This is a genomic window from Methylophaga thalassica (assembly GCF_030159795.1).
Taxonomy (GTDB): domain Bacteria; phylum Pseudomonadota; class Gammaproteobacteria; order Nitrosococcales; family Methylophagaceae; genus Methylophaga; species Methylophaga thalassica.
Genome location: NZ_BSND01000003.1, coordinates 746,941 through 862,283, shown reverse-complemented (window position 1 = coordinate 862,283; position 115,343 = coordinate 746,941). Strand labels below are relative to the sequence as shown.

The 115,343-nt window shown below is 43.6% G+C and carries 109 protein-coding genes, 1 tRNA gene and 1 pseudogene (2 of these 111 only partly in view); 55 read left to right on the top strand and 56 right to left on the bottom strand.

Annotated features, from left to right (window positions below; genetic code table 11):
- From QQL60_RS04365 to QQL60_RS04300, 14 genes are all read right to left on the bottom strand, one after another.
- A protein-coding gene (locus QQL60_RS04365; RefSeq protein WP_284722529.1) for an urease accessory protein UreF crosses the window boundary here: on the bottom strand, positions 1–103 show its beginning. It extends 581 nt beyond the left edge of the window; only the first 103 of its 684 coding nucleotides appear in the window; its start codon is at positions 101–103; its stop codon lies beyond the left edge, outside the window.
- Positions 104–105: 2 nt separating this feature from the next.
- The gene (gene ureE / locus QQL60_RS04360) at positions 106–597 is read right to left on the bottom strand and encodes an urease accessory protein UreE (RefSeq protein ID WP_284451953.1); all 492 of its coding nucleotides are present in this window, start codon (positions 595–597) and stop codon (positions 106–108) included.
- Positions 598–606: 9 nt separating this feature from the next.
- Positions 607–2,325, bottom strand: coding sequence for an urease subunit alpha (gene ureC / locus QQL60_RS04355; RefSeq protein WP_007145297.1), 1,719 nt, complete (start codon positions 2,323–2,325; stop codon positions 607–609).
- The gene (locus QQL60_RS04350; protein WP_284722528.1) at positions 2,322–2,630 is read right to left on the bottom strand and encodes an urease subunit beta; all 309 of its coding nucleotides are present in this window, start codon (positions 2,628–2,630) and stop codon (positions 2,322–2,324) included. Before QQL60_RS04350 ends, ureC begins: the two co-directional genes overlap by 4 nt.
- A gap of 9 nt (positions 2,631–2,639) precedes the next feature.
- On the bottom strand, positions 2,640–2,942 hold the full coding sequence (locus QQL60_RS04345) for an urease subunit gamma (RefSeq protein ID WP_273181549.1): 303 nt from the start codon (positions 2,940–2,942) through the stop codon (positions 2,640–2,642).
- Between the two features lie 21 nt (positions 2,943–2,963).
- Positions 2,964–3,824, bottom strand: coding sequence for an urease accessory protein UreD (locus QQL60_RS04340; RefSeq protein ID WP_284722527.1), 861 nt, complete (start codon positions 3,822–3,824; stop codon positions 2,964–2,966).
- 83 nt (positions 3,825–3,907) lie between these two features.
- Entirely contained in the window at positions 3,908–4,597 is a 690-nt protein-coding gene (urtE, locus tag QQL60_RS04335) for an urea ABC transporter ATP-binding subunit UrtE (protein WP_284722526.1), read from the bottom strand.
- A gap of 21 nt (positions 4,598–4,618) precedes the next feature.
- On the bottom strand, positions 4,619–5,365 hold the full coding sequence (gene urtD / locus QQL60_RS04330) for an urea ABC transporter ATP-binding protein UrtD (RefSeq protein WP_007145302.1): 747 nt from the start codon (positions 5,363–5,365) through the stop codon (positions 4,619–4,621).
- Positions 5,365–6,519, bottom strand: a complete 1,155-nt coding sequence (urtC, locus tag QQL60_RS04325; protein WP_284722525.1) for an urea ABC transporter permease subunit UrtC — start codon at positions 6,517–6,519, stop codon at positions 5,365–5,367. Before urtC ends, urtD begins: the two co-directional genes overlap by 1 nt.
- A gap of 18 nt (positions 6,520–6,537) precedes the next feature.
- Entirely contained in the window at positions 6,538–7,461 is a 924-nt protein-coding gene (gene urtB / locus QQL60_RS04320; RefSeq protein ID WP_007145304.1) for an urea ABC transporter permease subunit UrtB, read from the bottom strand.
- 94 nt (positions 7,462–7,555) lie between these two features.
- A complete protein-coding gene (gene urtA / locus QQL60_RS04315; protein WP_007145305.1) occupies positions 7,556–8,809 on the bottom strand; it encodes an urea ABC transporter substrate-binding protein in 1,254 nt (417 codons plus the stop codon).
- 36 nt (positions 8,810–8,845) lie between these two features.
- Positions 8,846–9,196, bottom strand: a complete 351-nt coding sequence (locus QQL60_RS04310) for an FmdB family zinc ribbon protein (RefSeq protein ID WP_007145306.1) — start codon at positions 9,194–9,196, stop codon at positions 8,846–8,848.
- Positions 9,197–9,216: 20 nt separating this feature from the next.
- The gene (fmdA, locus tag QQL60_RS04305; protein ID WP_273181560.1) at positions 9,217–10,440 is read right to left on the bottom strand and encodes a formamidase; all 1,224 of its coding nucleotides are present in this window, start codon (positions 10,438–10,440) and stop codon (positions 9,217–9,219) included.
- Between the two features lie 35 nt (positions 10,441–10,475).
- Positions 10,476–11,615, bottom strand: a complete 1,140-nt coding sequence (locus QQL60_RS04300; protein WP_284722524.1) for a porin — start codon at positions 11,613–11,615, stop codon at positions 10,476–10,478.
- A 175-nt stretch (positions 11,616–11,790) separates the two neighbouring features.
- On the opposite strand from QQL60_RS04300, the gene QQL60_RS04295 reads away from it, so the two are divergent.
- Positions 11,791–12,342: a hypothetical protein gene (locus QQL60_RS04295; protein ID WP_284722523.1), complete on the top strand. Its 552-nt coding sequence runs from the start codon at positions 11,791–11,793 to the stop codon at positions 12,340–12,342.
- 50 nt (positions 12,343–12,392) lie between these two features.
- Here QQL60_RS04295 and mtgA read toward each other — a convergent pair whose 3' ends face one another.
- On the bottom strand, positions 12,393–13,091 hold the full coding sequence (gene mtgA / locus QQL60_RS04290) for a monofunctional biosynthetic peptidoglycan transglycosylase (protein WP_284722522.1): 699 nt from the start codon (positions 13,089–13,091) through the stop codon (positions 12,393–12,395).
- A 93-nt stretch (positions 13,092–13,184) separates the two neighbouring features.
- Between mtgA and QQL60_RS04285 the strand changes: the two genes are divergently transcribed.
- Entirely contained in the window at positions 13,185–14,129 is a 945-nt protein-coding gene (locus QQL60_RS04285; protein ID WP_284722521.1) for an AEC family transporter, read from the top strand.
- A gap of 71 nt (positions 14,130–14,200) precedes the next feature.
- Positions 14,201–14,524: a hypothetical protein gene (locus QQL60_RS04280; protein ID WP_007145312.1), complete on the top strand. Its 324-nt coding sequence runs from the start codon at positions 14,201–14,203 to the stop codon at positions 14,522–14,524.
- A 46-nt stretch (positions 14,525–14,570) separates the two neighbouring features.
- Here QQL60_RS04280 and QQL60_RS04275 read toward each other — a convergent pair whose 3' ends face one another.
- The gene (locus QQL60_RS04275) at positions 14,571–15,686 is read right to left on the bottom strand and encodes an HD-GYP domain-containing protein (RefSeq protein ID WP_284722520.1); all 1,116 of its coding nucleotides are present in this window, start codon (positions 15,684–15,686) and stop codon (positions 14,571–14,573) included.
- Positions 15,687–15,861: 175 nt separating this feature from the next.
- Between QQL60_RS04275 and QQL60_RS04270 the strand changes: the two genes are divergently transcribed.
- A complete protein-coding gene (locus QQL60_RS04270) occupies positions 15,862–16,137 on the top strand; it encodes a cupin domain-containing protein (RefSeq protein ID WP_007145314.1) in 276 nt (91 codons plus the stop codon).
- Positions 16,138–16,180: 43 nt separating this feature from the next.
- On the opposite strand, the gene QQL60_RS04265 is transcribed toward QQL60_RS04270, so the two are convergent.
- The 3 genes from QQL60_RS04265 to QQL60_RS04255 form a co-directional block, all read right to left on the bottom strand.
- Complete coding sequence (locus QQL60_RS04265) at positions 16,181–17,392, bottom strand: acetate/propionate family kinase (protein ID WP_284722519.1); 1,212 nt, start codon at positions 17,390–17,392, stop codon at positions 16,181–16,183.
- A gap of 4 nt (positions 17,393–17,396) precedes the next feature.
- Positions 17,397–19,793: a phosphoketolase family protein gene (locus QQL60_RS04260; RefSeq protein ID WP_284722518.1), complete on the bottom strand. Its 2,397-nt coding sequence runs from the start codon at positions 19,791–19,793 to the stop codon at positions 17,397–17,399.
- Between the two features lie 218 nt (positions 19,794–20,011).
- Positions 20,012–22,222 carry a TonB-dependent receptor gene (locus QQL60_RS04255; protein ID WP_284722517.1) on the bottom strand — a complete coding sequence of 737 codons (2,211 nt, stop codon included), beginning with the start codon at positions 22,220–22,222 and terminating at the stop codon, positions 20,012–20,014.
- Positions 22,223–22,387: 165 nt separating this feature from the next.
- Between QQL60_RS04255 and QQL60_RS04250 the strand changes: the two genes are divergently transcribed.
- Positions 22,388–23,392: a GGDEF domain-containing protein gene (locus QQL60_RS04250; protein ID WP_007145318.1), complete on the top strand. Its 1,005-nt coding sequence runs from the start codon at positions 22,388–22,390 to the stop codon at positions 23,390–23,392.
- Here the strand turns inward: QQL60_RS04250 and QQL60_RS04245 are convergent.
- Both QQL60_RS04245 and QQL60_RS04240 read right to left on the bottom strand, forming a co-directional pair.
- On the bottom strand, positions 23,387–24,460 hold the full coding sequence (locus QQL60_RS04245) for a DUF3080 domain-containing protein (RefSeq protein ID WP_284722516.1): 1,074 nt from the start codon (positions 24,458–24,460) through the stop codon (positions 23,387–23,389). The genes QQL60_RS04250 and QQL60_RS04245 overlap by 6 nt on opposite strands.
- Before the next feature lie 55 nt (positions 24,461–24,515).
- A complete protein-coding gene (locus tag QQL60_RS04240) occupies positions 24,516–26,336 on the bottom strand; it encodes a CHASE domain-containing protein (protein ID WP_284722515.1) in 1,821 nt (606 codons plus the stop codon).
- A 458-nt stretch (positions 26,337–26,794) separates the two neighbouring features.
- Here QQL60_RS04240 and QQL60_RS04235 point away from each other — a divergent pair, with 458 nt between their 5' ends.
- A complete protein-coding gene (locus QQL60_RS04235) occupies positions 26,795–27,001 on the top strand; it encodes a cold-shock protein (protein ID WP_007145321.1) in 207 nt (68 codons plus the stop codon).
- Positions 27,002–27,063: 62 nt separating this feature from the next.
- Here the strand turns inward: QQL60_RS04235 and QQL60_RS04230 are convergent, their stop codons facing one another.
- Entirely contained in the window at positions 27,064–27,798 is a 735-nt protein-coding gene (locus tag QQL60_RS04230; RefSeq protein WP_284722514.1) for an SDR family oxidoreductase, read from the bottom strand.
- A gap of 126 nt (positions 27,799–27,924) precedes the next feature.
- Between QQL60_RS04230 and QQL60_RS04225 the strand changes: the two genes are divergently transcribed.
- From QQL60_RS04225 to QQL60_RS04215, 3 genes are all read left to right on the top strand, one after another.
- The gene (locus QQL60_RS04225) at positions 27,925–29,223 is read left to right on the top strand and encodes a mechanosensitive ion channel family protein (RefSeq protein WP_284451968.1); all 1,299 of its coding nucleotides are present in this window, start codon (positions 27,925–27,927) and stop codon (positions 29,221–29,223) included.
- A gap of 107 nt (positions 29,224–29,330) precedes the next feature.
- Positions 29,331–29,717, top strand: a complete 387-nt coding sequence (locus QQL60_RS04220) for a hypothetical protein (RefSeq protein WP_007145325.1) — start codon at positions 29,331–29,333, stop codon at positions 29,715–29,717.
- A 220-nt stretch (positions 29,718–29,937) separates the two neighbouring features.
- The gene (locus QQL60_RS04215) at positions 29,938–30,399 is read left to right on the top strand and encodes a MarR family winged helix-turn-helix transcriptional regulator (RefSeq protein WP_284722513.1); all 462 of its coding nucleotides are present in this window, start codon (positions 29,938–29,940) and stop codon (positions 30,397–30,399) included.
- 4 nt (positions 30,400–30,403) lie between these two features.
- On the opposite strand, the gene QQL60_RS04210 is transcribed toward QQL60_RS04215, so the two are convergent.
- From QQL60_RS04210 to QQL60_RS04195, 4 genes are all read right to left on the bottom strand, one after another.
- Positions 30,404–31,186, bottom strand: a complete 783-nt coding sequence (locus QQL60_RS04210) for a hypothetical protein (RefSeq protein ID WP_007145327.1) — start codon at positions 31,184–31,186, stop codon at positions 30,404–30,406.
- 15 nt (positions 31,187–31,201) lie between these two features.
- Positions 31,202–32,635 carry a sensor domain-containing diguanylate cyclase gene (locus tag QQL60_RS04205; protein WP_284722512.1) on the bottom strand — a complete coding sequence of 478 codons (1,434 nt, stop codon included), beginning with the start codon at positions 32,633–32,635 and terminating at the stop codon, positions 31,202–31,204.
- Positions 32,636–32,695: 60 nt separating this feature from the next.
- Positions 32,696–33,010, bottom strand: coding sequence for a hypothetical protein (locus tag QQL60_RS04200; protein ID WP_284722511.1), 315 nt, complete (start codon positions 33,008–33,010; stop codon positions 32,696–32,698).
- Between the two features lie 92 nt (positions 33,011–33,102).
- Positions 33,103–33,543: an RrF2 family transcriptional regulator gene (locus tag QQL60_RS04195; protein ID WP_007145330.1), complete on the bottom strand. Its 441-nt coding sequence runs from the start codon at positions 33,541–33,543 to the stop codon at positions 33,103–33,105.
- Between the two features lie 358 nt (positions 33,544–33,901).
- Between QQL60_RS04195 and QQL60_RS04190 the strand changes: the two genes are divergently transcribed.
- Entirely contained in the window at positions 33,902–34,420 is a 519-nt protein-coding gene (locus QQL60_RS04190) for a lipocalin family protein (protein WP_284722510.1), read from the top strand.
- Positions 34,421–34,439: 19 nt separating this feature from the next.
- Here the strand turns inward: QQL60_RS04190 and QQL60_RS04185 are convergent, their stop codons facing one another.
- Complete coding sequence (locus QQL60_RS04185) at positions 34,440–35,042, bottom strand: cysteine hydrolase family protein (RefSeq protein ID WP_284722509.1); 603 nt, start codon at positions 35,040–35,042, stop codon at positions 34,440–34,442.
- Positions 35,043–35,176: 134 nt separating this feature from the next.
- On the opposite strand from QQL60_RS04185, the gene QQL60_RS04180 reads away from it, so the two are divergent.
- Entirely contained in the window at positions 35,177–35,989 is an 813-nt protein-coding gene (locus QQL60_RS04180; protein WP_273181605.1) for an ion transporter, read from the top strand.
- 41 nt (positions 35,990–36,030) lie between these two features.
- Here the strand turns inward: QQL60_RS04180 and QQL60_RS04175 are convergent, their stop codons facing one another.
- Complete coding sequence (locus QQL60_RS04175) at positions 36,031–36,501, bottom strand: Dps family protein (protein ID WP_007145334.1); 471 nt, start codon at positions 36,499–36,501, stop codon at positions 36,031–36,033.
- 247 nt (positions 36,502–36,748) lie between these two features.
- On the opposite strand from QQL60_RS04175, the gene QQL60_RS04170 reads away from it, so the two are divergent.
- The 5 genes from QQL60_RS04170 (at position 36,749) to QQL60_RS04150 (ending at position 40,188) form a co-directional block, all read left to right on the top strand.
- A complete protein-coding gene (locus tag QQL60_RS04170) occupies positions 36,749–36,949 on the top strand; it encodes a DUF2061 domain-containing protein (RefSeq protein ID WP_007145335.1) in 201 nt (66 codons plus the stop codon).
- Between the two features lie 59 nt (positions 36,950–37,008).
- Positions 37,009–38,187, top strand: a complete 1,179-nt coding sequence (gene chrA, locus QQL60_RS04165) for a chromate efflux transporter (RefSeq protein ID WP_284722508.1) — start codon at positions 37,009–37,011, stop codon at positions 38,185–38,187.
- A complete protein-coding gene (locus tag QQL60_RS04160; RefSeq protein WP_284722507.1) occupies positions 38,184–38,684 on the top strand; it encodes a GNAT family N-acetyltransferase in 501 nt (166 codons plus the stop codon). The genes chrA and QQL60_RS04160 overlap by 4 nt, the downstream gene beginning before the upstream one ends.
- Before the next feature lie 55 nt (positions 38,685–38,739).
- Entirely contained in the window at positions 38,740–38,931 is a 192-nt protein-coding gene (locus QQL60_RS04155) for a CPXCG motif-containing cysteine-rich protein (RefSeq protein WP_007145338.1), read from the top strand.
- 147 nt (positions 38,932–39,078) lie between these two features.
- On the top strand, positions 39,079–40,188 hold the full coding sequence (locus QQL60_RS04150) for a PepSY-associated TM helix domain-containing protein (RefSeq protein WP_284722506.1): 1,110 nt from the start codon (positions 39,079–39,081) through the stop codon (positions 40,186–40,188).
- Here the strand turns inward: QQL60_RS04150 and QQL60_RS04145 are convergent.
- Genes QQL60_RS04145 through doeB2 form a run of 4 tightly spaced genes read right to left on the bottom strand, consistent with a single transcriptional unit; the run spans position 40,181 to position 45,293 of the window.
- A complete protein-coding gene (locus QQL60_RS04145; protein ID WP_284722505.1) occupies positions 40,181–41,542 on the bottom strand; it encodes an NAD-dependent succinate-semialdehyde dehydrogenase in 1,362 nt (453 codons plus the stop codon). The two genes, QQL60_RS04150 and QQL60_RS04145, sit on opposite strands and share 8 nt — an antisense overlap.
- 7 nt (positions 41,543–41,549) lie before the next feature.
- Positions 41,550–42,803, bottom strand: a complete 1,254-nt coding sequence (gene doeA, locus QQL60_RS04140; protein WP_284722504.1) for an ectoine hydrolase — start codon at positions 42,801–42,803, stop codon at positions 41,550–41,552.
- Complete coding sequence (locus tag QQL60_RS04135) at positions 42,800–44,074, bottom strand: aspartate aminotransferase family protein (RefSeq protein WP_273181620.1); 1,275 nt, start codon at positions 44,072–44,074, stop codon at positions 42,800–42,802. Before QQL60_RS04135 ends, doeA begins: the two co-directional genes overlap by 4 nt.
- 55 nt (positions 44,075–44,129) lie before the next feature.
- On the bottom strand, positions 44,130–45,293 hold the full coding sequence (doeB2, locus tag QQL60_RS04130) for a N(2)-acetyl-L-2,4-diaminobutanoate deacetylase DoeB2 (RefSeq protein WP_284722503.1): 1,164 nt from the start codon (positions 45,291–45,293) through the stop codon (positions 44,130–44,132).
- 217 nt (positions 45,294–45,510) lie between these two features.
- On the opposite strand from doeB2, the gene QQL60_RS04125 reads away from it, so the two are divergent.
- From QQL60_RS04125 to QQL60_RS04105, 5 genes are all read left to right on the top strand, one after another.
- On the top strand, positions 45,511–46,125 hold the full coding sequence (locus tag QQL60_RS04125) for a TetR/AcrR family transcriptional regulator (protein WP_007145344.1): 615 nt from the start codon (positions 45,511–45,513) through the stop codon (positions 46,123–46,125).
- A gap of 64 nt (positions 46,126–46,189) precedes the next feature.
- Entirely contained in the window at positions 46,190–47,350 is a 1,161-nt protein-coding gene (locus QQL60_RS04120) for an iron-containing alcohol dehydrogenase (protein WP_007145345.1), read from the top strand.
- Between the two features lie 15 nt (positions 47,351–47,365).
- Positions 47,366–48,355, top strand: coding sequence for a zinc-dependent alcohol dehydrogenase family protein (locus QQL60_RS04115; protein ID WP_007145346.1), 990 nt, complete (start codon positions 47,366–47,368; stop codon positions 48,353–48,355).
- Between the two features lie 15 nt (positions 48,356–48,370).
- Positions 48,371–49,474, top strand: a complete 1,104-nt coding sequence (locus tag QQL60_RS04110) for an alkene reductase (RefSeq protein WP_273181626.1) — start codon at positions 48,371–48,373, stop codon at positions 49,472–49,474.
- A 159-nt stretch (positions 49,475–49,633) separates the two neighbouring features.
- On the top strand, positions 49,634–51,571 hold the full coding sequence (locus QQL60_RS04105; protein WP_273181627.1) for a PQQ-dependent sugar dehydrogenase: 1,938 nt from the start codon (positions 49,634–49,636) through the stop codon (positions 51,569–51,571).
- Between the two features lie 37 nt (positions 51,572–51,608).
- On the opposite strand, the gene QQL60_RS04100 is transcribed toward QQL60_RS04105, so the two are convergent.
- From QQL60_RS04100 to QQL60_RS04085, 4 genes are all read right to left on the bottom strand, one after another.
- Positions 51,609–53,231 carry a diguanylate cyclase gene (locus tag QQL60_RS04100; protein WP_284722502.1) on the bottom strand — a complete coding sequence of 541 codons (1,623 nt, stop codon included), beginning with the start codon at positions 53,229–53,231 and terminating at the stop codon, positions 51,609–51,611.
- Positions 53,221–53,643 (bottom strand): type 2 periplasmic-binding domain-containing protein, encoded by a 423-nt coding sequence (locus tag QQL60_RS04095; RefSeq protein WP_007145350.1) that lies wholly within the window; start codon positions 53,641–53,643, stop codon positions 53,221–53,223. The genes QQL60_RS04100 and QQL60_RS04095 overlap by 11 nt, the downstream gene beginning before the upstream one ends.
- On the bottom strand, positions 53,643–54,902 hold the full coding sequence (locus QQL60_RS04090; RefSeq protein ID WP_284722501.1) for a hypothetical protein: 1,260 nt from the start codon (positions 54,900–54,902) through the stop codon (positions 53,643–53,645). Before QQL60_RS04090 ends, QQL60_RS04095 begins: the two co-directional genes overlap by 1 nt.
- 609 nt (positions 54,903–55,511) lie before the next feature.
- Positions 55,512–56,015: a methylated-DNA--[protein]-cysteine S-methyltransferase gene (locus QQL60_RS04085; protein ID WP_007145353.1), complete on the bottom strand. Its 504-nt coding sequence runs from the start codon at positions 56,013–56,015 to the stop codon at positions 55,512–55,514.
- Positions 56,016–56,121: 106 nt separating this feature from the next.
- Here QQL60_RS04085 and QQL60_RS04080 point away from each other — a divergent pair, with 106 nt between their 5' ends.
- From QQL60_RS04080 to QQL60_RS04065, 4 genes are all read left to right on the top strand, one after another.
- A complete protein-coding gene (locus QQL60_RS04080) occupies positions 56,122–56,526 on the top strand; it encodes a hypothetical protein (protein WP_007145354.1) in 405 nt (134 codons plus the stop codon).
- 442 nt (positions 56,527–56,968) lie between these two features.
- Positions 56,969–58,297, top strand: a complete 1,329-nt coding sequence (locus QQL60_RS04075; RefSeq protein WP_284722500.1) for a TolC family protein — start codon at positions 56,969–56,971, stop codon at positions 58,295–58,297.
- Positions 58,290–59,672, top strand: a complete 1,383-nt coding sequence (locus tag QQL60_RS04070) for an efflux RND transporter periplasmic adaptor subunit (protein ID WP_284722499.1) — start codon at positions 58,290–58,292, stop codon at positions 59,670–59,672. Before QQL60_RS04075 ends, QQL60_RS04070 begins: the two co-directional genes overlap by 8 nt.
- Complete coding sequence (locus QQL60_RS04065) at positions 59,665–62,805, top strand: efflux RND transporter permease subunit (RefSeq protein WP_284722498.1); 3,141 nt, start codon at positions 59,665–59,667, stop codon at positions 62,803–62,805. The genes QQL60_RS04070 and QQL60_RS04065 overlap by 8 nt, the downstream gene beginning before the upstream one ends.
- Before the next feature lie 20 nt (positions 62,806–62,825).
- On the opposite strand, the gene QQL60_RS04060 is transcribed toward QQL60_RS04065, so the two are convergent.
- Complete coding sequence (locus QQL60_RS04060) at positions 62,826–63,221, bottom strand: MerR family transcriptional regulator (protein ID WP_007145360.1); 396 nt, start codon at positions 63,219–63,221, stop codon at positions 62,826–62,828.
- Between the two features lie 136 nt (positions 63,222–63,357).
- Between QQL60_RS04060 and QQL60_RS04055 the strand changes: the two genes are divergently transcribed.
- From QQL60_RS04055 to rlmF, 3 genes and pseudogenes are all read left to right on the top strand, one after another.
- The gene (locus QQL60_RS04055) at positions 63,358–65,814 is read left to right on the top strand and encodes a heavy metal translocating P-type ATPase (protein WP_284722497.1); all 2,457 of its coding nucleotides are present in this window, start codon (positions 63,358–63,360) and stop codon (positions 65,812–65,814) included.
- A gap of 176 nt (positions 65,815–65,990) precedes the next feature.
- Positions 65,991–67,141, top strand: a pseudogene (locus tag QQL60_RS04050) (O-acetylhomoserine aminocarboxypropyltransferase/cysteine synthase family protein).
- Positions 67,142–67,277: 136 nt separating this feature from the next.
- Positions 67,278–68,168, top strand: coding sequence for a 23S rRNA (adenine(1618)-N(6))-methyltransferase RlmF (rlmF, locus tag QQL60_RS04045; RefSeq protein ID WP_284722496.1), 891 nt, complete (start codon positions 67,278–67,280; stop codon positions 68,166–68,168).
- 15 nt (positions 68,169–68,183) lie between these two features.
- On the opposite strand, the gene QQL60_RS04040 is transcribed toward rlmF, so the two are convergent.
- Both QQL60_RS04040 and QQL60_RS04035 read right to left on the bottom strand, forming a co-directional pair.
- Positions 68,184–69,065, bottom strand: coding sequence for a diguanylate cyclase (locus tag QQL60_RS04040; protein WP_284722495.1), 882 nt, complete (start codon positions 69,063–69,065; stop codon positions 68,184–68,186).
- 97 nt (positions 69,066–69,162) lie between these two features.
- Positions 69,163–70,341 carry a pyridoxal phosphate-dependent aminotransferase gene (locus QQL60_RS04035; RefSeq protein WP_284722494.1) on the bottom strand — a complete coding sequence of 393 codons (1,179 nt, stop codon included), beginning with the start codon at positions 70,339–70,341 and terminating at the stop codon, positions 69,163–69,165.
- Between the two features lie 332 nt (positions 70,342–70,673).
- On the opposite strand from QQL60_RS04035, the gene dksA reads away from it, so the two are divergent.
- Positions 70,674–71,096, top strand: a complete 423-nt coding sequence (gene dksA / locus QQL60_RS04030; protein ID WP_284722493.1) for an RNA polymerase-binding protein DksA — start codon at positions 70,674–70,676, stop codon at positions 71,094–71,096.
- 110 nt (positions 71,097–71,206) lie between these two features.
- Here the strand turns inward: dksA and QQL60_RS04025 are convergent, their stop codons facing one another.
- From QQL60_RS04025 to QQL60_RS04015, 3 genes are all read right to left on the bottom strand, one after another.
- A complete protein-coding gene (locus QQL60_RS04025) occupies positions 71,207–75,241 on the bottom strand; it encodes a translocation/assembly module TamB domain-containing protein (protein WP_284722492.1) in 4,035 nt (1,344 codons plus the stop codon).
- A gap of 2 nt (positions 75,242–75,243) precedes the next feature.
- Complete coding sequence (locus QQL60_RS04020) at positions 75,244–76,992, bottom strand: autotransporter assembly complex protein TamA (RefSeq protein WP_284722491.1); 1,749 nt, start codon at positions 76,990–76,992, stop codon at positions 75,244–75,246.
- Positions 76,993–77,075: 83 nt separating this feature from the next.
- A complete protein-coding gene (locus tag QQL60_RS04015; protein WP_284722490.1) occupies positions 77,076–77,996 on the bottom strand; it encodes a helix-turn-helix domain-containing protein in 921 nt (306 codons plus the stop codon).
- Positions 77,997–78,150: 154 nt separating this feature from the next.
- On the opposite strand from QQL60_RS04015, the gene exaC reads away from it, so the two are divergent.
- The 4 genes from exaC (at position 78,151) to QQL60_RS03995 (ending at position 82,600) form a co-directional block, all read left to right on the top strand.
- A complete protein-coding gene (exaC, locus tag QQL60_RS04010; RefSeq protein ID WP_284722489.1) occupies positions 78,151–79,671 on the top strand; it encodes an acetaldehyde dehydrogenase ExaC in 1,521 nt (506 codons plus the stop codon).
- Between the two features lie 129 nt (positions 79,672–79,800).
- A complete protein-coding gene (gene acs / locus QQL60_RS04005) occupies positions 79,801–81,765 on the top strand; it encodes an acetate--CoA ligase (RefSeq protein ID WP_284722488.1) in 1,965 nt (654 codons plus the stop codon).
- Positions 81,765–82,166, top strand: a complete 402-nt coding sequence (locus tag QQL60_RS04000; RefSeq protein WP_284451995.1) for an RNA-binding S4 domain-containing protein — start codon at positions 81,765–81,767, stop codon at positions 82,164–82,166. The genes acs and QQL60_RS04000 overlap by 1 nt, the downstream gene beginning before the upstream one ends.
- A 77-nt stretch (positions 82,167–82,243) precedes the next feature.
- A complete protein-coding gene (locus QQL60_RS03995) occupies positions 82,244–82,600 on the top strand; it encodes a MazG nucleotide pyrophosphohydrolase domain-containing protein (RefSeq protein WP_284722487.1) in 357 nt (118 codons plus the stop codon).
- Here QQL60_RS03995 and moaA read toward each other — a convergent pair.
- The 3 genes from moaA to QQL60_RS03985 form a co-directional block, all read right to left on the bottom strand.
- Positions 82,597–83,604: a GTP 3',8-cyclase MoaA gene (gene moaA / locus QQL60_RS03990; protein ID WP_284722486.1), complete on the bottom strand. Its 1,008-nt coding sequence runs from the start codon at positions 83,602–83,604 to the stop codon at positions 82,597–82,599. The two genes, QQL60_RS03995 and moaA, sit on opposite strands and share 4 nt — an antisense overlap.
- A gap of 5 nt (positions 83,605–83,609) precedes the next feature.
- The gene (locus QQL60_RS15275; RefSeq protein WP_083821493.1) at positions 83,610–83,831 is read right to left on the bottom strand and encodes a YgaP family membrane protein; all 222 of its coding nucleotides are present in this window, start codon (positions 83,829–83,831) and stop codon (positions 83,610–83,612) included.
- A gap of 65 nt (positions 83,832–83,896) precedes the next feature.
- Positions 83,897–84,568 carry a Bax inhibitor-1/YccA family protein gene (locus tag QQL60_RS03985; protein ID WP_007145375.1) on the bottom strand — a complete coding sequence of 224 codons (672 nt, stop codon included), beginning with the start codon at positions 84,566–84,568 and terminating at the stop codon, positions 83,897–83,899.
- A gap of 159 nt (positions 84,569–84,727) precedes the next feature.
- Here QQL60_RS03985 and QQL60_RS03980 point away from each other — a divergent pair.
- From QQL60_RS03980 to QQL60_RS03950, 7 genes are all read left to right on the top strand, one after another.
- Positions 84,728–84,817: transfer RNA gene (locus QQL60_RS03980), tRNA-Ser, on the top strand.
- A gap of 277 nt (positions 84,818–85,094) precedes the next feature.
- Positions 85,095–86,630: a thymidine phosphorylase family protein gene (locus QQL60_RS03975; RefSeq protein WP_284722485.1), complete on the top strand. Its 1,536-nt coding sequence runs from the start codon at positions 85,095–85,097 to the stop codon at positions 86,628–86,630.
- On the top strand, positions 86,627–87,523 hold the full coding sequence (locus tag QQL60_RS03970; protein ID WP_284722484.1) for a ribose-phosphate diphosphokinase: 897 nt from the start codon (positions 86,627–86,629) through the stop codon (positions 87,521–87,523). The genes QQL60_RS03975 and QQL60_RS03970 overlap by 4 nt, the downstream gene beginning before the upstream one ends.
- 33 nt (positions 87,524–87,556) lie before the next feature.
- Entirely contained in the window at positions 87,557–90,190 is a 2,634-nt protein-coding gene (locus tag QQL60_RS03965) for a plasma-membrane proton-efflux P-type ATPase (protein WP_284722483.1), read from the top strand.
- Positions 90,187–90,990 carry a M90 family metallopeptidase gene (locus tag QQL60_RS03960; protein WP_050797523.1) on the top strand — a complete coding sequence of 268 codons (804 nt, stop codon included), beginning with the start codon at positions 90,187–90,189 and terminating at the stop codon, positions 90,988–90,990. The genes QQL60_RS03965 and QQL60_RS03960 overlap by 4 nt, the downstream gene beginning before the upstream one ends.
- Before the next feature lie 62 nt (positions 90,991–91,052).
- Positions 91,053–91,466: a DUF6782 family putative metallopeptidase gene (locus QQL60_RS03955; protein WP_007145380.1), complete on the top strand. Its 414-nt coding sequence runs from the start codon at positions 91,053–91,055 to the stop codon at positions 91,464–91,466.
- Between the two features lie 153 nt (positions 91,467–91,619).
- Entirely contained in the window at positions 91,620–92,009 is a 390-nt protein-coding gene (locus tag QQL60_RS03950) for a hypothetical protein (protein WP_007145381.1), read from the top strand.
- Here the strand turns inward: QQL60_RS03950 and cmoB are convergent.
- Genes cmoB through tsaB form a run of 3 tightly spaced genes read right to left on the bottom strand, consistent with a single transcriptional unit; the run spans position 92,006 to position 94,388 of the window.
- The gene (gene cmoB / locus QQL60_RS03945; protein WP_007145382.1) at positions 92,006–92,974 is read right to left on the bottom strand and encodes a tRNA 5-methoxyuridine(34)/uridine 5-oxyacetic acid(34) synthase CmoB; all 969 of its coding nucleotides are present in this window, start codon (positions 92,972–92,974) and stop codon (positions 92,006–92,008) included. The two genes, QQL60_RS03950 and cmoB, sit on opposite strands and share 4 nt — an antisense overlap.
- Positions 92,971–93,705, bottom strand: coding sequence for a carboxy-S-adenosyl-L-methionine synthase CmoA (gene cmoA / locus QQL60_RS03940; RefSeq protein ID WP_007145383.1), 735 nt, complete (start codon positions 93,703–93,705; stop codon positions 92,971–92,973). Before cmoA ends, cmoB begins: the two co-directional genes overlap by 4 nt.
- Positions 93,705–94,388, bottom strand: a complete 684-nt coding sequence (gene tsaB, locus QQL60_RS03935) for a tRNA (adenosine(37)-N6)-threonylcarbamoyltransferase complex dimerization subunit type 1 TsaB (protein WP_007145384.1) — start codon at positions 94,386–94,388, stop codon at positions 93,705–93,707. Before tsaB ends, cmoA begins: the two co-directional genes overlap by 1 nt.
- Before the next feature lie 260 nt (positions 94,389–94,648).
- Here tsaB and QQL60_RS03930 point away from each other — a divergent pair, with 260 nt between their 5' ends.
- Positions 94,649–94,888: a hypothetical protein gene (locus tag QQL60_RS03930; protein WP_007145386.1), complete on the top strand. Its 240-nt coding sequence runs from the start codon at positions 94,649–94,651 to the stop codon at positions 94,886–94,888.
- A 1-nt stretch (position 94,889) separates the two neighbouring features.
- On the opposite strand, the gene QQL60_RS03925 is transcribed toward QQL60_RS03930, so the two are convergent.
- The 6 genes from QQL60_RS03925 to QQL60_RS03900 all read right to left on the bottom strand — a co-directional run bounded on the left by QQL60_RS03925 (position 94,890) and on the right by QQL60_RS03900 (position 100,763).
- On the bottom strand, positions 94,890–95,462 hold the full coding sequence (locus tag QQL60_RS03925) for a YceI family protein (RefSeq protein WP_007145387.1): 573 nt from the start codon (positions 95,460–95,462) through the stop codon (positions 94,890–94,892).
- A 15-nt stretch (positions 95,463–95,477) separates the two neighbouring features.
- Positions 95,478–96,023: a cytochrome b gene (locus QQL60_RS03920; protein WP_007145388.1), complete on the bottom strand. Its 546-nt coding sequence runs from the start codon at positions 96,021–96,023 to the stop codon at positions 95,478–95,480.
- A gap of 80 nt (positions 96,024–96,103) precedes the next feature.
- The gene (locus tag QQL60_RS03915) at positions 96,104–98,272 is read right to left on the bottom strand and encodes a YgiQ family radical SAM protein (protein WP_007145389.1); all 2,169 of its coding nucleotides are present in this window, start codon (positions 98,270–98,272) and stop codon (positions 96,104–96,106) included.
- A gap of 80 nt (positions 98,273–98,352) precedes the next feature.
- Positions 98,353–98,910: a L,D-transpeptidase family protein gene (locus QQL60_RS03910; protein ID WP_007145390.1), complete on the bottom strand. Its 558-nt coding sequence runs from the start codon at positions 98,908–98,910 to the stop codon at positions 98,353–98,355.
- 54 nt (positions 98,911–98,964) lie between these two features.
- Positions 98,965–99,774 (bottom strand): spermine/spermidine synthase domain-containing protein, encoded by an 810-nt coding sequence (locus QQL60_RS03905; RefSeq protein ID WP_284722482.1) that lies wholly within the window; start codon positions 99,772–99,774, stop codon positions 98,965–98,967.
- The gene (locus QQL60_RS03900; protein WP_284722481.1) at positions 99,774–100,763 is read right to left on the bottom strand and encodes a DUF3530 family protein; all 990 of its coding nucleotides are present in this window, start codon (positions 100,761–100,763) and stop codon (positions 99,774–99,776) included. The genes QQL60_RS03905 and QQL60_RS03900 overlap by 1 nt, the downstream gene beginning before the upstream one ends.
- A 137-nt stretch (positions 100,764–100,900) precedes the next feature.
- Here QQL60_RS03900 and rpe point away from each other — a divergent pair, with 137 nt between their 5' ends.
- From rpe to trpC, 6 genes are read left to right on the top strand one after another with little or no spacing between them, the layout of a single operon-like run.
- On the top strand, positions 100,901–101,593 hold the full coding sequence (rpe, locus tag QQL60_RS03895; protein WP_284722480.1) for a ribulose-phosphate 3-epimerase: 693 nt from the start codon (positions 100,901–100,903) through the stop codon (positions 101,591–101,593).
- A 7-nt stretch (positions 101,594–101,600) separates the two neighbouring features.
- The gene (locus QQL60_RS03890) at positions 101,601–102,269 is read left to right on the top strand and encodes a phosphoglycolate phosphatase (protein WP_284722479.1); all 669 of its coding nucleotides are present in this window, start codon (positions 101,601–101,603) and stop codon (positions 102,267–102,269) included.
- A 9-nt stretch (positions 102,270–102,278) separates the two neighbouring features.
- Positions 102,279–103,775 (top strand): anthranilate synthase component I, encoded by a 1,497-nt coding sequence (gene trpE, locus QQL60_RS03885; protein WP_284722478.1) that lies wholly within the window; start codon positions 102,279–102,281, stop codon positions 103,773–103,775.
- A 15-nt stretch (positions 103,776–103,790) separates the two neighbouring features.
- Positions 103,791–104,369 (top strand): anthranilate synthase component II, encoded by a 579-nt coding sequence (locus QQL60_RS03880; RefSeq protein WP_284722477.1) that lies wholly within the window; start codon positions 103,791–103,793, stop codon positions 104,367–104,369.
- Positions 104,370–104,378: 9 nt separating this feature from the next.
- Positions 104,379–105,392 (top strand): anthranilate phosphoribosyltransferase, encoded by a 1,014-nt coding sequence (gene trpD, locus QQL60_RS03875; RefSeq protein WP_284722476.1) that lies wholly within the window; start codon positions 104,379–104,381, stop codon positions 105,390–105,392.
- A gap of 4 nt (positions 105,393–105,396) precedes the next feature.
- Positions 105,397–106,197 (top strand): indole-3-glycerol phosphate synthase TrpC, encoded by an 801-nt coding sequence (trpC, locus tag QQL60_RS03870; RefSeq protein WP_284722475.1) that lies wholly within the window; start codon positions 105,397–105,399, stop codon positions 106,195–106,197.
- On the opposite strand, the gene crp is transcribed toward trpC, so the two are convergent.
- A complete protein-coding gene (gene crp, locus QQL60_RS03865; protein ID WP_284722474.1) occupies positions 106,177–106,863 on the bottom strand; it encodes a cAMP-activated global transcriptional regulator CRP in 687 nt (228 codons plus the stop codon). The two genes, trpC and crp, sit on opposite strands and share 21 nt — an antisense overlap.
- 116 nt (positions 106,864–106,979) lie before the next feature.
- Between crp and QQL60_RS03860 the strand changes: the two genes are divergently transcribed.
- Genes QQL60_RS03860 through QQL60_RS03850 form a run of 3 tightly spaced genes read left to right on the top strand, consistent with a single transcriptional unit; the run spans position 106,980 to position 108,110 of the window.
- Positions 106,980–107,399, top strand: coding sequence for an OsmC family protein (locus tag QQL60_RS03860; RefSeq protein ID WP_273181719.1), 420 nt, complete (start codon positions 106,980–106,982; stop codon positions 107,397–107,399).
- A gap of 18 nt (positions 107,400–107,417) precedes the next feature.
- Positions 107,418–107,825 (top strand): VOC family protein, encoded by a 408-nt coding sequence (locus tag QQL60_RS03855; protein ID WP_284722473.1) that lies wholly within the window; start codon positions 107,418–107,420, stop codon positions 107,823–107,825.
- A gap of 3 nt (positions 107,826–107,828) precedes the next feature.
- On the top strand, positions 107,829–108,110 hold the full coding sequence (locus tag QQL60_RS03850; protein ID WP_284722472.1) for a YcgL domain-containing protein: 282 nt from the start codon (positions 107,829–107,831) through the stop codon (positions 108,108–108,110).
- Here the strand turns inward: QQL60_RS03850 and mutS are convergent.
- Positions 108,107–110,665 carry a DNA mismatch repair protein MutS gene (gene mutS, locus QQL60_RS03845; protein ID WP_284722471.1) on the bottom strand — a complete coding sequence of 853 codons (2,559 nt, stop codon included), beginning with the start codon at positions 110,663–110,665 and terminating at the stop codon, positions 108,107–108,109. The genes QQL60_RS03850 and mutS overlap by 4 nt on opposite strands.
- A 16-nt stretch (positions 110,666–110,681) precedes the next feature.
- Here mutS and QQL60_RS03840 point away from each other — a divergent pair, with 16 nt between their 5' ends.
- The 5 genes in view from QQL60_RS03840 to QQL60_RS03820 are tightly spaced (at most 56 nt apart) and all read left to right on the top strand, a layout consistent with a single transcriptional unit that may run on beyond the window.
- Positions 110,682–111,182, top strand: coding sequence for a CinA family protein (locus tag QQL60_RS03840; RefSeq protein ID WP_284722470.1), 501 nt, complete (start codon positions 110,682–110,684; stop codon positions 111,180–111,182).
- Positions 111,183–111,238: 56 nt separating this feature from the next.
- On the top strand, positions 111,239–112,279 hold the full coding sequence (gene recA / locus QQL60_RS03835; protein ID WP_284722469.1) for a recombinase RecA: 1,041 nt from the start codon (positions 111,239–111,241) through the stop codon (positions 112,277–112,279).
- On the top strand, positions 112,276–112,725 hold the full coding sequence (locus QQL60_RS03830) for a regulatory protein RecX (RefSeq protein WP_284722468.1): 450 nt from the start codon (positions 112,276–112,278) through the stop codon (positions 112,723–112,725). Before recA ends, QQL60_RS03830 begins: the two co-directional genes overlap by 4 nt.
- Positions 112,715–115,318, top strand: a complete 2,604-nt coding sequence (gene alaS, locus QQL60_RS03825; protein WP_284722467.1) for an alanine--tRNA ligase — start codon at positions 112,715–112,717, stop codon at positions 115,316–115,318. The genes QQL60_RS03830 and alaS overlap by 11 nt, the downstream gene beginning before the upstream one ends.
- A gap of 2 nt (positions 115,319–115,320) precedes the next feature.
- On the top strand, positions 115,321–115,343 hold the 5' portion of the coding sequence (locus QQL60_RS03820) for an aspartate kinase (RefSeq protein WP_284722466.1). It continues 1,201 nt past the right edge of the window; only the first 23 of its 1,224 coding nucleotides appear in the window; the start codon lies at positions 115,321–115,323; its stop codon lies off the right edge, out of view.

Below are 115,343 nucleotides of genomic sequence, written 5' to 3'. Positions count from 1 at the left end.
ACTCGATCGCCCATTCAAACCCTTGAGAATAGCTATAGGCACCGATAGGTAATGCTGGACTGGCCAGTTGTAATAATCGGGAAAATGCTGCCGTGGTGCTCATAATTAATGATGGTGGTGATGTGAATGTTCGTGATCATGGTCGTGATCATCATGATGATGGTGATGACCACCGCCATAGGCACCGGCTTCAGGTTCAAACGGTGCTTGGGTTTCTTCCACATTAACATGCAATCCCAACAACATATCTTTTAATACATAATCGGCTTCCAGCTTTAACCAGCCGTCGCCAATTTCCAGCGGTACGTGACGATTACCCAAATGATAAGCCGCCCGCATCAGGGCATGAGCAGAATGGGTTGTGACAATCATCACTTGCTGATCAGCAGCTTGCACCTGAATGATAGAACCATCCTGTGCTTGCAGCACATCACCACCACGTAAGATTTCGCCTCTGGTCATAAAAATAGCCGCTTCCCGACCTGATGCCAGCTTGACCCGGATTCGACTTTTTTGACGTAAATCAAAACTCATCGAGACTTTGTCATCAAAGTCGCTGATGTTGTTGTCTGTTAATTTTGTATGTATTTCAAGCATGCTCTTACTCTAAAAAAGAAAATAGCGTTGTGCCATCGGCAACTCTGTGGCCGGATCGCAAATCAATAATTCGCCATCTGCCAGCACCTGATAAGTTTCAGGATCGACGCTAATATCCGGTGTTGCATCGTTTAATACCATATCTTTTTTCGTTACCTGCCGGCAGTTTTTCACGGCGACAAGTGGCTTGGATAAGTTCAGATTTTTAACTTCCGGATTATCCATAGCCGCTTGCGATACAAAGGTTAATGAGCTTTTAAGCCCCTTACCAAAGCTGGCAAACATCGGACGATAATGCACGGGCTGCGGTGTTGGGATTGAGGCATTAGGATCTCCCATCGCTGCTGAAGCAATGCTGCCCCCTTTTAAGATTAATGACGGTTTAACGCCAAAAAACGCCGGTCGCCATAACACCAAATCAGCAAATTTCCCTGGCTCGATTGAACCCACAATATGTGAAATGCCATGAGTTATCGCTGGGTTAATAGTGTATTTAGCAATATACCGTTTCACCCGAAAGTTATCGGTATTGTCCGCGCCATCTTTGGTATCTTCCGGCAAAGTCCCACGTTGCACTTTCATTTTGTGAGCCGTTTGCCAAGTGCGCATAATTACTTCACCCACGCGTCCCATCGCCTGTGAATCGGATGACATCATCGCAAAGGCACCAGTGTCATGCAGGATATCCTCAGCGGCAATGGTTTCACGGCGAATCCGTGATTCCGCAAAAGCCACATCCTCAGCAATAGCCGGATCAAGGTGATGACACACCATCAGCATATCCAGATGTTCATCCAGCGTATTCACAGTAAACGGTCGGGTCGGATTAGTTGATGACGGCAAGACATTTTGTGAACTGATGGCTTTGATAATATCAGGCGCATGACCACCACCGGCCCCTTCTGTATGGAAAGTATGAATGGTCCGGTTTTTAAATGCAGCTAAGGTCGTTTCAACAAAGCCCGATTCATTTAAGGTATCGGTATGAATCGCCACCTGAATATCCATTTCCTCTGCCACACTTAAACAGTTATCAATCGCTGCCGGCGTCGTACCCCAGTCCTCATGTAATTTCAGACCAATGACACCTGCTTCAACTTGTTCACGAGCAGGTTCAGGCAAAGACACATTGCCTTTGCCAAAAAAGCCCATGTTCATAGGAAACGCTTCAGCCGCTTCCAGCATACGATGAATATGCCAGGGACCTGGCGTACAGGTAGTGGCAAAGGTGCCGGTAGCGGGCCCGGTTCCACCGCCCAGCATGGTGGTCACACCTGAGGTTAGCGCCTCCTCGATTTGCTGTGGGCAAATCCAATGAATATGACTATCAATGCCACCGGCAGTGAGAATCATGCCTTCACCAGCAATAATCTCGGTACCGGCACCAATAGGAATAGTCACGTTAGGTTGAATATCTGGATTACCGGCTTTGCCTATTTGCCAGATATGGCCATCTTTAAGTCCTACATCGGCTTTGATAATGCCGGTGACTGCATCAATAATCAGTGCGTTAGTGATGACCGTATCAGCCACCTCTGCTGCAGGGAGTTGTGATTGCCCCATACCATCGCGAATCACTTTACCACCACCGAATTTGACTTCTTCCCCGTAAGTGGTGAGATCTTTTTCGACTTCAATCCACAGTTCGGTGTCTGCAAGGCGAACTCTGTCGCCAACGGTGGGACCAAACATTTCTGCATAGGCCTGACGTGAAATTTTAAGACTCATGACAAGGCCCCCATCACTTTGCCAGCAAAACCATACACCGTTTGTGCCCCGGCCAGTTTCACCAGCTCGACACTGCGCATTTGCCCCGGTTCAAACCTGACAGCGGTGCCCGCAGCAATATTTAAACGAAAACCATAGGCCTGCTCACGATCAAACAGTAAAGCCTCGTTTACCTCATAAAAGTGGTAATGCGAACCTACCTGAACAGGACGGTCACCCGAATTGGAGACGTCAATTAATTTGGTCTCACGCTGAACATTCAGCTCAATATCACCATTTGCAAAACGCATTTCACCTGGAATCATTTTGTCACCTCACACTATCGGGTCGTGAACAGTAATTAACTTGGTGCCATCAGGAAACGTGGCTTCCACCTGAATTTCAGTGACCATTTCCGCAATGCCATCCATCACATCTTCACGGGTGAGTAAGGTCGTGCCATAACTCATCAAGTCACTCACGCTGCGGCCGTCTCTGGCGCCTTCCATAATGGCAGCGGTGATATAGGCCACCGCTTCCGGATAGTTTAATTTCACACCACGTTCTTTACGGCGTTCAGCTAATAATGCCGCGGTAAAAATCAGTAATTTATCTTTTTCTCTTGGCGTTAAATCCATGTCACAGGTCCTATAAAATGTTCAGGTTGCCCAGATACGTGGGCGTATTGCTTGTGAATTCGCATACCATGGACGCAGACAAGTCCATAGTTGTTCAAAATACTGACGCGCTTCTTGTGCACAACGACCGATATAGCGTGCCGTAAACACTTCTGGTAAGGCGGAAACACCATATTGGGCGTCAGAATTCAGTGTGATTTGTCGACATTGTTCAATGACAGCATCGGGTACTTCACCCGCGGTAACCACAAAGCTACCAAATACTGGAAACCCTCTCAGCCCGGCCAGCGCAGTGACAACATGACTATCCGGTTTAAACACCGCGGTTTCCTGCCACAACAACCGTTCTTCACGCGATATTTCTAACATTTGTTTATAGCGGCCCTGCCGCCACTGTTCACCACTGGCTTGTCGACCGAGGCAACTGATATCCCAGCCGGCGAAATGAGCATATTGGCTTAATTTTACCTGTGTTTTTAAAGTGACATCAGCCCCATCAAACACAATATTTTCTTGTGGAAACCATTCAAGAAGACTGTGATCCGCCTGTTCTATATGCAGTGTTTGACTGGCCTCTCGTCCTGCCGATTTATACCATTTGGTGGCACCAGGCGTCGTAATAAAGCTTTTGGCCGCTTTTGCCAAACTAAAGTCCAGTGCTAAACGGTCTCCACCTGCCACACCGCCCGGTGGATGAATCACCAATACATGTGCCGGCGTAGGCCCTTCCGGATATAAACATTTTTGAATCGTTAACGGCCCTGAGTGAGCCTTTTTTGCCAGAATTGTTTTACCGTCACGTTCGATAAAACCTAACTGAAGACGGGCATCCCAGCCCGTCATTACGGTATTAAGTTGCGTTCTGTCTATCAATTGGGTCACGCATTCTGTCCTGTTTTCATGCCGTAAAGATAGCATGACTAAAACATCCTCTCTGCATAAAATCAAAGAGGATGTTGTTATTTTTACACTGTCAGATATTGTTTGATTTTCGCTGCATCCACATTTTCACGCAGATCTTCATGAATCAAATTGCCTTTTTCGATTACCATAATCCGATCAGCAATATCCATCGTGAAGCTTAATACCTGCTCTGATACCACAATCGTTATCTCACGCATTTCACGGATTTCATTCAGTACTTTTGCAATATCTTTAATAATAGAAGGCTGAATACCTTCGGTTGGTTCATCCAAAAGCAAGACTTTGGGATTGGTCACCAGGGCACGGGCAATCGCCAGCTGTTGCTGTTGACCACCAGACAAGTTACCGCCTTTACGATGACGCATCTCATGTAACACAGGGAATAAGGAAAAAATATCTTCCGGAATTTTTTTCTGTTTACTGACCTGTAAACCAGTTTCAATATTTTCCTGCACGGTCAGATTGGGGAAAATCATCCGTCCCTGCGGTACATAGGCTAAACCACTGGCGACACGTTTATAGCTATCCATGCCATCTAAATCTGCTCCTTCCAATTCAACCTTAGTCGCCGAACTTGGCAAGATACCCATTAAGGATTTGAACAGTGTGGTTTTACCCATCCCGTTACGGCCCATAATGGCCAGTGTTTCATTTTTATTCGCTGAAAAGCTGATTTCATGAATCACTTCACTCTGGCCATAGCTGACTTTTAAGTTTTCTACTTCAAACATATCAATTTCCTCGCTATTCGCTTAATGGCCTAAGTAAACTTCAACGACTTTCTCGTCTGACTGCACTTTATCCATAGCGCCTTCAGCCAGAATCTTGCCTTGATGCAATACGGTGACTTTGTGAGCAATCTTTTTCACAAACTCCATATCATGCTCAATCACAATCACCGAACGGTTTTTGCAGATACGATTCAACAATTCTGCTGTTTCGTCACGTTCCTTCGCACTCATACCGGCTACAGGCTCATCGAGCATTAATAGCTCTGGGTCTTGCATCAGTAACATACCTATTTCTAACCATTGTTTCTGACCATGACTCAACACAGCTGCTTCAGTATCCAATTCATCTAATAACTGAATCTCTTCCGCTATTCTTAATACGGTTTCTTTCACCTTTTCGTCAGCTTTGAAGAACAAGCTACCAAACACACCCCGCCCTTCCGGATAAGACACCTCCAGATTTTCGTAAACAGTTAATGTTTCGTAAATCGATGGTGTCTGAAACTTACGTCCTACACCGGTTCGAACAATCGCATGCTCTGACAGTTTAGTAAGCTCTGTATTTTTAAACTTGATAGAGCCTGAGCTGGCTTTGGTTTTACCGCAAATCAAATCCAGTAAGGTCGTTTTACCGGCCCCGTTTGGGCCGATAACCACACGCAGCTCATTTTTATCGATATACAGATTCAAAGAGTCCACTGCCTTGAAGCCATCAAATGAGACGGTCAAATCTTCAATTGCCAACAGGAAATCAGTTTCAGTACCCATTATTTGGCTCCTTCTAATTCAGCTTTCGCTTCAGTTTTGCTATCAGACTCGACTTTTTTCTCGCCCAGCAGACGTTGCATGAAAGGCAGCGTTCTGACGTATTTGTCATAAATACCGGCTAATCCATTCGGGAAGAACATCACCACAGCGATAAATAAACCACCCATCAAGAATAACCAGACTTCAGGAAACGATTCTGAAAAGGCTGTTTTCCCAGCATTCACTAATAAGGTGCCATACACCACACCGATAAGTGACATACGTCCACCCACCGCAGCAAAGATAACCATTTCAATTGAAGGTACGATGCCGACAAATGACGGTGACATAAAGCCAACCTGCAAAGTAAACATAGCGCCACCAATAGCTGAAATCACCGCGGCCAGACAGAAGATAAAGATTTTAAAGCTGGCTACGTCATAACCAGAGAAGCGAACACGATCTTCTTTATCTTTCATCGCCAGTAGCAGTCGACCAAATTTACTGGTCAGTACAAAGCGGCTGACACAGATTACTGCCAGTAATAAGACGGCATTGACGAAATACAAGACGTACTTCGCTGAATCTGGACGAATACTCCAGCCATTTAAGGTTTTCAGGTCAGTAATACCATTGATACCACCGGTGTAACCTTGTTGACCGACAATCAAAATAGTCAAAATCAAAGCGACAACCTGGGTAATGATGGCAAAGTAAACCCCACTTACCCGACGTTTAAACATCGACACCCCGATAAGGTAGGCAAACGCTGCTGGCACCACAAAAATCGCCAGAATCGCCACCCATAAGTGTTCAAACGGCACCCAGATCCAGGGTAATTCAGTTAACTGATTCCAATCCATAAAGTCAGGAATGCCCGGTGTAGATTGAATAGCGGTACTTTCCGGATCCGATGCTTCCAGTTTCAAAAACATCGCCATCGCGTAGCCACCGAGGCCAAAAAATACCCCTTGCCCTAAACTCAGAATGCCGCCGTATCCCCAAAGTAAAACCAGACTGACCGCGGCAAAGGCGTAAGTCAGGTATTTCCCCACCAGGTTAAGGCGGAAAATATCCAGTGCCAGCGGCAATACAATCAGAATAAGCAGCGCAAGGATGCCAATACCGATGGCGCCGTTTCTGCCACCCAATAATCTGTCATAGACAAAATTCATATGGTTATCTCCTACTGCTTATTTACGAACTTTATTGGCAAACAGACCTTCTGGACGAATCATCAGAATGATAACGATCGTCAGTAATGTCAGCACTTTTGCCATAGAACCACTGATAAAGAACTCCAGAATCGATTGCGCCTGGGCAATACTGAAAGCTGAAGCTATCGTGCCGAATAAACTTGCAGCACCACCGAAAACCACCACCATAAAGGTGTCAACAATATAGAGAGAACCGGTCGTTGGACCTGTTGATGCAATAGTGGTAAATGCCGCACCAGCTACACCGGCAATGCCACAACCAAGCGCAAAGGTCATACGGTCCACTTTTTTGGTATTAATACCCACTGCACCACTCATTACACGGTTTTGGGTGGTGGCACGTACATTGAGTCCCCAGGTTGAGCGATACATCAGGATAAAGACGCCAAAGGTCACTAACGCGGTTAAACCCAGTACGAACATACCGTTAATTGGTATGAAGATAGTATCTGTTGGCATATATGAGCCCATTAGCCAATCTGGCAGCGTTGGGCTGACTTCACGTGCGCCAAACAGAGACCGGAAAATCTGTTGCATGATCAGACTTAATCCCCATGTCGCCAGCAGCGTGTCAAGAGGACGTTTGTATAGATGCCTGATAAGCAGCCACTCAACAAAGTAGCCAATAATGCCTGCCACAAAAAACGATGCGACGATGGCAAAAATAAAGTAATAACTCAGAAAATCAGGAAAGTATTTTTCTGTCATGACTGACAATATGTAGGTCGTATAAGCCCCTACTGCCATAAACTCGCCATGGGCCATGTTAATGACGCCCATCTGCCCGAAAATAATTGCAAGGCCCAGTGCCATTAAAAGTAGAACACTGAATAAACTCAAACCAGCAAACCCTTGCATGGCCAGAATTGATGTCAATTCTTGTATTGAATAATCGCCCATAACGCTACTCCGAAGGTGATCTGAAAAGAGTGATTGAAACGTGTTTAAGAGAGGGCAAGCTGCGTATGCAGCCTGCCCATCTTGATACTGCGGTCTATTGGTAACCTTCTGGGAATGGGTTTGGTTCAATCAGCTCAGGTGATTGGTAAATCACTTTCGCTTGACCATCTTTTTGCCATTCAGCTACGCGAGTGTAGCTCCACAGATGATGGTTAGGATGAAGCTTCACATAACCTTCAGGTGCCGTTGTTAACTCAATATCGCCTTCTTCTGAAGCAGCAACTACTTTATCGACATCAAAGCTACCTGCTTTTTCAACAGCCGCTTTCCATAACCAAGGACCAAGGTAAGCCGCTTGAGTCACGTCACCAATAACGCTGTCATCGCCATGCATTTCTTTAAAGGCTTTAACGAAGGCTTTGTTATTGTCGTTATCCAGACTTTGGAAATATTTCATAACTGAATAGAAACCGACCAGGTTTTCACCACCGATACCTAAGACTTCGTCTTCAGTAACAGAGATAGTTAACAGTGTTTGTTTATCACCAGTGATACCGGCAGCATTTAACTGTTTGAACCAAGCAACGTTAGAACCACCGACAACAGCCGCGAAAATAACGTCAGGTTTTTTCAGACGGATTTTGTTAATAACCGAACCGAACTGTGTGTCACCTAATGGTTTGTACTCTTCACCAACGACTTTGCCACCTAAGACATTTTCGATATGTTTACGGGCAATTTTCATTGATGTACGTGGCCAGATGTAATCAGAGCCAATCAGATAATACGTTTTTGCACCTTTTTCTTTCGCTACCCAATCCAAACCAGCTAAGATTTGTTGAGTCGCTTCCTGACCGGTGTAAATGACATTATGTGATTGTTCCAGACCTTCGTAGAACGTTGGGTAGTAAAGCAGACCATTTTGCTGTTCGAATACAGGTAATGCCGCTTTACGTGAAGCAGAAGTCCAGCAACCAAATACGGCAGCAACGTGATCGTTCACTAATAATTTACGTGATTTCTCAGCAAATGTAGGCCAGTCACTCGCACCATCTTCCTGGATGATTTCAATTTGACGACCTAAAATACCGCCTGATTCATTGATTTGTTTAATCGCCAGTTTTTCAGCTTCTTGAGCACCGGTTTCACTGATAGCCATGGTGCCCGTCAATGAGTGCAAAATGCCCACTTTAACGGTGTCATCAGTCACAGCCAGACCGGTCGTGTTCACCGCCGCTGTCGGGTAATCTTCAGCCATCGCTGATGTGCTAATGAAGCCTGCCGCTATCATTGCGCCGAGTAAAGCGCCTGTTTTACCTAAGAATTTTCTTCGACTAAAATGTTTCATTGATTAATCTCCAGTTTTAAAACAATGTTTGGTTACTCAGTGACCGAGCATCCAAGGTCGTGCGGTTTTCTTTGTTTGCATCAATAGGCCGTTTCCTTGTTTATTTTCGTTAGAAGATGAAGTGTCTTTTTGCGATGTCGAGCAAGTGTGCGAGCCTGAACAACCACAGCTGGAACGTCGTGCTTGTCTCGGGGCATGTGCCGATTTTTCATTACGCTCAAACGCTTTTTTTCTGCCACTGTCCATCAGAGCAAGATTGGGCGCTGAAATAATGCGTGCTGCTGGCTCTCCACAGTTTTCACACGTGCAGGGCAAGCTGGATTCACTCATTTTGCGTAAGGCCGAAAATTCGCCACATTGCTCACATCGGTAGTCGTAAATAGGCATCGCACTCTTCCTCTAATCAATTAAGATGTTTTCGCTGTATCAATACCTGGGGTAACCAGTTCTAAAGGACCGTCTGGATTAGGCATGATGTCGAAATCAAAGATCTCAGTAGGTAACCACAAGGTCGCACAGGCATTTGGTACATCAACGATGCCGCTGATATGACCTTCAACTGGTGCTGTACCAAGAATGGATACGGCCTGCTGACCGCTGTAACCAAATTTCTTCATGTACTCAATGGCGTTCAAACACGCTTGTTTGTATGCCACGTTAACGTCGAGGTAATGTTGTTTACCTTGTTCATCAACTGAAATACCTTCAAAAATCAGGTAATCACGGTATTTAGGTTCAACCACACTTGGTTTGAATAGTGGGTTTTTGATGCCGTATTTCTTAACGCCGCCTTTGATTAAGTTGACGCGGATATCTAAGTAACCTGCCATCTCAATCGCACCACAGAATGTGATCTCGCCATCACCTTGAGAGAAGTGAAGGTCACCCATAGAAAGGCCACCGTCTTTCACATAGACAGGGAAATAAATACGAGACCCTTTGGTCAGGTTTTTAATGTCACAGTTACCACCGTGTTCACGTGGTGGCACAGTACGAGCACCTGTTTTAGCTGCAGCAACTGCTTCATCACCTTTCATTCTGCCCATAACGGCTGATTTTTCTTCAGGTGGGCAAGCTAACATCGGTACACGGTCAGGATCTGTTGCAATCAAATCGGCTTCACGCTGATTCCATTCTTCCAGCATTTCTTTTGATGGCAAACAACCAATCAAACCAGGATGCATAATGCCGGCAAACTGCACGTTTGGGATATGACGTGATGTGGTGTAAATACCGTGGAAATCCCAAATAGACTTACTTGCATCAGGGAAGTGATCAGTTAAGAAACCACCACCGTTTTCTTTAGCAAATAAACCGTTAAAACCCCATTGCTGATCTTCAAATGTGCCGACATCCAGAATGTCTACCACCATTAAATCGCCAGGTTCAGCCCCTTCAACACCAATCGGACCACTTAAATAGTGAACCTGGGTTAAATCGACATCGCGGATATCGTTGGCGCTGTCATTGTTACCAATTTGGCCACCGGTCCAGTCCATACATTCAACACGGAATTCATCACCGGGTTTGACCATCGCGATCATGGGTATATCTGGGTGCCAACGGTTATGGATTTGACCGTCCTGCTCCCAAGGTTTTTTATCTAAATCGAGTTTTACTATCGTTTTCATTTTTTCCTCCGTTGGGATAAAAACCAATCCAAACCTTAAAATTGCAACTGAAGTTCGACTGCAAAAATATCGGTATCTGAATCACTGGTAGGAGACGGGTTATCAACTTCTTGATCTGAGTATCGAGCTGAAACTTGGGCGTTATATCCATCAATGATGTATGCCACACCGTAATCTGTGCGCTCAGTTTCAGTGCCACTATCAGCATCAAAATTTTGGTGACGAATAAAAGGTTGGAACTGACCCCAGCCGACTTTCTGATTAAAGATATAACCAGCACCTACTGCGTAGGCTTCACCTTGCTCAGTCAAGAAAACATCGTCTGTGTCATAGTCGTAGTAGGCGGCTTCAAAAGAGACCGCGCCGGCAGCGAATTTTTTCTCGATCAGTAAATCCGCACCCCATTGGCTGTAATCACCAACTGCTGTCGCAGAGGCTGCGCCATCTTCTTTCGAACGTCCAAAAACGCCAATGGTGAAAATATCTTTTTGCCCTAGGTAGTTACCTGTACCGTAATACCCTGGTTCTTTATCCCAGAAGCTATATTGCAAGCGTCCGGCATACATCAATTCATCACTTTGGTCAGCGTTATTTGTTACGTCAGCAACACCACTACTCAACTCAAAGATTTTATCTGCTTCAAAAGCACCAAATGAATACGCCAAACGTTGGTCAAATGCTGTAGCTACTAAAGCGACACCATCATCACGGCCAATCGTGCCACCGTTATAACCATAGCGTGCTGCAATGCTTTGCCAGTACCCACCACCTAATGTGTAATAAGGTCCCGCCATATTGGCGCGACTGCTTGGCGATAAGAAACGACCCGCCCAAATGGCCATATCAGGGGTAAACTGAAAAATACCGGCCGCATCAATAATTTGGAAAGTGTCATTCCCACCAGACTTTTCAGTATTAAAAATACCTTTGATGTATTTGTTTAATGAACCTGATACATAAAGACGAGCACTGTCTAAATCAAAATCTTTACTGCTGCCACCATCGTTTGCAGCGTCTTCTACACTGCTAAAACTGCCACGCATGCCAAAACCAACGCTGACATATTGATCTTCACCAAACGTGATCGTGCCAGCTGCTTGTGACACTGTAGGTGCCATCATTGCAGAACTGGCGAGCGCCACTGCATAGGTGAGAGAGTTGAGTTTCATTTTCATTCTAATTGCCCCTGTTAGCCATCCAAGAAAAGAAAAAGTCGCAAACGTGCTGTTCGCGTCAGGAGCAATACTAGTGAGCTGGGTCAGAAGCTTGAATACGTGAAATTGCGTAGAAACAGATCTGACTTGTTCAGGTAATCTGTAGCCATGTTAAAGAGTCATCAAGGAAAGGCGGATGTTTCAAAAACGAATATTTAATAAGACGCTTGCCATCACCACGATGGGCATTTTGAGTCTATCGCTCTCCGCATGTGGAGAGTTTAGTTATAAACGCGGCGCATCCGTCCGTGATTTTCAGCAAGAAAAAAATGTGTGTGCTGCCAGTACAAATACAGAGGCACAAACAAAAAAATGCTTAAAAGAGAATGGCTGGATCGTTTTAGATTTAGATAATAAGGCTAATGAAGAGGCCGCTAAAACCGGGAGCCCGGCCAATAAAGCTGTGATTCATGGTAGCTATACCAAAAGTTCACCCGACCAGTTTATAGCTGAAAAGACAACAGACACTGAAATTGAGCCTGCACCTCTGCCTGCTGATCCACTCCAACCAGTCGGAGTCAGCTCGTGGTGGAAAGCGGGTGCAGGTCCTGATCAATTACTTGCAGAAGGTCAAGTCTGCAAAGAAGGTTTAAGTAAAGAGCACCCAATCAACGGTAATTTTAGCCAGGTTACCGTTGGCTTTATTGAGTGTATGGCAGAGAAAGGCTGGAAAGTCTGGCTTAAATAACTCTCTCGTCCTCGGTACCGCCAGTACACCTTCTAGTACTGGCGGTTTTTTTATTCTGATATTGGGGCTAACCAGTTAGTGCCACCTAATTTACGTTGCTGTGCCAAGTTCCAGCGCGCCCGGTCAATAAGATGTTGGGCGGGTCTTGCAGGATCATATTTCAACGGACTAGGCAGGGTTGATGCCAACAGTGCGGCTTGCATATCCGTCAGTTGTGAAGCCTGTTTGGCAAAGTGATATTCACTGGCGGCTTCAATACCAAAAACACCTTTCCCCCACTCGGCAATATTCAAATACACTTCCAGAATACGTTGCTTGCCCCAGGTCAGTTCGATTAAAGAAGTAAACCAGACTTCCAAACCTTTCCTTATCCAGCTTCTACCTGTCCACAGGAACATATTTTTAGCGACCTGCTGACTAATGGTGCTGGCACCACGTAACCGTCCGCCATCCTCAGCTTCGTTAAGTGCCTTCATAATGGCATCAACGTCAAAGCCCTGATGCAGAGGAAAACGCTGATCTTCAGAGGTAATCACCGCAAGCGCCACTTTTTTGGGAATTTGCTCCCAGCTCAGCCAGCGTTGATGAATCGTATAATCATCATGGGTCAGCCAGCGTTCCACCATCACCATACTGACTGGTGGGTTTAACCAACGAAACGGTAAAACGATAAGCAGGCTTATCACTAGCCAGCCCAGCATGCTATAGAGCATTAACTTTATAAAAAAACGTCTGATTTTATTCAGCATATTTGCCTTTGTTTTTTCCTCTGGCCTGGTTAATTAGGCACCTTATGATCATCCTGATATTATTTAGCATTGCGATACAAAGCTATACATTCCATGCTAAATACACTTTCTATTTTGTTGCCCATTTTTGGGCTGATTGCGGCGGGTTTTATCAGTAGAAAAACCGGTGTACTTGGCCCAACTGCCGCCAGTGAATTAAATCGTTATGTCGTCTGGCTTGCCTTACCGGCCTTGTTGTTCGACATTATGGCACATAGCCACTGGCAGGCTTTATTTCTACCTGCTTTTATAAACGTTTATTTATTGGGTACCGGCATAATCTTTTTACTGATTCTTGTCTGGCGACTTTCGCAGGGCAAGCATTTAGCGGATGCCAGTGTTGATGGCGTAGCGGCGGCCTATTCCAATACCGGCTATGTTGGTTTTCCTTTATTATTTTTGGTGTTCGGTGCATCCAGTCAGATACCCACAACGATTGCGTCCATTATTGTGGTTTGTATCTTATTTTCTATTGCCATCATGTTAATCGAAACCGGTTTACAGGCTGAGAAAGCGTTCCGCTTACGGATAAAAAGTGTGTTATCTGCCGTATTTCGTAACCCATTAGTTGTTTCCCCCATCGCCGGTGTAATAGTTGCCGCGTCAGGTTTGACCATTCCCGACAGTGTTGAAACATTTCTCCATCTTTTGTCTGACTCTGCTAGTCCATGTGCATTGGTGAGCTTAGGCTTGTTTCTGGCAAGTAGCCGCAGTGAAATGCCAAATAATAGCGACAACGAGAAACGTGTTGCCTGGGTATTAACCTTTACAAAACTCGCCATACAACCGCTTCTGGTCACCGCATTGGCGTTCTGGGTGTTTGATATGGATAGGACATTAGCCATGATGGCCGTCTTACTGGCCGCATTACCGACAGGCACTGGCCCTTTTATGCTTGCCGAGTTTTACCAACGGGATGCCTTTATCACAGCACAAACTATCATGTTTTCCACTGTTATTTCATTACTGACACTGACGGTATTGTTAAATATGCTGTGAAATCACATTAGGCGTTCAAAGCGGTTTTTTGTAGTATAAACAGGCTTATTTACTTTTTACTGGAATCACATATGAAAAAGATCATCATCGCCGCACTGCTGGCAACATTACTCGGCTGTACTTCGGCATCCCCAAAGCAGTACTATCGTCCGGCGGGTGCTGAACAACAAGTGGAAGTCTATGGCCGCTTTGATCAAATCAGCTTTGAACATCAAGTCTTAATTAACGGCAATGTGGTGATTGATGGCCAGCTATCATACAACTACGATGATGGTCATTTTAGTGGTGAATATGAAGGCATGACCGTGACTTCAGACTGCAAATGGAAGTTGAAAAAAGATTTGACGTGTTTAGTCAAGATCAATGACGAAATGGCCGCTACGCTGACATTTTAGAAGCTATTGAGTAGTTATCACTTGAGGGCTTTTTCTCTAGTGATAACTACTTTTTGTCGTCAGACAGTTCCTTCATTACCTTTTCAAACTCTGCTTTATTTTCTCTAACAGCAGCAACACACTCTGCATCTAATTTATTCGCCTGTTGCATTTTTTCCAGTTCAGCTATGGCATCGTCTAAAGGCCACGGTTTTTTGTAGGGACGCTGACAAGTCAGCGCATCAAAGATGTCTGCCACGGTTGCAATTCTGGCTTCCAGAGGAATCTCATCCCCTTTCAGACCTTTTGGATAGCCTGAACCGTCGATATATTCATGATGACAGGCAACGATATTACGCATCATATCGGTATCACGCATATCTACCAGGTTGTAGTCATTAAGCACTTGCTCAAGCATATCTATCCCCTTGATAACATGCGTTTTCATAATGCTACGTTCATCATCATCTAATCGACCGGGTTTATTAAGAATAGTGTCAGAGATACCGATTTTGCCAATATCATGCAAGCGGGCAAATAAATACACATGTTCAATAAATTCATCACTTAAGCGATACTTCTTAGCCAAGTGCGTGGCAATAATCCTGGCATAACAGGCCATACGATCAAGATGTAAGCCTGTTTCAAAATCTCTGAAGTCAGTGAAATCTCTGGCAGCCCTGACTGTCGCCATGAGCGTATTAACCAGTGATAATTCTTCATTGATCATCATGGAGATATACTGACCGTATAAACTCAAGGTAATTTTTTCTGCATCGCTCAGATTATCAGGCGAAGACGCCATCTCAAAACAAACAAAACCAATGAATCTTTGTCCTTGTTTGATGGGGATAATGAACGCCGCATGACTTTGTGGATCTTGTTTAAAATGTTGCCAAACCGGTTCGTCAGCATCGAATAATACGAGCTTACCTTCTTCTTGTTGACATAATGTAAAGAGTGCCTGATTTGGCTTTAAACGAAGACTGTCTGCATATCCATCATTAGTGAAATGATGACTACTCAGAAATTTTTTCAGTGAATCTGTTTTCTCGTCATAAAGCAGGCAAGATGAATGCGTTATTTGAGTTAAACTCTGCCGCAAACATTCATTAAGCACTTGCAAGCGTCCATTGAGCGTATCTGGTTTATTCGCCAGAAGCGATATTACTTTTGCATCCATTTCCCGCCTCCTAGACACTACTCTCTTCATTAAGAATAGGGTGTCAATTATATAATGAGTGCGACAAGAATCCTTCTTGTTAGTTGCTTTCTGTTATTATTCGCCTGCCCTTATGGCAATAGCGGCTTACTCACTGTGAGATTGAGCTATCAACATTGATATTTTAGAGATCACTATGCCTGAAATTATAATTGAAAAAAACCCAAGTGAAGCACGTTTACAAGAATTAGGCGTTGCGGGTTGGGAAATCTGGGATTGTCCTGTTACTGAATTCAGACTGGACTTCGATGAAACTGAAAAAGCCTATATTTTAGAAGGCGAAATCGTTGTCACTCCAGATGGCGAAGCACCTGTTACCGTTGTTGCTGGTGACTATGTTGAGTTTCCTGCTGGTTTAAAAAGTTTCTGGAAAGTCACAAAAACATTACGTAAACATTACAGTTACGATTAGTTTTTTGATAAAGGCATCCATTGGATGCCTTTTCTTTTTAACGCTATAAATAGCGAGCGATATTACGCGCGATCTGTTTTTCTTCATCTGTTTTTATCACCAAGATAGGCACATCACTCCTCAGATGGTGAATTGCTGAAACAGCATCTTTAAGCTGCTTATTGTCTTCTGAGTTAATCACTACACCATATCGGCCTAATTCATCACAGGCCAGTTCGCGAATTATCGATGCATTTTCACCGATACCGCCCGTAAATATCAGCGCATCTACTCGGCCTAAACTCACCAGATAAGCACCGATATAACGGCGAAGTTGGTGCACATACATTTGAATCGCTAAACTCGCTTCTTTATCGCCCTGCTCAGCTCGATTCTGAATCTCAGCCATATCATGTGTGCCAGTGATGGCCACTAAACCGGATTCAAAATTAAGCTGATGCTCTAGCTGTTCTGCAGAAATGCCTGTCTGTTCTTGTATATACAAAGGTACAGCCGCATCAAGATCACCGCTGCGGTTTCCCATCATAAGGCCCTGTAAAGGGGTAAACCCCATAGAGGTATCAAAACTCTGACCATTTTTGATAGCACAGGCGCTGGCACCATTACCCAGATGCAAGGTAATTAAGTTAAGTCCATTCAGTGGTTTATCCAGATGATGTGCTGCTTGCTGAGCAACATATTGATGAGAGAGACCATGAAACCCATAGCGGCGTACACCATGATTTTCGTACCAGTCACCTGGTACAGCATAACGATAAATATGCTCAGGAATGCTCTGATGAAAGTCAGTATCAAAAACGGCAAATTGTCTGACCTCAGAAAAGAGTTCCTGGCAGGTTTTTATGCCTGCAATATTACCGGGTAAATGCTGTGGTGCCAGATGTTGATAGGATTCAATCGTTGTCAGAACATCGTTATTCAATTCAACAGGGGCGAAAAAAACAGCTCCGCCATGGACAACACGATGGCCAATGACATTTAACTGTATGTCTGATGACTGTTTAAAAAAGCGCTGCAAATCATCTGCTATACATTCAAATGCCGCTTGATGATCAAGAATTTCAATAGCAGACTGAGGTTGCTCATACTTACCCGTCAATCCATCTGCCACTGAAACATGATGTGTCGCTGATGACTCGCCTATACCTTGTATACGACCTTCCAATAAAACAGTCTCATCCTTGAGCTGAATTAATTTATATTTAACAGATGAGCTACCACTGTTAAGCACCAGAATGACAGGTTGTGTTCTCATGACCTTATTCTTTTATCGCAGACATATCACCCCACTTCCAATCACCGAATTCAGGCTTATCAACGCCATACTCATAGGCATATAAACTACAACTTATCTGATGATCGCGTAATTGCTGTTTGGCATGGGCACCTATGCCTTGCAAACGGTCTACTCTATCAATGATGTCCATGGCGATCGTAAACCGATCAATCTGATTACGAATGGCTAACTCCAGTGGTGTATTGATATTGCCTTTTTCGTTATAGCCATGAACGTGGAAATTAGTATGGTTAGTCCGACGATAAATCAAGCGATGAATCAACCATGGATAGCCATGGAAGTTAAATATTACCGGTTTATCTTTAGTGAATAAGCTATCAAAGTCTTTATCACTCAGACCGTGCGGATGCTCACTATCCGAGATGAGTTTGAATAAATCGACGACATTAATGAACCGAATCTTCAGATCATCAAAGTACTGATGAATCAGATCGATAGCAGCCAAAGCCTCTTGGGTTGGAATATCACCACAACCGACTACGACGGCATCGGGTTCAGCGCCCTCATCTGAACTTGCCCACTCCCAAATGCCGACGCCTTTCGTGCAGTGTTTCACAGCCTCATCGACATCAAGGTACTGGAAATGTTTTTGTTTGTCGGCCACGATCACATTCACGTAATTTTTGGCTTTCAGACAATGGTCAGCAACAGATAATAAGGTATTCACATCAGGTGGCAGATATATACGACAGACTTTTGGGCTCTTGTTTAGGACTAAGTCTAAAAAACCGGGATCCTGGTGAGTAAAGCCATTATGATCCTGGCGCCATACTGTAGAGGTAATCAATAAATTGAGAGAGGATATTGGTGCTCGCCACGACACGTTGTTACAGATATCCAGCCATTTTGCATGCTGATTAAACATGGAATCAATCACATGAATAAAGGCTTCATAACTGGCAAAAAAACCGTGTCGCCCGGTTAACAAATAGCCTTCCAGCCAACCTTCCAGCGTATGTTCGGATAACATTTCCATGACGCGACCATCGCGAGCCAATTCTCCACCATCCTGATCTTCTGGTAACAAGTCGGCCATCCATGTTTTTTTACTCACTTCATAGATATTATCCAGCTTATTCGAGCTGTTCTCATCTGGACCGAAAACCCGAAAATTAGACATATTTTTCTTCATGATATCGCGAAGGAACTGACCTAAAGGCCGGGTATTTTCCACCAGACTCTGACCTGGTTTTTCGATGGAAACAGCATAATCACGAAAATCAGGCATCTTCAGTGATTTTCTCATTAAGCCACCGTTGGCATGCAGGCTGGCACTCATCCGTTTATTCCCTTTTGGTGCCAGTGCTTTTAATTCTGGTTGCAGTTGTCCAGCTTCCGTAAATAGTTTTTCAGGCTCATAACTTCTGAGCCAGCTTTCCAACTGAGCAAGATGTTCAGGGTTGTCTTTCACACCGCCCAGAGGCACTTGGTGAGCACGCCAGAAACCTTCCACTTTGTGACCATCGACCTCTTTTGGCCCAGTCCAGCCTTTGGGTGTACGTAAAATGATCATCGGCCAGCGTGGTCTCTCATCACTACCAGATGCTCTGATACGTTGTTGCGTTTCACGAATGTCTACAATGCACTCTTCCATCACTTTTGCCATGGTTTGATGCATCACTTCAGGATCATCGCCTTCGACAAAATGTGGTGTCCAACCATAACCACGGAATAACAGCTCTATTTCTTCATGTGAAATACGAGACAAAATTGTCGGATTATTTATTTTGTAACCATTTAAATTGAGAATGGGTAAAACAGCGCCATCTGTTTTGGGATTGAGAAATTTATTTGAATGCCAAGAGGTTGCTAGTGGGCCGGTTTCTGATTCGCCGTCACCGACCATCACCGCTACAACTAAATCCGGGTTGTCATATGCCGCCCCAAACGCATGAGAAACGCTATAGCCGAGCTCTCCCCCTTCATGAATCGAGCCCGGTGTTTCAGGGGTGCAGTGACTACCAATGCCACCTGGAAAAGAAAATGATTTAAAAAAGTGTTTGAGGCCGTCAATGTCTTCACTTTTATTCGGATAAACCTCTGAATAAGTTCCTTCGAGATAGACTGGGGCTAATACACCTGGTGCACCATGACCAGGACCAGCCAGAAAAATCGCATCCAGATCGTATTTATTAATCAATCTATTCAGGTGAACATAAGTAAAACTTAATGCCGGACTGGCTCCCCAATGCCCCAATAATCGATTTTTAATATGTTCAGGTTTAAGTGGTTCACGCAGTAGAGGGTTGTCTTGCAGATAAATCATGCCAGCAGCAAGATAGTTGCAGGCTCGCCAGTAAGCATCAATATTTGTCACGTCGTTTACATCAAGAGGTGTAGCAGACAATGTGCTATTCATAGAGGACTCCTTGCTTTATATATCAGTGCAGACTAGCTAAGTAAGATGACAATGGTTTGACTTACTCAAGCTGACATTTGATAAAAATGATAGTTTCTATCAGCCTACTCTTATTGCGAGGCGTCATAAAGGGGAATAGCGATTAAAATTGATGGGGATCAAGAAAGCATGACGAAGTTGAGCCCCTATTGATCAGCAGGGGCTCATACATGGTTACATTAATAGAAATCTACCGTTGCACTGATTGAAACAGTTCTTGGGGCACCGAGGACCAGATAGCCATTACCTGGATAGCCACCCACTGAAGCCCAATAATCTCTATCAAATAAATTATCAACACGGGCTCTTAGAGTCAGATCCTGATTTGCTAATTGAACCAAATATTTCGCACCAATATCAACTGTTGTCCAGTCATCAACTTTAAGCGTATTGGCATCATCTGCATAACGAGAGCCTGTGTAGTTAACTCGTCCATCAAATGCCAGCCCATCAACTGACGGAACATCCCACTCAGCTCCAACAGTCGCTTGCAATTTGGCAACGCCAATTACTCGGTTGCCATCAATACTGCTATTTCCTGTATCTTTTTGCTTCGCATCCAGCCATGTCACCCCACCAAGTAACTTCAAATCATCAGTCGCTTTACCATAGAGAGTCAGCTCAATGCCTTGATGCTCATCTTCTCCTGATTGTCTAAAAACGGGCCTATCAGGATTACTTTTATCCATAAAAGAACGTGGTTTTGATGTTGTGAAATATGCTAGCCCAGCCCCAATGCTACTTGTTTCATATTTCAAGCCAATTTCTTTTTGCTCCGAAACGTAAGGGGCAAAAGATTCTCCTCCATTAACAACGTCAACCGTACCACCAGATCCATTGTCAGTTGTGCTATCAGCCGTATCACCTTTGGTTAAACTCTCAATATAGTTAGTATATATAGAGAATTCATCGGTTAGTTTATATACAGCACCAATTGCAGGTGTAATTTCACTATCATCATACTTTCCAATCAATCCAGTCTGACCGTTATAATCATAATCTTCTGTTTTTAATGTTTGATGACGGGCGCCTAAAGTGAGCATCAACCTATCATCCATAAAAGATAATGTGTCCCCAAGTGCAAAGCTGTTCAGTCTTACTCGGCTTCCTAATCTTGGGCTGTACAAATCTGCTAGCTCAGGTCTTGAGTAATATGTTGGATTATACAAATTGCTTCCGCCAGGGATGGAAACAAAGCGGTAAGCATTCTTTTTCTCTGAAACAAAGTATGAATATGCTGCAACCAATTCGTGTTTGATAAACCCAGTTTTGAACTTGCCTTTAATACCTACTTCACCCGTTTGAATACGATCTATGCGGCCATTATCAAATCTACTTAATGTGCCATTTCCCGTAATACCATTTGTAATATTTAGATTACTGAGCGAATTTTCTTCTTCCCCATGTCTCATCCCATAAGCGGCCCAAGCAGTTACATTCTCAGTAAAATCATATTCACCTCTGAATGTACCAAAATAATCTTTTTCATTTGAGTAGGACCATGGTTGAGCCCAGTTCTCACTTGCATTGGGCGTCGATGGAACACTACTAACTTGGTTCATCAAACGTAAATTTGTTCTTGTCTGCTCCAACTGATGATTTTGATACCCCATATCAGCTGATAACCTTAGGCGGTCGCCTTGGTAATCCAAACCTATATTGAATAAGTTCAATTCTGCTTGTTCATCATCAATCGATGTACCACCGTTATGATGTGCGGCATTGACCCTGATACCAAATTCATCATTTTCACCAAACCGTCGAGCAATATCAGCAGATCCATTACGCTCATCGTTTATTGAAGCGCCTAATGTTATTCGGTTCAAATCGTAATTTGGGGCACGTTTAGGCAAAAGATTAATAGCTCCGCCTATACCGCCACCATTAGGGTTAGCCCCAGTAAGAAAAGCAGATGCACCACGCAGAACTTCAACCCGCTCAAATAACTCTGTAGCAATATATTGACGTGGTAACAATGAATATAAACCGTTATACGCCACATCATCCGAGTTCAATATAAAACCTCGTATAAAGTAGGATTCCTGAAAATTACCGAATCCCCTTGCTACTCTGACCGTCGGATCATTTCGTAAAACATCCCCAACACTTTGTGCTTGTCTATCCTGAATAAATTCATTGGTATAACTGGTTATACTGAATGGTGTATCTAAATTATCTTTCGTGCCTAATATCCCTGCTCTCCCACCTTCAGCGACTTGTCCACCAGCAAAGGCTGGAGAGAGTCCTTCAGCACTGGCATCAGCACTTGCTGTAACCGATAAGGTATCTAATTCTAGAGTGCTGGTATTTGACGTTTCTTCATCTGCTAACGACACCTGCATACCACCCATTATCAGTGCCATCATCACACAAGTTGATTTCATTCTCATTTATTAATCCTGTTAAATTTTACTGAATCTTACATTGAATAAATTTCAATGTAAATGAGAATGATTTATGTTTGTAAGTGAATTTTCTCAATAAAAATCATAAAATTGACTATGCTTTGAGTGATAAGTTGATGTAGTCTTTAGCTATTGACACAAGGATTGAATGTGACAAGTAAACTCTCTAAACATCCACACATCTCCTCTGATTTATTAAATCAATGGCAAACTATTATGGATATTCTATCCGTGATCATGGATGTACCCATCGCTTTAATTATGAGGTATCAAACAGCTCACTTTAGCGTATATGTCAAAAATGACGATCAAGGTAATCCATTTGACATAGGCGAGATTGTTGAAAACGGCACTGGAAGCTATTGTGAATCTGTCATAAACGACGATAATCCGATACTTATTCCAAATGCATTGTTAGATGAAAAGTGGGTAAACGCACCTGAAATTGAGATGGGACTGATTAATTATCTCGGCTTCCCGCTTCGATGGCCTAACGGAGATGCTTTTGGCACCATTTGCATTCTGAACACAGAGGCTGTTTCTTATTCTGAGAAGCAACAGCAACTCATGCTTCAAATCAAAAACATTGTGGAGTCTAATTTAGAATTGCTTGAGAAAAATCAGCAATTAGAAGTCCTTTCAAATAATTTGCAATACCTCGCTAATACCGATGACTTGACCGGGATCTGGAACAGAAGAGCCTTCATACACGAAAGTAATAAAGAGTTACAACGTACAATGAGAAGTAACCATAATACTTGTCTGTTGATGATGGATATTGATGACTTCAAAGTTATCAACGATGCCTTTGGACATGAAGTGGGTGATGAAGTCCTTAAATTATTTAGTCATTCGATTCAGGCGGCAAAAAGACCTTACGACGTTTTTGGACGTATTGGTGGTGAAGAGTTTGCTGTTTTACTTCCTGAAACGACACTGAAACAAGCCATGTTGTTAGCTGAACGTTTACGTAAAAAAGTGGCCGCCATTTTTTACTACACTGGAGGGAACGACATCAGTATTACGGTCAGCATTGGTGCTTATGAACTCAAAGATGATGAGACCAATATCTTAGTCGCACTAAATAAAGCAGATAAATTACTTTACGCTGCCAAACACGCGGGGAAAAATACCGTTATGGCAGAGGCATTATGAATTAACGCCTGGCTGCATGCCACACTGTTTCAGCAAGTGCTGCCAGGATTTAGTGTGCAACTGAATTGCTGTCTGTAACTTTTGCCAGATGCCGGAGCTTGACTGAGTATCAAGATACGTCCGTTGATAGTGTTGGAATTCATCAGATGCCTCACTCTCACCCTGTAGAACAGCCAACTTATCCAGTAGAGGGAAAATAGATTCCCCCTGCTGACTCACGCTCGCCAGATATGGTTGGACTTTTGCGATATAAATATTGAAGAAGAATGAACGTAGGATCTCGGCTTGAGGAGTAACTCGCTGCTTATAACAAAAAGGTTTTTGTATCAGCCTTTTATCGATAATGCGTGTTGCCTCATTTAACCTAAGCGTCAACAACTGGGCACTTTTTAACAGCTTCCCTGCAACATGTGAATATAGCCATTGCTGTTGTATCGTTCCTAAATGATCCAGATTGATGTCGAATTTTTTATTATCTATCTGTTTTTTTATATCCACCAGAGCCTGCAGTCCCGTTCTTATTGTATTAATCGAGTTCGCATCAACGGGTAAATAACCTTTTGAATACGTCATCAACTGCTCTATTTCTTCTGTCGACCATATTGCATTCCAGAAAACGGCCGGTAATACAGCACTTTTCTTTGCTATGGCTTGCTGAAGAATATGAGTTGTTTTTTTATCATCAGTAGTCGCCAGGCATTGTTTGGCAGACTCTATAAACCGCACCTCATAACGGAGACGGTTTATAGGTAACATCACACGACCTAAAATTGAGTTGCGTTCAGCCACTACAACCTGTAACTCACATCCATAAAAAGATAAAAATTCCAGCATGTTTACATCTATCTCTGGAATGCTCAGTGTTCTTTCTTTTTTGTCAGGTAACTTTGTTAACACTGGTGCTGCTGGAGCAGGCAGATCTTGCTCTAATACTCTGGCGAGCCGAACCAGATATTCATCCATCATTGATTCTGGTTGACTGAATGGATCACACGAAGTCAGTAAAAAAACCAGCGCCAACACAAATACACACTTTATGCTCAACATAGGAAACCGTAATGCAATCATTCAATACCCTTGTATAGGGAGTAATGATGCTAAGAAAGTCAATTAATAGCGTAAATTACTCAGTGATATCCTGATGCGTACCAAACATCAGAAGAGGCAAACCTTCATCCGTTCTGGAAAATAACTTTCCTCTGCTGAAGATATATCTCCACGAACCATTTCGATGACGCATGCGTGTTGTCATTTCAAAATAATCTGTCTCACCTTTAAAGTGCCGTTGTAACTCTTCTTCTACAGCAAGACTATCATCTGGATGGCAGAAATTTCTCCAGGTATCAATCGTGGTAGGCATTAACTCGGATAATTTATAACCAATCATCTCTGACCAACGCTCGTTGTATATGGCATCACCTGTTTGAATATTCCACTCCCAACTACCCAACCTAGCACCTTCCAACAGATTTTCTAAACGCCAGATTTTTTCACGTAATTGCAGATCAACATCATGCCGCTCTGTCACATCAGCCGAGAATCCAATCATACTTAGTGGATTATCCAATGCATCCCGTTCTACTGAAAAGCTGGAGTGAATATGACGAATATGATTATTTACAACGATTTTAAATACGAGCTCAAACCTTTCTTCAAATTGAGCAGCCTTGGCTAATGCCAGCAATACACGCTCACGATCATCTTCATGCAGGATCTGCTGCCATTCTGAATATGTTCCATGAAATTTATCCGGCTCTAATCCATAAATAGAAAGCATTCTTTTATCCAGATAGACTTTATCAGTATTTAGATCCCACTCCATCAGTCCCAGATTAGCAGCATTAGCAGCTAGCTCTAAGTGTTGCATTAGTGTTTTCTTTTGCTGATTTGCTTTAACAGCTTCTCGTTGAGCATAACCACGCTCTCTTGATAAAAAAGAGATGAAATAGAAAAGAAATCCACCGAAAAGGGTGAGGATGATAGCAATAAAAATAGGAAGAAAACGTTCTGATAAAGTCTGAAAGCCAACGTGGCTATACACAATAAGCTGCCATGGCCTACCAGCCACATTTAAATCGTACGTATGCTTGAATCCTCTGTAGTTAGCATCCACCGAAAGAAATGACTGTTGACTTGCTGAATTGCTATAAAGTAATCCACCATCATTCTCACCCACATCATAGATTTCAAAACCAAGTTGCTTCTGTCCCAGGCCTAAAATACCCTGCATCAGATCATCGACTCTAAAACTGCCAAATACGAACCCTTTCAATGCTTGTTTACGATCCGCTAGAGTACTCAGCGTTTTATTCTGCTGATAAATAGGTATATACATTTGAAAACCAAACTGAGCAGCTTGATTTGTCTGATGCGCCACAGTCACTCTTCCGGTAGTTACGGCCTGATTAATATCTACTGCTAACTCCATGGCTCTTCGATGCGCAGGCTCGGATAACAGATCAAAACCTAAGGCAAGTTTATTGCGCCAGTCAAAAGGTTCTATATATACGATAGGACTATATTGTTTATGCTGCCCCTGAGTTTTGATACTGTAGTTTGGAATACCTTGTGAACGTATCATTTGAATATGTTCCGAAAAGGACTCTGAAGGCACTATCTCACAATAGCCAAGCGCTTGAATCCCAGGAAAATATATTTGTAGCTGAATCGTATCAGCAAAATGTCTCCAATCATTCCTTGTCACTTCATCACTTGCATCAAACAATGCCTTGGCACTTTGAAGTGCTAATGCATAATCATGCATCCGTTCTGAAATCGCATTGGCAAGATCGCGTGATTCATAAGTAAAACGTTGTATTGCTTGATTATGGAAGAAAGAGAAAGAAAGATAGCAGGCAGAGACACTAAGAATAAACCACAAAAATAATGCGACCCATGCTGATGATGGGTGCTTTTTTGTGTATTTGGAAAAAAGGTTTTCCATTACTGGGAGTCAACTCCTTAAAGCGAAACATGTAAAGTCAAGCTTCGTCCCTATAAAAATCAAGTTAATACATCAACTTACAGCTGCCACGTCAATTGATAATAGCACACGAGCCAGTGTTGAAGGATATTCCCTGAATTAAGCTCAACATTTTCATCATTCTGTCATACACCGGAGCATAAACTACAAGTGACAGTTATGACCGTGTCTTTTGCTTTGCCGTTAGAATGATTAGTATCCGCTTATTATCTTGACAGATGAAAATATTTTTGACACGGCCCTATATTGTCTATACATTGAACATAGCTTGAAAGTTGATCTGAATATTTATTTTTCATTTCGAAGCATTACCATCAGTAGCTCGTCCTGTTTGTTAATAAGTACTCTGCACACTTCCAGCTATACCAAAAAGTCTCAATTTGGGACTTCAATTATTTATTAAGAAATTAGGATTATTTATGTCTACAACTACTGGTACTGTTAAATGGTTTAACGAAGCTAAAGGTTTTGGTTTTATTGAACAAGAGTCTGGCCCAGACGTTTTTGCTCATTTCAGCCAAATCAAAGGTGACGGTTTCAGAACCCTGAATGAAGGTCAACGTGTTGAGTTCACTGTAACTCAAGGTGCTAAAGGCCCTCAAGCAGAAAACATTACTGCTCTGTAAGACATTTGTTTACAGAAAAGAAAAAAAGCCTCGTTTTTACGAGGCTTTTTTTTGCCTGCTCTTTAGATAGTCTCAATCACATTTCTGGCAAAACTCTCGTACTCAGCCCAAAGTTGTTGTGCTTTACTATCTGGAAACACATGAGGTTCACCCACCTCTAAAGCATTGATAATAGCCTCAGCAACAACAGTTGCAGGTTCAGCATCTACTAGTCCTATTGACTTTGCCATATCAGTAGCCACAGGACCAGGATGTACACTTAATACAACCGTTTTTTGCTTACTCAATTCATGTCTTATGGCTTGAGTTAATGAATAGGCCGCCGCTTTTGAAGCGGCATAAGTCGCAAACTCGGGAACACTTCTCAAAGACGCAATTGAATTTAGTTGCACGAATGCACCGCCACCATTTTGCTTAAGCAATGGGGCGAACGCCTGAGCCATTCTGACTAATCCAAACACATTAATATCAAACTCGTGTTGCAGTGAATCAATAGCTGACATGGCCAGAGGATTTGAGCCATTCAAAATCCCAGCATTATTAATAACTAAGTCTACGTCTTGAGCATTGGCGGCAGCAGCAAAAATAGAATTAGGTTCGTTGAGATCGAGATATATAGGCGTTACTCGGTCAATAAACCGTGTTTCTAAATCAGCTACTGTGCTGAGGTCTCTAACAGCCAGATAGACTTTCTCTACACCATAATTGAGTAATGTTTCAGCAATAGCTTTGCCAATACCTCTGTTTGCTCCGGTGATAAAGACGACTCGATGTTTCAGTGTAAATGGGCTATTCATGTGGTATTCCTAGAGTGAATTATTCACTTTGCTGACTGATATAAACGAGTAAAGTTCAGCATCTAAATTTGCCTTATTAAAAGCAGTCAAATACATTGTGTCCGAGATAATTAACAAAGGCATCACATGGATATCGAGCATTATCAAACAGTCATAGAGCAATTCTTAACCCAGCTAATGCATTGGTTAAGCAGTCCAAAATTCTATTCACAAATCGGCTTGATTGTATTGGCAATACTCATCGGGTTATCGATTAATCGATTTTTACGCAATCTGTCACCACTACTCAGACAAATGCCTACCGAAGGTCCTATTCTCCAATTGAGGCAAGGAATTTATAGGCTGAGAGAATTGATCTTGCCGCTTATGCTGGTGCTCTCACTATCATTTGCTAACGATATCAGCATGGCTGTTGTTGGTCAGGCTTGGTTAGTTAAGCTTAGCTTGAGTTTAGCGGTCATCTTTATGCTCTATACCATCATTACGCGATTTGTAGAAAAACAACTTTTTAGAAAGCTAGCGCTCTGGTTTATTTTACCCATTGCCGTATTACACATATTCGGCTGGTTAGATGAGGTAGTGGCTTATCTCGAAACCATCTCATTACAAATTGGTAACTTTGAAATCTCCGCCTATGGTGTTGCCAGGGTACTGATTTTTGGTTCAGTCCTATTCTGGTTAGGACGCCTTTCCAATAATGCTGGCCAACAAATTATTCGAAATCAACATGATTTGGATATAGGCACAAGAGAGGTCTTCGCCAAACTGTTTCAGGTGGCTCTATTCTTTGTGGTTTTCCTGTTACTACTTCAAATAATGGGGATTAATCTGACGGCGCTGGCTGTGTTTGGTGGTGCGCTTGGTGTCGGACTTGGCTTTGGATTACAGGCCATAGCATCAAATTTTATTTCCGGAATCATCCTTCTTTTGGATCGCTCACTTAGTGTAGGTGATTTTGTTGAAATGGAAGATGGTCGTCGTGGCACTATCCGTGAACTTAATATGCGATCAACTACACTGGAAACCTATGATGGTAAAGATATTATGGTGCCAAATGAGCAATTCATCACTACTAGCTTTACTAACTGGACACATAAAAACATCAAGCAACGCTACTCTTTAGAATTCCAAGTTGCCTATAAGACGGATCTCCACCTGTTGTTTGATCTCGTTCGTGGCATAGTCGCCAGCCATCCTCAAGTTATCAGCGGTGATGATATCCCACTGGAAGAAAGACCAGATGCCGAAATAAAAGGCTTTGCTGACTCAGGTATCGATATTCTGGTTGAGTTCTGGATGGAAGGGATTGATGATGGACCTAACCGGGTCGGTGCAGATTTACTATTGATGATCTGGGATACTCTCAGACAGAACAATATAGAAATTCCGTTCCCACAACGTGAAATTAAAATTATCAATAACTAAACATCAATAACATTTCCAACACTAAAATGCTTGCGCGCAAGCATTTTAGTGTTACTATTTTGCTATGGATTATCTAATCACTGAATCGCTTTTTTTGGGAGGTATTTATGAAATATACAGCTATCATTGCTCCCTTGATCGTCATTACGGTTATCCTATTGAATCAAACCTTTGCTGAAGATGGCCAACTACATAGCGAAGCGAATTTTACCAAGCCTGCAGAAAAATTAGCTGAAAGTTGTTACCAGCACTGGCTAACGTTAAACTGGACGCTGACAAATTCTGAAGTGTTAGCAAGCAATAATAAATCCTTCAATGACGGCATAAAAAAAGTCTGTCAGGCCAGAGCCGAACTTTTTTTCGAAGGCTATGAGATAAAGCCATTTATCTCAGCTGATGCTCAACACGAAGTATTCCCACTGGTTTTTCGCCCCAATGTTGATGAGATCAAGTCGCAAATTCGTATCAATCTTCCGAAACTCAGATTAATATAATTAGTCTAAGATACTATATATCGTTTATTATCATTTATTCACTTTTTCGAGCGTCATTAGAGACAACAGAACTGAGAATAAATCCGATTTGCGTTACTCGAGTTACACTCTATAATTGACGCAATTGATAAAACAATAAACAACACTTTAACCGTACTGCGAATGTACCTCTATTGCATCGTAGCAAAGGTAATAAGCAAAAAAATTAAGGAATCAACGAATGTCAAATTTTGATAACTTGAGACTCGATAATCAGCTGTGTTTTGCTTTGTACACTGCTACCAATAGCATCACACGTTTTTATCGCAGCTTGTTGAACGACTATGACCTGACTTATCCCCAATACCTTGTTCTGGTCGTATTATGGGAAAAAGATGGTATCGCTATCAAGGATGTTATGCGACAACTCAAATTAGACTCTGGCACATTATCACCCATAATTAAACGTCTTCAATCAGCAGAGTTGGTGGAAAAAGTTCGCACCGATGAAGATGAACGAGTTGTTCGTTTATTTCTAACAAATAAAGCTAAGCAGCTAGAGCCACTCATTGCAGAGGTTCAAACTAAAGTCGCTTGTAAAACAGATCTTTCATCGTCTGAGTTTTTTGAGCTGCTGAGCACGCTTAACGAATTAACTAACAGTCTTAATAAGCGTGAAGAAGCAGCAGAGAAAGTGCTTTAAACTCTTATTTAATTAACGCTTTTGTAAGTTTAGATAATAGCCAAAGCGTTAACAACGGCATCAATAACATCAATAAAACAAATTCAGCAAGTAGATACACGGCTGCATGGACAGCACGATCTGCTTGCTGTCTTATTTGCTGAAGCTTTGATTCAATATCCAATTTACCTTTTAAGCTATCAAACCAGCCTTTAGGTTGTTCTTGCTCACGATTCGTTAAAGTCTCTACCTCATTCTGAGTAGTCTGCAATACCATGACAGCCTCATCTCTTTGTGACTGCATTAATCCCTGAAGTGTACCGCTGAACATAACAGACACTGGAATCAATAAGCGTAGAACAGATAAAAACAACACCGTTTTTAATAAAATGCGTTTTTGTTTAACCCCCACCATCGATGACAATGTTGCTATTGCTGCAATCAACACCAACACGATGATTCCGACCCGGAAACCCCATTGATCAGATAGAAACAAAATTATCTGCTGAATACCTAATGAGGCTGAGGCGGTTAATAAAATAGTGGAAAACTGCTCTATTAGATCATTCAATGGGTCCAGAATTTGTCCTGGTGCAAGAGTCAATCCCACCCCCATAGGTTCAATAGAAACTTCTGTACCCTGAGCTACCGATATCACCCCATTTAAACCACGAGCGATGGCATATACACTAAGTGTCACTGCCATCATCTGTTTGATTTGATGGTCAGTAGACAGTGTAACGGGAAAGCAAGCCAATCCTAAACAAATAAACAGCATCAGAAATGTATAGCGATATTTGTTTAGCATCAGCAATCTCACGTATTAACGAACACAGTTGCGTCCATCATTTTTGGCCTGATAGAGGGATATGTCAGCCCGAGCAATCAGCTGGTTCATTGCTTCTGATTGCTGGTACTCGGCCACACCTGCACTAACCGTAATTTGAAGCTTTTTACCAGTATAATCAAAATGATGAATTGCTATCGCTTCACGAAGATTATTCACTACCCTGATGGCCTCATTTTTACTGCAGTCCTGTAGCATCAATAAAAACTCTTCGCCTCCCCATCGACATAAAACATCTTCTTCACGGATATGCTGATTCATAATGCCAGCCACTGTCGTTAATACATAATCACCATATTGATGACCATAATTGTCGTTAACCTGTTTAAAGTGATCGATATCAATCAAAACAACCGATAATGATTCATTACGTCGCTTAGATCTCGCCACAGCCTGTGTAAAGAAAGAATCAAACATTTGTCGATTCGTCGCGCCTGTCAGTTTATCTTTTGTTGCCATCGTTTCCAGACGTCCCTGGTAACCACGAGAAGCAAGATGCAGTATGAACAACACTACAAGACTGATCGCAGACGACACCAGAATGTTGATAATCAGAGCGTTTTCCACTTTTTCAGTAGCCGGATCATTTACCTGCTCAACAATCAAATACCAATCAAACTCAGGAACTAAACGACTGTTCAGGTAAATGGTACTGCCATTGATCGTGTCAAATGAAAAAGATGAGCTGGGCATAGTCAAAATACGTAAAAATACTTTATCGAGCCCTTCTTTATTTTGTATGTGCAGTTCTTTGCTGTACTTACTGCTTTGCAACATGACTTGTCCCTGCCGGTCAATAAAATAAATTTCGCGACCATAGCGCTGCTGATAATTTTCAATCAACTCTTCCACGACAAGTAGCGATAAACCAACGCCAATCACACCAATAAAATTACCCTTTTTATCAATTACACGATAGTTAACAAAAATACTCAGACGGCTGGGTTCTGCTGTATCACGATCAATATTGATTTGATAGGGTTGATTAGAATTCTTTGCTTGAAAGTACCAGGCATCAGCTTTGTTATCTTCAGAGACCTGTTTCAGCACCCCCGATGGATGGTAATAATTTTTTGTTTTATTAGAGACAAAAAACGCTGTAATTGTATTGTATTTTTTCTGAATTTGACTGAGGTAGCTTTCCATTTTTTCTGGCTCTTTTTCACCATCATTTACCCAATCAAATACAAAAACATCATTTGCCATCAGTGATGAGATGACAAGTGGATGGAGTAAGTCTCGCTGAATTTCAGAGTAAATATTATCGCTGGTCAGCGGCAGCATCTCCTGTTGAAGACGCTGTGAAATAGACGTTCTGGCAACAAAATACCCGATGAGACTTGTCGCTAAAAACCCTATTAAAACGATAATGCTGATGATGACTGTATAGAGACGCTTACGATTTTTCAAAGAAAATACACCACAAATAAACCGTTAATGATATTGAAGCAGTAACAGAATTTCCATTTTTTAGTCTAAATCAAAAGGATATTCACGTTCATCCTCTTGTTTCTGTCCGGCTATCTTCTTGTGATGCTTGACCCCTAGAGCAAAACAAACAATAAGCAATATATAGAAAACATCCAGGTCATCATCTTTAAACAGGCTCAAAACAGCCCATACTGGCGGAACATAAAAAACAACACTGGATAACAATGAAACCCAAACGGGTAATTCACGTCGGGCAGCAAGATAAACATAATGACTGAACAGCCCGGATAAAAACCCACCGAAAACGGCCAGGCAGAGATACAGAATCATCCCAATAGTATTAACGTGTGACATAGCCTACTCAACCATAATTCAGGTTTAGTCGAATGGTATTAACCAACCCGTTGACAATACACCTATCCGACCGAATAAAGCGATGTCTAATCTTATACAGCCTTAGCCAGGGATAAGCTTTGTTGTAATTTATGTTTGTTTTTAACCACATCAGCGAGTGTGTATTCATCCAGAACATTAAAAAAAGCTTGCTGAGCTTTCCTTAAAGCACTAAACAACATGCATACAGATTCAATCGGACAGGAACAATTCTTACCAAAACACTCCAACAATTCTGGATTTTCTATTTTTCGAATCAGATAACCAATGTTAATTTGTTCGGCTGGCATTGCTAATGATAAACCACCGCCACGACCACGCTGACTATTGATGATTTTTTCCTGAACAAGACGCTGAGCTACCTTCGCCAAATGGTTGGTAGAAATGCCATAACGCTCAGAAGCATCTTTAACCGTCGCAGGCTTATCAGGCGCATGAATCGCCAGATATATTAGTAGCCTTAAGGCATAATCTGAATGTGAAGTCAGCTGCATTACACCGTCCCCAAAAACATTCTTACATTCATCCCAGTTTCCTTGATCAAAGTGTTCATTAAACATCATCGAGAAGCAATTTCTCAGCCATCAATGTATCGCGCTAGCAAAGGAAATGCTATCAGCAGATATACGCATCGTAACGGCTCTATAACGACCATTCCATGTCAGAAATACTGGCAGTACAACAAATACACTACCTCTTTTTGAGGTCCGTTCTTGGCGACAAATCGCACTTAAACAGTGCACGTGATTCAAATACGTGCTTCACAGCAAATTCACGATACACAATTAATCATAGACTGTAAAAGTCAAGGTGAGTGATATGCAACGTTTTGGTCTTCCAGGAATAATTGTCATGGCGATATTTTTAAGCGGGTGTCAGACTAATCATTCGCCTATACAACCTGTTTCTTATGTCGATATAGATCGGTTTATGGGAGATTGGTATGTTATCGCTAACATTCCCACTTATATTGAAAAAGGTGCGCACAATGCCATCGAGTCCTATGAGCTAAAGCCAGATGGCAGTATTCAAACGACGTTTACGTTTCATGAAGATAGTTATGATGGTGAGTTAAAAACGTATCATCCAACAGGATTTATCACCGACAAGAAAACCAATGCTATATGGGGGATGCAATTCATCTGGCCAATAAAAGCCGATTACCGAATCATGTATCTGACTGAAGATTATTCACAAACAATTATCGCTCGTAATAAGCGTGATTATGTATGGATCATGGCCCGCACACCAACCATTCCTGAATCTGACTACCAGCACATGCTCAGTCTGATTAAACAAGTTGGCTACGATATCAGTGAAATTCAGCGTGTTCCCCAGGACTGGTCTGGACAACCACCAAAAGCAAGATAATTGCTATTCAACATATACACTAGCGAATCGCATCTATCGGTATGTCATCTACGCGAGCAACAACAACGGCATATAAATCCTCAGTAGCTGCCAAAGTGACCTCTTGAACTTGTTCAGCAGATAGTTTCTTGCCATTATTCATGCATAAGGCCCTAGTCGCCGTTGCTTCTGCAACAATCGTCACATGATAACCACGATTAAACCCACCATGCGCGGTTGAGTTGACACACATATGTGTCATAAAACCGGCAAGGATAATATTCTCAATACCACGTTTCCTGAGCGCTTCGTCTAGAGATGTTTGGATAAAGGAATTAGGAAAACTTTTTACGATGACATATTCACCATCGATGGGTGCGACTTCATCTGCAATGGCGCCGAGCCGACTATTTAAGTCATATGGCGAGCCTTTGCCCCCATCATGTTGTATATGGAAAACGGGGATACCATGCTCACGGGCCAATTCAAGTAATTTTTTAACGTTTTGCAGAGCCGCTTCAACGTTATCTAACTTCATCACACCTTCCCTGTAGGTATTCTGGCAATCAATAAGGATTAACGCAGATTCACTTAGTGCTGAAGCCTGATGCCCTATTCCAACGATATCACGTAATGTCGTCATAACCGCTCTCCTTTAATGGCAAAAATTGACAATACCATATATCCCTTACTCAGATAATGTTCTGACTTGCATAAATTTTTGCAGTCGCTATTATTCCGCAGCAAGCCAAGATATATCATTAAACAGGAGAAAAAATGGCCTCATCTCTTACCCAAAAGACAAATCGTTTTGCGGCTGTTTTTCTTAACATAAAACAAAATAAATTATTTGAATCGATTGTCGTGGCTGTCATCCTTTTTTCAGCGTTAATGATCGGTGCAAAAACCTACAACATTCCGCCTAATTTGCTAACCGTAATTGTGTGGCTGGATTATGCCATCACTGTGTTTTTTCTTATTGAGATTAGTATTCGCTTTTTTGCCGAAACCAGGAAAATCGCGTTTTTTAAAAGTGGCTGGAATATTTTTGACACCATTATCGTTGTTGTCAGCCTTATCCCGATAGAAGACAGTGAACTCGCTCTAGTAGGACGTTTAATCAGAATATTTCGTGTGTTACGTATGGTATCTGTCATCCCTGAACTACGAACATTACTTAATTCTTTACTACGTGCCCTGCCGCAACTCGGTTATGTCGCTCTTCTGATGTTTATCATTGTTTATATTTATGCGGCTGTAGGAACCACTTTTTTCGCCAGCGTCAATAAAACCTTATGGGGAGATATTGCTATTTCGATGCTAACGCTGTTCCGTATCATGACGTTTGAGGACTGGACAGATGTGATGTACGAAACAATGGCAGTCTATCCATTGAGTTGGATTTTCTATATCAGTTTCATCTTCCTAAACGCCTTTGCTTTTCTGAATATGCTTATCGGCATTGTGGTCAACGTGATGGAAAAAGAGAACGCCGAACAGTGGCAAAGAGAGCATGCCGGTGAAACGACTATTCAAGACTTATCTGATCAAATAGAAGAGTTAAAGCAACTTATCACTAAGCAGAAATAAAAAAGGGAGCTTTCGCTCCCTTTTTATAATATTGAATACAACTAGGCTTTAAGTGCACGTAACATCCATGCTGTTTTTTCATGAACACGCATGCGGTCAGACACCAGCGATGCAGAAGATTCATCATCTGCTTCTTGGGCAAGCTTTAATACTTTACGGCAAGTTTTAACAACTTGCTCATGACCATGAGTCAACAGACCGACCATTTCTTTTGCTTCTGGCACGCCTTCCACTTCTTTAATTGAACTCAGTTCAGCGAACGATTTATAGGTGCCTGGAGCGGCAACATCCAGAGTCCGTATGCGCTCCGCAATATCATCCACGGCTACAGCAAGTTCTGTGTATTGTTCTTCGAACATCAGATGTAATTCACGGAATTGTGGTCCAGTGACATTCCAGTGGAAGTTATGTGTTTGTAAATAAAGAGTGTATGAATCTGCCAACAGGTTTTTTAAACCTTCAGCAATATCTTGTCTATCCTGCTTATTGATACCGATATCAATGGTACTCATTAATGAGCCTCCTTATTATTTAGTGGACATATATAGTCACTATGAACGCTGATTCGTTCATATCGATTAAATATAATTACATCATAATGATTGTATAAGAAATGTGAAACAGTTTATTTCCATGAAAATAATAGATAAAAACGATGATTAAATTATCGACTTTTCCAATCAATGTCATTTAACTAAGTTGTTGTACAAAGCTACACAGGTTAATGATAATCATTCTCAACTAAACAGGAGAATGATCATGACTAAAACGTTAAGCTTTGCAGTTGTCCATTTCAGCGTTGCATTTACCGTTGGTTATGTAATGACGGGTAGCGTATTAGTTGGCGGCACAATGGCGTTAATTGAACCCGCAATCAATACTGTTGCGTTCTATATGCATGAAAAAGTATGGACAGCCATTAAGCAAGATAGTGCAGAGAGAAACCCAGTCATTCAATAGTCAGAGAAAGACATAATGAGAAAGACGACTATATCGTCAACATACTTAAAGGCCTATATGTGAAGCTTCAACTTCATACGGATATTTTTAAAGCGTTTTTCACACTTGGATTGACGGCATTTGGTGGCCCGGTAGCGCATATCGCTTATTTTCGACAGGCTTTTGTTGAAAATAGGCGCTGGCTTTCTGATGAGGATTTCACCCAACTGCTTGCTGTCAGTCAAACGTTACCTGGGCCAGCGAGTAGTCAGTTGGGGTTTGCCATTGGTCTGTATCGTGGTGGCATATTAGGCGCTATCAATGCCTTCATCGCATTTACTTTACCCTCAGCATTAGCGTTGATTCTGTTTGCAACGTATGTCGTTGCAATAGCATCGCCACTAAAAGATACCGTATTACATGGTTTGCAACTTGTGGCGCTTCCTGTTGTGGCCGACGCCGTCTGGAAAATGTCACGTCAACTTTGTCCAGATTTAAATAGAAGAATCATAGCCGGTCTGAGCCTGCTATTTTTATTGCTAGTGGCTTTCAGTTTTAGCCAGTTCATTGTCATGGGATTCGGTGCTATCGCCGGATTATATCTGCTGCAGCCCAATACAAAAAGTCAAACCTTTTCACTCAACCTGCCCTATGGAAAAAAAACGGCTAGCTTATTTTTTGCCCTGTTTATTTTGTTGTTTTTTATCCCCTTACTGAATATTGACCAGCCGTTATTTCATTTTATTACTATTTTTTATCAGGCAGGTGCCACTGTGTTCGGCGGCGGTCATGTGGTACTGCCATTATTAGAAAACAAAATTGTTTTTACTGGTCTGATTTCATCAGAACAATTTTTAGCAGGCTACGGTGCTGCACAAGCCGTACCCGGACCGTTGTTTACTATTTCGGCATATCTCGGAGCACTGTTACCAGGAGAAAGTGGTGGTGTTACTGGTGCTGTTATTTCCTTGTGCATATTATTTCTGCCAGGATTTTTATTAATTCTGGCAGTACTGCCTTTCTGGCAGTCTCTGCAAACTAACGCCGTCCTACAAAAGTCGCTGTTAGGTATTAATGCCGCTATGGTTGGTTTATTGGCAGCTGCACTCTATCAACCAATATGGCAACATGTTATTGAATCCTATACCGATATCATTATCGCTTTAACGGGCTTTGTATTATTGAATATTTTTCGTCTATCGCCCGTTATTATTGTTTTATGGTGTCTAGCTGGCAGTATTATCACGAGTTTATTATGAATTCACCGCACATCAGAAAAGCTGAGCAAAAAGATATTAGCAACATCACTGATTTACTCATCCGCTGTGCTGAGAATATGCACCAACAAGGTATGCCGCATTGGCTGGGCGTTTATGATAATGAAGCAGTTCAACAGAACCTGTTAACAAAGCAGGTCTATGTGCTGGAAAAAGATGAACAGATTCTGGGCTGTATTGCTATGGGCACAGAAAAAGCCAGCTATTATGATGACTGTTGGCCAGAAGCTCCGGACGCAGAGATCTATATTACGCAACTAGCCGTTTCACCTGAAAAGCAAGGCGCTGGTTATGGCAAACAGTTGCTAAAGTTTTGCCTTAAGCAAGTTCATGATAAAACAGTGCAATTAGATGCGGTCGATCATTATCCTGCCTTACTCAAGTTCTATAAAAATCTGGGGTTTCAGATCATTGCCACAGGTGTAGGCTTAGGTGATAAACGTCATTTGTTTACCTACTCAGCAAACGCAACGACCTAAACCGGAACTCCTACACTGAATCTCAGTCATTCAACTAAAAGATGATGGAGAAAAAATGGTCTACGCGCTACAAGAACATACTGTGTCATGCCCTTACTGTGGTGAAATTATTTCGGTAGTGATTGATGGCTCTGTCGAGTCGCAAGAGTATATCGAGGACTGTGAAGTATGCTGTCGTCCCATTACATTTAATGTGGAAGTGGATCAAACAGGTATTTATGTGCAGACCGCACATGAGAATGAATAATCACTGTTAGCACTCAAGCTAAATAATAACAAACCTTATTTGATATTCATTCTTACCTGAACTAACATGCTGACTTAGCCTCCAAGGCAAGTCAGATGTCGTTTCACTTATCCTTAACTGCAATCAAACAAAGACCATAGTTTCTTCATGCGAAAATTCTGGATTGAGTTTCACCGAATCAGTGGTCTGATTTTATTTATTCCGCTATTTTTACAAAGTATTAGTGGCACCATTATTGTGTTTGATCACGCCATTGATGAATGGTTAAATCCACAGCTGGTGCTGGATGACGGCATATCAGCCCCACCCGCCCCCATTGCTGAAGTGATGTATGCAGCCTTACATGCCTTGCCAGATGTAGCCCATATCAATTCACTACGGACCCCACGCAATGATAAGGCCATGTATACCGCTTTTGTGGAGATGAATTCACAATCCCCTCTTCATGGAAAAACCATTGAAGTCATGATTAATCCGTATACGGCTGATGTGGTCAGTGTGCGGGCATGGGGAAGCTACTTTACCTCAATGATCTACCTGTTTCACTTTACGTTTTTGCTAGGCGACAAAATGGAGTTAGTATTAGGTTTACTGGCTATGCTGATGCTAGTCAATGTTATTGTGGGTGTTTATTATGGCTGGCCCCGTAGTAAAAAAGCTTGGAACTGGTTACTGGCTCGCACACAAAAATCAAGCTCAACAATTGCACGTTTGCGTCGTACCCATATTGCTTTAGGACTGATTTCACTGCCCGTGTTTATTATCTTAATTATCACTGGCATCAGTTTGATCTTCCCGGATCAAACAAAATGGTTGCTCAACCGTCCAGCAAAAGCCTCGCCTGACGTAGACTGGCTGAGTAATCATCCGATTCAGCCTGATAATTGGCTCATCAGTGCCAAACAGTATTGGCCAGAGAAACAATGGCAACGAATTATTCCACCAAGCAGTCAGAGCCCAAGTGTTGAAATCCGCTTAAATGCAGATAATGACCCACGCAAAACCTCAGGAAGTTTCGTCTTGTGGCTGAACCCACAGACCAATGAGATACTCGCCGAGCAAAGCTACGATACGATGAGTCTCAGACAAAAAACCGCCTTCTGGTTATTCCCTTTACACAGCGGTGAGGCCTTTGATTTGACGGGTCGTATTATTGTCTTCATCACCGGTATCTTCACCGCTGTGTTAAGTGTTGCTGGCGGCTGCTTATGGTACCGACGTAAATTTAAACGCCAGCACCAAAAACGCTTTATTTGATCCAGACTTGTTTAGTATTCACAAACTCTTTAATACCATGTGGCCCCAGCTCACGCCCATAACCAGACTTTTTAATGCCACCACTCGGTAAACGAGGATCCGTCTTCACAATACCATTTATGGCTACCTGTCCTGCATTAATCTTCATGGCAAGATCTTTGGCCAGTTCAATATTATCCGTCCAGACACCCGCACCTAGACCGAACTCCGTGTCATTCGCAAGCACTAAGGCATGTTCAGCGGACTCCGCCTTGATGGCACACATCACCGGACCAAAGGTTTCTTCTCTGAAGGCCGTCATATCCGCTGTGACATCCGCCAGAAAAGTGACCGGATAGGCAAAACCATTCCCATCTGGTATCTCACCACCTAATAGGCAACTAGCACCGGCATTAATGGTTTCAGTGACTTGACGATGCAAATTATCCCTTAAATCAGCACGTGCGATCGGCCCTATATCCGTTGATTCTTCTAAAGGGTCCCCCATGGTTAATTTTTGCAAACGTGTTTTTAATTTATCAATAAACTCGTCATAAACAGGGGCTTCAATAATAATGCGCTTAGCAGCGATACAGGACTGTCCAGCATTAATAATACGCGACAGAGTCGCCACGTCTGCGGCGGCATCCAAGTCAGCATCCGCCAGCACAATCAACGGATCACTGCCACCCAGTTCCAGTACGGAGGGTTTAATTTCAGAAGCTGCCATTGAAGCGACTTTAGCCCCTGCTCCTGCCGACCCCGTAAATGAAATAGCCACAATATCAGGATGACGAATGGCTTTTTCTACTAAGGGTGTCTCAACCGGCAAATTCACCATCACCCCTACTGGAGCACCGGCTTCCTCAAATACCTGCTCGATTGCCTGAGCACAGCCCGGTACATTCGGATCATGTTTCATCACACAAGTATTGCCGGCCATCAAGGCAGGAGCGAGATAGCGGAACGCTAACCAGAGAGGGGCATTCCACGGTAAGATGCCCAACAAGGTGCCAAGTGGCTGATAACAAACATAGCTCTCAGATGCATCAGATGGCAGTTTTTCATCACTTAAATACGCCTCAGCATGTTCAGCGTAATATTCTGCACACCAGGCCGCTTTTTCCACTTCCGGCCCACCTTCTTTTACCGGCTTTCCCATTTCTTCTGCCATCAGTTTACTGAGTAATGGCTTATTTCTACGCAGTGAAGCAGCGACTGATTTTAAAATCTCTGCCCGTTGCTGAATAGGCATAGTGCGCCAGGAGTCAAAGGCATTGACCGCTTTGGCTATCGTGATATTAACGCCTTGTTCATTTAACGCTTCGTACTTAAGAATCTCTTGTCCAGTATATGGATTCGTTGCAGTTAACATCTCCACCTCATTTCGATTGTTTAGCTTTCGGTTTTGCTTTATCGCTTGTCTCAGCCTGACGTGCCTCACTGATATCCACTAAAGTTTTATCGGCTTGTTCAGGCTTAACGGTGAAATCGCGATCCATGGTGAAAAAGGATTTACAGCCATCTTCGGTCACATAGATCGTGTCAGATATGCCACAGGTTTTGTCCCCATCCACACCCCACATCCATGGAATGATATGAAAGGTCATTCCTTCTTCCAGAATGGCAGATTCCCCTTGCTTCAGACTGCAGATATAGCCTTCATCCCAGCTTGGAGGAAAAGCAATGCCAATGGAATAACCTGACCGCGTGATGAGACGGGCACCAATGTCATTGTCTGAAATAATATTACGTACCATATTATCGACATCGGACACGGTCATCCCTGGCTGCACGGTTTCATGTACAGCACTTAACGCTTTTTTCATAGTTTCTTGCGCTTTGTACATTGAGTCCGATAATTCGCCCAGCACCACGGTTCGCATCATCGCCGTGTGATAGCGTCGATAACAGCCACCCACTTCAAGAAAGACATGTTCTTCAGGCTTGACTGTGCGTCCTTCCCACGTAGCATGACCAATCATCGTGCGTGGGCCCGATGTGACATACGGCATAACTGCTGGTGGTTCGCCCCCTGCTTTAAACATAGCTGAACTGATAGCCGCGCCAATATCATTTTCGGTGACACCCGCCTTAGCCGCCTCCAGACCGGCTTTCATGCCAGCCTCAGTGGCTTTAGCGGCACGATGCATTAACTCAATCTCTGCTGCAGATTTTCTGATGCGCCCCTGCTCCACAATGCCAAAACAATCCAGTAATTTGCCATCGGTTAATGTGGTGTGAATAAAGTCCTGTTGATAAGCAGGGAAGAAATAACTGTTGCGCTCATAGCCAATGCGTTTGTCTGACAAACCAAACTCTCGCAAGGCATCTACCAGCATTTGAATGGCATCTCCGGTGTCAGGATAAGGCCGGGTCCGTTCTACCCAGGTACGGGCAATAATATTGGACTCTTCCATCGCCCGGGTAATCATGAAAGGTTCCTGCTCTAACGGCACGACTAAGGCTTGAAAGAAGGAATATCCCGTGGTCTGATAATCCGTCATATACATAATATTTTCTGGATCAGTTATCACCACAGCATCTAAGTGACGTTGAGCAATTCTGACGCGTAATTCACTCAGGCGACGTTCATATTCCTCAAAGGGAAAGGTCATATCATCACGTTGTCTCATGCCGCTTCCTCCATGACTTTGTATGTGGTCTGTACCAGAACATCTAAACCAGCCTGCAGATCCTCTTCAGGTATGGTCAAAGGAGGAATAAGCTTGACTACACGTCCGCCAGTGCCGCAACTGGCAATCAATAATCCGGCTTTGAAGCATTCATCAACAATCGCTTTGGCGCGTTCACCCGTCGTCACATCCAGACCGATAATCATGCCCTTACCACGTATCTGCACCTGCTCGAATTTTTCTTCCAGTGGTGCCAATGCCTGATTCATTTTCTCAGCTTTTTGTTTGACCTCAGCCATCAAATCGTCATTTTCAAAATAGGTCAGCGCTTCCTTACCGGCAACAAAAGACAGGCTCTGGCCACGGAAGGTACCAGTGTGTTCACCCGGTGCCCAATATTCATCCACTTCTGGTTTTATGAGATTCATCGCCATCGGCGTTCCCATGCCGCCAAGTCCTTTCGCCATACAAATGATGTCAGGATCGATATCCATATCATCAAAACTAAAGAAAGACCCGGTTCGGCCCATGCCAACCTGTATATCATCAATAATCAGCAGAGAACCTACTTCCCTAGCTAGTTTTGCTAACTCCTGAAGCCATTCTTTGGAGGCAACATTGACACCACCTTCCGCCTGAATCGTTTCAAGTAAAAATGCCGCAGGCGGAGTCACACCACTCGATGTATCCAGATACAGCGAACGCAAGTGTTCTAACACCGACATGCCACAGCCTGATTCACAGCCTTGACATGTTTTTTCACAGCCAAAGGGATAATGTGAGACGTGATTTAGCGGGACACCAGCAGCACCACGAAAATAACGATTTGCCGTTGCAGCCAGAGAGCCCAACGTCATGCCATGAAAGCCACGAGTAAAAGCGACTATTTCCTGCCGTGAAGTTACGCGTCTTGCCAGCTTCATGGCTGCTTCCACCGCATTGGTGCCGGTAGGCCCAACAAACTGCATTTTGTGAGTCATACCCCGTGGTTTAAGAATCGTTTTTTCGAACTTCTCCATAAACTCACGTTTTGCTGTTGTTTGCATATCCAGCGCGTGAGTCACGCCGCCTGATTGAATATAGTCCACCACAGCCGAAGTCATCCGCTCATTATTGTGACCAAAATTCAAGACACCGGCACCGGCAAAGAAATCGATATATTCATTCCCCTCTTCATCGGTTTGCCTAGCATTACTGGCTTTATCAAAAACCACAGGATAAACACGACAATACGCACGGATACCGGACTCACGTTGTTCAAATATACTCATTCATTACCTCCTGGTTAGTGATATCCACTGCTATAACAGCGAATGATGTAGTCAGTTATTCAGGCAAAGGCGCACCGACCAAACGCGTATAAAGACGGGTAACTAAAGGAATTAGTTGATCATTAAAGTCATATAAAGGACTGTGACATACCGATTGATGATCAGGACCATCATCCGCACCAATCAAGGCAAATGCGCCGGGGATTTTATTCAGGTAGTAGCTGAAGTCCTCAGATGCCATGATAGGCACTAAGGAGTCTGTATCCATTCCTGCCAGCCCATGATCCGCCTGCCACTGGGCACGCAGATTCGAAGCCTGATGAGCATGATTGATAGTGGCTTCATAGCGGGGGTAGATATTGACCTCACAGTCCACACCATAACTCGCAGCTGTCTGTTGGCTTATCTCGGTAATTAGACGATTGATCAGATCACGCGTTTTTTGGTCAGGAACGCGAATACTTCCACCTAATACCGCCTTATCAGGGATCACGGTGGCCGCACTCGGGGCTTCGATAGATGAGACATTGACCACCGCTGCCTGTTGCGGTGAAAGATGACGACTAATGATCTGCTGAAGTGCCATAGTGACGGCACTGGCTGCCAACACAGGATCACGACAAAGTTCAGGCTGACTGGCATGTCCACCTTTACCAGTTAAAGTAATACTAAACGTACCATTCCCGCACATGACGATGTCATCTGGGCAAATAAGCTTGCCAAAAGACATCGCAGGCCAGTTATGCCAGCCATAAATTTCATCAATGCCCTGCAAAGCGCCGTCATCGATCATCTTTTTGGCGCCATGGCCGCCCTCTTCTGCTGGCTGAAACAGTAAGGTCACTGGACCTGGTAATTTATCTTCTACCGACTTTAACCAGGCGGCTGTTGCCAGTAATGTTGCTGTGTGACCATCATGACCACAGGCATGCATGCAACCTGTATTCTGAGATACCCAACTATGCTGTGTTTTTTCTGTAATAGGCAGCGCATCCATGTCAGCGCGCAGTGCGATATGCGGTTTGCTATCACCGTGAGGGTTCAGTCTTGCTAAAGTGCCCAGCTCAGCACAAGACTCCCAGAGAATACCCAGTAAATCTAATTGTTTGCGGATCAATTCAGCTGTTTGCACTTCTTGCCAACCCAGCTCCGGTTGACTGTGCAAGTGTCGACGCAGTTGCTGCGCATGACTGATCGCTTGTTGCCAGATGGTAGCCATCTTGCTCCTTTGCGTTTTTTATTGACTCAAAACAGTGCATGTTTTGATGAAACGAAAGTATCTAAGCACCTGAATAGGTAATTTATGCTGTCAATTACAATACTTTCAAACTCTGACAAAGATAAAGCAAGCGTTGTTCCAATATTTCCAATAACGCTTTTTATCTGAATTCAACACAAACTAGACGACTGGTCTAATATATGAAATGATAATAGCCATGACACAGACAAATAAAACACGAACCACAGACACAAGACAACAGATCTTAACGACAGCACAGCAGATTATCCTTGGGAAAGGCTTTTCTGCCGTGGGTCTGAATGAAATATTAAAAGCCGCTAATGTGCCAAAGGGATCGTTTTATCACTATTTCGAATCCAAGGAACAGTTTGGCAACGCGCTGCTAGAGCATTATTTTGCTCAATATATAACGACCGTGGATAAACAGTTAAAAACGGATAAGCGTCCGGCTGTTGAACGTCTGCTCGCCTACTTTGAGCAGTGGAAAGCCAATCAATGTGATGACACCAGCATGGACCGATGCCTTGTGGTGAAGTTAAGTGGTGAAGTAACAGATCTATCAGAAGCGATGCGGTTAACACTTAAACAAGGCACGCAACAGGTCATTGAACGACTCTCCGTTTGTGTTCAGGAAGCGATAGATAAACGCGAAATCAATGCTAATTATGATGCTAAAACAGTCACACAAGAGATCTATTATCTATGGGTAGGCGCGACGCTGATGACTAAAGTCAATCACACACCCGCTGCGCTTGAAATCGCTATGAAAGCGACACAAAACAGACTGGGTTTGACTGACAATAACGAGTGACCTGCTCTATTTATCCAAAATAAAGACGACTGGTCTAATAAACTATTTTTAAGGTGGTACGGCAATGAATAATTTTAATTTTTATAATCCGACACGTATTGTTTTTGGTGAAGGTCAGGTTGCACAACTCGATGAGCTTGTGCCGAAAGATGCGCGTGTTTTAGTGTTGTTTGGTGGACAAAGTGCACGAAAAAACGGCACCCTAGACGAAGTCATTACTGCCCTTGGTAATCGTCATATAGAAGAGTTTGGCGGTATCGAAGCTAATCCTGGTTACAGTACCTTGATGCGTGCGGTTGAGCAGATTCGTCAAAATAAGTTGGATTATCTGTTAGCTGTTGGGGGTGGTTCTGTCATAGATGGCACCAAGTTTGTTGCTGCAGCTGTGCAGTGTGATGGTGACCCATGGCAGGAAATCTTAGTGAATCACGCCACAAATATTCGCCAGGCATTACCGTTTGGTTCAGTGCTTACCCTCCCCGCTACTGGCTCAGAAATGAATGCCAACTCCGTGATCACACGTTACGAAACACAAGAAAAACTGGCATTCAGCAGTAAGCTCGTCTATCCAGTATTTTCTATTTTAGATCCGACCAAAGCCTATACTTTGCCACCACGACAACTGGCGAATGGTGTAGTGGATGCCTTCACGCACATCATGGAGCAATATCTGACTTATCCGGTTAATGCCATGGTGCAGGATCGATTCGCAGAGGGATTATTGCAGACACTCATTGAGATTGGTCCTAAGCTGCTTGAGTCGCCTAATGATTACGATCTGCAGGCCAATTTCATGTGGACAGCGACATTAGCGTTAAACGGCTTGATTGGTGCCGGAGTTCCTCAGGATTGGGCAACTCACATGATCGGTCATGAAATCACCGCACTACATGGGCTGGATCACGCACAAACATTGGCGATTTTATTGCCCACAGTACTGCAGGAACAACGCGAGAAAAAATCCGCCAAATTACTACAGTATGCCGAGCGTGTCTGGGGACTCAACGAAGGCACTGACGACACTAAAATAAACATGGCGATCACAAAAACTCGCGATTTTTTTGAACGAATGGGTGTGAAAACACATCTGAGTGATTACCAGATTAATGCTGATGCTATTCCAGTGATGATCAAACAACTGGCTGAACATGGTCTGACCCAGCTTGGCGAACATAATGATATCGACCTCAAAAAAAGCCAACAAATTCTGCAAGCAAGCCTATAAATAAAGGAGCGCTTTATGACAAAAACAGTTCAATTTTCTCAGGTAGGTGAACCATCCGTTTTATCAATTATTGATGAAACCGTCCCAGCCCCTTCTGCTGATGAAGTACAGATCCAAGTCCATGCTATTGGTCTTAACCGTGCTGAGGCAATGTTCCGCCGTGGCCAATATCTTGAAACACCTGAACTCCCTGCCCGTATAGGCTATGAATGTTCAGGAACCGTTACCGCCGTCGGTGACAACGTCAAACATATCAAAGTTGGTGATGCCGTCAGTACCATTCCCAACTTTTCAATGAACCAATATGGTGCTTATGCAGAAGTCACCAATATGCCAGTTACCGCTGTCACTCATCACCCGGAGAATTTAAGCTGGCAGCAAGCGACATCAGTGTGGATGCAATATTTAACAGCGTATGGTGCCTTGATTGATATTGCCAAAATGCAAGCCAGTGATTATGTATTAATCCCAGCCGCATCCAGTAGTGTCGGCATTGCTGCCATACAATTATGTAACCTGATTGGTGCCACACCTATTGCGATGACCCGAACAGCTGAAAAGGTAGAACAACTCCATCAGTTAGGGGCTAAGCACGTGATTATCAGTGAACAAGATGATGTGGTAGATGCGGTGATGGCGATCACTGAAGGCCGTGGTGTCAATATCGTTTTCGATCCTGTTGCCGGCCCGATGTTAAACACCTTAGCTGAAGCCTGCGCACCATTAGCAATGATCTTTCAATATGGCGCATTAAGTGCTGACCCCACCCCTTATCCACTGTTCCCCGCATTACAGAAAGGGCTCACAATTCGGGGGTACACGCTATTTGAATTCACCAGCGCTCCAGAACGTTTAAACAAAGCTAAAGAAAAAATCTTTGACTGGTTGAAGCATTCGCAGCTAAGCCCGGTTATCGCTAAAACATTTGAATTTGACGATATTGTCGCGGCCCATAGCTATCTGGAAGCCAATAATCAGTTAGGCAAAATTGTTATTACACTTTGAACTTAGGGATGCACTATGACAGCAATGAATCAACAATCTCAGTCGCTTTTATCACCTATTGAACTGGGTTCCATCAGCTTGAAAAACCGCGTGATAATGGCACCGCTTACGCGTAACCGTGCAGGTGAAGGTTTAGCCCCCACAGATATGAATGTTGAGTATTACCGTCAGCGAGCTTCAGCAGGGCTGATTATCAGTGAAGCCACATTAATCTCGGCTCAAGGTATTGGTTATCCGAATACACCAGGCATATACAGCAAAGCCCAGATTGAAGGCTGGAAAAAAGTCACCAAAGCGGTCCATGCAGAAGGTGGCAAGATTGTTTTGCAAATATGGCACTGTGGTCGAGTCTCACATTCATCTATGTTACCCGGTGGTATGAAACCACAAGCCCCATCAGCCATTAAACCTGCTGGTGAAGTGTATACCTACGAGGGTATGAAACCTTATGAAACACCACAGGAAATGACAAAGGATGAAATCAAGCAGACAATCGATGATTTCAGAACTGCCGCTTATAACGCCTTAACAGCAGGCTTTGATGGTGTCGAAGTGCATTCTGCCAATGGCTATCTGCTTGACCAATTTTTACGTGATGGCAGTAATCAGCGAACGGATGAATATGGTGGCAGTATTGAAAACCGCGCCCGTCTGACCCTAGAAGTCGTTGATGAAGTTTGCAAAATCTGGGGTTCAGACCGTGTTGGTATTCGTTTGTCTCCGTTGCAACCTTTTAATGATATGAAAGACAGTCAGCCCGAAAAAACCTTTGAGTACATTATCAAGGCGCTAAACAAGTTTAACCTGGCGTATTTACATATCACTGAAATGGGCGCTGAAAATCCAGGCGCTGCGGGCCCCGAGTTTGATTTAGGCCTATGTCGTGAGTGGTATCAGGGAACGTATATGACAAACAGTGAATATAATTTTGATACTGCCAATGTAGCGATCCAAAGTGGCGATGCTGACTGTATATCCTTCGGTAAGTTATTCATTGCCAACCCGGATTTAGTTGAACGTTTCTCTACTCGCGCCCCATTGAATACACCTGACAGCGATAGCTTTTATGGTGGTGATGAACATGGTTATATCGATTATCCCTTTCTCACTGAAAAATAACGATATGTAGAAACCAGCACAAACCCCGTTTTATTAGGCAAGCACCATGAGTATCAGTGACGTATCGTGTCCTGATACCACTCAAGCAGCGTATCGATTCTCTGTGATTCAATAATCGATACGCTGCACAGCAGGAAAATACATACTAAAGGAGGATGTATGACACTTAAGACAATAACACAGCTTATGCTAGCCGGTTCGTTAGGACTGATGGGACAGGCTGCATTTGCTGACCGAGCCGATGCGGAAGAAAATCTACACAAGCTCAAGCTGCCAGAAGGCTTTCATATTAATGTTTATGCCGAAGTCGAAGGTGCGCGTCAAATGGCCTTAGGCCAGTCAACAGGCACAGTATTTGTTGGCACACGCGGTAATAATGTCTTTGCGGTAGTCGATAAAAACAAAGATCGTAAAGCCGATAAAGTGGTGAAGATTCTTGATGATTTAAAAGTCGGTAATGGTGTAGCGGTGCATCAAGGCAACCTTTATGTTGCTGAGCAAAACCGTATTGCCATTTACCCCGCTCCGGGTTTCGATCTCAACTTACCATTTAAACAAATGCGTGAGGTTATTTACGATAAGCTACCGGATAAAGCACACCATGGCTGGCGCTATATTGCTTTTGGCCCTGATAACAAGCTTTATGTCACCGTAGGTGCCCCCTGTAATATCTGTAATCCTCAGGGTATTGAAGCCAGCATTATTCGCATGAATGCCGATGGCAGTGATGCTGAAATATATGCCAAAGGTATCAGAAACTCAGTGGGTATGGACTTCCAGCCCGACACTGGCACCCTGTATTTCACTGATAATAACGTCGATATGATGGGTGATGATAATCCACCGGGTGAACTCAATGCCGCACCTAAAGCCGGTATGCACTTTGGTTTCCCTTATTATGCGGGTGGCAAAGCGCAACATCCTGACTGGAAAGACAAACAAGCACCACAAGACGTCACGTTCCCTGTCCAGGAATTCCAGGCACATACCGCAAGTCTGGGTCTCAAATTCTATACAGGTGATATGTTTCCAGCTGACTACAAAGGCGATGCCATTATTGCTCAGCATGGTTCATGGAATAGAACGAGTCCTGTGGGTTACCAGTTAATGCGTGTCACATTTGATGATAATCATCAGGTGACAGGTCATGAAGTCTTTATCGATGGTTGGTTGCAGAATGGTGAGGCCTGGGGACGTCCGACCGATGTATTACAACTTGCCGATGGTTCCTTACTGATTTCTGATGATTATAACGATGTGATTTACCGTGTTAGTTATGGCGATGACAACGCATCTTCAACTGATGCCACGTCTCAATCAAATAGCAAAACAATCACTGATCTGCAGATGCCTGAATCAGCCATTGCAGCACCAGATGGTCGTGTATTTGTCACTGAAATTGGTGAGTTTGGTAAAGCCGGTGACGGTAAAGTCACGGTTATCGATAAGTCCGGACAAAAAACAACGCTGGCTACAGGCTTAAATGATCCCAAAGGCATCGATTTATGGAATAACGAACTGTATATCGCTGATGTCGATCATGTCGTTAAAGTAGATATGAAAGGTGATATCACAGTTATCGCCAAAGCCAAGGATTTTCCCGGAAAACCTGTCTTTCTGAATGATATGGAAATTGATGGTAACGGTACCTTATATGTCTCTGATAGCGGCACTGATGATGGAGAAAATGCCGGCATTTATCAAATTACTCAAGCAGGTAAAGTGAGCGAAATTTTGGATGATAAATCGGCTATTAAACGTCCTAATGGGTTGCTGATGGACGGTAATGACACGCTGTTAGTTGCTGACTTTGGCACAGGTGACTTGTATCGTGCGAATATCAGCTCGGGTAAAACTGAAGCACTGAACAAAGGCTTTGGTGGTGCTGATGGTCTGGTCAGAGACAGCAAAGGCTATCTGTATGTGAGTGATTGGCAAAATGGTAAGGTGTGGCAGTTAGTTGAACCTAAAGCAACACCACAATTACTCAGTGATGACTTTGTCTCTGCTGCTGACATTAGTCTCTCAGCAGATGGTCAGTACCTGATAGTGCCGGATATGAAAGGCAGTAAAATAGTCTATTTACCCATACAGTAATACACTAAAAAATGCCCGGTGTTATTCACCGGGCATTCTAAAATCCGGTGATCACACTTTGTGTCTCTGACGTCTTGAATGTGGGTTGTTTGAAAAAGTTATAACTGTTTTTGTTGTGTGATTTGACTTCATACATCGCAAGATCAGCGTACTTGAGTAATGTCTCAATATTATCAGCATTGAATGGATAGAGCGCGATGCCAATGCTAGCACTGATAGTCACACTCATATCAGACTGACATTCGATTGGTTGCTGTAATATATTTAACAGTTTTTCTGCAATACTGCTCGCTTCTGATAAATCCGTGGTTAATCTGGCAAAAACAACAAATTCATCGCCTCCCCAACGTATCGCAATATCTTCAGCACGAATTGAACCTAATAATCGATTTGCAACCGCTATAAGCACTCTGTCTCCTGCTTCATGGCCAAATTGATCATTAACAGGTTTAAACCCATCCAAATCAATCATAAACAGGCCATATGAAAACCGCTTAGAGTCCGAAGATGAGATAAGTTGTTCAATTTTATTCTCACCTGCACCGCGATTATACAAATTGGTTAAGGCATCGACTTCAGCCTGCCCCTTTAACTTTTCTTCCCGATTGCGACGCTCTGAAATATCTTGCAAGACAATTTCAAAAGACGACGTCTTATCATCGTCTGTCATGACCGAAATAAGGCAGTATAACCACCTCGTTTGTGACCCCTCCTCAACTTTTATATCAACTGCTCGTGACTCACCACTCGATAAAACTTCAGCGGCAGCTGATTCCAAGCGACTTTTTTCTTCATCAAATAGTGCAAAAAAGGAAAGGGAGTCTTGCTTTGAAATCTTCTGAAAACATTCATCACCAATAATCTGTTTGAAAGACGGGTTATGTAGCCTCATTTTGCCATCAATATCGACAATGGCGATACCGTGACTGGACTGTTCGAAAATATCTCTGAATCGGTTTTCTAACGCTTCCACTTCAAGTCGAAGCGTTCTTTCAAGATTAATATTCTCCTCGACCGAATTTAATAACTCATTTATATCGTGGGTTAATAAACCAATTTCATCGTATTGGTGAGACTGAGTTGGAATAATTCGCTCTTCACTGCCAATCCGAATACCATGCAAACGACTGGCAAGCCGTTTTATTTCAGTTATCAACTGTGTATTTAATAAGAAAATAATAAGTGTGATCAAAACAAACGTCTGAACAGAAATTAATATAACGTGATTGATAGCGGCCTTTCTCGCATCCGACTTAATCAAAGCGACATTCGGCACAAGATTTAATTTACCAACCATTTCACCGCTTGAAAAAGGAGATTCCAAATCAAACTTCATTGTTTGAGCGCCATCAGGTACCGTACCACGTAAAGCTAGCGATTCCTGCGTTGACTTTAACTCCACAGCTTTGACTAAATCACTGCCTGCAATCCCCTCAACGACTTCTTTAGCCAGTGTCAGATCATCTAAATAAGCAGCGATTGCAGCTGTATGAGATACGGCATGAGCGAGTTGTCGGATATTTTTCTGACTTTGAGCAAACTCTTTTGAATAGGTATAACTGTAAAACAAATATCCTGTTGATAATGCAGACACAACACCAGCCAGGATCAATATGAATGCTAATCGAGTGGCAATACTTGTGCGAAGCTTAGTCAACATAACCCAGGACTTTTAATGAGTCATTCACCTTATCAGCCTCAATATAGCCGATTGCATTAGAATCTTTTTCTAACCACTTTATCATCTCATCATCACTGACTTCCTTAGGTAAAGCAAATCGACCAGAAAATAAGAGTCGGGCGCGGTAGGAATTGATTTCATTGAGTGTTTTATTAACCAGATTTTGATAAAAATCTCTTCTCGCTGGAGACGCAATCTCCTGATCTAGTAACACTATTCTTTGTCCGGTCGAATAAAATTTTGTCCGCCCCATAAAAATATCAACAATCTGCTGCTTACTCAGCGCGGCTAGTGGATTGTTTTTATTTGCAACCACAGCAATCTCTCCTGAGGCTGCTAAGGATGGCACCAGCGATAAACACAATATTGCTAATACTAATATCGTCTTCATCAGAATATAAAGTCCACGGTCAGACTGAATACGTTAAAAATATGCTGTTTATCTATTTGGTTTTTTTGTTCAAAGATAAAGTCGCCATACTTCTCAACCCAGGTACGATCCCATTGCGCTTTTAATGAAACCGTTTGCGAAACATCCCAACGAGCGCCGATACCAAGCGTACTTTGGTCAGCATAAATGCCATTTGACGCAGCCTGAGCGATTGATTGTAATCGTTGATATGATGTAATGAATGCAGGTGCAGGTGGTATGGTTTCTCGACTACCCAGCGTGGTAAATTTGCTGACAATAAAATAGGGGGTCACAGCACCAAACCGATGCCCCACACTCAAATAAGCAGAAGCGTATTTATCATGCGTACTTGTTTCTGCCTTAACAACGCTCAATTCACTTTGAACAAGCCAGTCGTCTTTATCATAGCTGAGTCCCGCGGTAACATATCTCAGCCAGGTATCATTAATCGAAAAACCCGCGATAGAAGCCGCTTCGGGCCAGCCAAACTTGGATGCTTGTATTAACGCATCGTCAAATGCAGCGGCAGGATCGTCTTTGTCATTAATTCTGGCTTGTGAGTAAAGAAGTCTTAATAACCAGGTCTGATTTTCCCAGCGCAGCCCTGCCCCAAAGTTCGGCTCAAACTTTATCTTTTTTGCCTCACCATTACTGTCATAAGGAAAGTTGCTTCGACCCGCCCATACAGACGAGGTCAACACACCATCCCCTAATCTGAAGTGATGGCTTAATTTTGCGCCATCGTAGGATTCACCCGCTAGCTGGCCATAAAACGCGACGGGCAAATGCGTCCATAAACGAGCAAAACCAACATTTTTATATTCTGATGACATGAAGACATCATTCGGTAAACGACCAAACCCAATTTCAAAACGATTATCAAAATGATAGGTAAAAAAAGCTGATTTAAGGGTGTTGTTAAATGACTGCTCAGGTCTGTCTATGAAAACAAATTGTGTGGTGAAATTTAACTGCTGGTTGAAAATGTAATCAATTTGCAGGCCAAGGTTAGACTCGGTTGCTGAATCAAATCCATGCCCACTGCCCTCTTGTTCGATGGAGTTGCGATAGAGAATATTATCGCTGTCATTGTAGATGAGGCCTAATGTGCCGTAACCATTCACAGACAAGCCCTCAATACCCGTATCTAAGGCCTCACATCGAAATGGTAACGTCAATAACAATCCGATTAATAAAAAACTGTGTTTAACATTTAGCAAGCCAACACCCACGCTCATGACAAAATCCACATGGATTATATAGATATTTTCCTGCATTTTGTTGTTCTTAAATGAATTATCCCCCTTTATTCAGGCGTTTCGCACTTACTCACAGTTTCTGTGGAAAACAATGTGGATAACTTTCTGGTAAATCTGTAAGTGATTCTTTTACGACAAACTTTACATGATGGTTAATTTTTAACCATTGCAAAAAAAGCGTGAAGATTGTTGATATAGCTACATCTATAAAATTCATAAATCTCATCGTCAATCTAAAGTTTTATTCACTTTACTCACAAAAACGGTGGATAAGCATGTGGATAAGTTTCTGGTAAAGCTGTAAGTGACTCTTTTATGACAAGCTTTATGACATGGTTAAATTTTAACCAAGAGCCAGTTTTCGGATGATGAGAGAAAAGACAAAAGCTTTATGAATGATACGAAGATAATTATCTCGAATAATTTATACACATTACCCACAATTTCAGTGGATAAGCATGTGGATAAGTTTCTGGTAAATCTGTAAGTGACTCTTTTCTGACGAGCTTTAAATGGTGGTCAATATTTAACCACTGCTATCGAATAAAAGCTTGACAAACCCTGTAAAGCAGACAAAAAAAGACAAGATCAAACTGTCAACAAGGCCTTTTCACGACCCAATAAAATTTGTTTACGTTCTACACCCCATCGATAGCCTGACAGCGTGCCGTTTTTATTAACAATCCGATGACAAGGTACCAGCAAAGCCAATGAATTTGCGGCACAAGCATTGGCGACAGCTCTCACAGCCGAGGGTTTTCCCAGCATGTTTGCCAGCTCGGTATAGGTTCTGGTTTGCCCAACAGGAACTTGCTGTAAGGTCATCCATACTGATTTTTGAAACGTCGTTCCTTCCATTTCAATCGGTAAATCTAACTCACCTTTTGGTGACTCGATATAGTTTAATATCCGGATTAAATAGCTGGTTAGTAAAGTATCATTTTGCTGTTGTTTTGCATGTGGATATTTTTCTTGGAGATGCTCAACCAAAAGGTCGGGGTCATCAGCCAATGCAACAAAGCATATAGCTCTGTTATTTCTAGCCACCAGTAGACAACCTAGGCTGGAAATCCCTAATTCATAAAACACCATGAACTTGTCCTCCCTACTGAATGCATTTTTCATATACCATATAAACGATTGAACTTAATCGTATTCAAAACTGCCAAAAGTTAATTGAATACTGAGGAGTAAACCATTGAGAACCTTTCGCCTCTTGTCGTTATTATTTTTATGCCCTGCTGTATTTGCTGGCAACATCAGCTCTCAATATAGCGGAGACAGTTTACAAAAATTATATGCTGAGCTTCATTATTTACGTGAAGTAGGTATCGAAATTCATCAAAAATATGATCTCAAAAAAAATCCGGATCAACTCCGTTTTTGTAAAGGTGAGTATGGCTATATTTCTACACGGGCCAAGTCCACAATAGGCATTGCCAACCGCTTACCCAGTCCGCATAAAGAAGAATATATTGCTGCTGGCTGGAAAGCATATGAATGTAGTCAGTGTACTGGTAACATTGAAGCTTGTGACGCCGTCCCACCTGCACTGGAAACCATAAAAGCAGAATTTAAAGAAAAACAAAACGCGACTGAATAAACTAGTGAAAACATTAACGACACATTTGCTACTGCTTTGCATGACACTGATGATGACATTGTCATCATGGTCAGCGCACGCAGACAAAGCAGAAATGCGTTCAGATATGTCTCACTCTTCGTCGCATCATGTTCAATCTTCTGATACTCAGAAACACTGTGCAGAAACGTCATCAAAAGAGTGTCCGCATTGTATGAATATGGATCATTGTCAATCCAGTCATCACAGCTGTTTCAACACTGTCACACTGCCAACGAAGTCTTATCTTTCCATTAATCAGCCTCTTTTTATTCTGCTGACCATGAGTCAGATTGAAGCAAAACCAACAGAGCAACACAGCTCCCTGTTCAGGCCCCCCATAAGCTTATAACACCTATCTCCTCATTTCCGTGAGGCCACAGCACATCTGTGCTTATATCATTATTAATGATTGGTGAAGCTTATGAAGCAATGGAATACAACCATTACCGCGTGGTTAATTTTTTTACCACTGATTTTCCTCATACCATCCGCTTATGCGGCTGAAGATACCAAAGAGCGCGTTGAGCAGGTACACGCTGTTTTAACGCTGGATACAGCCATAGCCTTGGCTGAGCAGTCCAACCCAGGTCTTGCCCAGCGTCAGGCTCAGGCTGAAGCAATGTCTGCGCTGCCCTCACAGCTTGGCAGCCTGCCGGATCCCATGATCAGTATGGGCCTGGTTAACCTGCCTACGGATAGCCTGAACACATCACAAGAAGCTATGACTCAGTGGCAATTAGGCATTAGTCAGGAGATTCCATTTCCAGGCAAGTTAGCACTGAAACAACAAGCGGCCACTGAACGTGCCAGTGCCAGCGCGTTTATGACGACAGAGTATAAACAGCAGCTAATTAAATCTATAACAAGCTACTGGTGGCAATTGTTTTATCTGGAAAAGACGTTGACGATAATTTCCAGCAATAAAACGTTGCTTAAACAATTTATCGATATTGCTGAAACAAAATATCGTGTCGGACATGGTCTGCAGCAGGATGTGCTGCTGGCTCAACTGGAATTATCCAAACTCCTAAACCGTGAGATTGAGTTAAACAGTCAACGTGAACAGTTGGTTATCACACTCAACACCTTACTTAGCAGACCTACGCATACGCCCATTCAGCTTCCGGCCTCTCAGTATATTGATACCACTCTCCCTGATATTAAATCTGCTGCAGAAATTCTCCATCTCGCGAAACAAAACAGGCCGTTTCTACAACAGCAAAAACACCTGATTGCTGCAGCAGCAGAAGATAAAGCCTTAGCTGAAAAAAACATGCTACCTGATTTCAACGTTTCGGCAGCTTATGGTCTCAGACAAGGCAATAACCTGGATGGCTCTGATCGTAGTGACATGCTGTCATTGCAAGTCGGAATTAACGTGCCGTTATTTGCCGACAAAAAACAAAAAATGGCCATTTCACAAAAAAACAGTGAATTAAAACAACAACAGTTCGCCTATCAGGATAGCTGGAATCAGGTTCAAGCAGAGATTGCTAATTACATGACGCAATATGAGCAGGCACGTCAGCAATATAGTTTATTAAATACAGGCATCCTACCTCAGGCCCGACAAACCATAGCGTCAATGCTATCGGGTTATCAGGTGAATAAAGTCGACTTTCTTAACCTGATAAGAGCACAAATCACACTTTATGACTACGAAACACAATTATGGCTTAGCGTAAAAACTGCAAAAACGGCATTAGCTAATCTCGAGGCCAGTGTAGGTAAGGACACTTTTTATGAATAAAACAACGTCTATATTTATCAGTTTAATCAGCGGATTATTGATTGGCACTGGCGGTTTAATGGCATATCAGCACTTGACCAGCCCACCAGCCGTGACAGCAGAAACCACACAAAAACCGGCCAAACCATTGTATTACCGTAATCCAATGAACCCGGAAGTCACGTCGCCAGTTCCTGCTAAAGACCACATGGGAATGGACTATATACCGGTTTATGAAGACGAGACCTCTGCACCAGAAAAAGCTGGTACGGTTAAAATTGATCCGGTCACCGAACAGAATATCGGTGTTCGTACCGCAACTGCCAAACTTTCCAGCTTATCGCACCTTATTCGTACAGTCGGTAAGGTGACCTATGATGAAGAGCGCATATCTAAACTTCATCCCAAAACTGAGGGATGGGTTGAAAAGCTTTTTGTTGATAAGACCGGTACTCAGGTCAATAAAAACACGATGTTATTGAGTGTCTATTCGCCACAACTGGTCACCAGCTCACAGGAATATCTGCTGGCGATCAGCAGTGCAAAAACGCTGGAAAACAGTCCTTTCGATGATATCCGTCGCAGTGCAGAGCAAATGGTCGTTTCAGCACGGGAACGCCTGGCATTGCTGGATGTGCCAGAGCATCAAATTCACGATATGGTGAAAACAGGCAATATACCTAAAGCGCTGCATATTCATTCTCCGTTTAATGGCACAGTGATTAATATCGGCGCCCGTGAAGGCCAGTATGTCACACCACAAACTGAGTTATATATGCTGGCCGATCTCAGTAAAGTCTGGGTTATAGCACAGGTGTATGAGTCTGATCTGCCCTGGGTCAGTGAAAATGATGCCGTCGATATGCAATTAACCGCCATTCCCGGAAAAACCTTTAAAGGCACACTTTCTTATATATATCCCTATGCTGAAGCTGCAACCAGAACCATTAAAGTGCGTATGGCATTTGATAATCCGGATTTGCTATTAAAACCGGACATGTTTGCCAATGTCACCATTCATACCAAAAATCAGCCTGAAGCCATTACGGTACCGACTGAAGCCATTATTCGCTCAGGTGATAAAGAGCAGGTATTTATTATGAGAGCAGCGGGCCAGTTTGAACCGCGTAAGGTCACTACCGGATTAAGTGCCGATGGCAGGACGCAAATCCTGAACGGAGTGAAAGTGGGTGACGAGGTGGTAACGTCTAGTCAGTTCTTGATTGATTCTGAGTCTAAACTTAATGAAACGACTGAGAAAATGCGGGCAATTGACGCCCCCGCTTCTGAAGAAATGCAAGATCATCAACAAAACATGCTCGGACAGGACATGCTAGCACCCGCATCATCTTCGTCAATGACCATGCCAGAGATGGAGCATCATCACCATGATTAAGTCCATCATCGATCTGGCATTACGTGAAAAGCTACTGGTTTTACTGGCAGCAAGCTTTCTGGTCGCCGCCGGTATCTGGAGTCTGAAAAATGTTTCTCTGGATGCCATTCCGGACCTGTCTGATGTTCAGGTGATTGTCTTTACACAATATCCGGGACAAGCACCACAAGTCGTTGAGGATCAAGTGACATATCCTTTAACGACAGCCATGTTAGCCGTGCCTAAAGCAAAGTCTGTACGCGGCTATTCCTTTTTTGGTCTGTCGTTTGTTTACATTATTTTTGAAGACAATACTGATATGTATTGGGCTAGGTCACGGGTACTGGAATATCTGAATTATGTCAGTAACCGCCTGCCAGAAGGTGTATCGCCAAGTCTTGGACCCGATGCAACCGGAGTTGGCTGGGTGTATGAATATGCGTTAGTCGATACAAGTGGTCGTCATGACTTAGCACAACTGCGTTCCATACAGGACTGGTATTTACGTTATCCACTGCAAACCGTAGATGGCGTGGCAGAAGTGGCTTCGATCGGCGGTTATGTCAAACAATATCAAATCGAAGTGGATCCCAATGCCCTGCTGAATTACCACATTCCATTATCCAAAGTGAAAACAGCCATCCAGCGTTCGAATAGTGATGTTGGCGGTAAATTAATTGAAATGGCAGAAACCGAATATATGGTGCGTGGATTGGGTTACATCCAGTCACTTGATGATATTCGTTCCATTGCCGTCAGTGTGACTGAAGATGGCACCCCAATTCGTCTGGCCGATATTGCTAATATTCACTACGGGCCTGACTTACGTCGTGGACTTGCCGAGCTGAATGGTGAAGGTGAAGTCGCCGGCGGTATTGTGGTCATGCGTTATGGCGAAAATGCACTCAGCACCATTAATAATGTGAAGAAGAAGCTTAAGGAACTGGAAAAAAGTCTGCCAGAAGGTGTTGAAATACAGGCGGTTTATGACCGCAGTGATTTGATTCATCGTGGTGTGAATAATCTGAAACATAAGCTGCTGGAAGAATCGCTGATTGTCAGCTTGATTTGTATTGTTTTTCTGTTCCATGCCCGCTCTGCACTGGTCGCGATTGTTACCTTACCTATTGGCATATTGATGGCATTTATTGTGATGCACTGGCAAGGCATTAATGCCAATATCATGTCACTTGGCGGCATTGCGATTGCGATAGGTGCGATGATTGATGGTGCCATCGTGATGATTGAAAATGCACACAAACATCTGGAAAAAGCCGCAACTGACTTAGGCAGAAAACTCTCTTCTTCTGAACGCTGGCAAGCAATAGCGGATGCTTCTAAAGAAGTAGGACCGGCTTTATTTTTCTCGCTTCTGATTATCACGGTGTCCTTTCTGCCGGTATTCACGCTTCAGGCTCAGGAAGGTCGTTTATTCAGCCCATTGGCTTTCACCAAAACCTATGCGATGGCAGCAGCAGCTATATTGGCCATTAGTTTAGTACCCGTTCTAATGGGCTTACTCATTCGCGGTAATATTCTTGCCGAAGAAAAAAACCCTTTAAATCGCTTATTACATGGACTTCATCGGCCGGTGCTGAAGTTTTGCATTCGTTACCGCTTTTCCGTACTGCTCATCACAGCACTGCTGTTAGCTGTCAGCATCATTCCGATACAACGAACAGGTAGCGAGTTTATGCCACCACTCGATGAAGGTGATATTTTGTATATGCCGACGACCTACCCCGGCCTGTCCATCTCTAAAGCGCGGGAGTTAGTTCAGCAAACGGATAAGATTCTCACTACCTTTCCAGAAGTGGCGTCGGTATTTGGCAAAGCAGGTCGCGCTGAAACCGCCACGGATCCTGCCCCGTTATCCATGTTCGAAACGACCATTCGTTTAAAACCCCGTGAACAATGGCCTGATCCGGCCAAAACCACGCGTGAGCTGATGAATGAGCTGGATGACGCCATCCAGTTTCCAGGCCTGACCAACAGCTGGACAATGCCCATTAAAACACGGCTGGATATGTTATCTACCGGCATTAAAACCCCCGTCGGTATTAAAATCAGTGGCCCCAGTTTAACCGAGCTCAATATACTGACGGCCCAAGTTGAACAGTTGGTTAAGACCTTACCGGAAACCTTATCGGCGTTTGGAGATAAGGCCACGGGGGGATATTTTGTTGATATCAACATCAACAGAGATGAAATTGCGCGTTATGGATTGCATATCGCCGATGTACAAGATGTTATCCAGACAGCCATTGGCGGCATGAATGTCACCTATACGGTTGAAGGCCTGGAGCGATATCCCGTCAATTTGCGTTATCCACGGGATATGCGTGATAACTTAAATGAGCTTAAACGCACCCTGATATCCGCGCCAACGGGGGCTCAGATACCCTTATCGCAGCTGGCAGATTTGAGTCTCAAACGCGGTGCCCCAGTCATCAAGACAGAAAACTCACGGCCCAATGCCTGGGTCTATATTGATATAAAATCCGATGATATCGGCGGCTATGTAGAGAAAGCACGTCAATTGATTGATGAAAAGGTATCGCTGCCACCGGGTTATACCCTCAGTTGGTCAGGGCAGTTTGAGTATATGCAACGGGCAGCAGAGCGACTTAAATTAGTGATTCCTCTGACACTGTTACTTATCTTTTTATTGTTATACCTCAACTTCCGTAATATTCGGTCACCGCTTATCGTGATGCTGTCGATTCCGTTTGCCAGCATTGGCGGTTTATGGTTGCTCTATTGGCTTGGATTTAACTTCTCTGTTGCCGTTGCTGTCGGTTTTATTGCACTAGCTGGCGTTGCTGCTGAGATTGGTGTGTTAGTTCTAACCTTTATCGATCAGAAGATAGATGAAGTCAGGAAACAGAACCCACAACAACAACTCACCAAAGAGGCTATCTGGCAAGCTGTGTTTTCAGGCAGTGCAGAAAGAGTCCGTCCAGTTGCCATGACCGCTATCGCCATTACCGCTGGCCTGCTGCCCATTTTATGGAGTCATGGTACCGGCAGTGATGTGATGCAGCGCATTGCTGCGCCTATGGTAGGCGGAATGATTTCCGTTACCGTATTAGCGCTGTTTGTTTTACCGTTAATTTATGGTCTGGTTTTACAGTTTATTGAGCATCGAAAATAGATGTGTAATGCAAACATAAATCAGACATTAAACGCCGCCAGTATTGCACAAGGTTTGCTTTCGCCGCCTGCGGCACAGTTACCCGCCAGGCGTTTAAGACTGTCACGGGCTTGCTGCATTTCGGCTATTTTGGCATCCAACTCATGTAATCGTCGCATGGCGAGCTGGAAGGCACGATGATGGTCTTGTGTCGAGTCGAGCCCGATCAGCTCTTTAATTTCACGCAAAGTAAACCCGGCTTCCTGGGCTTTGCGAATGAATTTAAGGCGGCGAAGATCCTGCATGCCATATCGTCGAATACCTCCATTAGCTACAGGTATATCAAGCAGACCTTTACGTTGATAATAACGGACGGTTTCCACCGTCACATCGACTTGTTTAGCGAATTGTCCAATGGTCCAACTGTCTTTTTTCATAAGGCTCTTGACTCTGTACTATGGTACGTACTCTATAGTCTAAACAACTCAATCATCATAATCACTACAGTGATAAACCATTGGGTGAATAACAGCGTTATCATATTGATAAAGCAAACTATTTCAGGAGAAGACAATGACGACTGATCCCGTATGCGGTATGCAGGTTGATGAAAAAACAGCGAAATACCAAACCAGCCATAAGCATAAAAATTACGTCTTTTGTTCTCAACACTGCTTAAATAATTTTAAGGCTGACCCACAGTTTTATCTTAATAAACCTGAAACAGATTCAGCTAAAAGCTGTTGCAGTGGCAAACATGATCATCAGCCTAATCCTGATAATCACCCGCATGCTCAATCCGGCGCTAAAGGCGACTATATTTGCCCTATGTGTGAAGGTGTACGTAATGATGGTCCCGGCAGCTGCCCGAAATGTGGCATGGCTTTAGAACCTGAAAATCCCGTTTCTTCTAGTCAAAAAACCCAATACACCTGCCCTATGCATCCAGAAATCCAACAAGATGAGCCGGGGGATTGTCCAATCTGTGGTATGGCACTGGAAGCAACAACAGTTGAAGTCGAACCGGATAACAGCGAATACAAAGACATGCTGAAACGCTTCATCGTTGGTGGTTTATTAGCGTTACCTGTGTTTTTTATTGCCATGTTACTAGAGATGGCACCATCACTGTTTCCAGTAGATACCAGTATCCAACAATGGCATTGGGCAGAATTCATACTCGCCACACCTGTTGTATTCTGGGCTGGCTGGCCATTTCTGGTGCGTGCTGTGCAATCAGTAAAAACTGGCCACTTAAATATGTTCACCCTGATCGGACTTGGCGTGAGTGTCGCCTGGACATACAGCATCATTGCATTGCTCTTTCCTGGCGTATTTCCAGTCAGCATGCAACACGACGGTGTGGTAGCCGTTTACTTTGAAGCTGCCGCCGTCATTACGGTGTTAGTACTGTTGGGTCAAGTATTAGAATTGAGGGCTCGCAGCCAAACCAATACTGCCATCAAACTATTAATGGATTTGGCGCCAAAAACAGCACGAAAAGTCACCGACTGTGGCCATGAAAAAGATATCCCACTGGATCAAGTCAAAGTGGGTGACAAATTACGGATTCGTCCTGGTGAGAAAATTCCTGTTGATGGCTTGGTCATCGAAGGCGAAAGTCACATTGATGAATCCATGGTCACAGGCGAAGCCATGCCGGTGAATAAAAAAGTCGATGACAAACTGGTCGGTGGCACAGTCAACGGCACTGGTAGTTTGTTAATGCAGGCTGAAAAAGTGGGTAGTGACACCCTGCTCTCACAAATCGTGAAAATGGTCGCTGAAGCACAGCGTTCCCGGGCACCAATACAAAAACTGGTAGATAAAGTCGCAGGCTATTTTGTACCGACTGTGATTGCAGTGGCCGTTATTACGTTTATTGTCTGGTTTGTAGTCGGTCCCGATCCAAAACTGGCACATGCTTTAATCAATGCTGTGGCAGTATTAATCATTGCCTGCCCTTGTGCTCTGGGTTTGGCGACGCCGATGTCAATTATGGTGGGCACCGGCCGTGGTGCAGCTCATGGTGTGTTGATTAAAAATGCAGAAGCCTTAGAGAGTATGGAAAAAATCGACACGCTAGTTGTCGATAAAACCGGCACCTTAACTCAAGGTAAACCTGAGCTTTCTGTTATCGAAGCCGTTGTTGGCTTTGAAAAAAATGCTTTATTGCAGTGGGCTGCCAGCCTGGAGCAACATAGCGAACATCCGCTGGCAACCGCATTAATTGCGGCAGCAAAAAAACAAAATCTATCACTTGCTGAAGCCAAACAGTTTCAGTCACATACCGGTCAGGGAATCAGCGGCAGCGTTGATGGTAAATCTATTTTGTTTGGCAATAAAGCCTTGATGCAAGCCAATAAGGTTGATGTCAGTGGGCTTGAATCACGAGCAGAAGCATTACGTCAGCAAGGTGACAGCGTGATGTTACTGGCTGTAGACGGTCAAGCAGCTGGACTAGTTGCCGTCGCAGATCCGATTAAAGACACCACCAAAGCCGCTATTGATGCCTTGCATAAAGAAGGTATCCGTATTGTGATGCTGACCGGTGACAATCATGTCACAGCCAATGCTGTGGCAAAACAGCTGAACATTGATGAAGTGCATGCTGATGTGCAACCGGAACAGAAAAATCAGCATATTAAAGATTTGCAAAGTCAGGGACGTATTGTCGCAATGGCTGGTGATGGTATCAACGATGCGCCAGCACTGGCTCAGGCAAACATTGGTATAGCGATGGGCACAGGCACCGATGTCGCTGTTGAAAGCGCTGGCATGACTCTAGTGAAAGGTGATTTAAGAGGTATTTATCAGGCGCTCAAACTGAGTCGGGCCACCATGAAAAATATCCGACAAAACCTGTTCTTTGCCTTTATTTATAACTCGCTGGGTGTGCCCGTGGCCGCCGGGATTTTATATCCATTTTTTGGATTATTGCTTTCGCCGATGGTGGCAGCCGCCGCGATGAGTCTCAGCTCAGTATCCGTTATTGGCAATGCTTTACGCTTACGCCGGTTAAAGTTATAAGCTTTTCAGAAGCTTAAACTTGTTCTTCTTTAAAGCAGAGTCATGGTCTTGTGGCTCTGCTTTTTATATCTCATGTGACCAATTACCTCTCATCATGCGTACTCATGTTAATCTCTGCCATGTAGACAAGCTTAACCACAATAAAATGATATAACTCAGCGCTTATGGAGAGAATTATGCGATTAGAATCACTCGCCTTACATCACGGTTATGAATCTGAACCGACGACTAAATCAGCTGCCGTTCCTATCTACCAAACGACCTCATATACGTTTGACGATACTCAGCACGGCGCTGATTTATTTGACCTGAAAGTTCCGGGCAATATTTACACACGAATTATGAACCCAACCAATGACGTGCTGGAAAAACGTCTTGCCGAGATGGAAGGCGGTATTGCTGGTCTGGCCGTGGCATCCGGCATGTCAGCGATTACCTATGCTATCCAGGCGATTGCGGAAGCAGGTGACAATATTGTCAGCAGCACTCAACTCTATGGTGGTAGCTTCAACCTGTTTGCACATACCTTCCCGCGACAAGGGATTACGGTGCGTATGGCCTCTTTTGACGATTACGACAAAATCGAAAGCCTGATTGACGAGAAAACCAAAGCCTTATTCTGTGAATCAATTGGTAACCCTGCCGGTAATATCGTTGATATACAGCGTTGGTCGGCGGTCATGGCACAACAGTTGGCGGCATGATTGTCGACTCAGGTCGTTTTGACTGGGTGGCGAATAAAGATCGTTTCCCGATGCTTAACGAACCTGATCCTTCTTACCATGGCGTGGTCTATACAGAAGCATTAGGGCCTGCCGCCTATATTGGTCGTTGTCGTGTCATTCCGCTGCGTAATACGGGTTCAGCCTTGTCTCCTCACAGTGCCTTTTTATTAATGCAGGGTCTTGAAACCTTGGGTTTAAGAATGGAACGTCACTGTGAGAATGCACTGAAAGTCGCTAATTATTTGCAACAACACCCTAAAGTGGAATGGGTCAATTACGCGGCTTTAGAAAACAGCCCCTATCATGCGGTCTGCCAGAAAATTACCAAAGGTCAGGCTTCCGGTATTCTCAGCTTTGGCATCACCGGAGGCAAAGAAGCAGGTGCCCGCTTTATTGATGCTTTGCAGATGATTTTACGTCTGGTCAATATTGGTGATGCAAAATCACTGGCCTGCCACCCTGCTACCACCACTCATCGTCAGTTAAACCCGGAAGAGCTGGCCACCGCAGGCGTATCAGAAGACTTAGTGCGGATTTCGGTCGGGATTGAACATATTGACGACATTATTGCTGATATCGCTCAGGCACTGGAAAAAGCATAAAACAGCTTTATTTATCTCAACCTGATCTCACGGTCAGGTTGAGCATATTATTTTTTATTGCCACTCGCCACGCTTATAATGGCATCTCATTAAGTTGAGAGCGCTCTCCGTGCCATAGCCAACGCCTATCAAAAAAATGACTAAACGCTCACCTGACAAAGGTTTACATCCTAGAAACCTTCATAATCACGGTTATGACTTTCTTGGGTTGATAGCCAGTCATCGCCCCATAGACGCTTTTGTATTCACCAATGATTTTGGTCATTTATCTATCGACTACAGTGATGCTGAGGCCGTCAAACAGCTTAATGCCGCTCTGCTGGCACATCATTATCAAATCAAGGACTGGTCTATCCCCGATGGTGCCTTGTGCCCGCCGATTCCTGGACGCGTCGACTATATCCACTACATAGCTGATTTATTAGGTGTTTCAGAGCGTACTAGCGATATCAGAATGCTCGATATAGGTATTGGCGCCAATGGCATTTATTCTCTGTTAGCCAGTCGGTGTTATGGCTGGCAATGTGTGGGCAGTGATATCAATGAAACGTCACTCAACAATGTCGCCGCTATACTCGATAAAAACACAACATTACAAACACAGGTGACACTGCGTCACCAGCCAAATCCACATCACATATTTGAAGGCATCATTAAGCAAGGTGAGCGATTTGATGTGAGCGTGTGTAATCCGCCTTTTCATGCTTCTGCTGAAGAAGCATTAAAAACGCATCAACAAAAACTACATAATTTAAAGCTAAAAACCAATAAGCCTACATTGAATTTTGGCGGTTCAGCCGCCGAATTATGGTGCAATGGCGGTGAAAAACTGTTTATCAAAAAGATGATTCGTGAGAGTCAGGCATTTGCCGAGCAATGTCGCTGGTTTACCAGTCTGGTCTCAAAAATTGAGAACGTAAAACCGGCAATTAAGTTAATTCAAAAACTGGACGCCACTGAGGTAAAACAAATTGATATGTATCAAGGTAACAAAATCACACGTATCCTCGCCTGGACATTTAATTAAAACGGTCAGCAGTCGCTAACGAACCTTCACTAAGTTGCGACCAGCCGCTTTCGCCTCGTACATGGCTTCATCCACCTTGTTTATGGCATCGTCAACACTATAGGCGGGATCAAGGGATGTCACACCAATCGAGGCCGTGACTTGTAATGTGTTACCTTCTTTATCGTAAATAATCTGCTGTTCTGCAACCATGCTGCGAATACGCTCTGCCACATGTTCGGCTTGTTCTAATGTGGTATTGGGCATGCAAATCAGGAACTCTTCGCCACCATAGCGATACAGCTGATCATAAGGTCTCAATACGTGCTGTAAACACGCGACCGTTTTAATCAATACCTCATCGCCGACTGAGTGCCCGTAGTTATCATTCACCTGTTTAAAGTGGTCCAGATCAAGCATAGCCAATGCACTGGGTTGCAGGCTTCGCTTTGCCATAGCATGTTCTTTATTTAACTCAGCCTGCATACCGGCACGGGTCTGAGCCCCCGTTAAAGGATCTAAGTTTTGTACCAAGTTGGCGAATTCATGACGTAATGCTTGGAATTGTGTGCGCATTTTTTCCAGGTCATGGTTAAATTCATCAAACATAGTGACTGGTATCGCTTGTTCAGACACAACAAGTTCGATAAGTTGTTTAGCGCTTTTATGCATATTCTCATGGGCATGCCCTAACGACACAAAGGTGGGATGGTCCTGAATCAGCTCGATATGTGAGGTGTACAACCACTCACCAAATTCACATGACTTATGTGCATCATTTTTGAGATCTTTTTCATCAGGTACCACGCGCGACACTAACACCCGCAAAAGCCGTTGATACCATTGTTGATGACTGTCTATCGCTTTATCAATTTCATCAATAACGAAGCGTAATTGTTGGTGAATCACCGTTGTCATGCCTGCCCATCCGATTGGTAATGAATATAGAGTCGACGATGTCAGACTCTCATTTGACTATTCCATATTAGCGTTTGCTAAACAAGCCTTATTTGATTTATCCAATCATCACACGTTGGATACGTTCTGCGGCGTCTATCAGCAATGACTCATCTCTTGTATAGGCAAAACGACAATGTGACTCAGCTTGATGATGACCAAAATCCAAACCTGGTGTGATAGCGACACCGGCTTGATTTAGCAGGTACCGGGATAAAGCCATACTATCGGGTATCTGCTCATTTAGCAGTACTGAACAATCTGCATAAAGATAAAAAGCACCTTGAGGTGTGATGGGAATGGAAAAGCCAATATCTTTCAATAATGGCAGCAAGGTATTTCGGCGGCGCTCAAAGGCTTGGCGACGTTGTTCTAATATCGCTAAAGTATTAGGCTGAAACGCCGCCAGTGCAGCATATTGCGACATAGTCATTGGCGCAAGAAACAGGTTTTGGGCTAATTTATCCATCACCTCGGTATAGCCTTCCGGCACCACTAACCAGCCCAAACGCCACCCCGTCATACCAAAGAATTTCGAAAAGCTGTTGACGACAAACACTTGATCACTCACCGATAAGGCCGTGGGCGCGTGAAAGCCATCATAGGTAAGGCCATGATAAATCTCATCAACGACGAGATGCCCTGATTTGCTGGCGACAGCAGCAGCTAACTCCTTGAGGTCTGGTTGGGTTAACACCGTGCCTGTTGGATTAGATGGTGAAGCGACTAAAGCCATCGCGGTATTATCATCCCAATATTGCTCAATATGCTGAGCGGTGAGTTGGTATTGGTTATTCGCATCAACCGGAATACTAGTGACGCGTCCTTCAACAAATCTGGCAAAGTGTTTATTGCAGGGATAACCGGGATCCGCCAACAACACCTGCTTCTGTTTCTCGAGTAACGCTCCCATTACCAAAAGTAATGCGCCTGATGCGCCTGGTGTGACAATAATTCGCTCAGCATTGACCTTTACCTCATACTGCTGTTCATACCAATCGGCAATTGCTTCTCTTAATTCAGGCAAACCACATGCTGGGGTGTAATGCGTCTTACCTTGCTTTAATGCATGCATGCCGGCTTCGATAATCGGTTGAGGTGTGTCAAAGTCGGGCTCACCCACTTCCATATGAATGATGTTCTGTCCTGCCGCTTCCAGCTGTTTAGCCTGAGACAAAATATCCATAACGTGGAAGGGAGAAATTGCGTTTGCGCGACTGGCGACTTTTTTGGTCATGCCGTATCCGTTTGAGTTTTAAGGTGAAATAATTGGCGGCTAGTTTAGCAAATTCAGCTGGTTTAACAGCAGCTATTGAAAAGGCTTGCCAATGCCCATACATAGGCGTACTAATCTACTGTTGAAAAAGATAGACAGGTGCGCGTTTCGGTGCCATGCTCTCTGGTTTTTAATCAGACTGATGTCGAGACGAAGAGAAAAAGTGATGGTTTTTTATTGTTAAATAATCAATTATCACCACACCCGTTCATCGACGTTAATTTTAATTTTGCACAAGCTGGGCGCTTCTGGTATAGATTCGCCCTTGGTTTTAGAAAGTATGAGGTTTCAAGATGGAAAACACTCAAGTCGACACTAAGATTACTCCTTACCAGGAGGAAGCAGGCGAAGAGTATATGAACGATGCTCAAGTTGAGCACTTTCGTCAGATTTTAGAAAACTGGAGAGCACAGCTTCGTGCTGAGGTCGACCGCACCGTTCATCACATGCAAGATGAAGCGGCCAACTTCCCCGATCCAAATGATCGCGCCACACAGGAAGAAGAATTCACACTTGAGTTACGCACACGTGACCGTGAACGTAAATTAATCAAGAAGATTGATGAGTCACTGGTGGACTTAGAAAAAGGTGACTACGGTTTCTGTGAGTCATGTGGTACTGAAATCGGTATTCGTCGTTTAGAAGCTCGACCAACAGCAACGCTATGCATCGATTGTAAAACTCTGGACGAAATCAGAGAAAAGAACCGCATCTGATTCGTCTGTTATAAGGCGTTGTTTCAAAGCATCAGGATTGATGCTTTAAGACCTCATACGCATAAAAAAGCCCCGATATCGGGGCTTTTTTGTATCGTCTGTTTCAACCTCTAATCATTAGATGGCTCATAGGTATAAAGTAAATCTACACCACTTTCAGTGCCCGATTCTGCTTTTAACGCCCAGATTTTACTTAGCTGATATCGAAGCTCCACACTACTGACTGAATCAAACACGCCAATCCCGTAGCTTAGATAGAGTTTTGGTGATAAATATTTACCAATCGTCAGCGCTGCATTTTCTTTACTATCACCGGTAATAGCAAACTCATCCAGACCAAACGTGTTAGCAATATCGTCACCAATCATCGCCCCATTTTGTAGGCCAATACCTGTCGCCGCTGAGGCCAATAGCGCCGCATCGGTGGCGCTGGCTTGCTCAATCGGTTTGCCTAAAATCAAATAAGATAAAATATCATCCTGACTCATATCAGGATCAGAAAATAACGTTGCCTGAGGTGCACTCACATTACCTTCAATATACAGGCCTGCAGTCACCTCTTTTGTTTCTCGTACTGCTTTAATATCCAGCTCAGGATTATCAATAGGACCAGAAAAACGAATTTTGCCATTGTCGACTTTCAACAACTGTCCATAGGCAATATAGCTTCCGTCTTTAATCGTTATCTGGCCATTACCTAGCATGACATCATTTGGGTTACCTGACACCTGCAAATTACCAGTCAAGCGTCCCTGAAATCCCATAGCTTTGATCTGAACTTTGTCACCAAGACTGACCGTGATATCCAACTGAGTTTGTGAGGAACTCGCCTGTTCCGTTTGGGTATCTGAAATGACCTTCACATCAGTACTGGGGCTCACTGATGAGTTAAACCGAGTCGGTTCAATCTGGGCGCGTGGAATCGATACTTTCCCTGTGACTTTGGTGGCTTCCGGAGTCACTGTAATCGTCATATCGGGCTCAGCAATAACCAGTGCTTCAGGTGTGTTCATCACTTCAAGCTGTGACCCTGATACATTTGCAGTCAGCGCCCAGCCTGAGTTCTGTAGCACATATTCACCTGTGACATTGAGCTGCCCTTCACCGGATTCAGCCGTTAAGGTCATCTGAACCTTGTCAAGGTTACCGTTTATATCCGCTTGGATATTTTTCACAATAATTCCGGCATCCACCACGCTTACCTGTCCATTAGCCAACTTCGCTTTACCATCAATCTCTGGTTGCTCTATGGTTCCGCTAATACCGATATTGACATCCAGCTCGCCTTGCAAGCCTTCAATGGCCGGATGTGAAAATTGTAATGCTGACATATCCGCGATATGGGTAGTGATCTTACCTTTTAGTGCTGCCTGGTTTGGGTCGGCCATTAAAGCCTCTGCACTGGCTGTTGCTATGTCTGCATTGATGGCTGATACACCCTCTATTTGAGGTTCAATGTGCAGCTGTGCTGTGGTCTGAGTCTCATCTAACTGATACTCAATAAAGGTATTTTTCAGCGTAACGGCTTGCTTTTGTTGAAGGTCTGACTGATTAAGCTGAACAGAACCATTTTCTAGAGAAATTTTGCCTGCCCCCGTCATATTATTGTGCTTATCTGCTGCCAGGTTAAAGCGGCCTTTTAACTGTCCTTGCAGCTGCTCAAGTTCCACGGCTAGTGGCTCAAACAAAGTCAAAGGTAAATCCGCAAACTCGCCTGATACTTGCCACTGTTCTTGAGAATGTATTGCAGCCAAACAGAGATTTCCTTTTTCAGACTGCCAGCAGTGACGGGGAATATCTTGCTGTTGCGCACTGAGTTGAAGCTCACCTTTTTCTCTCAGTTGCCAAACACCCGCCTGTTCATTACCAAAACTGAATTGACTGAACTGTCCTGTCCATATTTCCTTGTTCAGCTGTCCGTCTGCTGCTAAATCGAGATTGATCATGTTTGAGTCAACATTAAGCTGTATTTGGTGAGACTGTTGTTTTCCTTGCACAGCAAGCTCAAGACGGTTAATGAGTTGATCGGATAGCATCAGTCCAGTAACAAGAATGTGGCTATTGATATTGGCATTAGTTTGCAGACTGACATCAATATTGCCTGAGAGTGTCTCTACTTTTGTTGTTTCAAAGGCAAGGGCTTGGCCATTAATCTCCGCCAAAATACGTGGTTGTTCGACACTACCTGTTAACTCGCCTTCACCGCTCAGTTGTCCTTGCAAGCCAGGATACAGATCTTGTAGGTCAGGTGAGCTTAATGTCCAGTCAATATCCAGGATGTCATTTTGAAGCTGTCCATTTAAACTCATCTGTGAATCACCTGAGTTTGCTTTGAGGGTATCAATCCAGACATCTTCAGCTTGGGTGCGTAGTTTGGCTTCAATCGCCAGCGGTTTCTGTCTCAGTGTGCCTGATAATCTCAGCGACTCTAATTCGACGGCTAGTTGCTTATTTTTCTGGCTGACTTTTAACGGTACCTGACCGGATAAGTTACCTGGCCATTCTGGCACAATAATCCCAGGGTTGAGCTGTGTTAATGTCAGCTCACCATTCACTAAGGATTCACCCACCCAGGCTAACCGGCCTTGATATTCAACTTTACCCTGCCCCAACTCAACATATAATTGACTTTGCTCAAACCCTATATCGGTTTGTCCATCACCTGAGGCTTTTACCTTCATGGCGACCTCATTTACCGATAAATCAGTTTCTGAGCGTAATGTCATGCTGCTGGTATTGCCTGCTAAACTTAATCGACCTTCCCTTATATCAATAGCTAATTCACTAAGCGAGTCAGGTATGGTGATATCACGCCAATGGGCCTCAAGATCATAAGTGATTGGGGTTGATGACCAGTCAATATGACCTGCCGTATCGATATTTCCCCCCAGACCTTGCATCTCGAGTTGTTCGATTTCAAGCGATGAATCATTGCCTTCCAGCTTTGCCGTGATCGCCACGGGCTCATTCTGGTAACTTGTTACCGTATCCAGCGTAGCTTCGTAATGCTTTAATGAACCGGTTAGCATGACTTCGCCTTGCTCACTTTTTATCAACACATCGTCGCCTTGTAATGGCCACTGAAGTTGTTGCCATACCGCCTTAAGATCAAAGGCTATATCAGGTGTATTAGTATTGACCTTGCCTGCGACGGTAATGATTTTTTCGTTATCAGGGCTCGCTGTAAGCTCGATATCCCAGTCAGCCATATCGTCAGTGTTAGCTTGAATAGCTAGATCAATAGCTGGCAATTCCGGCTGTTTCGCCGTCAATTGCAGCGAGCTCGTCATGCTAGACAGCGTGCCTTTAGCATGAAGCTTGACCTTGTTTAGTTCTAATGGCTGCTCAGGCACAAGTTGACTGACATCAACTACATCGGCAGAGACTGTTAATATCCAGTGCAACGAAGAGGTCAGGTCATTAACAACCAGTTTCTGCTCGGATTTAACGGGCTGCTGAACATGCTGAGTGAGTACCAGTTGTTGTTGATTGCCGTTTATATTGCCATCGATGATGACAGTTTCAGCTAAGACATCCGAGATTTGTGCCTGATACGCCAAATCGACCGCATGTTCTGCTGTTAAGCCTATACGCCCTTTCAACTCTAGCTGTCCATCTTCGCGTTCGATGTATAGTTTTTTGATAATGACATCATCTGCTATGGTTTCAAGCTCAAGCTGGACATCTTCCAACAACGTATTGCTTGCTTCAGTTTGAGCAACAGTGACATTTTTAACACTAAGCGTTTCCAGCTTAATGCTCAAAGGTAAATGGATATCCGGCAGTGTGAACTCAGAACTAGACTGTTCCGTCTCCTGGCTTTGTTCTGATGTGCTCAAGATCACACCATCCACAGCCACTTGTTGAATGAATAACTGGCGTTTTAATAAAGCTGATGGCTGCCATTGCAATACCACACTCTTAATCTGAACGGCGGTTCCCTGCTCTGGTTGATAACGAACATCAGATAAAGACAACTTGCCGAATAATTGGCCATTAGCTTCTTTTACATTCAGCGCCGGCACAAATGTTTGAACGATATTGAGTGATGCTTTCAGACCTGACTGAGTCGTCAAAAGCCACCCCATACTGAGAATAATGGCCACAAAAATAACAATAACACCAATAAGAATAGGCTTACGCATGTTTATAAATCCGGGCCAATAACGATGTGTAATGCAATGGGCTCATCCTTATCTGAGAGTCCCTTTGCTAAATCAACACGAATTAAACCGACAGGTGAACGCCAGCGAACACCGACACCAACGCTGTATTCAATTGGATCACTAAAACTATTAAAAGCGTTACCAAAATCAGAAAAGACAGCCCCGCCCCAGTCTTTAAGAAACATATGTTCGAGTTCCACACTACCTACCGCAAGATAGCGTCCCCCCACAACGTCACCATCAGAGTTTTCAGGCCCAAGAGATTGGTAGTCAAAACCGCGAATACTGTTATCGCCACCAGTAAAAAAGCGCAACGAACTCGGCAGCCTGTCAAAGTCGCTCACCTGAGTCGCACCAACCGATCCTCGTGTAATAAAACGGCTATTCTCACCAAACGACTGAATGAACTTACCTCTGACGACGATCTGACCGAATGTAATATCTGATAATACGGCTTCTGATGCGCCAGACAGACTCAAAGATAAACGAGCCCCGTGTTTTGTGTAGATAGTATTGTCAGCCCAGGTTCTACTCCAAGACATGCCTGGAATAAGTAGTAGTGTCGATTCACTCTCATCAGAAATATCAAAATTTTCCTGTAATACTTTGAGAGAGCCTGTCTCGTCCCAACCCCACCTATCACGTTTGTAATAGCCACCAACAGCGAAGGATTCACTTTCACTAGTATCTGTATCTTGCTGTTTAAATTCAGTATTCACACCCACCGTATTAATGGTTTCACTCCAGAAAGGCATGACATAATCAGCACTGACTGTGTTGGTGACTTGTGATAATCGGGCATTCGCTTCGAGCCGGTGTCCTCGCTTGTTCACGTAACGGTTTTCCCAGCCAAGACTTAATCTTGCACCAGTGTCAGTACCGTATCCCAACCCCGCGGTATAAAGTTGTCGAGGTTTTTCTTCCAGGCTGATATCCATAGGCACTGAACCATCATCACGCTCAGCACGATTGGTTTTTACTGAAACAGAATCAAAATAACCACTGTCACTAAGATTCTTTCTTAGCGTTAATGCTTTTGTATTCAGATAGGGTTCACCTTCGGTATATGGGACTAACTTCTCCAGTAATGGCTCACCAACTACCGTGTCTGGAAACAATGTTTGACCAAAGCGGTATCGAACACCTGAATCATAATGAAGATACACGTTGGCGATGTTTTTTGGCACATCGACCTCAACCTCTGATTGTGTCAATTTGCCATCAAAATAACCTCGACTGATACCCAGCGTTAATATCGATTTTTTTGCAGCTTCGTATTTTTGGTGATTAAGCTGCTGGCCTGGCTCTAAGGCAAACGACTTTTTGAGTTTTATAAATTCTGGATCCTCAGCAGCCTCTCCTATAAAAGATAGATCAACCAGAGATAGCTTGACTGGCTCACCAAGAGCAATGGTATAAATGGCTTGCCAGTTGTCTTTGTCATGATGTAATTCAGCGTTGATGTCTGGCTGGTAATAACCAAATACCGTAAGCATTGTGCGCAACTCTTCAATTGCTGAGGTATGCAGTTTTTCCAGATAACGTTGATTTAAACGATCACTGTCTTTTTGTTTTTCAATTGAGAGGCCGTTGAGTAAGGTCTTACTCAAAGCTTCATCTACACCGTTGATTTTTACAGTTAATTTAATAGGATCAGAGAGCGATACTGAACTAAAAAATATCAGTATAAATATGAATAATAGTCTGTAAAGAGAGGCTATTGCAGGCAAAATAATCTCGGGTTGAAAGTAAGATAGACAGCTATTATGACAGCAGAATAATGACTTGCCGATGATAAATTGAGATAGGCGTTTTACTTTTTATTGATGAACTTCTGACGATAAACGCTTGGCGCACAGCCAAAAAAACCGGTAAAGCGACGACTAAAGTGACTTAAATCACTAAAACCAAAACTATAACAAGCATCCGTCACACTTTTACCAGCCTGCATGGCTTCTGCTGCTGCTTTTAAACGAATTTGCTGCTGAAACTCACCCGGCGTACAACCCAATTGCTTTTTAAACTCTACATACAGTCGGCTCCGACTCATACAGGCCTTACGACATAACTGATCCACATCCAGAGGATGAGCAATATTCTGCTCCAAATAATGAATCGCTGCTGTCACACCTGTCGCATCGGGAGATTGCTGGCAATAACTTAATAGGACATCACGCCCTTGTTCCCTGAGTAGTCTAATCACCAGCTCAGTAACACTGAGATCCAACATAATCTCTTTATCTGGATCATTGCGAGTGTACAAAGCCACCATTTTTTCCAGCAAATGCTGAGTATCACCCGTGTGATGTTTATGAATGATTTTGGGCTGATATTCCCACTCGTGATTAGGAGCATCAAGCACAATGAGATCTCGCATACGCTCTGACAGTTTTTCAATTCTGTCTTTTGATATCTCTATGGTCAGACAGGTTGTGGGATCGGTTTCATTGGCATCCGGAAAATCAATTTCCACAATTTCACCTGGAGGAACAACATAAGACTCATGCGGCAAAAACAGTTCACCGTCATTCTTATGCGGGCTATGCATGACTTTTCGACCACTTACCATGCCACAGTAGAGCAATTGCTGCGCTTCCAGCCCAACTCGGCTTACGGCACGATAGGTATCGTAAATGCTCAGCTCTGACTCAGGGCCAGCAAACTGAACTTTATTTTCAGTCAATAATTGTCGTTTTTCACGCCGTTTTACCAGCGAGAGTTTCTCAATTTTCATTCAGACATCTTATACCAAATTAGAAAATAATTTTGGAATGCTTCTGGACTCTCAGTCAAGTGATTGAGATTTTCAGTCAAGCACACTTGCCAGTCATGGAATTATCCTGTATCTTTATGTTCAGACTATAACCATAAGCAAAGAGAGAAAGACTATGATCTATGCAAAACCCGGTACTGAAGGCGCTGTCGTCAGTTTTGAATCGCGTTATGAAAACTTCATTGGTGGCAAATGGGTTGCGCCAGTGAAAGGTCAATATTTCACGAATACCACGCCTGTAACAGGTGAAGTGATTTGTGAAATTCCAGAATCAACTGCAGAAGATATTGACTTGGCATTAGATGCTGCCCATGCGGCGAAAGATGCTTGGGGTAAAACGTCTGTTCAACAACGTTCTAATATTCTGTTAAAAATTGCCGATCGCATTGAAGAAAATCTTGAAATGCTTGCCGTGGCTGAAACCTGGGATAACGGTAAAGCCGTTCGTGAAACATTAAATGCCGATATCCCACTCGCTGCAGACCACTTCCGTTATTTTGCTGGCTGTATCCGTGCACAGGAAGGTACTCTGGGAGAAATCGACGAAGACACCGTCGCCTATCACTTCCATGAACCTTTGGGCGTTGTAGGCCAAATCATTCCCTGGAACTTCCCGCTACTGATGGCGGCATGGAAACTGGCTCCAGCGCTTGCTGCTGGTAACTGCGTGGTCATGAAACCGGCAGAATCCACACCTGTTTCCATCCTGAAACTGATGGAAGTCATTGGTGACTTGCTCCCACCAGGTGTACTCAACATCGTCAATGGTATGGGCCGCGTGGCTGGTGAGGCACTGGCTTCCAGTCCTCGTATTGCCAAAATCGCCTTTACCGGTTCAACCCCTGTCGGTTCGCACATCATGAAACGTGCTGCCGAAAATATCATTCCTTCCACAACCGAACTGGGTGGTAAATCACCGAATATCTTCTTCGAAGACATCATGCAGCAGGAAGAAGACTACATTAATAAATGTGCAGAAGGCATGGTACTGGCCTTCTTCAACCAGGGTGAAGTCTGCACCTGCCCATCACGTGCCATTATTCAGGAAAGCATCTATGACGACTTTATCAAGATCGTCATTGACCGAGCCCAGAAAATCAAACGTGGCAACCCGCTTGATACCGACGTTCAAGTCGGCGCCCAGGCTTCCCAGATGCAATTCGACAAAATCATGAGTTATGTCGAAATTGGCAAACAGGAAGGTGCGGAAATTCTGATGGGTGGCGCGGTTGAGCAACTGGGACCCGAGTTCGATAACGGCTACTACATTCAACCGACCCTGATGAAGGGCCACAACAAGATGCGGATCTTCCAGGAAGAAATCTTTGGCCCCGTCGTTTCAGTTACTACCTTCAAGGATGAAGCCGAAGCGCTGGAAATCGCCAATGACACCGAGTTTGGTCTTGGCGCCGGAGTCTGGACCCGTGACATGAATCTGGCTTACCGTATGGGTCGAGGCATTCAGGCCGGTCGCGTATGGACCAACTGTTATCATCACTATCCGGCTCATGCTGCTTTTGGTGGTTACAAAAAATCGGGGGTTGGCCGGGAAACCCACAAAATGGTGCTGGAACATTATCAACAAACTAAAAACTTGTTGGTTAGCTATAGCACTAGCCCACTCGGTTTCTTCTAGAAGCCTGTTCACTCCCAAAACTCTCCCTCAATACAAATTGAGGGAGAGTTTTTTATGTCTGCTTAACACACATTCATAATCACTGTATTGTGTTAATTTAGCTAAAAAATAATTACAAAGGTGTCGCATATGGCTCAAGATAATATCGAATCAACCTTACATGAAGACCGTCAATTTCCACCAAGTGAAGCCTTTCTGAAAACGGCATCATTACTCTCTGAACAACTCGATGCGTTATACAAAAAAGCGGAACAAGATCACGAAGCATTTTGGGCTGAGATAGCGCGCCAGGAAATCGATTGGAAACAGCCTTTCACCCAAACTCTAGACGATACTAATGCCCCGCATTACCGCTGGTTTCCGGATGGCAAGCTCAACGTCTCTTATAACTGTCTGGATCGTCAACTTGAAAAAAATGCGGATAAAACAGCCGTCATTTTTGAAGGTGAAAAAGGCGATGTAGAACATATTAGCTATCGCGAACTTCACCGTCGTGTCAGCATCTTTGCCAATGCATTGAAAACACAAGATATTGGTAAAGGTGATCGTGTCGTTATCTATATGCCCATGATTACTGAAGCTGTAATCGCTATGCAAGCCTGTGCTCGTATCGGTGCTATTCACTCGGTCGTATTCGGCGGATTCTCAGCATCATCGTTAAAAGACCGTATTGAAGATACACAAGCTAAACTCCTCATCACAGCTGATGGTGGCTTTCGTGGCGGTAAAACAGTTGAATTGAAAAAAACCGCTGATCAAGCTTTAGAAGCTGGCTGCCCAAGTGTCGATAAAGTCATTGTTTATCAAAGAACTAAACATGACGTTCCTATGCAATCAGGAAGAGACATCTGGTGGTCTGATGCTACAGCAGATCAGCCTGAAGAATGTGAACCAGAATGGATGGACGCAGCCGACCCACTATTCCTTCTTTACACTTCAGGTTCTACTGGCAAGCCTAAAGGCATCCAGCATAGTTGTGGTGGTTATCTGTTAAATGCCATTACCACCATGCGTTGGGTTTTTGATATTCAAGCAACAGATGTTTTCTGGTGTACAGCTGATGTCGGCTGGATTACCGGTCATACTTATGTGGCTTATGGCCCGCTTGCTACAGGTGCCACACAAGTTATCTATGAAGGCGTGCCAACCGTTCCTGATGCCGGCCGTTTCTGGGATATCTGTCAGCGTCATGGCGTCACCATTTTCTATACAGCTCCCACGGCTATTCGTGCATTAATGAAAGTCGGAGATGAAATCCCAAACAGTTATGACTTATCTAAGTTACGACTATTAGGCACCGTCGGCGAGCCGATTAATCCTGAAGCCTGGATGTGGTATCACAATGTCATTGGTCAAGGACGTTGCCCAATTGTTGATACCTGGTGGCAAACTGAGACGGGCGCTCATATGATTGCCCCCGTACCAGGCGTTACTCATGCTAAACCTGGCTCTTGTACTCGTCCACTTCCAGGGATTGATGCCGCTATCGTCAATGATGAGGGCGAAGAAATTACCACAGCCAATCAAGGTGGTTATCTAGTCATTCGTAAGCCTTGGCCTTCGATGATTCAAACTATCTGGGGTGATGATCAACGATATAAAGACACTTACTGGCCTTATTTCGGCGGTAAATATTATTTAGCCGGTGATAGCGCCAGACGTGATGATAATGGCTTCTTCTGGATTATGGGTCGTATTGATGACGTGTTGAATGTATCTGGTCATCGACTGGGTACCATGGAAATTGAGTCCGCTTTGGTGGCTCATCCACTCGTAGCAGAAGCCGCTGTCGTTGGTCGGCCACATGATGTGAAAGGTGAAGCAGTATTTGCCTATGTTGTACTAAAAGGCGATCGCCCTGAAGGCGGCGAAGATGAAGAGCTAACGAAAGAACTGCGTAACTGGGTGGGTGAACAAATTGGACCTATCGCTAAACCTGATGATATCCGTTACTCAGATAATTTACCTAAGACTCGCTCCGGTAAAATCATGCGTCGTTTACTAAGAACCATTGCCAAAGGTGAAGAAATCACCCAAGACACATCCACGTTGGAAAATGAGTCTATCTTGTTGCAACTGCAAGGTAAGGCTTAATGGCACAACAGGACGCTCGTTCTGAATCTCAACGATTAGATAAATGGTTATGGGCCGCGCGTTTTTATAAAACGCGTGGTCTCGCTGTTGAAGCCATTTCAGGCGGTAAAGTCCACGTCAATGGACAACGTGTTAAACCCAGTCGAACAGTTCGCATTGAAGACACGCTGACCATTTCCAAACCACCCTACGAATTTGAAGTGATTATTCAGGGGTTAAATCTGCAACGTCGCCCCGCTTCCGAAGCGGAACAGCTTTATGAAGAAACACCTCAAAGCCGTGATAAACGCGAATTATTGCGGGAACAAATAAAAAACGAACCGCTGGGTTTCCGACAACAGAAAGGTCGGCCCAGTAAACGTGATCGTCGTAATATCATCAAATTTACCCGTGACTCTTAATAGTTATGTCAGACCAAGACTTCATCCTTAGCTCGATTAAAAAAACACAGAAAGATGTCTTTAAATTAGCAATAGAAATGCAAAAAAAAGCCTCTGAAGTCGGGTTTGACTGGCCAGACCCTCAAGGCGTACTGGATAAGATCCACGAAGAAATTGATGAACTAGATCAGGAGATCAAACAAGATTCTGACAAATCAGTTCTTTTAGCTGAATTAGGCGACATCTTATTTGCCTGCTGCAATCTGGCAAGACATTTGGACATTAATCCTGCAGATGCTCTTTCCAGCAGTAATGACAAGTTTTACCGTCGATTTAATTATGTAGAAACAGCGGTCACAGCACAGGGTAAACAGTTTGAAGATTTTTCACTCGAAGCGTTAGATGCTCTGTGGGACTCAGCTAAACAACTAGAGCGATCTGAAGATTTAGACTAGCCGCCCGTAACGCTCATATGACGGAAAATAATTGGCTGAGCCTTGATATCAAAATCATGACCTTTAGGTTTAATCTCCATTGAATCCACAATGGCCTGTTTCAACTGCTGCATATCCCCAGGATGACGCCGTATAACATCACGTAAATCCATAGAGTGCTCCTGGCCAAGACATAATAACAAACGCCCTTCTGTCGTCACCCTGACACGATTACAGCTATCACAGAAGTTATGACTGTGTGGTGAGATAAAACCAATTTTGCTTGTCGTGCCAGCTACCTGATAATAACGTGATGGACCGCCAGTAGAAGCGATACTGGCTTGTAAATCGAATACGGTTTTTAACGTGGCTAATACCTCATCGCTGGAACAATAACTTTCTTCACGAGCATGCGAGACATGGCCTAAAGGCATTTCTTCAATGTAGGAAATATCCAGATCGTTATCAATAGCAAACTGGGCTAAATCAATGATTTCATCTTCATTGCGCCCTTTCATGATGACAGCGTTTAATTTAATACGCTTAAAGTTAGCTTTTTTTGCTGCGGCGATGCCCGTCAGAACCGTGTCCAGATCACCAGTTCTTGTTAATGCCTTAAATTTTTCAGCATTTAAAGAGTCCAGACTGATATTGATACGATCTAAGCCCGAATCGGCTAAGGTCTGAGCATACTTTTCCAGCTTGGAGCCGTTGGTGGTTAATGTCAGCTCTTTCAGCGAGGTCGAGCCCTTAAGCTGACCTAGTTCATTAAAGAGCCAATCGACATCACGTCTTACCAAAGGCTCTCCCCCCGTGATACGCACTTTCTCCACGCCGAGTTCACAGAAAGCACGCAGCAGAAAAACGATTTCTTCCAGGGTAAGTAATTGTTGGCGAGGCATGAATGTCATTTCTTCATCCATGCAATAGACACAACGAAAATCACATCTGTCCGTAATAGACATACGCACATACGTCACCTTACGTCCAAAGCGATCAATCAATTGTGTGGGTAATTTAGCCATGCTGTTTATTTACTCTTTTTGCTCTCTTTATCGACCTGACATGATGTTTGACATGTAGATAATCCAAACACCCCGTAAGCAAGACAACGACCAGTGAATGCGTTTATTAATAAACCAACTCCCAACAGCCACCACCAATTACTGTCATAGATGGCGTAGGCTATTATAACTGTGCCGATAATAATTCGACACCAACGATCCCAATTAGCCAGATTTTTCTTCACCATTCCACCATAAAAATAAACCCCGCAGTGCGGGGTTTATTAGAAAGTAAATGAACCAGATAGTTCAATTAGTCATCGCCAGAGAAGGCACCAATTAATTGCAGCAAGCTGACAAACAAGTTGTAGATACTGACATACAGTGTGATGGTCGCCATGATGTAGTTGGTTTCACCACCATTAACGATTTGGCTTGTTTCGAAAAGAATCAGACCCGCCATCAATAATACAAACATCGCTGACACAGCTAGGGACAGACCTGGCATTTCAAAAAAGAACGCGGCTAAGCTGGCTAGAAAAGCAACCAGAATACCAACGAATAAGAAGCCGCCCATAAAGCTGAAGTCTTTTTCACTTTTTACAGCATAAGCCGATAAAGCGATAAAGATAATGCCTGTACCACCAAGAGCTTGCATCACAATTTGTGGGCCGTTAGGTAAACCTAAGTAGGCATTGACAATCGGACCTAGCGTTAAGCCCATAAAACCTGTCAGAGCAAAAACAGATACGATGCCCCAGGCACTGTTACGAAGTTTAGTAGTTAAGAAAAGTAATCCAAAATACCCAACCAAAGTAATGATGATGCCAGGATGTGGCAGGTTGAGAGCCATTGATACTCCAGCAGTCATGGCACTAAATAATAGTGTCATGGCTAATAAACTATACGTATTACGTAAAAGTTTATTGGTTTGAACCGCAGACTGCTGCGAACGAACAACAGTTGATTCAGCGTTATAATTCATCAGTTTTCTCCGTGTTTTTTCCAGTTGATGAAAAGCTTACATTAATGACACCTATCCTACTCGATAAGTTCTAAATGGCAATAGATATTATCTATCTACAAATAATTTTATTTTTACGGTTGTGTTACCGAACCATTATCTGTATTATTTCGCCTCTCTGGAGAGTTGACAGAGCGGTTGAATGTACCGGTCTTGAAAACCGGCGTGGTTTAACGACCACCCAGGGTTCGAATCCCTGACTCTCCGCCATACATTAAAAGCCCCTTTTCGAAGGGGCTTTTTTGTTTCAGCTCAATGCTTTCAGGAATCCACTCTAATTTAGTATGGATGGTTTTCCCGGGATAGAGCCTCCGGCCTTAACTTTTAGCTGTCCAGCAATAGAAACTGCCTTTAAATCTTCAAAATTACAGCTTATCTCCTACTTATTCTGCTAAACCTGATATAGATCAGTTATACAGATAAATCAGATTGACCGACTCTGTTACGAACAATTAAGCTTGAACTAAGTTACTAGCTCGAGTCCAGCATGATTGATACATCGGAACTACCCACTTCCATCCCCTCCCTGAAATTAAAGTGTGTCGCTATCGATACCTACAAAGAAAACGTCGCTTATTTACATCGGAACTGTGGACTTTATCGTAGCGAAGGCTTTCAGGCGTTGAGTAAAATAGAAATCCACACGGCTAATAGCACTCAGCCTGTTATCGCCGTGCTCAATGTCGTTGATGATGCTTCTATTACTGATATCGATGAATTAGGTCTAAGTGAGCAAGTCTATGAACAATTAGGCATCCCGGAAGGCTCAGAAGTCTTTATTAATCATGCTACCCCGCCTGAATCACTGAAATCTGTTCATAAAAAAATAGCCGGTGAAAAACTCGATTATCAGCAGTATTTACATATTATTCAGGACATCGTGAATAACCGTTATTCGAAAATCGAAACAGCGGCGTTTATCGTAGGTTGTGCTGAAACAGGCATGGAGCGCGATGAAATATTGCATCTGACCCATGCCATGGTAGATACCGGTGAACGGATCGACTGGGGCGAAGATCTGGTCTGTGATAAACACTGTATTGGTGGTATCCCTGGCAATCGTACCACTATGTTACTCGTGCCCATCATTGCTGCTCACGGCATGTTGATGCCTAAAACATCCAGCCGGGCGATCACTTCACCTGCTGGTACCGCAGATACCATGGAAGTCTTAGCCAACGTCGATCTGTCTCTGCGACGTTTGCATGAAATCGTTAGTCAACAACGTGCCTTCCTGGCATGGGGCGGTACGGCAAAACTTGCGCCGGCTGATGATGTGTTGATTTCCGTTGAACGCCCGCTATCTATGGACTCAACCGGGCAAATGATCGCCTCGATACTTTCTAAGAAAATTGCTGCAGGCGCCACACATTTACTGATTGATATACCGATTGGGCCTTCAGCAAAAGTACATACCCATATGGAAGCGCTTAAGTTACGCAAACTGTTTGAGTATGTGGGTGACAATATGGGATTACATTTAGAAGTGGTCATCACCGATGGCAGTCAACCGATAGGTAGAGGCATCGGTCCTGTTTTAGAAACGCAGGATGTGATGAAAATTCTTGGGAATGAACCTAACGCCCCCATCGATTTAAAAGAGAAAGCCTTACAGTTGGCCGGCAGAATTATCGAATTTGATCCCGATGTCAGAGGCGGTCAAGGTTACGCTGTTGCCAGAGATATTCTTGAATCAGGCCGAGCACTCACAAAAATGAATGCCATTATCAATGCTCAGGGACGCAACAACACCCCCATACAGGTTGGCAAGCTCCAGTATGATATTTGTGCAGAAGACACGGGTATCGTAAAAGCGATTGATAATCTGAAAATTGCTTCCATTGCACGCTTGGCCGGTGCACCGATGGATAAAGGCGCAGGGATTTATTTACATAAAAAAGTCGGAGATAAAGTCAAAAAAGGTGAGGCATTATTTACCATTTATGCCGAGTTTAATGCTGATTTTACCTTTGCCAAAAATGCCGCACTCCTAGATAACAGCTACCAGATTGATAAACTATGAGCACAAAACTTCCCCTGCTAATTAGCTTTTCAGACTATCAGCAACAGGCCAAAGTCCTGGCTATGGTATGTGGAATACCATACGAAACCATTCAACTTCATCACTTTCCGGATGGTGAAAGCCAGTTAATCTTACCGGTCGACTTACCTGAAACAGTGATTGTTTGCAGAAGCCTCAACGACCCCAACAGTAAGTTGATTGAATTGATGCTGACGGCACAATCATTACGCCAGAATGGTGTAGAACGCATTATTCTGGTGGCACCTTATCTTTGCTATATGCGACAAGATAAAGCCTTTCATCCGGGAGAAGTCGTCAGTCAAACCATTATTGGTCGATTCCTGGCCGGTTTATTTGATGCTGTGATTACAGTAGACACGCATTTGCATCGCATCTCTGAACTACGCGAAGCCATTCCTATAGAAAATGCTGTTAATATCAATGCTACTCAGCCGATGGCAAACTTTATCGAGACCCGTTTTAACAATCCACTGTTATTAGGGCCTGATGGCGAATCAGAGCAATGGGTAAAAGAAATCGCGACACATTTTGGCTTTGATTATGCCGTAGCACAGAAACAACGTTTGGGTGATCATAAAGTGCTTGTCACTTTGCCTGAACGCGCCTATTCCGGACGCGATATTATTATTGTTGATGATGTGGCCAGTACCGGGAAAACACTGTTGGAAGCAGCTAAACAGCTGATGCCATATCAACCGGCCTCAGTCAGTATTCTGGTCAGTCATGCCTTGTTTATGGATGATGCAATAGAACAACTGAATGCGGCAGGCATCCAACATATCTATAGTTGTGACAGTATTCCACATCCGACCAATACAGTGAGCTTAGCCAATTTGCTCGCCAACGCTTTACAGGACGTCTTGCGCCACTAGCTTCAACACACCACATAAATGGAGGGTTAGAAATTGACATCGTTATTCCAAAAAGCCACGGACGATTTTTCCCTTCAGCCTGTTGATGACACTTTCCGTTTATTAAATGTTGATAGTAAAAATGGCCTGTCTGAAACCGATGTGCGGCAACGACAGATAGATTACGGTCTGAATCAAATCATCAATCAGGAAGAATCCACACTGCAGCGGATTTTGAAACGCTTCTGGGGCCCTATTCCCTGGATGATTGAAATTGCCGCCATATTATCTGCAGTCGTTGGTAAGTGGGGAGACTTCATCATTATCAGCGTCCTACTTGTTATCAATGCCGGGCTCGACTTTTTCCAGGAACATCGTGCCCTTAATGCCCTCAATGCCTTAAAAAGCCAGCTAGATACACAAGTGCGCGTATTACGTGATGGCAAGTTTCAATCAGTTCGCTCACAAGAACTCGTACCCGGCGATATTATTCGTCTGCGAATGGGAGATTTAGTCCCTGCTGATGTGCAATTAGTCACGGGTGACTATTTATCTATAGATGAATCCTCACTGACTGGCGAATCCTTACCTGTCAGCAAAAGAAGTACCGATGTTGCCTATGCCAACACCATCATTCGACAAGGCGAAATGGATGCCATTGTGGTCAATACCGGCCAGCAAACACGATTTAATAATGTTGTCAGTTTAGTTGCTTCGGCCTCCGAGAATGAACACAGCCACTTTCAAAAGATGGTGTTACAAATTGGTCACTTCTTGATTCTGTTATCTCTGGCAATGGTGACATTGATTGTTATCACAGGCTTATCGCGCCATGAAGATATGCTTGAATTGGCCCGCTTTGCCTTGGTGTTATTAGTCGCTGCAATTCCGGTTGCTTTACCGGCCGTTTTGTCTGTCACCATGGCTGTGGGTGCTTATAAGTTGGCAAAACACAAAGCCATCGTCACCAAATTAACCGCTATTGAAGAGCTGGCTGGCGTCGATATTTTTTGTTCCGATAAAACAGGCACGCTGACCAAAAATGAAATGCAGGTGATGGACATTCTGCCATTCAATGGCACCCGTGAGGCAGCACTTATGCGAGCGGCCGTTTTAGCATCACGCTCAGAAAATACGGACCCCATCGAAATTCCATTATTTCGCTACATCAAAGATAATTTTGCAGACAGTGACTGGTCACAATGGCAACAAACCCACTTCACTTCATTTGACCCAAGCCGAAAATTTACCTCAGCATCGGTCAATAAAGCTGACGAAAAAATGGAGGTGTTTAAAGGTGCACCACAAGTGATTATGGCCATGGTCACTAACCTTACCGATAACGATATCACGTCACTCAATCAACAAATTAATCTTCTTGCCAGTAAAGGTTATCGCACATTAGCTGTGGCTCAACAGCGTGAGAATCAACCACATGAGTTCCTTGGCCTCATTCCGCTCATCGATCCGCCCCGGGATGATTCAAAGCAAGTGATTGATGAAATGCGAGAGCGAGGTGTCGAAGTAAAAATGATCACTGGCGATAATATCGCTATCGCTCGTGAAATTGGTCATATGCTTGGGTTAAACAAACGTGCGGTTCAGTCCAAACAAATCACCGGCAAGTCTGGACAGGAAATTAAAGAACTCGCATCCGGTCTGGCTCAGGCGATATATAAACGACTCAATCCGGACGTGTCATTCAAACAGGCAAAACAGTTTGCTGATGAGGTAATGACCGATCTGGAAAGCATTTACGATACCAGCTTATTAGAAACAGAGTTTATTCACACACACGAGTCTGCTCTGCTCGACATGCTGGAATCCATCGAAATTTTTGCCGAGGTCTTGCCAGAAGATAAATACATGATCGTCGAAGCTTTACAAAAATCAGATCATATTGTTGGCATGACGGGTGATGGCGTGAATGATGCGCCGGCACTGAGAAAAGCAGATTGCGGTTTTGCCGTATCCAATGCCACAGATGCAGCAAGAGCAGCAGCAGATATTATTCTCACCGCACCGGGCCTATCCGTCATTAATCAGGCCATAGAACAGGCACGCTTTACCTTTGAACGCATGAAAAGCTACGCGACATTCCGTATCGCAGAAACGATTCGTATCATTTTGTTCATGACCTTGAGCATTCTGCTATTCGAGTTTTACCCTATCACTGCCTTAATGATTATTTTATTGGCACTGCTCAATGATCTGCCTATTCTGACCATTGCTTACGATAATACCTATCAGTCGCCCACACCAGTGAGGTGGAATATGCATGAATTATTTATTATTTCATCTGCGCTTGGGCTTGCTGGTGTTTGTGCGTCTTTTTTACTGTATTTATTCCTGCGCGAACAGAATTTAGATAACGATACAATACAAACCCTTATCTTTCTGAAACTGCTTATTGCTGGTCACAGTACGATTTTTGTCACACGCAATAATGGTTGGTTCTGGCAAAAGCCTTGGCCATCTCCCCTATTATTAGCCGCGACATTGGGCACTGAAATTCTCGGTACCTTGATGGCAGTGAACGGCATCTTTATTACCGCTGTAAGTTGGCAATATGCCGGATTTATGTGGTTATATGCCTTAGTCTGGTTTGTTATCGATAATGCCATCAAAATCGGTATTCAACACTCGCTATTTAATCACTCCCCAACTAAAACAAAACTCACTGCATGAATATTATTCGTAAATGGCGCACACTCAGAGTACTAAAACACTATCCGATACCCTTTGATTTGTGGCTTGCAGTCACTAAGCATTTACCCCTTATACAGGCAAGATCCGTATCCGAACGTGCCCGCATACGTTTGTTGGCCACACTGTTTATTCATAAAAAGACATTTACCGGGGCTGCAGGGTTAACGGTCACACCAGAAATGGCCGTCACTGTTGCTGCCCAGGCCTGTGTAGCTATCTTGCATTTAGGACTCAATACTTACGATGGTTGGATAGAAGTCATTCTCTACCCGGGCGCATTTCAGATTAAACGCGATGTGACAGATGAAAATGGCGTCGTTCATAGACAAACACAGGGCTTAAGTGGCGAGTCATGGTCACGGGGTCCCGTCATTTTTTCCTGGCAAGACATCAAACATGACAGTCAGCAACCCTACCGAGGTCATCATGTTGTTATTCATGAATTCGCTCATAAATTAGATATGTTGTCTGGTCGGGCTAATGGTATGCCGCCATTACACCCGGATATGTCGTTACCGGAATGGACTGAGACATTAACTGCTGCCTGGCAGGGTTTATTACGTGACTTGGCGGCACATAAACACACCTATCTGGATCCTTATGCTGCGACTAATCCGGCTGAATTTTTTGCGGTATTAAGTGAATACTTTTTTACTATGCCAGAAGCGTTGAAACAACATAATGCCCTTTTATTTAAGCAGTTAGAGGCTTATTACCGACAATCACCACCCGATTTAGAAGAATTTCATAATAGACAGCATGCATCAGCTAATGAATGAATAACAGAAACTGTTTCTAAAAGCGCTAGTCGTATATTTAACATGCTGACAAGGACGATGTTATGCAAGAAATTATTGGAACACTACTGTTAATGGCCGTTAACTTTAGTCAGTATGATATGCCAGAACAACACCCCTTAATTGAAGCCGTTAATCATCAGCAGTTAATAGATACTTTATGTGAGGGTAAAGAATGTAATGCTCTGGCTTATTATGACGATAAAAAAAATACGATTTTTTATGATGATAAGCTGACTAAAGATAGCATGATTGCTCAAGGATATATCGTTCATGAAATGGTGCATTTCCTTCAATATCAGCATGATGCCGTTATTGAAGAGCCAGACTGCAAACAACGAATGCTACTCGAACGTGAAGCCTACCAGGTTCAGCAACGTTTTTTACGTTCTCATCACATAATGACCTATGATGTGGATATGGCCATTCGTTTATTAAGTGGCGTTTGCAGTCGCTGATAATGAGATGACAGTTGTTATAAACAATTTGATAGGGATATACTCGGCTTTTTAAGAAATTAACCCTGTTATTTATAAATTGTATTAACTCCATACCAACGAGTTAATCGCTCATGTTTAAATAACGTTTTTCTACTCCAGTTACGGATGTCTATGTTTTCTAACAAACGGCTCTATTTATTAGGCATAGTCAGTATCAGCCTGGTGAGCATAGTTACCAGCACAGAAGCGTCGTTAGATTTGTTAGCAGGTGTCGAGGCCGGTATTGATACCGACACGGCGATGACAACACATGACCTGCAACAAACACAGAAAATTCTGTCGACAGAAACCATTGGTAAAAGCCACTTTTGGAAAAATGAAGTGACTGGCACAGCTTATGAAATCATCATTGACCATCATTACTCGTATGGTCACTACCCATGTCTGGCCTATGATCTTGTCATCAAAAAAGACGATCAAACTGAGACAAAATCATTGGATGCCTGCAAAAACAGCAATGGCCAATGGATATCCATCACCTCAGGTGCTACAGCCCTCTAAGGTGCTTTAGCGATAAATACACCACGTTTGGGAGCCTGATACCCTTCTATTGTTTTTGTAAGATCATTCGGGTCAAGAAAGTCTTTCAGTGACTCAAATGTCATCCATTCAGTGCTTCGTTGCTCATCGAGTGACGTGACATTTTCATCGACGCAACGCACCTCTTTAAAACCGCATTTTTTTAACCACACCATCATGGTCTCGCTACTGGGGATGAACCAGACATTTCGCATCTTGGCATAACGTGACTCTGGAATCAGACTCATGCCCTCAGGGCCATCAATAATCAGCGTTTCCAACACCAACTCACCACCCGGCTTCAGGCAATCACGTAACTCCATAAGATGAGTTAACGGGGAGCGCCGGTGATATAACACCCCCATGGAAAATACGGTATCAAACCAGGCCAGTTTTTCCGGCATATGCTCTATACCGATAGGAACAACGAAGTGTTTATTATTGGCGATATAACGTTGCATGACATGATATTGCATGGTGAAAACCAGCGTTGGATCAATGCCCATGACAAACTCAGCCCCCTCGCCTAACATTCTCCAGCCGTGATAACCATTGCCACCACCCACATCTAATACGCGTCGGCCAGCTAATGGACTGATATGCGGTAATACCCTGTCCCATTTCCAGTCAGATCGCCACTCCGTATTAATGTGAATATCAAAAAACTGATAAGGACCTTTACGCCAGGGATGAAACGCTTTCAAACAAGTTTTCAGCTCGTCAACATCAACGCCATTCAAATCTTTTTGCTGACCGATTCTGACTTCTGACTGTAACTCGACCTGACTGGGCGTGATCATCGGTAATGCTGCAAGTGCGTCTTGCCATAAAGGCATTTTGCCGTGCGTTTCTTCAGCTAATTTCTGATTGATTTGTTGTTCTAATGTCTGACGCCAACCCTGTAATCCAGCGGCATCGAGATATTCATATAAAGGCTGGTATATCACTTTATGGCAACCATCGAGACAAAGTTAAAACATTGATACCATTTTTCAGTAAAACCAAATCCGGCAGCACGTAAACGCTGCTGATGTTGTTCTAGTGACTCAGGTATTAACACATTTTCAAGGGCTGTTCTTTTCTGACTAATTTCCATATCGCTATACCCATTCGCCCGCTTGAAATCATGATGGGCATCAATATGAAACTGGTTAATGTTGGTATCAGCAAATGCCAATTTCTCTGACAGAATTAATATGCCACCGGGTTTTAAACCCTTATAAATTTGATTGATTAATGTCTGGCGTTGCGCCAATGGAATAAACTGTAAGGTGAAATTCATTACCACTACGGAAGCATTTTCAATGACCGTATCAGCGATATCTTCACAAACCAGTTGAACACCAATATCAGAGGCCTTGTCGGCCAGCAATATGTGATGTGCTTTTTCAATCATGGCAGGCGAGTTATCAACGGCAATAATCTGGCAATTCTGTTTTTTTATCCGCTGCCGCATCGATAAAGTCACGGCACCAAGTGAACAGCCCAAATCATAACAATGGCTATTATCTACAGCATACTTTGCCGCAAGAATGCCGATGTTAGATATCAGTGTTGCATAGCCAGGTACCGAACGCTGAATCATATCAGGGAAGACATCGACCACTTTTTCATCAAAACGGAAATCCACCATTTGTTCTAATGGTGCAGCGTAGATAGTGTCTTGCTTTTTCACCATCACTGTTCACCTTTTTTCTTGGCGACATTATCGCGAAGGTAAACGGGCATAGCCTGTTCCGCAGCTAAAGTATGACCATTTTCAATCTGCTTTACAGCCAGTTTTGCAATGGCAGCAGCTGTCGGTAACAGCTGATTATCCATGCCATGAATTTGACCGGAGAACTTTGTTGTCATAGACGTTTCATACTCTTTCCAACCACTACCGGCAGCAAAAAAAGATGAATCATTGTCCAAGCAAATCAGCTCAGGCAAACATACTCTTTCCTCTCCTGTTAACTCAGCCAGACCATCAACAGATTGATATGTAGCGCTGTAGACTTCCTGCATACGTGCATCCATTGCCACGGCAATATAATTAGCACCATGTTCATCAATTGCACGCTGCGCGACGGCGGCTAAGGTTGAAACGGGTACGACTGGCAATTTAGACGCAAAAGCAATTCCCTGAGCGACACTGACACCAACGCGAACGCCGGTAAATGAACCAGGCCCGCGGCCAAAAGCAATACAATCCATATCAGCAAGGCCACAATCCGCCTGGGACAAAATCTCATCCAGCATACCTAGTATTTTTTCTGAATGACCTCGTTGAGTTAGAAGCGATTGTTCAAACAGTTCACCATTTTTTAAGATGGCGACAGAACACATTTCTGTGCAGGTATCGAGTGCGAGAATATTCATAGGTGCTTAATTAGCCGGTCATTTGAGTGTCACAATCGCGCATTATAATGCATACAATCAGATTCAACGGAGTAAATCATGGCTTTATTCATTGATGCGATTTATGTATTACGCGAAATTGGCAAACTGATATTTGTCATCGTCACCTCCCCGTTTGCCTTTGTTGCTGGCTTGTTGACGCTTATCGGAAGCAACTAGAATTTTCATTCAATTCAATCTGTTATAGCATAGCTATTGTCAAACTTTTCTGGAGGTTGGCAATGGCTATACAACATTTACAAGCATTGGAATTGGCCGCACAAGGCGATTGGAACGGTGCTCACAGACTCATTCAAAACTATGAAGATAGTTTTGCCTGCATGATTCATGGTTATCTTCATTATGTTGAAGGCGACAAAGGAAATGCTGCTTACTGGTACCAACGCGCGGGACGTTCTGTACCAGCAAGCAGCTTATCTGAAGAATTTGACAGGCTTTATAACCTCGCCAAACAAATCTGACTTATTGTTTAATGCCTTCAATCGACAAAGTTAAATACACTACCTGTGATGATGGACCTAACATATCAACATTAATGCCGTAGTCAGAAATAGTAAATTCAGTTTCACCAACAAAACCGGCACGGTAACCACCCCATGGATCGGCGCCTTCTCCTACTTTTTGGACAGGGAAGCTCAATTCATGGGTCACGCCGTGTAAGGTAAAGTCACCCGTGACCATTAAACTGCCATCATCCTGCTGTTTAAATGAAGTAGATTTGAAGCTGGCCTTAGGAAATTTATCCGTTTCCAGAAAGCGTTCACGTAGATGTTTATCACGCTCGGCAAAGTTAGTATCAACACTGGTCACATCAATATCTACATCCACTTTTGATGCTTCCGGTTTTTCTGCATCATAAGAAAACGTGCCAGAAAAATCATTAAAACGTCCACTCATCCAGCTGTAGCCTAAATGCTGAATACGGAAATCAATAAAAGCGTGGGCTTTTTCAGTATCAATCACATAATCTGCCGCATAAGCAGGCATTATCGCTGACAATCCTAATAGTGATGTTGCTAAAAGCGTCTGTCTCATTTTTTTCTCCTGGTTTTATTTGATGCCAAGCATCTGCTTGAGCGTTGAGTCTCTATCGATAAAGTGATGTTTAATTGCAGCCAGAGCATGGACTGTTGCCATCGCAATCAGAAAATACGCAGCCCATAAATGAATTGCCCCCGCCGGATCTACCCAAGCGGGTTTGTTTGAAATGATTGCGGGAATCGTGAACCAATCAAAAACAGAGAGGCCATCACCTTTAGCTGTGACCATGACATAGCCACTGATAACAATAATCAACGCCACGATATTCATGGCTTGATGTGTAATTTTTGCAACGAGATGTTGCCAATAAGGAATAGAGGAAATGGCAGCAGGAGGCTGACGAAACAGGCTCCAAGCCCAGCGCGAAACAATCAGTATGGCCGTTACAACGCCAATACCTTTATGCCACCAGGGAGCCTGATAATACCAATCATCGTAGTAACCAAGATCGACCATCCACAGGCCAGATGCAAACAGGCCAATAATAAAAACTGCGACTAGCCAATGAAGAAAAATCGATAAAAAGTCATAACGAGAACTCTGCTTCGATTTCATTAATGTCCCTATTAAAAATTGGTGATAGGCACATTGACCACGGTCAATTAAAAATGTTTCTCAAATAATAATATTTTTTATTAGCGCTGACGTCTTTTGGCTTTGACTTTGGTTTTTCCCGGTCTTGTATGCTGAGTGCGAAAACTTTGTACATTTTTTGCCTTACGCGTAACACGGCGGCCTTCACCATTTTCTCCGGTGCCAGCAGGCTGCCAACTGGGGATCAAATGTTTTTTGCCATTACCGATCAAATCTGCACGCCCCATGTTTTTTAATGCTTCACGTAACATTGGCCAGTTTTCAGGATCGTGATAACGAAGAAAAGCTTTGTGCAATCGACGCACTTTCAACCCTTTCGGGACTTCAATATCACCACCGTTACGTCTTACTTTATGCAAGGTGTTCTTGCCCGAGTGATACATGGCCGCAGCGGCTGACATTGGCGAAGGTAAATAGGCCTGAACCTGATCGGCTCTAAAACCATTGCGTTTCAACCAAAGTGCCAGATTCATCATATCCTTATCCGTTGTGCCTGGATGTGCAGCGATAAAATATGGAATCAAATACTGCTCTTTACCTGCTTCTTTCGAATATTTATCAAACATCTGTTTGAATTTATCGTAAGTGCCGATGCCGGGTTTCATCATTTGTTGCAGCGGACCTTCTTCAGTATGCTCCGGTGCAATTTTGAGATAGCCGCCCACATGATGCGTCACCAACTCTTTGACATACTCTGGTGATAAAACCGCCAGGTCATATCGCAAACCTGAAGCAATCAAAATCTTTTTAATGCCGGGTAATGATCTGGCGCGCTTGTATAGACTAATCAAAGGCGTGTGATCAGTATTCAGATTTTTACACACGCCCGGGAATACACACGACAAACGACGACAACTAGCCTCAATTTGAGGATCATTACAGGCTAGACGATACATATTGGCCGTTGGACCACCCAAATCAGAAATCACACCGGTAAAACCGGGTGTTGTATCACGGATCGCTTCTACTTCTCTGATGATGGAGTCTTCAGAACGACTCTGAATAATACGTCCTTCATGTTCGGTAATAGAACAGAATGTACAGCCACCAAAACAGCCGCGCATGATGTTGACGGAAAAACGGATCATATCGTAGGCGGGAATGGTCATCTTGCCATAACCACTATGCGGTACACGGCTATAAGGTAAATCAAACACAGCATCCATTTCGGCTGTGGTTAACGGTATCGGCGGTGGGTTTAACCAGACATCCTGATTGCCATGTTGCTGTACTAGAGCCAGCGCGTTACCGGGGTTGGTTTCCAGATGCAAAATACGTGAAGTATGGGCATAGGTAACCGGATCATCTTTCACTGCATTGTAGGCAGGCAACCGTATTACAGTACGTTCAGCATTTCGCGGTGAAACCCGATGAATTTTAATAACATTGGTATTTTCAGCCGGTTTATTTTGTTCTGTTTTGGCTTTTTCATCTGCACAACTTTCTTCAGTTTGCATCTGATAAGGATCAATAGGCGGATTGAGTTTCCCCGGAGTATCCACCAAAGTAGAATCTTTCTCCCACCAGCCCGGACGCTGTTCATGCTTTTTGGTATAGGCGGTGCCACGAATGTCGGTCAAATCACTGACAGGTTCACCTGCAGCGAGACGATGAGCAATTTCCACCACTTGTCTTTCGCCATTGCCGTAAACCAAAAGATCAGCTTTAGAATCCATAATGACACTGCGGCGGACTTTCTCAGACCAGTAGTCATAATGGGCAATACGGCGCAAGCTGGCTTCAATACCACCGATAATCACGGGCACGCCTTTGTAGGCTTCCTGACAACGTTGGCTGTAAACCACGACGCTTCTATCAGGTCGTTTTCCGCCTGAACCACCTGCGGTGTATGCATCATTACTGCGTATCTTACGGTCAGAAGTATAACGGTTGACCATAGAATCCATATTACCGCCAGTGACGCCAAAGAACAGATTCGGTTTACCTAGTTTGGTGAAATCGTCGGTGCCGGTCCAATCGGGCTGAGAAATAATACCAACGCGAAAACCATGTGATTCTAATAAACGCCCTATCAGCGCCATACCAAAACTCGGATGGTCTACATAGGCGTCACCCGTCACAATGATAATGTCACAAGAGTCCCAGCCCAGCGCATCCATTTCCTCTCGGGTCATAGGTAATTCGGGCGCGATACCAAAACGGTGTGCCCAGAATTTACGGTAGGAAAACAGATCAGGCGCGGATTGCATGTGGACCCCAGAAGAATAAAAGCGATAAACGTTGATATTCTAGCAAATTCAGATGCATATCCGACAATTTTAATCAGGTTTTATTCCATGATTTTGACTTCTGTGCCCACGCCGACAAACTTCAATATCTCATCAATTTCTTTATTTCTGAGCGCAATACAGCCTTGAGTCCAGTTCGCCATCTGATGAATCTCAAGTTTGTCTTTGGTTTCAACACCAATGCCATGAATACCGATCACACCACCGAGCGCAGTATTTTGTGGCGGAATACCACCAAAAATATGCGCATCAAGAATTCTGCGATATTGCGATTTTTTAATATGTCCGGCTTTCAAACCATTGATCGCATCCCTGACACTGGGATAGTCAAGTTGTAAAAACAAATGGAATCGGTCACTGTCTTTAATATCAACGATATGATAAATACCCATTGGCGTGCGCCGATCGCCTTCCATCTGTTTTGCTTTTCTGCCACCACTACCTATTGCGGCATGATATGAACGAATGACTTTATCGTTTTTTTCAATCAGTAATTTGTTTTCAGATCGTTTAATCACAATCTTGTATGCATCATCAGCCCAGCTCACTTGTTGATATAAAAACAGAGTCAACAATACCGGCAAAACCCACTTGTTCATGAAACCTCTATACGCTAATGACTGACTGATAACCCCTCTCACACAAAGCCAATATTAAATCGCGAATAAACGATGAATAAAGTTTCGGTTTTGTCTGATGAGATTTTGTAATGATCGTGGTAAGTTAATTTGATACACCATTTCTAAACTATTGACTTGCTGGCGCAATTTTTTCAGATACGCATTTTCCACATTAAACTTGGTGGCTAAAGCAATGACATTGCCCTTATTCTCAACCGGCAGAATCATAGCACGCTGTTGAAAGCTCTCATTAATTCTTTCCATGGTTGAGTTAAACAAGGCACGTTCACTTCCCCACAGATTAATACTTAACACACCATTGTCTGTCAGAATGCCTGAACAGGCATCAAAAAAAGCCTGAACGCCAACACTGGCTGCCATGCCATTTTGATCATAGGCATCAACCAGAATCAGATCATAGCTAAAATCCGTTTGATAAAAACATTGATTGACATAAAGATAACCATCACCAAGGTTGATATTTAAGTTGGGGTTATCAATCGGAACCTGGAAAAAAGACTGTGCCACATCCACAACGTCGCGACGATATTCCACGACATCGACATAACAATCAGGGAAATGGTGCAATAGAAACTTGACCAATGAACCGCCACCCAGCCCGATAACTAAGACTCGTTGAGGATTGGGATTCAGTAACAAACACCCCATCATTGCTTGTGTGTAACTCAGCTCCAGATAGTGCGGCTGATTAAGCCGCATTGAACTCTGTCTGGGAAAAGTCCCAAAATGCAAGGAGCGGATATTGCCACTGTCTACCACCTCAATTAAACCATCATCAGATACGGCTTGATGGATGAGACTGCCATCACCATAAATGCGCATTAAGCATCATCCTCGGCGATAAAGTGTTTGTGTAGCCAACCACGAACGATGCCAAGAACATTGGCTTCAGCGCCATAGAAGCTGGGACTGATCGTGATGATTTTTCGTTGTTCATAATTGTTCACATTGGCTTTTCTCATATTCGCTTTGCGTTGAACCGCTTTTATATCTGTTTGTAATGGTCTCTCAGCTATCAGATCGAGTATTACTTTTACTTTAGGTGGTTCAGTCAACTCAATATCCGTATTAATCCACACGATGCCTACCTCACCGCTTGCCATTGAAAAACTCTCATTTGCCAGATTGGCTGCTTCACCAAACCCAATAATGGCCGTCGGTCCATCCTGTTTTTCTGCCAGATAACTCATAGCTGCAGCAATGCGTGCTTCATTACTGACTATATAAGGTGTGTTCTCAGTGTCTGATTGTTCACCATCACCTTCAGCAGTTTGGTTCTCTGCGTCGTCTGCTGCTGCCTCTGTCGGCTCCTCACTCTGTTCTGTTGCTGTTTCAGTTTCTGCCGCTGCTGGCTGCTCTGCATCATCGCTATCGTCAGAACTCGTATTAGCAGCATCAGTGTCAGTTGTTTTTTCTGAATTCGATGTTGCGAGGTACAGATTAGGAGTGAGTTCATAGTGTAAAGCGACTGTCATGGTTGACCAGCCAGCTTTGCTTAAGCCCATCCTGAGGGTGCGAACAATGCCATCGCTATCGATATCCTGACCACGTCCGTGCAGAATCAATACTTTCCCTGCTGATTTACCCAGACTATCCGGCATGTATGTGGCATCTATCGATTGCTCACTGACGGTCAGCGCAACATAGCCTTCCACATTACCCTGCTCACGTAACATAATCGGTGAATTTTCTTCGGCGACCGTCTCATTATTATCAGCCCCGGCAGGGGTTTCTGTTTCATCAGCAGCTTGGGCGTGAGCCAGATAAACTGTCATTAACAACAAAGCGATAAATTTCAACCGTTTTCGCAAGTCTAACTCCATCTCATTATTTTCAGGTCCAGTATAATCTCAGCCTATTGATTTCAAAAGCTGAAAAAAGAAAGCCGATACGGTAAAGTATCAGGTTTACATCACGTTTTTATTATTCGATTTTAAGAGAGACAATCATGGCTGAATTCAAAATTGCCCCTTCAATCCTGTCTGCAGACTTTGCTCGTTTGGGTGAAGAAGTAGATAACGTTCTTGCTTCAGGTGCGGATATTGTGCACTTTGACGTAATGGATAACCACTATGTACCGAACCTGACAATTGGTCCATTGGTATGTGATGCACTGCGCAAACATGGTGTCACCCATGAAATTGACGTGCATTTAATGGTCAAACCCGTTGATCGCATCATCCCTGACTTTGCTCAAGCTGGCGCAACATTTATTACTTTCCATCCAGAAGCCTCAGAACATATTGACCGTAGTCTGCAATTAGTGAAAGCCGAAGGTTGTAAAACCGGTTTAGTATTTAATCCAGCCACACCACTTTCTCTAGCTGAACACGTTTTAGATAAAGTAGATCGTATTCTGCTGATGTCAGTTAACCCTGGCTTTGGCGGTCAGAAATTCATTCCTCATACGCTGGAAAAACTACGTCAAGCACGCAAAATGATTGATGAAAGTGGTTACGACATTGATTTAGAAATCGATGGTGGCGTTAACGTCAATAACATCCGTGAAATCGCTGAAGCAGGTGCGCGTACCTTTGTGGCTGGTTCTGCTGTATTTGGTGCAGCAAAAGATAGTGATCCTAACCGCTATGAAACAGTGATTGCTGCGCTGCGTGAGGAATTAGCTAAAGCAAACGTTTAATCGCTCAATGAAGTTAGATTTACCTGAGGTTGTTTTTATTGACCTTGATGGCACGCTGGTTGACAGCGTGCCAGATCTAACTTGTGCAACCAATCACATGCTCAGCAGTCTAGGATTGGCAAAAGCAAGCGAAGCTGACGTCAGAAGTTGGGTAGGTAATGGCATTCCCCGACTTATTGAACGAGCACTAACAGGCGAAATGCAACAAAAAGCAGAAACAGCATTACTGCAAAAAGCATTGCCTCTATTCTTAGATTATTATCAGCAGTTCCCCTGTGAAAGCAGTCAGGTTTACCCAGATGTATTCACAGGACTGTCCTGGCTTAAAAAGAAGCAGATTAAACTAGCTTGTGTCACTAACAAGGATGAAACGTTTACTCTGCCTTTGCTTGAAAAGCTTGGTCTGAAAGATTATTTTGACCTTGTGGTGAGTGGTGATACAACGCCACATAAAAAACCACATCCGGCACCATTACTGTATGGTGTTGATTACTTTCGGATTACCTCCGAAAAGGCATTAATGATCGGCGACTCCGTCAATGACGTAAAAGCAGCTAGAGCTGCTGGACTTGCCATTATATGCGTGAGCTACGGTTACAATCACGGTCAGCCAATTTCTGCAGCTGCACCCAATACCGTAATAGATACTTTTGCAGAGCTGGAAAGCTTATTTTAGAAAGAAGCAATGAAACAGTCAGAATTTGATCAACTTGCCACAGAAGGCTACAACCGCATCCCCTTATCAAGGGAAGTTTTAGCAGACTTAGATACACCATTAAGTGCTTATCTCAAATTGGCTGATGCGCCCTATTCCTACCTGTTTGAATCTGTTCAGGGTGGTGAAAAATGGGGTCGTTACTCGATGATTGGCTTACCTTGCCACACAATTGTTCGCGTTCATGATAAAGACATTGTGGTGGAACTGGATGGGCAAGTTGTTGAAACAGCACAAGCCGACGATCCTCTGGCATGGATAGAACAATTCCAGACACGCTATCGTGTTGCAGAAATCGATTCATTACCCAAATTTAATGGTGGTCTTGTCGGTTATTTTGGCTATGACACTGTACGTTATGTTGAATCACGACTAGGTAATGCACCGGACTCCGATCCGCTCGAATGTCCAGATATTCTCTTAATGGTGTCAGACGAGTTAGTCGTGTTTGACAATCTAAGTGGTCGATTGCATTTGATTGTTCACGCAGACCCAAATACAGAAAATGCCTACCGTCAGGCACAACAACGTCTGGACGAGTTAACACAAACGTTGCGTCAGACAGCGATGGACTTCCATCAGAATAAAGCCCATAAACAAGTCAATGAAGAAGACTTTCAGTCTGGCTTTACTGAGAAAGGCTTTACTGATGCTGTCGAAAAGGCAAAACAATACATTAATGACGGCGATATCATGCAAGTGGTGTTGTCTCAGCGCCTGACCATTCCTTACAGTGCGCCTCCGATTGATTTATACCGAGCCTTAAGAACCCTTAACCCTTCACCTTATATGTACTACTTGAATCTTGGTGAGTTTTTTGTGGTGGGTTCATCACCTGAGATTTTGGTTCGCATGGAAGATCAGGAAGTCACTGTTCGTCCGATTGCCGGCACCCGTCCTCGTGGTAAAAACGAAGAAGAAGACATTGCCTTAGAGCAGGATTTATTATCAGATCCTAAAGAGCTTGCTGAGCACTTGATGTTGATTGACCTCGGTCGTAATGATGTTGGCAGAGTCAGTAAAACCGGTACAGTTGAACTCACCGATAAAATGGTCATTGAGCGCTATTCTCATGTCATGCACATTGTGTCTAATGTCACCGGTCAAGTGGTAGACAATATGTCAGCCATTGACGCTTTAAGAGCGACCTTCCCCGCTGGCACAGTGAGTGGTGCTCCTAAAGTACGTGCAATGGAAATTATCGACGAATTAGAACCGGTCAAACGCGGCGTTTATGCTGGTGCAGTTGGCTATTTATCTTGGTCTGGCAATATGGATACGGCCATAGCCATACGCACAGCAGTTATAAAAAATGATCTGCTGCATATCCAGGCGGGTGCCGGTATTGTTTATGACTCCGTGCCGGAAATGGAATGGAAAGAAACGATGAATAAGGCCCGCGCGATCTTTCGTGCTGTTGCCATGGCGGAAGCAGGATTGGAAGCCAATCCTCATGCAGAAAGCTAACCTAGGACTAGATACATGCTGTTAATGATTGATAATTATGACTCTTTTACCTACAACCTGGTGCAATATTTTGCTGAGCTCGGGGAAGACGTCGCCGTTCATCGTAACGATAAAATTACCATTGCTGACATTGAAGCAATGAACCCTGACAAAATTGTTCTATCACCAGGTCCATGTACACCAAATGAAGCTGGTATATCCATGGAAGTTATCAAGCATTTCGCCGGCAAAAAACCAATGCTGGGTGTCTGCTTGGGTCATCAAGCCATTGGACAGGTGTTTGGTGGTGAAGTGATTCATGCCAGCCAAATAATGCATGGGAAAACGTCTAAGGTGTATCACAACAATACGAGTGTATTTAAAGGCCTGAATAACCCTTTAGAAGCCACACGTTATCACTCCTTGGTTGTGAGCAAATATAACTTGCCGGATTGTTTCAATATTACCGCCTGGACCCAAACGGAAGATGGTGAGCTGGATGAAATCATGGGCATTGAACATAAAACGCTGCCAATAGAAGGTGTGCAATTTCATCCAGAATCTATTCTGACCGAACAAGGTCACGAATTACTGAATAACTTTCTGCAAAGATAAGGGCCTTTCATGGATATACAGGCAGCGATCAAGCAGCTCATCCTGCGCCAAGATTTTAGCCACGACCAAATGACTGACGTCATGAATCAAATCATGACCGGTAATGCCACACCAGCACAAATTGGTGGTTTTTTAATTGGTCTGCAAATGAAAGGTGAAACGGTCACAGAAATTGCAGCAGCGGCCGAAGTGATGCGAAGTCTGGCGACCCCTGTTCATATCAAGGGCAAACATGTTGTTGATACCTGCGGTACCGGTGGTGATGGTGCCAGTACCTTTAATGTTTCTACAGCTAGTGCCTTTGTTGCTGCAGCAGCGGGTTGTCAGGTGGCCAAACATGGAAACCGTTCCATCAGTAGTAGTTCGGGTAGTGCCGATGTGCTTGAAGCCGCTGGCGTTAACTTAGAGCTTAGTCCGGAACAGGTAAAACACTGTATCGAAACAGTAGGTGTCGGTTTTATGTTTGCTCAAAAACATCATGGCGCCATGAAACATGCGATTGGACCGCGTCGTGAGATGGGTGTCAGAACTATCTTTAACCTACTTGGCCCGCTCACCAACCCTGCTCAAGCCGCTCATCAGGTCTTAGGTGTGTTTGATAAAAAATGGGTAAAACCGATGGCTGAAGTGTTACAAAAACTCGGCAGCCAACATGTTTTAGTGGTTCATGCTGAAGATGGTCTTGATGAAATCAGTATCGGTGCTGAAACCCATGTCGCTGAGCTCAAAGAGGGTAAAGTGACGACCTACACGATTAAACCGGAAGATTTTGGTCTTCAACAGAATACGATTGAAACCTTAACGGTCAGCAATGCACAGGATAGCCTATCGCTGATCAAAGAAGTCTTCGACGGCAAACCCGGTCCTGCGCGTGATATTGTTGTGTTAAATGCTGGTGCAGCAATTTATGCAGCTGATATCACTGTTTCACTCGCAGAAGGAATTGCTATGGCAGCAGAGCTTATCGACTCGGGTGCCGCTACTCAAAAATTAAATGCCCTTATTGTTACAAGCCGAACTTAATACTATGTCTGAAAATACACCTGATATTTTGCTCAATATCCTACAACGCAAACAGCAGGAAGTCGCTGAACGCTCAGCTAAAATTCCGTTAGCTATCATGCAGCAATTAGCTGAACAAGCTAATCCCGTTCGCGGTTTTGTTGAGTCTATCAGCAAAAAAATGCTTAATAACGAACCGGCCGTGATTGCAGAAATCAAAAAAGCCTCGCCGAGCAAAGGTTTGATAAGAGAAAACTTTATACCTAAAGACATTGCCGTCAGTTACGAGAAAGGTGGGGCCGCCTGTTTGTCCGTCTTAACCGACCGTGATTTTTTTCAGGGTCATGAAGTATATTTACAAGAAGCACGTAATGCCTGCTCCCTGCCAGTGATTCGTAAAGACTTTATTATCGATCCCTATCAGGTATTTGAAGCAAGAGCGATAAGCGCTGACTGTATTCTGTTAATTGTCGCGGCTTTGGATGATAATCAACTAGAAAGTTTAAGTCAGCTCGCGATTCAACTAGGTATGGATGTACTGGTAGAAGTACACGATCTCGAAGAGCTAGAACGCGCTCTGGTATTAAATCTACCTTTGATTGGTATCAACAATCGCGATCTAAGAACTTTTGAAACCTCGCTCGACACCACCCTGTCATTATTGCAACGCATTCCCCAAGGTCATATCGTGATTACCGAAAGCGGCATTCATACTCGTGATGACGTCAAATTAATGCGTGACAATAAGGTCAATGGTTTCTTGGTAGGTGAAGCCTTTATGCGGGCAGATGATCCCGGGACGGAATTAGCCAAGCTTTTTTACTAAAGGTTTTTTATGACGATGTTCTTCATCATAGATGATCATCGTCTTTCCTTTTGCCCATAACAGGCCATTGTCTTGTAACTCTTTTAGTACACGGCCAACCATTTCTCGAGAACACCCAACCATGCGGCTAATTTCCTGGCGTGTGACCTTGATTTGCATGCCATCTGGATGACGCATTGCATCTGGTTGTGCCGCTAGTTCATGTAAAGCCGCCTCGACTCTACCTGCCACATCAAGAAATGCCATATCGGTGGCTTTGCGAGTCGTTGATAACAAACGTTTCGCTAATTGTTCTGCAATGGTAAATAACAGTGTTGGGTAACACTCTTTTAACTGAGTCTTTGAGAGATTCATGATTTGTTGATACGAAATCTCTTCGGTTCGGACATCCGTTCTGGCACGGACAGTGACCATACGCTCACCGACATCGGAAAACATACCAATTTCACCAATAAAATCACCCTGGTTCAGATAAGCGACGATGAGCTCCTCGCCTTCTTCGTTCTCCATACAAACACTCACAGAGCCTTCACGGATGTAATAAAGCGTGTGAGGAGGATCACCAGGACGAACAATGATATTTTTCGCCGGATAGGTTTTTGTGTGACAGCAGCGAAAAAACTCTGCTAATCCTTGCTCAATGGCCTTGTGTCTATGATAGTCCATCTATATATCCAAAATGGGTGAGCGGGCAATAATACAGCATAAACGGGTATAATCCCTTAGCGATTTGATAAATATGTCAAATTTAAAGTGACTTATCAACTTTAGGAAACATTTAAATGAAAGCACGAGTGAAATGGGTCGAAGATGTTTTATTCCTCGGCGAGTCAGGAACAGGTCATACCGTAGTGATGGATGGCCCGGAAGAAGCAGGCGGACATGGCACCGGCATGCGTCCGATGGAGTTATTACTGATGGGTATGGCTGGGTGTACAGCCTTTGATGTCATCGAAATATTGAAGAAGTCTCAACAAGATATTCGCGACTGTGTTATTGAGGCGAATGGCGAAAGAAGCGAAGAAGCGCCAAAGGTTTACACTAATATTCATATTCACTACAAAATCACCGGTAAAAACGTAAAGGCGAATTTTGTTGAGCGTGCTATCAAAATGTCGACAGAGAAATATTGCTCAGCCACCATTATGTTGGCAAAGACAGCAACGGTGACGCATGATTACGAAATCATTGAAGTCGAGTAATAAAGAAAAGAGTAACAGATGTCTGTAAAAAAACGAGTACGGCCAGGCAAAACCGGTGGCATGCGACATGTCGCCCTCTTTGTTGATGATTTGGCTGCATGTGAACATTTCTATACGGAATTACTTGGGATGGAAGTCGAGTGGCGGCCGGATGAACAGAATGTCTATCTGACTTCAGGTAATGACAACCTTGCCCTACATCAGGCAGCTGAACCTGCTGCACCAGCGCATCAACAAAAATTGGATCATATTGGTTTTATTATTCCAGCCATAGAAGAAGTTGACGACTGGTTCGAGTTCTTAACAGCACATGATGTGAGCATTCGAAACCCACCGCGTACTCACAGAGATGGTGCCAGAAGTTTTTACTGTTACGACCCTAGTGGTACTGTAGTCCAAATTATTTATCATCCACCTATCTCATAGATAATGAAAACGTATATTTATAAAAGTCTAAAAAAAGAAGAGTTATATCTTTACATCAGCAAGAAAGATGATTTTTCAGAAGTCCCACAGGCGCTCTATGACTCAATGGGAAAAGAGCCACAGTTCGTTATGGAGCTTGAGTTGTCACCCGAAAAACCACTCGCCCGTGAAGATGTCATCACCGTGATGAAGAATCTGGAAACGCAGGGATATCATGTTCAAATGCCTCCCCGTCCAGAAAAACTCGGCGACTTTATGAATCAGAAAAAACAGCACCTTCACTAGTGCCTGAGTAATTGGCTAAGCTCATACAAGATATCTAATGCTTGTTTTGGGCTTAGTTCATCGGGGTTTATTTGCTCTAGTCGTTTCTCAAGCGGCGAAGATTCTGCTTCTTGGGTAAATAAGTCTTGTTGTGGCTGCGCGTTTGTCGTGTCGACTGAGTAGTGGGTCTGTTCCAGTTGCTTTAATTTGGTTTTGGCGGCTTTAATTACATCAGCAGGCACACCAGCAAGCTGAGCTACCTGAAGACCATAGCTTTGACTGGCGGCCCCTTCTTTCAACTGATGAAGAAAGACAATCTTGTCACCATGTTCGATAGCATCCAGATGCACATTCCTGGCTTGCTCAAATAACTCGGGTAGTTGTGTCATCTCGAAGTAATGTGTCGCAAATAAGGTATAAGCGCCAATATCACGAATCAGTTTTTCAGCACATGACCAAGCTAAAGCTAGACCATCAAAGGTACTGGTTCCACGGCCAATTTCATCCATTAAAACCAAGCTGTGGTGTGTAGCATTGTTGAGGATAGTCGCCGCTTCATTCATTTCCACCATGAAGGTCGAACGACCCGAAGCTAGGTCATCTGATGCCCCGATACGGGTAAAGACTTGATCCACGGGCCCGATAATTGCTTTGCTCGCCGGCACATAACTGCCCATATGTGCCATTAGGACGATCAATGCTGTCTGACGCATATAGGTCGACTTACCACCCATATTGGGACCGGTAATAATTAATGTGGACTGCTCAGCGGTTAATTTCAGATCATTAGCGCAAAAAGCTTGGTTTTGACACACTTCCACAACCGGGTGTCGACCTGCTTCAATATGGATTCCGGCATCATTCACAAACTCCGGGGCGACATAATCCAATGTCTCGGCCCGCTCAGCAAGATTGGCAAGCACATCCAGCTCAGCTAATGACATAGAACATTGTGATAAGGCCATTGATTCTGGTGCCACTTTATCGAACAATTCATCGTAAAGCGCCTTTTCTAAAGCTAATGCTTTTTCGTTCGCACTGAGAACCTGTTCTTCGAAGCGTTTCAGTTCAGGTGTGATGTACCGTTCAGCGTTTTTTAATGTCTGACGCCGAACATATTCATCAGGCAATGTAATATCGTGAGCACGACTCAGTTCGATAAAATAGCCATGCACTTTGTTATAGCCTACTTTGAGGGTATTAACGCCTGTTCTATGGCGTTCTTGTTGTTCAAGTTGATCTAAAAAGCCACTGGCATTTTTATGCAGATCGCGTAAACGATCCAACTCCTCGTTATAACCTGCTTTTATGACCCCACCATCTCTGATGAGAACAGGTGGTTCATCGATAATCGCTTGTTGTAATAGCAGAAGTAATTCACTGAACGTGCCTAACTGTCGATCCAGTTGCCGCAGATGGGTACTTTGCTTCGATTTCAATAACTGATGTAATTCAGGCAACGTTTCTAAAAGACGTCGAATATGCATAAAGTCACGAGGTCTGGCTGTACGAAGCGCCATCCGTGACAAAATACGCTCAATATCTCCCAACGACTTCATCAAAGCATGACAGTCGTTGAAACTATTGTGCTCCAAAAACTCCTGAATCACATGTTGTCTATCAACTAATGTTTTGTGATCACGTATTGGACGCATTAACCAGCGTCTCAACATACGTGCGCCCATCGGTGTCGCGGTCCTGTCCAGTACCGAGATAAGGCTATTTTCAATGCCTCCTGACAGGTTACGTTCAAGTTCAAGATTTTTTCGTGATTGTGGATCCAGTCGAATGCTGTCTTTCGAATACTCAACACTAAGTTGGCGCAAATGAGGCAACGCTGTTCTATGTGTTTCTTGTGCGTAGTTCACTAAACAGCCGGCAGCGCGAATCGCAATATCCAGTCCCTCACAACCAAACCCTTTTAGATCAGTTGTATTAAATTGTTCACATAATCGAGTTTTGGCTGCCTTTAATTCAAAATGCCACTCCGGTAGCTTGCGAAGTTGTTTTTCAAACGCCTCAAACCCCGCCAGTAATGTTTCACTTAATAAAATTTCTGCGGGTTGTAACCTGGCTAATTCGGCTTTTAATAATTCAGCATTATCTAGTTCACTGATAATAAACCGACCGCTGCTAATCTCAGCATAAGCTAATCCATATCGCCCTTTTTCTTCACAAATAGCGAGCAGGAGATTTTCATTGCGGCTGTCCAGCAGTGCTTCTTCCGTCAATGTACCTGGCGTCAGAACTCTTACAACTTGTCGCTCAACAGGACCTTTACTCGTTGCCGGATCACCTATTTGCTCACAAATAGCAACAGACTCACCCAGCTTAATAAGTCTTGATAAATAATTATCTGCCGCATGGTAAGGCACCCCCGCCATAGGAATAGGTGCACCGTTACTGCTGCCACGCGCAGTTAATGTGATATCAAGCAGTTCGGCGGCTTTATGAGCATCGTCAAAAAAGAGCTCATAAAAGTCCCCCATACGATAAAACAGCAAAAATTCCGGATGTTCGGCTTTGATGCGCAGATACTGCTGCATCATTGGAGTATGATTTTGAATTTGAGTCATTTTTATAGTTTATATCATGCAAAATATTTCTGACGCATCACTGCAAGAAAAAATCATTCAAGTCGCTGAAACTTTAAATAAAAAGCATTTAATGTTGGCGACAGCAGAATCATGTACTGGTGGCTGGGTGGCGAAATGTTGCACGGATCTTGCCGGTAGTTCGAGCTGGTTTGAACGAGGTTTCGTCACCTACAGTAACCAGGCTAAACACGAGCAACTCGGCGTCAAGTTAGCTTCACTCGATCAATATGGCGCTGTCAGTCAGTTAGTAGCCGAGGAAATGGCGATAGGTACACTTCGCCATTCGAAAGCCGATATTAGCGTGTCATTAACCGGTATTGCCGGCCCCGGTGGCGGTACAGAAAACAAACCTGTTGGTACAGTATGGATAGCTTGGGCATCTCAAATAGATAAAGTCAGCAGTCAGCTTTTTCAATTCGATGGGGATAGAGAAAGTGTCAGACGACAAGCCGTGTTAGCGGCCTTATCCGGAATCATTAAAAACGCTAGAGACTGACTGCTATCTATGGGATAATCGAAGGATTTATTAAAAACAGCTTCAGAGGTAGTGCAATGGATGACGATAAGAAAAAAGCGCTAGGCGCCGCGCTTGGTCAAATTGAGAAGCAATTTGGTAAAGGCTCTGTTATGCGTCTGGGTGATAATGTCGCAGCTCGTGACGTGTCAGCCGTATCTTCTGGCTCAATTGGGCTAGACGTTGCACTTGGTATAGGTGGTCTTCCTCGTGGTCGTGTTATTGAAATTTACGGACCAGAATCTTCAGGTAAAACTACATTGACGTTGCATGCTATCGCTGAGATGCAAAAAACAGGTGGTACAGCCGCGTTTGTGGATGCTGAACATGCTCTTGATCCTGTTTACGCTGAAAAATTAGGTGTCAATATTGATGACCTGCTGGTTTCTCAGCCTGACACAGGTGAACAAGCCTTAGAAATCACCGATATGCTGGTTCGTTCCGGTGCTGTGGATATCGTAGTGGTAGACTCCGTTGCCGCATTGACGCCAAAAGCTGAAATCGAAGGTGATATGGGTGACAGTCACATGGGGCTTCAGGCTCGTTTAATGTCACAAGCATTACGTAAGCTGACCGCTAACATTAAACGCTCCAATACGCTGGTTATCTTCATCAACCAGATTCGTATGAAAATTGGTGTCATGTTTGGTAACCCTGAAACCACAACAGGTGGTAACGCGCTTAAATTCTATGCCTCTGTACGTTTGGATATCAGACGTATTGGTGCAATCAAAAAAGGTGATGAGATTCTGGGTAACGAAACCCGTGTCAAAGTCGTCAAAAATAAAGTCGCTCCGCCCTTCAAACAGGTTGAATTCGACATCATGTATGGTGAAGGTATTTCACGTGAAGGTGAATTGATTGATTTAGGCGTTCAACAGAATATTGTCGAAAAATCAGGCGCTTGGTATAGCTACAACGGAACACGTATCGGTCAGGGTAAAGATAATGTGCGTGGCTATCTTAAAGAAAACCCAGAAATGTCGGCTGAAATTGAAAGCAAAATACGTGAAACCATGTTGCCTAAAAAGACAGCCAAAAAAGATGATAGCGCTGTTGAGGACGACGTCGAGGCGTGAAGCAATCAGCCAGTGCACGAGCCGTAAGCTATTTAGCCAACCGCGAACATAGTGCTCATGAATTGGCACAAAAGCTCAACAAAGCAGGTTTTGATGCAGAAGAAGTTGAGAAAGTTATTCAACAACTAAAAGAAACAAATCTGCAAAGTGATGTTCGATTTGCTGAAAGCTTTATCCGTTCGAGAGCAAATCGAGGTTATGGTGCGGTTCGCATCAACATGGAATTAAAAGATCGGGGTGTGGCTGCCGACATCATCACCGAATGCATGACCGCGGCAGAAATAGATTGGTTTACGCTTGCCTCAGAAGTACGTTGTAAGCGTTTTGGCGAGGAAATACCTGATGATTATAAAAGCCGAGCAAAACAGCAAAGGTTTTTACAGTATCGGGGATTTACTCATGAACAGATAACGGAAAGTTTTAATTTAACCGACGATGAAAAGTAGCGCAGATATTCGCAAGTTGTTTCTCGACTTTTTCGCAAGTAAAGGTCATGAAGTCGTAGCAAGTAGTCCTCTTGTCCCTGCTAATGACCCCACTCTTCTATTCACCAATGCAGGTATGGTGCAATTTAAGGAAACCTTCTTAGGTCAAGAGACGCGTAAGTACACGCGTGCTGTCACGACACAGCGATGTGTGCGTGCCGGCGGTAAACACAATGACTTGGAAAATGTCGGTTACACCGCTCGCCACCATACGTTCTTTGAAATGCTGGGTAACTTCAGCTTTGGTGATTACTTCAAGCGTGAAGCTATTCAATATGCATGGGAGTTTCTAACAGAAACACTTGGGCTGCCTGCTGAAAAATTGTGGATCACCGTTTTCGAGGAAGATGATGAAGCGGCTGATATCTGGTTAAAAGAAATTGGTGTTTCAGCAGAACGTTTTTCCCGTATTGGCGCAAAAGATAATTTCTGGTCAATGGGTGATACAGGTCCATGTGGCCCATGCTCGGAAATATTCTATGACCACGGTGAAGATGTTGCCGGTGGTCCGCCTGGCACACCAGAAGAAGATGGCGATCGTTATATCGAAATCTGGAATCTGGTCTTCATGCAGTTCAACCGTTCAGCTGATGGTACCTTGACACCGTTGCCAAAACCTTCTGTGGATACGGGCATGGGGCTTGAACGTCTGGCAGCCGTGCTACAACACGTTCATAACAACTACGAAATAGATCTATTCCAACATCTGATCCAAGCGATTCAAAAACTGTCTGGTACAGAAGATCACACTAACTTCTCACTACGCGTTATCGCCGATCATATTCGCTCATGTTCATTCATGGTCACCGATGGTGTTTATCCATCGAATGAAGGCCGTGGTTATGTCTTGCGTCGTATTATCCGTCGCGCGATTCGTCATGGTCATAAGCTCGGACTCAAAGACAACTTTTTCTACAAGCTGGTGCAACCTCTTGTTGATGAAATGGGCGAAGCATTTCCTGAACTTGCCCAATCGCAGGAGCTTGTTGAAAAAGCACTTCAACAAGAAGAAACACGCTTTGCTGACACGCTGGATAATGGGTTAAAAATTCTGGACCAAGCCATTGAAGACATGGGTGATAAAGAGATTCCAGGTGAAACTGTTTTCTTACTCTATGATACATACGGCTTCCCTATCGATCTGACTGCAGATATTGCTCGCGAACGCGGCCTGACAATTGATATCGCTGGTTTTGAACGTGCCATGGAAGCACAACGTAGTCGTGCCCGTAGTGCGAGCCAGTTCTCAGGTGGTTTATCAGACCAAATTACTATTGATAGTAGTACAGAATTTTGTGGTTATGACCTCACTCAACATGACAGCACCATCCTGGCAATCATCGTCAATGGCGAACATGTTGATAGCATTTCTGAAGGTCAAGAAGGGTTAATCGTATTAGACAAGACCCCTTTCTATGCTGAGTCTGGTGGTCAGGTAGGCGATCACGGTGACATCAACGTAGATAACGCGAGCTTCACGGTTACCGATACGCGTAAACAATCTCAAGCATTCACACATATCGGTCGATGTGAACATGGCCGTTTCCAAGTTGGTCAACATGTCACCGCACAGATTGATGAAAATAACCGTCTGGCGACAGCATTAAATCACTCAGCGACGCATTTATTACATGCGGCTTTACGTAAAGTTCTTGGCGAGCATGTGATGCAGAAAGGTTCATTAGTCAATCCACAACGTTTGCGCTTTGACTTTTCACACTTTGAGCCTGTGACACGAGCTCAGCTACGTGAAATCGAACGTTTAGTAAACCAACAAATTCGCCTCAACCACCCTGTTGAAACTCGTTTAATGGCCATAGAAGAAGCGAAGAAAAGCGGCGCAATGGCTTTGTTTGGCGAGAAATACGATGACGAAGTCCGCGTATTGAGCATGAGCGATTTCTCAATCGAACTCTGTGGTGGTACCCACGTTAAACAAACCGGTGACATCGGTATGCTCAAAATTATTTCTGAAGCGGGTATTGCATCGGGTGTGCGTCGTATTGAAGCCGTCACCGGTGAAAAAGCGATTGATTACATAGAGCAAATGGAATCAACCCTCACTGATGTATCTGAGTTACTAAAAGCTAAACCTGCCAATGTACAAGACAAAGCCTCACAGCTGGTACAAAGACAACGTGAGTTAGAAAAAGAACTGGACGTATTAAAAGCCAAATTAGCCAGCAGTGCAGGCAATGATTTAGCAGATTCTGCTACCGACATTAACGGTATCAAAGTATTGGCTTCCACGTTGGAAGGCGCTGATGGTAAATCACTTCGAGACACCGTCGATCAGCTCAAAAATAAGCTTGGCACGGCTGCTATTGTACTCACCGCTGTCCAGGATGAAAAAATTACAATTATTGCTGGCGTTACTAAGGATATTACCGATAAAATCCGCGCCGGAGATCTGGTTGGTCATATAGCTAGTCAGGTTGGTGGTAAAGGTGGCGGTCGTCCTGATATGGCTCAAGGCGGCGGTAATGAACCTCAGAACCTGGCAGCAGCTCTAGCTTCTGTACCAGACTGGGTGACTTCGAAGTTGGAAAACTAAGCATGTCTTTAATTGTTCAAAAATA

What these genes read in the sequence shown, in the direction of transcription:
- ureE (WP_284451953.1), bottom strand. Translation starts at nt 597, where the DNA reads ATGCTTGAAATACATACAAAATTAACAGACAACAACATCAGCGACTTT.
- ureC (WP_007145297.1), bottom strand. Translation starts at nt 2,325, where the DNA reads ATGAGTCTTAAAATTTCACGTCAGGCCTATGCAGAAATGTTTGGTCCC.
- QQL60_RS04350 (WP_284722528.1), bottom strand. Translation starts at nt 2,630, where the DNA reads ATGATTCCAGGTGAAATGCGTTTTGCAAATGGTGATATTGAGCTGAAT.
- QQL60_RS04345 (WP_273181549.1), bottom strand. Translation starts at nt 2,942, where the DNA reads ATGGATTTAACGCCAAGAGAAAAAGATAAATTACTGATTTTTACCGCG.
- urtE (WP_284722526.1), bottom strand. Translation starts at nt 4,597, where the DNA reads ATGTTTGAAGTAGAAAACTTAAAAGTCAGCTATGGCCAGAGTGAAGTG.
- urtD (WP_007145302.1), bottom strand. Translation starts at nt 5,365, where the DNA reads ATGGGTACTGAAACTGATTTCCTGTTGGCAATTGAAGATTTGACCGTC.
- urtC (WP_284722525.1), bottom strand. Translation starts at nt 6,519, where the DNA reads ATGAATTTTGTCTATGACAGATTATTGGGTGGCAGAAACGGCGCCATC.
- urtB (WP_007145304.1), bottom strand. Translation starts at nt 7,461, where the DNA reads ATGGGCGATTATTCAATACAAGAATTGACATCAATTCTGGCCATGCAA.
- urtA (WP_007145305.1), bottom strand. Translation starts at nt 8,809, where the DNA reads ATGAAACATTTTAGTCGAAGAAAATTCTTAGGTAAAACAGGCGCTTTA.
- QQL60_RS04310 (WP_007145306.1), bottom strand. Translation starts at nt 9,196, where the DNA reads ATGCCTATTTACGACTACCGATGTGAGCAATGTGGCGAATTTTCGGCC.
- fmdA (WP_273181560.1), bottom strand. Translation starts at nt 10,440, where the DNA reads ATGAAAACGATAGTAAAACTCGATTTAGATAAAAAACCTTGGGAGCAG.
- QQL60_RS04300 (WP_284722524.1), bottom strand. Translation starts at nt 11,615, where the DNA reads ATGAAAATGAAACTCAACTCTCTCACCTATGCAGTGGCGCTCGCCAGT.
- QQL60_RS04295 (WP_284722523.1), top strand. Translation starts at nt 11,791, where the DNA reads ATGTTTCAAAAACGAATATTTAATAAGACGCTTGCCATCACCACGATG.
- mtgA (WP_284722522.1), bottom strand. Translation starts at nt 13,091, where the DNA reads ATGCTGAATAAAATCAGACGTTTTTTTATAAAGTTAATGCTCTATAGC.
- QQL60_RS04285 (WP_284722521.1), top strand. Translation starts at nt 13,185, where the DNA reads ATGCTAAATACACTTTCTATTTTGTTGCCCATTTTTGGGCTGATTGCG.
- QQL60_RS04280 (WP_007145312.1), top strand. Translation starts at nt 14,201, where the DNA reads ATGAAAAAGATCATCATCGCCGCACTGCTGGCAACATTACTCGGCTGT.
- QQL60_RS04275 (WP_284722520.1), bottom strand. Translation starts at nt 15,686, where the DNA reads ATGGATGCAAAAGTAATATCGCTTCTGGCGAATAAACCAGATACGCTC.
- QQL60_RS04270 (WP_007145314.1), top strand. Translation starts at nt 15,862, where the DNA reads ATGCCTGAAATTATAATTGAAAAAAACCCAAGTGAAGCACGTTTACAA.
- QQL60_RS04265 (WP_284722519.1), bottom strand. Translation starts at nt 17,392, where the DNA reads ATGAGAACACAACCTGTCATTCTGGTGCTTAACAGTGGTAGCTCATCT.
- QQL60_RS04260 (WP_284722518.1), bottom strand. Translation starts at nt 19,793, where the DNA reads ATGAATAGCACATTGTCTGCTACACCTCTTGATGTAAACGACGTGACA.
- QQL60_RS04255 (WP_284722517.1), bottom strand. Translation starts at nt 22,222, where the DNA reads ATGAGAATGAAATCAACTTGTGTGATGATGGCACTGATAATGGGTGGT.
- QQL60_RS04245 (WP_284722516.1), bottom strand. Translation starts at nt 24,460, where the DNA reads ATGATTGCATTACGGTTTCCTATGTTGAGCATAAAGTGTGTATTTGTG.
- QQL60_RS04240 (WP_284722515.1), bottom strand. Translation starts at nt 26,336, where the DNA reads ATGGAAAACCTTTTTTCCAAATACACAAAAAAGCACCCATCATCAGCA.
- QQL60_RS04235 (WP_007145321.1), top strand. Translation starts at nt 26,795, where the DNA reads ATGTCTACAACTACTGGTACTGTTAAATGGTTTAACGAAGCTAAAGGT.
- QQL60_RS04230 (WP_284722514.1), bottom strand. Translation starts at nt 27,798, where the DNA reads ATGAATAGCCCATTTACACTGAAACATCGAGTCGTCTTTATCACCGGA.
- QQL60_RS04225 (WP_284451968.1), top strand. Translation starts at nt 27,925, where the DNA reads ATGGATATCGAGCATTATCAAACAGTCATAGAGCAATTCTTAACCCAG.
- QQL60_RS04220 (WP_007145325.1), top strand. Translation starts at nt 29,331, where the DNA reads ATGAAATATACAGCTATCATTGCTCCCTTGATCGTCATTACGGTTATC.
- QQL60_RS04215 (WP_284722513.1), top strand. Translation starts at nt 29,938, where the DNA reads ATGTCAAATTTTGATAACTTGAGACTCGATAATCAGCTGTGTTTTGCT.
- QQL60_RS04210 (WP_007145327.1), bottom strand. Translation starts at nt 31,186, where the DNA reads ATGCTAAACAAATATCGCTATACATTTCTGATGCTGTTTATTTGTTTA.
- QQL60_RS04200 (WP_284722511.1), bottom strand. Translation starts at nt 33,010, where the DNA reads ATGTCACACGTTAATACTATTGGGATGATTCTGTATCTCTGCCTGGCC.
- QQL60_RS04195 (WP_007145330.1), bottom strand. Translation starts at nt 33,543, where the DNA reads ATGCAGCTGACTTCACATTCAGATTATGCCTTAAGGCTACTAATATAT.
- QQL60_RS04190 (WP_284722510.1), top strand. Translation starts at nt 33,902, where the DNA reads ATGGCGATATTTTTAAGCGGGTGTCAGACTAATCATTCGCCTATACAA.
- QQL60_RS04185 (WP_284722509.1), bottom strand. Translation starts at nt 35,042, where the DNA reads ATGACGACATTACGTGATATCGTTGGAATAGGGCATCAGGCTTCAGCA.
- QQL60_RS04180 (WP_273181605.1), top strand. Translation starts at nt 35,177, where the DNA reads ATGGCCTCATCTCTTACCCAAAAGACAAATCGTTTTGCGGCTGTTTTT.
- QQL60_RS04175 (WP_007145334.1), bottom strand. Translation starts at nt 36,501, where the DNA reads ATGAGTACCATTGATATCGGTATCAATAAGCAGGATAGACAAGATATT.
- QQL60_RS04170 (WP_007145335.1), top strand. Translation starts at nt 36,749, where the DNA reads ATGACTAAAACGTTAAGCTTTGCAGTTGTCCATTTCAGCGTTGCATTT.
- QQL60_RS04160 (WP_284722507.1), top strand. Translation starts at nt 38,184, where the DNA reads ATGAATTCACCGCACATCAGAAAAGCTGAGCAAAAAGATATTAGCAAC.
- QQL60_RS04155 (WP_007145338.1), top strand. Translation starts at nt 38,740, where the DNA reads ATGGTCTACGCGCTACAAGAACATACTGTGTCATGCCCTTACTGTGGT.
- QQL60_RS04150 (WP_284722506.1), top strand. Translation starts at nt 39,079, where the DNA reads ATGCGAAAATTCTGGATTGAGTTTCACCGAATCAGTGGTCTGATTTTA.
- QQL60_RS04145 (WP_284722505.1), bottom strand. Translation starts at nt 41,542, where the DNA reads ATGTTAACTGCAACGAATCCATATACTGGACAAGAGATTCTTAAGTAC.
- doeA (WP_284722504.1), bottom strand. Translation starts at nt 42,803, where the DNA reads ATGAGACAACGTGATGATATGACCTTTCCCTTTGAGGAATATGAACGT.
- QQL60_RS04135 (WP_273181620.1), bottom strand. Translation starts at nt 44,074, where the DNA reads ATGAGTATATTTGAACAACGTGAGTCCGGTATCCGTGCGTATTGTCGT.
- doeB2 (WP_284722503.1), bottom strand. Translation starts at nt 45,293, where the DNA reads ATGGCTACCATCTGGCAACAAGCGATCAGTCATGCGCAGCAACTGCGT.
- QQL60_RS04125 (WP_007145344.1), top strand. Translation starts at nt 45,511, where the DNA reads ATGACACAGACAAATAAAACACGAACCACAGACACAAGACAACAGATC.
- QQL60_RS04120 (WP_007145345.1), top strand. Translation starts at nt 46,190, where the DNA reads ATGAATAATTTTAATTTTTATAATCCGACACGTATTGTTTTTGGTGAA.
- QQL60_RS04115 (WP_007145346.1), top strand. Translation starts at nt 47,366, where the DNA reads ATGACAAAAACAGTTCAATTTTCTCAGGTAGGTGAACCATCCGTTTTA.
- QQL60_RS04110 (WP_273181626.1), top strand. Translation starts at nt 48,371, where the DNA reads ATGACAGCAATGAATCAACAATCTCAGTCGCTTTTATCACCTATTGAA.
- QQL60_RS04105 (WP_273181627.1), top strand. Translation starts at nt 49,634, where the DNA reads ATGACACTTAAGACAATAACACAGCTTATGCTAGCCGGTTCGTTAGGA.
- QQL60_RS04100 (WP_284722502.1), bottom strand. Translation starts at nt 53,231, where the DNA reads ATGTTGACTAAGCTTCGCACAAGTATTGCCACTCGATTAGCATTCATA.
- QQL60_RS04095 (WP_007145350.1), bottom strand. Translation starts at nt 53,643, where the DNA reads ATGAAGACGATATTAGTATTAGCAATATTGTGTTTATCGCTGGTGCCA.
- QQL60_RS04090 (WP_284722501.1), bottom strand. Translation starts at nt 54,902, where the DNA reads ATGAGCGTGGGTGTTGGCTTGCTAAATGTTAAACACAGTTTTTTATTA.
- QQL60_RS04085 (WP_007145353.1), bottom strand. Translation starts at nt 56,015, where the DNA reads ATGGTGTTTTATGAATTAGGGATTTCCAGCCTAGGTTGTCTACTGGTG.
- QQL60_RS04075 (WP_284722500.1), top strand. Translation starts at nt 56,969, where the DNA reads ATGAAGCAATGGAATACAACCATTACCGCGTGGTTAATTTTTTTACCA.
- QQL60_RS04070 (WP_284722499.1), top strand. Translation starts at nt 58,290, where the DNA reads ATGAATAAAACAACGTCTATATTTATCAGTTTAATCAGCGGATTATTG.
- QQL60_RS04065 (WP_284722498.1), top strand. Translation starts at nt 59,665, where the DNA reads ATGATTAAGTCCATCATCGATCTGGCATTACGTGAAAAGCTACTGGTT.
- QQL60_RS04060 (WP_007145360.1), bottom strand. Translation starts at nt 63,221, where the DNA reads ATGAAAAAAGACAGTTGGACCATTGGACAATTCGCTAAACAAGTCGAT.
- QQL60_RS04055 (WP_284722497.1), top strand. Translation starts at nt 63,358, where the DNA reads ATGACGACTGATCCCGTATGCGGTATGCAGGTTGATGAAAAAACAGCG.
- rlmF (WP_284722496.1), top strand. Translation starts at nt 67,278, where the DNA reads ATGACTAAACGCTCACCTGACAAAGGTTTACATCCTAGAAACCTTCAT.
- QQL60_RS04040 (WP_284722495.1), bottom strand. Translation starts at nt 69,065, where the DNA reads ATGACAACGGTGATTCACCAACAATTACGCTTCGTTATTGATGAAATT.
- QQL60_RS04035 (WP_284722494.1), bottom strand. Translation starts at nt 70,341, where the DNA reads ATGACCAAAAAAGTCGCCAGTCGCGCAAACGCAATTTCTCCCTTCCAC.
- dksA (WP_284722493.1), top strand. Translation starts at nt 70,674, where the DNA reads ATGGAAAACACTCAAGTCGACACTAAGATTACTCCTTACCAGGAGGAA.
- QQL60_RS04025 (WP_284722492.1), bottom strand. Translation starts at nt 75,241, where the DNA reads ATGCGTAAGCCTATTCTTATTGGTGTTATTGTTATTTTTGTGGCCATT.
- QQL60_RS04015 (WP_284722490.1), bottom strand. Translation starts at nt 77,996, where the DNA reads ATGAAAATTGAGAAACTCTCGCTGGTAAAACGGCGTGAAAAACGACAA.
- exaC (WP_284722489.1), top strand. Translation starts at nt 78,151, where the DNA reads ATGATCTATGCAAAACCCGGTACTGAAGGCGCTGTCGTCAGTTTTGAA.
- acs (WP_284722488.1), top strand. Translation starts at nt 79,801, where the DNA reads ATGGCTCAAGATAATATCGAATCAACCTTACATGAAGACCGTCAATTT.
- QQL60_RS04000 (WP_284451995.1), top strand. Translation starts at nt 81,765, where the DNA reads ATGGCACAACAGGACGCTCGTTCTGAATCTCAACGATTAGATAAATGG.
- QQL60_RS03995 (WP_284722487.1), top strand. Translation starts at nt 82,244, where the DNA reads ATGCAAAAAAAAGCCTCTGAAGTCGGGTTTGACTGGCCAGACCCTCAA.
- moaA (WP_284722486.1), bottom strand. Translation starts at nt 83,604, where the DNA reads ATGGCTAAATTACCCACACAATTGATTGATCGCTTTGGACGTAAGGTG.
- QQL60_RS15275 (WP_083821493.1), bottom strand. Translation starts at nt 83,831, where the DNA reads ATGGTGAAGAAAAATCTGGCTAATTGGGATCGTTGGTGTCGAATTATT.
- QQL60_RS03985 (WP_007145375.1), bottom strand. Translation starts at nt 84,568, where the DNA reads ATGAATTATAACGCTGAATCAACTGTTGTTCGTTCGCAGCAGTCTGCG.
- QQL60_RS03975 (WP_284722485.1), top strand. Translation starts at nt 85,095, where the DNA reads ATGATTGATACATCGGAACTACCCACTTCCATCCCCTCCCTGAAATTA.
- QQL60_RS03970 (WP_284722484.1), top strand. Translation starts at nt 86,627, where the DNA reads ATGAGCACAAAACTTCCCCTGCTAATTAGCTTTTCAGACTATCAGCAA.
- QQL60_RS03960 (WP_050797523.1), top strand. Translation starts at nt 90,187, where the DNA reads ATGAATATTATTCGTAAATGGCGCACACTCAGAGTACTAAAACACTAT.
- QQL60_RS03955 (WP_007145380.1), top strand. Translation starts at nt 91,053, where the DNA reads ATGCAAGAAATTATTGGAACACTACTGTTAATGGCCGTTAACTTTAGT.
- QQL60_RS03950 (WP_007145381.1), top strand. Translation starts at nt 91,620, where the DNA reads ATGTTTTCTAACAAACGGCTCTATTTATTAGGCATAGTCAGTATCAGC.
- cmoA (WP_007145383.1), bottom strand. Translation starts at nt 93,705, where the DNA reads ATGGTGAAAAAGCAAGACACTATCTACGCTGCACCATTAGAACAAATG.
- tsaB (WP_007145384.1), bottom strand. Translation starts at nt 94,388, where the DNA reads ATGAATATTCTCGCACTCGATACCTGCACAGAAATGTGTTCTGTCGCC.
- QQL60_RS03930 (WP_007145386.1), top strand. Translation starts at nt 94,649, where the DNA reads ATGGCTATACAACATTTACAAGCATTGGAATTGGCCGCACAAGGCGAT.
- QQL60_RS03925 (WP_007145387.1), bottom strand. Translation starts at nt 95,462, where the DNA reads ATGAGACAGACGCTTTTAGCAACATCACTATTAGGATTGTCAGCGATA.
- QQL60_RS03920 (WP_007145388.1), bottom strand. Translation starts at nt 96,023, where the DNA reads ATGAAATCGAAGCAGAGTTCTCGTTATGACTTTTTATCGATTTTTCTT.
- QQL60_RS03915 (WP_007145389.1), bottom strand. Translation starts at nt 98,272, where the DNA reads ATGCAATCCGCGCCTGATCTGTTTTCCTACCGTAAATTCTGGGCACAC.
- QQL60_RS03910 (WP_007145390.1), bottom strand. Translation starts at nt 98,910, where the DNA reads ATGAACAAGTGGGTTTTGCCGGTATTGTTGACTCTGTTTTTATATCAA.
- QQL60_RS03905 (WP_284722482.1), bottom strand. Translation starts at nt 99,774, where the DNA reads ATGCGCATTTATGGTGATGGCAGTCTCATCCATCAAGCCGTATCTGAT.
- rpe (WP_284722480.1), top strand. Translation starts at nt 100,901, where the DNA reads ATGGCTGAATTCAAAATTGCCCCTTCAATCCTGTCTGCAGACTTTGCT.
- QQL60_RS03890 (WP_284722479.1), top strand. Translation starts at nt 101,601, where the DNA reads ATGAAGTTAGATTTACCTGAGGTTGTTTTTATTGACCTTGATGGCACG.
- trpE (WP_284722478.1), top strand. Translation starts at nt 102,279, where the DNA reads ATGAAACAGTCAGAATTTGATCAACTTGCCACAGAAGGCTACAACCGC.
- QQL60_RS03880 (WP_284722477.1), top strand. Translation starts at nt 103,791, where the DNA reads ATGCTGTTAATGATTGATAATTATGACTCTTTTACCTACAACCTGGTG.
- trpD (WP_284722476.1), top strand. Translation starts at nt 104,379, where the DNA reads ATGGATATACAGGCAGCGATCAAGCAGCTCATCCTGCGCCAAGATTTT.
- trpC (WP_284722475.1), top strand. Translation starts at nt 105,397, where the DNA reads ATGTCTGAAAATACACCTGATATTTTGCTCAATATCCTACAACGCAAA.
- crp (WP_284722474.1), bottom strand. Translation starts at nt 106,863, where the DNA reads ATGGACTATCATAGACACAAGGCCATTGAGCAAGGATTAGCAGAGTTT.
- QQL60_RS03860 (WP_273181719.1), top strand. Translation starts at nt 106,980, where the DNA reads ATGAAAGCACGAGTGAAATGGGTCGAAGATGTTTTATTCCTCGGCGAG.
- QQL60_RS03855 (WP_284722473.1), top strand. Translation starts at nt 107,418, where the DNA reads ATGTCTGTAAAAAAACGAGTACGGCCAGGCAAAACCGGTGGCATGCGA.
- QQL60_RS03850 (WP_284722472.1), top strand. Translation starts at nt 107,829, where the DNA reads ATGAAAACGTATATTTATAAAAGTCTAAAAAAAGAAGAGTTATATCTT.
- mutS (WP_284722471.1), bottom strand. Translation starts at nt 110,665, where the DNA reads ATGACTCAAATTCAAAATCATACTCCAATGATGCAGCAGTATCTGCGC.
- QQL60_RS03840 (WP_284722470.1), top strand. Translation starts at nt 110,682, where the DNA reads ATGCAAAATATTTCTGACGCATCACTGCAAGAAAAAATCATTCAAGTC.
- recA (WP_284722469.1), top strand. Translation starts at nt 111,239, where the DNA reads ATGGATGACGATAAGAAAAAAGCGCTAGGCGCCGCGCTTGGTCAAATT.
- alaS (WP_284722467.1), top strand. Translation starts at nt 112,715, where the DNA reads ATGAAAAGTAGCGCAGATATTCGCAAGTTGTTTCTCGACTTTTTCGCA.